Raw genomic sequence first — 104,329 nt, 5'->3', positions numbered from 1 at the left:
GCACTGGTCATTCCGGTGTTTAAAGTAGAAATACTATTGTAAGCTGAGCTTAGGCTGGTAGATGCAGAGGAAGACAAATTATAGAGTTGCCCGCCGTTAACTGCATCTGTGGAAGATGATGTGACAGACCCGGCAGCAACATTAGTAATTTTCTGAGCAGCGTCCGTACCATGGCTGGCATCATAGGCAGAGCCATTCCACTGTAAAGAATCTTTTTGTAAACCACTAATATTGGTGTTCAGGGTGCTGATGCTGGTATTAGCACTGGTCATTCCGGTGTTTAAAGTAGAAATACTATTGTAAGCTGAGCTTAGGCTGGTAGATGCAGAGGAAGACAAAGTATAGAGTTGTCCGCCGTTGACAGCATCTGTGGAAGATGATGTGACAGACCCGGCAGCAACATTAGTAATTTGCTGAGCAGCATTCGTACCATGGCTGGCATCATAGGCAGAACCATTCCATTGGAGTGCATCTTTCTGCAGACCGGATACATTTGTGCTAAGCGTGCTGACGCTATTATTCAAAGGGGTTAAATCGGATGCTGCATTGATTGCAGTAGACAGACTGGTGAACCCGTCAGAAGTATAGTTTGCAAGATTTTTTAATTGGGCAACGTTAACCGCATCTGTATCGGCTGTACCAGCTGCCAGACCGTTAATCTGGCGGGTAATCTGAGAAGTTGAATTACCGATGGCAACCGCAGCTGCAGTACTTTTCCATGTTGCAGACTGATTAGTGGTATTAGTATTTTTTCCAGAGGGGTCAAAGCCGACAACACCGGCATCAGTATTGGCCAGAGAATCACTACCCAATGCTACAGATTTTTCTAGAGTGGCATTGGCATTGGCACCTACAGCAGTTGCGCTGTCTTTCTGAGCCACACTGCTCAAACCAACTGCTACACTGCCGATACCATCGGAAGTTGCTAGTGACCCCAGTGCGACTGCTGAAGTGCCGGTAGCCTGTGAACCAACGCCCATTGCTATTGAGGTTATTCCAGACGCGAGAGCAGCGACTCCATATGCCTGTGCGCCACCGGCTGTAGCAGTGGCATTATTCCCGAAAGCGGTAGAGTAGTTACCTGTGGCATAAGATCCGCAGCCAGTTGCAAAAGAATAGACGCCGTAAGCTACGGGCATAACATTAGAGTCTCCTCCGGTAGGTGTACCCATAAAACCGCTTGAACCGCTTGTTATTCCGTTTGTTACGCCGTCACCATTCCAGTTTTGTTGACCGTTACTCGTGCCGTAAGGATTAGTGGTTACAGTACCTCCTAACACGGTTTTGCCGGTAAAGGATGAATTTTGTACAAAACGCAGGTACTCTTCTTGCGCTGAGATGCCAGTTTGACCTATATTTCTACGGCCACTCACTTTGTCTGCACCACACCAGTCATCATCGCCTGCAAGAACAACGCTACCATGGCTTCCATTTGAATATAATTCAGTTGCGGTGCTACTACTTGGACTTAACCCACCTGTAATGGCTACGTTTGCTGCTGTAGCTGGTGTAATGAGATGCAATTGCAGCATAAGTGCGGTAAGCGTAAAGCTGACAATTTTTTTCAGTCCACATTTATTCAGTAATCTTTTACACAAGGGAAGATCAGAGACGATATTCGATTTTGTATGGCTATTTGCTAATTCTGATGCTGCTACCCATGTTTGTGTGTGTTCATTCCAGACATTACGATATACCTTGTTCATAGGTGACTCCTGATTTTGATTAATTAACTAACAAACAAACTAAACCTCTTATTTAAATTTCTTTTTCTGCGGTGTTCTGTTGATACCTACAAATAAAACTGTAAATCTGAAAACAAATTGCCTGTATTGCTATCCATTAATCATTAATTAATAATTAATGGCAGCTTTGATGGCAGATTACGCTTGAAAAAAAGATGCTTATAAGTTCTTAATTTTTAATTATTTATATTTTCGGAAGAATGGTTGATTTAACCTAATGTTGTAACTATTTAATATAATGGTATTAATTCAGACCTAAATTTAATATTTAAATTAATTAATTAACAAATGTGGATATTTAAAAAGAGAAATTAGAATAGCTGAAGCACTGGTGGTTATGCTGAATTTGATTAATTTTTGATTTTGCAGACTATCTATATGAATGTTTGTAAAAAAATATTACTTCTAAAAATAAATATTCTAAACATAAGTTATGTTTTTTGCGTGTTTTGGTGTTGTATTCTTAAATATTTTAGATTTTTTATAAATGATTTAATGTATGAGTTGTTTTATGTCAAAAGTATAATTTATTACTGTTTTGTGAATTGGTTTTGTTTTAGTTGTTAGCTTGTTTTTGTAAGGAACGTTGTTCTATAAAGTATTCTGTGTAGTAGGTTATCTGCATCGATCTGCTTTTGGCAAAATATGATGGTATTTAATTGTTTTGTTATTGGTCACTACAGGATAGATATTAGTAGATGTTATGCCAGCAGTTTTGCTGTCTGCTGGCGCTGTATTTTGTAGCTAAACACCTAGTGTGGCTCCGCCATCTACTACAATTTCCTGCATGGTTATCTGAGCTGCTTCATCGGAAAGCAGGAAGGATACGGTATTGGCTATGTCTGCGGGCTGAGCTAGCTTTCTGAGCGGAATACCGAGGCGATATTGGCCTAAATCGCCATCAATAATACTGGCCGGTGGCTGGTTATCTGGCCATAGTTGCTGCTGCATGGCGGTGAGGGTGGAACCAGGGGAGACGATGTTAACGCGGACGTAAGGGGCGACTTCGAGTGCCAGATTGCGACAAAAATGGCTGAGCGCGGCTTTGGTGGTGGCATACAGACCGAGCTGGGTACGAGGCATGCGTGCGCTGTTGGAGCTGATGGTGACGATGCTGCCTTGCTGCTGCTGATAGAAATAGCGTGCCATATGCTGGCTGATGGATACGGGGCCAAGCAGGTTGACATTCAAGCTGGTTTGCCATTGTGCCTGTGTGGCGTTGAGCAGTGATGTGAGAATGAGCATGCCGGCACAGTTGACGAGTCCGGTGATGTGGTGTTGGACGATGAGGGTGTTGAGTAGGATCAGGGTTTCTTCACAGGCACTGATGTCTTGACTAATCCCAATCCAGCCGAGTTTATAGGGGGGCTCAATCATTTGCTGTATCGGCCAGCTTGCTGGCACGGCCTGTTTGTCGATACCGATTACTTTGTAGTTTTGCTGAAGAAGCCGGAGGGCTACGGCTGCACCGATGCCTTGTGCGGCACCGGTGACGATAATGGTTGGCTGCATGTGGTTCTCCTCGAGTTATTAAAACTGAAATACGTTGAGCATGGTTTGCATTTTGGCTTCGGTTTCAAGCCATTCGGTGGCGGCATCGGAGCCCACTACGATACCGGCTCCGGCATAAAGGCGAATTTTGTTTTGGTTGAGCAGGCCATTACGGATGGTGACGACCCATTCGCCGTTGCCTTCGGCATCCATCCATCCATTGAGCCCGCTGTAGTAATGACGGTTGTAGCCTTCATGGCTGAGGATAAATTGTTTGGCTACTGGGGTGGGTGTACCACAGACTGCCGGTGTGGGATGCAGATGCAGTGCAAGATTCAGGGCATCAGGGGCGCTGGGTTGCAGCTGTCCCTGAAATACGGACGACAGGTGAAACATGGTGGAGGTGGTAAGAATGTCTGGCGTTTCTGAGGCGCTGTATTCATTGCAGTATTTGCTGAGCTGATGGCGAATGTTGTCGATGACAAACTGGTGCTCGTACCGATCTTTGGCTGAGTGATACAACTCATTACGGATGCGGTTGTTTTCTTCTGTATTGCTGCTGCGCGGACGAGAGCCGGCCAGTGGGTTGCTGCGAACTTGTTGCTGCTGGCGTGAAAGCAGGAGTTCGGGGCTGGCGCCAAAGATGTACTGGTTATCTTCAACAGGTATCAAAAAGCTATAGGCATCGGGATTTTGCCGCGTTAGGGTGGTGAACAGTTGTTCGGGGCTGTGCTGTCGGTTGAATTCGAATTCTGTGGCCTGTGATAACACAATTTTCTGCATATTCCCGCTGTTCATGGCTTTTAAGGCTAGCTTGACGCTGTGTTCAAATACCGGACGTTCAACCAGTTTTTTCTGATGCAACATGGTGTTGGGTGCTGCTGTGTGTGCTAGTTGTTGAGCTGAGTTTGGTGTGGTCTGCTCAAATTCGCTGTAGAAATTAAGGGTGGCATTTTGGTTGGTGTCAAAGGGGATGGCACCGATAAGAATGGGGTGGGGATACCCTTGGGCTTTGATGAAATTGAAACAGTCAGTTATCTGCTGGTTAAAAGGGGTATCGGAATTCACGGGCATATGGATTTGGTGAATCAGATGCTGTGCATAGATGTGGTGATTTCTGCTGGCGAAACAGGCCAATTGATTCTGATAATTTGAAATCAGGGACTGGGAAGCGCTGGATTTTTGTGTCGTCATTTGGGTTACCTGTGGGGTTGATACTGGCCGTGCTGTAATTAAAAATTCAGAAAAATCAAGCTATGTAAGTTTTGTTATATTAATGCAAACAATTATCATTATCAATTAATATGTGTTTATTTAGCTGGTTTGATTATGTTTGAAGAAAAACTGCCACAGGTTGGTATCAGATGCAGGCGAGGGTGATGATTTCCTGTTGGCTGAAGCGGTAATGGACAATAGCCAGTTGCGGTGCTACTGGCTGTGCGTGTACCTGAAAAATAAGCTTGTGGCTATCGGCGGTTTGGTAAGTAATGGCACTGAAACTGATGAGGTGCTGATATCGGTGAAACCAAGCTTTGATGATGCTTTCTTTGGCCGAAAAGATTAGTAGTGCCTGCTGTGGGCTAATCTGCGTGGCAATGAGCTGCTGTTCGCGCGGATGCAGAAAAAGATTCAGCCTATTTGGGCGAGTATCTAGGTTGTGTTGATGTTGCCGGTGTTCGATGTCGATACCAATATAGGTCTGTGCAGGCTGTATTTTGTGTACGCAGGCTACGGCTGTGCAGTGCTGGGCATAAATGCTGTGGCTGATACTGCCTTGGAGTGATTCAGGAAAAAGTGGTTCTCCGCAGGTACCAGTGGTAAGGGTGATATGCCGATAGCCAAATGGCTGTAATGCATATTGTGCCGCCAGCCGTCCAGCCACGAATTCGAGTTGGCGTTTGGGTCGGCTGTGGCGGATGGATTCAGGCAATAAAATGCTGTGTGACTGGCATAGCTCATGCAGTACCGTTGTATCCAAAAAGGGTATGCGAATCTGCTGGATGACACTGTGGCCAATGTTTAAGGTGCGATGGCTGAACTTTATCGTGGCAGAGGTGTTCCTTCCGGACGCATTTGTGTTGCTGAGGGTATTTTCTTCTATGTGCATAGGGCTCAGCTTTGCCGGATGTTAATCTGCGCTGCTTTTTTAAAGCCTATTTCATCCATCGCTATCAGGACATATTCAGTGTCTGTGTAGGCTGCCACGGGGCAGAGCTGCGATGAGATACGAATATTAGGGTAGTGCATTGCTCAAGTATGGTGTTTATCAGTTGCTGTTCAGTATGTTCATCCAGAGCTGAGGTGGCCTCGTCGAGTATCAGTATAGGAGCGTTTTTAATCAGGGCGCGGGCAATGGCCACGCGCTGCTGCTCGCCGCCAGACAGGGCTGAGCCTTGTTGACCAACGCTTTGATTAATGCCGGTTTCTGCACGGTCTATCACGGCACCGAGCTGGCATTTTCTGGCAATGGCTTCGATTTCGGCATCGCTGGCTTCAAAGCGGCCGATACGGATGTTTTCTGCCAGTGTGCCGGTAAAGATGATTGGGTTTTGGGCAACATAAGCCATGTTGTTTACCAGTGTTTGAAAGCTCAGTTGTGGCAAGGGGATGCCGTCCAACCGGATTTCGCCCTGTGTGGGATCGTCAAATCGCATGCACAGTTGCAGCAAGGTGCTTTTGCCGCTGCCGCTGATGCCGGCTACATGTAGGCGCGCACCAGCTGGTATATCTGTAGTCACAGCTGTGGAACTAGGGATGGCTACGATGTTGTGCAGGCTGAGGCGGGGCTGGTGTGGTATGCGGGTTTCGGCTGCTTCAGGCAGTACTGGCGGGTGAGTAAGCTGCTGGAAATGGCGTAGCGTGGTGATTAAGTCGTTGATGCTTAATCCGGCCGTGGCCAGTGCACTTAATTGTGCGCCGGCGCGTCCCATCAGCAGTATGGTGGCCAGTATCAGGCGTTCATCACTGATGCCGGACAGGATGCAATACAGTGCCATGCCGGCCATGGGCAGGACGTTGGCAATAGTGGCTATCAGGCTGGCCCATGCGGCGCTGCGGTTGATTTTATTCAGTAGGTTTTCCTGTTGTGTCCATTTTTGCTGAATAGAATCGAGTGCACGGGCTGGGCTGGCGGCGGTGCGCAGCAGGGTGAGATGCTCAACCAATTCGATGGTGGCGGTGGTGCTTTCTAGCTCGGTCTGATGGCGGCGGGCATCAGTTTTGTTTAGGTCATACTGTGCCCACAACTGAATAGCAAAAGCGATGGCAATCATGGTTAATGCAACCAGCATGGTACCGGCATCGGCTACGAAAGCCAGCCCGATGCAGATAAATAGGGGCAGACAGGGGGCATGCAAAAATGTTTGTAGCTGGTGCGCCGGTATGCTCATGAAGTTGGGAATTTCCTGTCCGGCGGTTTTGCTGAGCACGGCACGGCGCTGGTCGTTAAACCAGGACAGTTTGGCGCTAGACAGGGCGTGTCCCAGTGCAGCAAATAAATCACCGGCTAGCCGTACGCCGGTTAGAAAACCGTTGCGGGTGACTACGATGGTGATGATGCTGGCCAGCAGAGCGCTGCAAAGTACCCATTTAGGCGATTGCTGGTTAACGATGGCCAGTGCCAGTAAGGTATAGGCGTAAGCTTCTGCAGCGGCAGCCAATATCCAGCCGATGCTGACAATCAGCAGGCGAGGTCTGGTGGCTGCGGGAATCACTTCCAGTAGATGTGGTTGCTGCGTAGTGGTGGTGTTCATGCCGCGCTCCTGCCATGAGGTAATACCAGTTGTGCATCTGCCTGTTCAGCCAGTGCTTGCTGATGGGTGACCACAACGATGGTTTTGTGTGTGCTGTGTGCCAGTTCGCACAATGATTGAAAAACTGCTTGTGCATGTTGCTCATCAAGGGCGCTTGTGGGCTCATCCAGTAAAATAACGCTGGCTGAGCTGAGAAAGGCACGAGCTATATTCAGACGTTGTTTTTCTCCTCCAGATAGACTGCTGGCTGGTGTGGCTAAATCTGTACTCAGCTGTGCTTTGGCTAATGCCTGTTGCATGGCTTTTTGGCTGGCTTGCGGTGCGGTCAGTGCTAAGTTGGTGTGCACACTGCTGTTGAGTACGTCGTAGCCTTGCGGAATCAGCAGTATGTGTTGGTGAATGGTTGTTTCATGTAGGGCAGTAATATCGGTCTGACCCAGTTGAACGGAACCGGCACTCAGGGTGACCAGTCCAGCCAATGCATTTAATAAGCTGGTTTTTCCGGCGCCACTGGGGCCAGTGATGGCGGTAAGGGCACCGGCGGCAAAGGTATGGCTAAGATCCTGCCATACTGGCTGGTCTTGCTGGAGTAGGGTGGCATGGTTAATAAGTAGTATGGGCGGGTTTTTAATGGCGTGGATTTTGCCGCGCGGCAACAGTGGCTGTTGCAGAAATTCTTTTAGACGTCCGGCAGCAGCACGTCCAGTGCGGATATAGTCGACGCTATGTCCGAGGCGTAATACCGGAGTGACGATAGCCAGACTGAATAGTAGGGTGGCTGCCAGTGTGGTGGTATCCGAGGTGTAGCTAACCCAATAGGCAATGGCAAAAGTAGCTACGGCCTGAAGCAGAGCCACGGCGATGGCGGCCGGTGTAGCGACTTTGGCGACCCAGCGCACCATGTCATGGGTGAAGCGTTCGGTGGACTGTGTATAAGCCGTGAGGGCGCTGGAGTGCTGGCCGTAGATGCGGTATACGGGAATGCCGCGTACATATTCATCGGCTTTGTTGATGATATCCAGCATGACTTGCATGCGGGCATGTCCATCACGACGGGTCATGTAGGGCAGCAGAAGTAGATAATACAGGGAGGCGATGACACCGGGCAGCAGTACCCAGATGGCGGACAGGCCGTTAAAGTAAAACAGGACAATAATGGATAATAACGGGATAACGGTAAAAACTGCAATTTCAGCCGGCAGATGCGCAAGCATATGGTGCAGGCTGCCAATGTCGTTGGTCATCAATTGTTTAAGTGTCTGCTCGTTCTGTCTGGCCAGTGTATTCATGGGTAGGCGGATCAGATGCTGCGCGACACTGCGGCGTAAGACAGCGGCAAAGCGGCTTTCTGCTTGATGGGCTATCCAGGCAGACCAAGCTGTGAATACGGCACCTGCTGCCCAGCACAGCAGTGCGTATTCGAGCCAGAGCCAGCGGCTATTGCCGATGAATTTCACCACAAACCATAATGCAGCCAGCATGGCAATACCAGCCATCACCGCGATGGCGGTACCACCAATGAGACCGGGTAAGGCAACGCGCCATTGCTGAGCCAGATTCGGGGGCGCATCGTGGCCAGACAGGTATGAATCATTCATGATTGGGTTTCCTATGGCTGTTTGCCAGTGTTTTGCTTGTGTAGCTAGTGGTTTTAGACCATGGCTGCGGTCTGCTCTGCTTCAATCAGGCGCCACCAGTTGTTTAGTGTGGGCTGCTGTCCCAGTGCTTCGAAGCCGATATGGATGTTGTGCTGCTTGAGTTCGGCGGCAAACTGCATGATGCGTAATGAATCCAGTCCATACAGAATTAAGTTTTCTTCGGGGTCTATCGGTTCGGACGCTGTTTCGAGCAAGGTCTGAATTCTGTGTGTCAACCATGCACGTGTCAGTCCGTCGGTTTCGGGTAGTAAGGCGGCAGTGGTGGTCACCTGCCCGCAGCAACCAGCTACGTACTCCAGTGCATAGAGGTGTTGTTGCAGGGAAAAATCAGCTAAGGCATCAGCCACAAAAAAAGCCTGAATATCCTGCATAAAGGCTTCGGCAGCAGTAATCATGCAGCCGATATGCGCGTATACGCCACCGATAATCAGCTGGTCGCGCTGCCATTGCTGCATCAGAGTATGTAATTCGGTACGCTGAAAAGCGCTATAGCGCCATTTGGTCAGTACGGTATCTTTCGGCAGTGGCGTGAGTGCCGCCACGATGTGCTGTTCTTCTGCCGCGGCGGTGGTGATACCCGGTCCCCAGACATCGGTGAGAAGCGCACGCTCCTGCGGGCTTTGTTGGTGTGGCTGGGCGGTATAGACTACGGGTATCTGCTGTTGTGCTGCCCAGCTGCGCAGACGGTGTAAGTTCTGGATCATTGTCTGTATCAGCGGACTGTCAGGCTGATAGAAATTCAGAAAATATTTTTGCATGTCGTGGATTAATAGCACCGCGCGGGAGCTGTCTGGCACCCAGGTGGTTTTATTCTGCGGCAATTGGGTGGCTTCTGGCATGGGATAATCGGTAATTTGTCTAATCGTCATACTGTTTCTCTCGTTCTCTCAGGATTAATTCATTAGGCTGGATGACGCTGTAGGCTTTCGCGCAGGCGTTTTTTATCGGTTTTACCCACGGCTGTGAGCGGCATGCTGTCTATCATGCACACCTGATCGGGTAGTTTGTAGTGGGCAATGCCCAGATTGAGCAGATGGCGTTTCAAGCTCAGTGCGGATAACTGCGGATTGTGTGACACAATAAAGGCACAGCTTTTTTCACCAAAACGCTCATCGCTGACGGCCACCAGTGCCGCGGCGCTGACATCGGGATGGCTAATCAGCAGTTTTTCAATTTCTTCGGCGGCTATTTTTTCGCCACCGCGGTTAATTTGATCTTTTACGCGTCCGACCACTTTTATATAGCCATTACTGTAACGTTGCACTAAGTCACCCGAGTAGTAGAAACCTTCAGCATCAAAAGCCTGAGCGTTGTGTTCTGGACTCTGATAATAGCCACGAAAAGTATAGGGACCACGTGTTTTGAGCATGCCGGTTTCACCGTCCGGCACGTCGTTGCCGTCTGCATCCACTACGCGTACTTCATCATCTGGACTGATGGGACGCCCCTGTGTGCTGACAATCAGCGCCTCGGTGTCATCCAAACGTGTGTAATTTACTAATCCTTCAGCCATTCCGAATACTTGTTGCAACTGGCAGCCAAATACATGTAATACCTGCCGTGCCACAGACTCTGGAAAGCTGGCTCCGCCTACCTGAATGAGCTGCAATGAACGGGTTTTCAGCCGTTCTTGTTCTGGCTGCTGCATCCACAGGGATATGGCACTGGGCACAAGGGCGACCATGTTAATCTGATGCTGCTCAATCAGTGCAAAGCAGTTGGCCGGTTCGGGACTGGGCGCCATCACCACGCAGCCGCCGGCATGAAATACGCCTAGAGCGCCGGGTGAGCTGAGGATGTAATTGTGCGGAGCCGGCATGGCACACAGAAAACGTGTGTGTGCGCTCAGGAGGCAGATTTCGGCACTGGCGCGAACGCTGTAATCGTAATCATTATGGGTGCGCGGAATGAGCTTTGGCGTACCAGTGCTGCCTCCAGAGAGCTGGAAAAAGGCAACTTCATCCGCCGGCGTGGGGGCAAATTGGCTGTAGGAGGCGGGCGGATTGCTGTACCAATCGGCTAAATTCTGGTCACTCTCAAGCGCATCCTGCATTAGCACCAGTTCGGGATATAGGTGTTGAGCGGACAAGTGTTGAAGAAACTCGTTGTTGTTGAATACTTCATGTCGGCGGGAGGCAATCAGTAGTTTGGGTTTTATCTGGTGGCAAAAACTGCCCAGTTCATGTTGGCGATGGTTGTACAGAGCATTCAACGGCACGATGCCAGCTTTAAGCAGTGCGAAAAACACAATATAAAATTCGGCGCAGTTCGGCAGCTGCACAAGCGCTGTGTCACCGCTGGCTAATCCTTGTTCCATCAGTCTGGCGGCCAGAGTATCTGAATAATGATTGAGTTCCTGATAGTTGATGCGGCGCTCTGCACAGATAATGGCGGTGGCTAATGGAGACCTTTCTGCCGTTCGGGTCAGTACACGAGTTAACGGTTGATCCAGCCAGTATCCTTGGTCTCGGTAACGGCGGGCAAATTCTTCCGGCCAGTGTGTGAAGCTAATCATTTATCAGCCTTTTGTGCTTAACCGGCTAAAGCAGGCAAAGAGTGTTGATTTATTGTTACTTTATTGCTGCTGCAACGTTCTGTTGATTGTCTGCTCAGCGGTTTCTGTTGATGAGTTTACTTTTGTTTTTAATTAAACAAATGAAACTGGTAATCATTTTCATTTACATGTATCATCGTCAAAAATCGTAAATTTGTCAACAGAGTAAAGAAATAATGCGTGAACTTACTTCAATGCAGGCTGCATGCTGGTTTGGGCGGGCGCATGGTGCCATGCTGGGTGGTGTAGCTGCTCATTTGTATACCGAATTCAATGGCAGCCATATCGATGCAGATAAACTCAGGCATGCTATCGAAAATCTGTACCGGCGGCATGAGCTGCTGCGCCTGCAACTTAATGCGGCTGGAGAGGTTAGTTTCCGGAATGAGCCGCCAGAAAATCTTTTAGAAATAGATGATTTTTTACATTTATCTGCGGCACAACAGCAACAAATGCTGGAACACAAACGCCGGCTTTGGACACATCAGCAGCTGAATCTAGCAAAAGCGCAGACAGCGCGCTTTTCGCTCAGTCTGCTGGGCGCTGATGCGTTCCGTCTGCATATCGATACCGACATGATTGCGGTAGACCCGTCCAGTTTTCGTATCCTGATGGAAGATATGGCGCAATTGTATGCAGATGGCGGAGCAGTGTTGCCGCCGCCCGCGTCTTTTTACGATTGGCGTTACAAGTTGCAGCAAGACTGGTATGAACAGCAACAGCAGCAGCGTGACCGTGCATGGTGGCAAGCGCGCATTGCCGCACTGGCACCGGCACCGACTTTGCCGTTGAAAGAAGCTACTGAGGCAGCGGCGCAGAGTACGCGGCTGAGTACCACCCTGGACGCAGGGAAGAATCTACAGTTACGGCAACTGGCGCGTCAACATGAGTTGACTTTTTCCGCACTGATGCTTGGGGTTTTTGCCTATACACTGGGCAAGAAAACCAAAGATTTAGCTTACCGGCTGAATGTGCCATTTTTCTGGCGCGAACCCATTGTGCCTGCTATTGAACGCACCATCGGTGATTTTGCTGATATGGTGTTGCTGAACATTGATATGACTTCTGCCTCCAGTTTGTCTGCATTCTGCCGGCAAGTGGCAGCAGAATGGCGTCAGTGTCTGGATCACCGGCAGTTTAGCGGCGTGAATGTGATGCGGCGTCTGTCGCGCCATCACACCACCCCGCAAATGTCACCGGTCGTATTTACTGCCGCAGTGGATATGCCTGAAAAAAATCTGTTTTCCAGCCGTGTACATGAGCTGTTTGGCAGCATGGACTGGTGTATTTCTCAAGGGCCACAGGTAGCGCTAGACGCTCAGTTTGTCCAAATACAGGATAAGCTGCTGATAAACTGGGATGTGCGTTTAGATGCCTTGCCGGAAGACTGGGTAAATGAACTATTTACGTGCTGTTTAACTCTGCTAAATACCTTGATTGCGGAGCCAGAGCGCTTTACCCAGCCGTTGCCAGCACTCAATCAGCTGCTGTATCCAGATGAAAAGAATGAGAATGTCATTACTCTGAATCCTTTGCAAAAAGCCTATTTACTGGGGCGCAGCACCACATTTGCGCTGGGTGGCGTGGCTATGCAGGAATTTCGTGAATATACCGGTACATTGGATTTACCGCGCTTTCGTCAGCGTCTGGCTGATATGGTGCAGCATCATGCCAGTCTACGCACCTATATCGATGCCAGCCGTTGTGTCCAGCGTGTGAGCCAGCAGGTAGTGATAAATCTCACTGAAATCAATTTGTGTGAAGACGAGCCAGCAGAGGCTACAGCAAAAATCGATGCCTTGCGCCAGCACTATCAGCAGGCCATATTTGATTTAAATGAGTCACCATGGGATATCACTCTATTTCAGTTAAAGCATGAGCAGTTTGTGCTGTTTGCACGCTTTGATACATTGATTCTGGATGGACGAGCCATTGCTGAATTGATGCGGGAATTGTTTACCACGACGCCCTTGCCGGCTATTGGCATGTCGGAAAGTGTAGCGTTGCCGGATAAACACAAGGTGGCTCAGGATGCGGCCTACTGGCAGCAGCGCCTGCAAGCTATCAACTCAATTGCGCAACTACCATGGAAACAGCCTTTGGCCACACTAGTGACTTCACGCTATGCGCGCCAGAGTGCAGCTGTATCCGAACCCGTCTTTCGCGCCTTATGCCGCATGGGCGCTCAGCAGGGGCTGTTTAAGAATTCCTTATTAACGGCGCTGATACTGGCGGTACTGTCCCGCGGCCAACAAACAGCAGAATTGCTGTCTGTGGCGGTACCGGTGTTGCCCTTATATAAGGGTGCATTGTCTAATCAGTCCACATTTATTGTCTCCACATGGGAAGCAGAAGCCGGATTCATCGAACAGGCCAAAAAATTACAATCCGATACGCTCGAGGGTTTGCAGCATCTGGCGTTTTCTGGTGTGGAACTCGCGCGTTTGCTGTTTGAGCAGCATGGACAGGCACCGGTTTTGCCCGTGGTGATTACTAATGGTCTGTCATGGCCTACGCTTCCGGCAGATATTCCACTTCACTTTGTCAATGGTCTGACCCAAACACCACAAGTAGCCATTGATATCCGTTTTATGCTTGGCGCGGATGGCGCATTGGTGTTTAACGTTGACTATGCTCAGGAAGCCATCAGTGATGCAGTTGTCAGAGACTATCTGGAAGCATTAGTTAGTGTTTGCACTCAGGTGGCAGCTAGTGGGCTGGTAAACATCGAATCCATTTTGCCGTCGCCGCATTTTCTGAATGCACAACAATCGGCTGTTATCTCCGCGCAGCATCAGCAACTGATGCAAATCTATCGTGAAACTCTGAATATTGCTCCAGAGTGCGTTATACAAATATCGCAACCATTCACCCAGCTGGGCTTGCGTCCGGCTCATGTGAAAGCCATTACCGGCCAGATAAATCAGACATTCGCACTGGCTTTGAATCCACGTCAGCTCATTGGCTGCCGCAACATTGAGGAAGTGGCGCAACTGATTAATACAGCCATGGCCATGGCGTAAAGATAATACCCGCAGTAAACATTTGAATATTGTCTAGTTAACATAGGGATGAAATAAACATGGATATGAAACAAACCGATCTGGCTGGTATTGGTATCGGCCCTTTTAATCTGGGGTTGGCTGCTTTATTGTCACGCCATACTGAAGTCAACGCAGTGTTTTTGGATAAAACCCCCACCTTTCACTGGCATGCGGGACTATTAATACCCGGTACCACCTTGCAAGTGCCGTTTCTGGCCGATTTAGTGACCATGGCCGATCCGTGCCATCCCTTAAGTTATCTCAACTACCTGCATCAGCAGCAACGGCTGTATCTGTTTTGCTATTACGACCGCTTCCTGATTCCGCGGCAGGAATATGATGATTACTGCCGCTGGGCAGTCAGCCAGCTACCGTCCTGCCATTTCGACGCCTGCATTAGCGCAGTTAATTACGACCGCCAACAGCAGAAATTTATTATTGAAAGTGAATCTGCCGCAGGCGAAAAACAAACGTATTGTAGTCAGGATATTGCTATCGGCGTGGGTACTCGGCCTTATGAACCAGACTGGTTGAAAAAATCCAACCATCCTTTAATTCAACATTCCGCCCACTTTCTTAGCATTCAGGAGCAGTTGCAGCAATGTAAGCAAGTTACTGTGGTAGGAGCAGGGCAGAGTGCCGCAGAATGCGTGCTGGCACTGTATCGCGCCTTGCAGCCGGAGCAAATCAAAGCCGGTGCCTCTATCCGCTGGATTACCCGCTCTGCCGGCTTTCATCCGATGGAATTTTCTAAGCTAGGACAGGAATGCTTCACACCGGTGTATATGCAGTATTTCCAGACGCTGACCGCACAGAAACGGCGGGAAATCAGCGCCAATCAGGGACAACTATACAAGGGCATCAGCTTTACCACCATTGGCGACATTTATAATTTGCTGTATGAACGCACCATCGCTGGTGCGCCTGCTGGCCTAAGCCTATATTCCAATTGTGACGTGCAATCGGTGGAAGTACAGCCGTCTGGCGTGATAAACATGACTTGCCTGCACACACAGCTAAATCAGCACAAAATCATCCAAACCGATGCCATCGTTGCCGCCACCGGCTATAGTCATCAATGGCCGAAATGGTTTGAAGAATTGAAAGGTACGGTGCTGCAAACTGATGATCAGAATGATTATTTGATCAACGAAGACTTTACCGCTGTTCGCTGCGATGGTGGCAAAGGCCGAATTTTTATTCAGAATGCTGAAATTGCCAAACAGGGTGTTGGGTCGCCTGATTTAGGTATGGGCGCTACCCGTAATGGCGTAATTGTCAATCAACTCTTGGGTAAAAACTACTATCAGGTACCTGAATATTCAGCTTTTCAGCGCTATGGTTTACCAGAATAAAATTCATAGCAAAAAAAAATCGCCTGCGGGCGATTTTTTTTGATGGCTGGTAGGAAATCAGAAATCGTATGAACCAGATACATAGAATGTACGTGGTGCCCCCAGCGATAGATTCGACAGGCGTGGCATGCCCCAATAAGCTTTATTGGTAAGATTCTTCACTTCTGCGCGTACCGTAAACGGATGGCCGGATACTTTAGCGTTATAGCGGGCACCCACATCATAGACAGTATGACCGCCCACAGATAAGGTATTTTCCTGATTTAGGTATTGCTTGGATACAGCGGTGGCGTTGGCAGATAGGGTCACGACACCAGCAGCGGCACGGATATCCCATTCTGCACCCAGCTTGCCCTGAACCTTGGCCACACCAGTGGCCATATTGCCTTCATTGTCTCGTTTGGCTAGCCGAGTGAGCTCCGGTTTAATGTAGCTGGCACCCCCCATCAGACGAACATTTTCAATTGGCGAAGCAATGAAGCTCCACTCAATACCACGGTTGCGCTGCTGGCCGCCAGAGGTAAACATATTGGTGACCACATCCGTATAGCTGCTGGGTTTTTTAATGGTGAACAGGCTGATTGTTTGTGACAGCTTGTCGTAATCAAATTTAATCCCCAGCTCAGCCTGCTTGGTTTTATACGGTGCAAATACTTTCGGGTAGTTGGCCGCCGTAATTGGCGCCGAATCACCCTTAGTCAGCCCTTGTATATAATTACCATACAGCGATATATGGTCAGTGGCTTTAAAGAGCAGTGCTGTACCGGGCGTTAAAGCGTGTTTTTTGTAATGAGTCATCAGCGTTTTATAGCCGGGAGAGAACATATCGCTTTTTACCTCCTGATAGCGCAGCCCCAGTGTTAGCTGTAGTCTTTCATCCAGAAAAGACATAATATCTGCTGCTCCATAGCTGGTGAGCTCAAGCGTACTGACAGAAATCGGTGGTTTATTGAACGGTACCGTTTTGCCCCATTTGGGGTGATACATATTGGTAATCCAGTCAGCACCGGCTACTCTTCTCACCCCGTAATCATGCTCATCATGTTTGTAATAAGTGGTATTCATTACCCACTGATGTGCCACCGGACCGGTATTGAATTGACCTTTCAAACCCACGTCTGCGGATTTTTTATCCACATCGAATGCTAGCTGGCCAATCATCGTATTGATGGTGCCTTTATTGTCCAGCAGCTCAGACGAAGTGGCACCGTTGTATTCATATTTGGTTTTACTGCGCCCAAACGCTGCATAAGCCGTGATGTTATCGTTAAAATCATATTCAGCCCGCATCATTGCACCGCGGTCTTTATTGCTGACATAAGACCAGTCGGGGTTGACCAGCGTTTTCGGGTTTGGCGGTGCAGGAACATCCTTTATCTTGCCCAGATTGATCCCCCTCACTACGCCATCCACACGATCATTCGCCATATACACATCGGCTGAAACTCTGGCTCGGTGGCCACGCCAGTCCATTCCTATCGAACCAAGCTGCGTTTTCAGATCCTGCTGTCTCACCGGTCCGGAACCATCCTGATACACACCGTTGACACGGATACCAAACTGTTTGTTCTGACCAAACCGACGGCTGGCATCAATCGTGCCACCCCATTGCGAATCAGACATATAGGTAGGTGATATTCGCAGTAGCGGTTCATCTCCGGCGCGTTTAGATACCAGATTAACCGTACCCGCCACCGAACCGGACGGCGGCATACCATTCAGCAGCGCAGAAGGTCCTTTCAGCACCTCAATACGTGAAAACATGGCCGGTGGCGTACGGTAATATGGCGCAATACCGAATAACCCGTTCATCGACATATCATTGGTATCAGACTGAAAACCACGAATATAGTAATTTTCACTCCAGCCGCCAATCGCACCATTGGTGAAAACGGATGGGTCAGTAGCTGCAATCACATCTGTAATATTGCGTGCCTGACTGTCTTCAACAAATTTATCCGTATAGCTCACCGTATTAAACGGCGTCTCCATCTCTGTTTTATTGCCCAGAAAACCGATACGACTGTTTTTAGACACATGGCCACCAGGGTAGGTGCTACTTTGGCCTGCCTCAACCACCACTTCGGCCAGGTTGGCTTCACCGGAAGGCTGAGCCTTAGTTGCAGCGCTTTTCCTGACCGCTGGTTTTGCCTCATCATCAGCTGGTTGGGCATACAGCGCCGGCGCATACATCAGCATGGCACTGGCCATACTCAGTAGCAGCGCTTTGGGTGCAAAAGCAGTAGCTTGTACGCCACGGCTATCGCGTTTCTGTGGCGCAGACAGGCCATCCTGCCTGTGGTGATGCGTGTGTTTACCCATCAATTTCTCCTGAAAATTCAGTCTACAAAAATGTTTAAATTTATTGGCAGTAGTTGATTCCTGTAGGCTGATAAGGGTTTGGTTGTGAAATCGTTAACAGTATTATTGATAACCTTTCATCACATCCTGCATCAGCAAACGCATCGAAGTAGGGCTGGCACCGGTGGTATACCAGGCATCGGCATCCACAAAAACCACGCGCTTATTCTTCCATGCTTTGGTGGCGCGCAATAACGGATTGGTTACCTGAGCCTCCGTAATCACTGGCTGATGTTCCATCACCGAAGTGCGGTCGATAATATACAGAATGTCTGGGTCAGCCCGTTTGATAAACTCACTGGAAATTGGCTGCCCATGCAGCGTGGTACTGGTGTCATTGCTGGCCGGTTTTACCCCCAGATCGCTGAAAATAAAGCCGTAACGGGAATCCACCCCGTAATTGCTAAAAGAGCCATTGTTATACAGTACCACCAGCGCCTTTTCCGGCCGCCCCTTTGTTACCGCGCGTACTTTATTCACCTCTGCATCCAACTGCGCCACCTTAGTGCTAGCCAGCTCTTCACGGTTGAAAATCTTACCCAGCGTCAGCAGATGGTTTTTAATTGTGTCTAGATGTCCGTGTTCACTGTTATTGAAATTAATTTCATAATACAGCGTGGGCGCAATCTCACTCAGCTCCTGATAATGGTCTTTCTGAATCGGGGTCATTAAAATCAGGTCTGGTTTCAAGGTATGGATGCGCTCCATATTCGGCTGCACAATGCCGCCTAAGTCTGCAATATCATCATGATTATTTTGATATTTTTTCAGAAAATGCGGAATAAAATCCTTAGGCATGCCGGCAATCGGCACATTGAGCTGATCCAGAAAGTCTGCTTCATTCATATCCAGTGCCGCCACCCGCTGTGGCACATCATTAATTGTGGTGGTACCCAGCTGGTGTTTGATAACCAATGGTTGGTCCCGCATTTGTACCGGCGTGGCGGTTGTCGGTGCTGCCTGCTTATCACACCCACTCACCGCCAGCAGTGACATCACCGCCGTCAGTCCCAGCACACCGAGTGCACTTTTTCTGAGTTTTCCGTTCATATTTATCCTTTCAACGTATGAAAATACTGACACACATAACCATGCTTACCCTGACTGATTTCAAATTCCAGTTCATATAGCCCGCTCAAACGCTCTTCCGTTATGACTTCATGAGTAGCTCCGCTGAAATAAACCTGTCCCTGTTTTAAGGCCACAATATAATCAGAATAATTGGCCGTAAAATTAATATCATGCACCACCATAATCATCGTTTTTTGTTGCTCTTCACATAGCCGCCGCACCGCTGACATAATCTGTACCGCATGATTCATATCCAGATTGTTTAGCGGCTCATCCAGCAGCAGAATCGGTGTTTCCTGTGCAATCGTCATTGCTAAAAAAGCCATTTGGCGCAGACCGCCACTTAATTCATCGATATACACATCGCGCAGTGCGCTCAGCCCCAAAAAATCAATGGCCTCATTTATCACCTGATGGTCGCGTGCAGACAGCACCCCGTGTCCATACGGAAAACGGCCAAAAGACACCAGCTCTTTTACCGTTAGGCGCAGGCCGAAATAGGTCGACTGGCGCAGCGTTGCCACCAGACGGGCATATTCAGCAGTCCGGATGGCAGCGATATCCTGCTTGTCCAGCAGAATCGTGCCCGAAGTAGGGGATAGTAAACGTGCCAGAATCATGAGCAGTGTGGATTTACCGGCCCCATTCGGCCCAATCAATGCCGTTACCTGATGCAGCGGCAGCTGCAGATTAATATCCTTCAGCACCGGCTTATGGCCATAACTTTTACAAATATTCCGAATATCAATCATGCCATTCCCCGATGACGCACAATCAGCAGCAGGAAATACACCCCGCAAATCAGATTAATTAAAATACTGACCGTGGTCTTATAATTGAACACATGCTCCACCAGAATCTGCGCCACCAGAAACACCGCCACCGCCACCGCACTGGCAAACCATAGAATGCGCTTATGCTGAAAATGGCCGGCAAAGGCATAAGCCATATTGGCAATAAATACACCCATAAATGCCGTCGGCCCTACCAGACTAGTCGATACCGCTACCAGCACCGCAATCAGACCAAATCCCCAGCGCACAAAACGTGCGTAATCTACTCCCAGCGACACAGCCTGTTCTTCACCCAGTGCCATCACATCCAGCGTGGATAGATACGGGTAGCCCAAGCTGCCCACAACCAGCATCGCTACTGCTGCATAAATTAGAGTCTGAATTTCCGAATGATTAAACGAAGCATAATTAATACCCTGAAACACCGAAAATTCTCCCGGGCTGATTTTCAGCTCAATAAACTGCGTCAGCGTCGTAATCACCATCGTCAGCACCAGTCCAAACAACAGCAATAACCACAGATTCTGCCGTGCGCGTGGCAGCAGAAAATGATGAATCAGCCATGAATACAACAGCATCAGACCCATTGAAGCAAAGAAATTGCCATTGAGTCCCAGCAGCCCCAAACCACTCTGTCCGAGAAAAAACAGCAGCAGCACCTGCCAAAACAGATAAACCGATTCATAGCCCATCACTGCTGGCGTGAGAACACGGTTGGTCACCAATGTCTGAAATACCACCGATGACACCGCAATGCACACACCCGCCAGCAGAATCGTTCCCAGCCGCAACAAGCGTTTGGGCAGTACATAATCAACATCAAAGCCGGAGTCATACAGCATAAAAAACAACGCAAGTCCGACAATGCAGCCACATAGTATCCAGAAGCGACGATTCATCAGCGTAACCCCCGCAAAATCAGCAACAGAAACACGATGCCACCCACCGCTCCGGCTGTTAGCCCAATCGGTACTTCGAACGGATAAATCAGCAGACGGCCGCAGATATCACACAGCAGCAGCAAACAGGCACCACCAAGCGCCACCAGTGGCAGTGTTCTGGCCAAATGTTCACCATATTTCAGCGCTACCAAATTTGGAATCACCAGCCCAATAAACGGAATAGACCCCACCGTAATCACCGTGGCTGCCACCGTTATCGACACCAGCAGCAACCCCAGCGCCACCGTACGCCGGTAGCCCACACCCAGACTAGTGGCCATGTCCGGCCCCATGCCTACCACTGTAAACCGCTGAGCAAACACAAAGCTGAGCACAAGCACCGGAATCAGCACATACAGCAGCTCATAATGCCCCTGTACCACACGGGCAAAATCACCCAGTAGCCAACCTTGCACATTTTGGAGAAGATTATATTTATAAGCATAGAATTCAGCTGCGGCACTGAGCACACAGCCATACATCAGCCCGATAACCGGAATCAGCACAACTTGTTGAAAACGGATTCTGGCAACAATCAAAATATAAATCGCACCGGCTACAAAGCAGAACAGCAGTGCAGTCAGCATTTTGCTGAACACACCGGCTGAAGGCAGCAGCACCAGCGATACCAGAATGCCCAGCTTAGCCGCATCCAGCCCGCCAGCTGTTTCCGGCTCCACAAATTTATTGCGGACAATCTGTTGCAAAATCACCCCGCTAACAGACAGCCCCATACCCGTCAGAATAATGGCTATCAGGCGCGGCAGACGGCTGGCGCGTAGCGTCAGCCAGTCACCCTCGGCACCGGCCAGTAAGCCCGACCATGACACCGGATCTGAGCCTACCAGCAAAGACACAATGCACAAACTGATAAACACAGCCGTCAGCGCGCGATACATCAGCCTAAAGCCTTATCAGCGTGACAACAGCACCTTGCTATCGACATTGAATTGAAAATAAGAAAAACTGCAAGCCGGCAGGATAAATTCTGCGCCTGCTCTGGCTGAAACTGCCCGCGCATTTATTCTCCTCAAGAAGGTGTATTGAATTCTTATCTCATGAGCACATGATTCAAAACATATACCCAAAATAGATAACACCGATTATTATTGATGGAAATGAGAATCAATTGTATTATATTGCTAAATTATGTGTAAAGCCTTATTAATACAATAAAAACAATCTAGCTTCAAAAGCAGAATAACACCGACACAAGTCCCTCAAATAGTTAATAAAAGTTAATTTGTTAGCGTTTTATACCAATAAACAGCCATCAATTAGCATTTACTCATTTAGCATAGTCAGGACAAGAGAGGTTAAACAGCATGCTCAACACCCAAACAGCACCGTCACCCGCAACCGAACATGAAGAATACATCTGGATGCAGCAATTGCAGGAACCGGAGCAGATAAAATATCAGCTCACAGCATGGCAGATGCATCCTGCTCCGGAGACTGCCATCCTGCAACAAAGCATTCAAAATCTGCTCAGCAACCATCCCGATTTAAATACCCGTTACGAATTCACCGATGATGGCGATTTATACAAATATCCAGACACAGACTGGACAGCCTGCTTGCATCATGAGCAGACAGACTCAGACAGCGTTGCCGGCTTATTAACCACTCTGGCGCAGCTTCAATGGCAACCAGAAAGCATGTCACCATTTTTGGCCGATATCATCAGCACCAGCACCGGCGTTACACTAGCCTTTCGCCTTCATCCAGTACTCTCACAATCATTCACAACCGAAGAACTATGTGAAGAAATAATGGCTGACTACACCAGGCTGAGTCATTCTACCCACCCGCCCGAGCTGATTCCCATTAATCTAGACGGCCTCAACACCATGGCTCAGGCACACGCTGACAGTGCCATTTCTGACCTTATTCTGACCGAGTTCAGAAACACACTGGCCGAGCCGGATATGTCAGCGGACGATGACTTCTTCGACTTTGGTGGCCATTCACTGCTGGCTACCCGCGTCATTGGCAACCTACAAAACAACCATGGCGTCAAACTCACCTTCAACGACTTCTTCAAATCACCCACCGCCCGTGCACTTGCTACCGTCGCGCGGCAAGAGCAGGCACCAGCCAACACCACTGAAGCACAGCCGGATGAGCAGGCACCCCTAACACTGGCACAGGATTTTCTATGGCAGGCCTATCGCGCTTTCAACTTTAGTCCCATATACAATTTACCCTTTGCTGTAGAATTTCAGCAGCCAATCAATGAAGAAGCTTTGCATCAGGCTTTTCAGGACTTAATCATCCGCCACGTTGGTTTGCGTACACTATTTCGCAGTGATGGAAAGCAAACCATACAATACACCGTGCCTGTAGCCGAACTAAAGCAATACCACTGGTTCTGGCCAAGCAGCGACAGCACCGGCGCCACATTAGCCAGCGAAGCAGCCTACCAGTTTGATCTGACCCGCGAACTGCCACTCAGAATTCGGTTATTAAAAGCCAAAAACGGCCACACCATTCTTTCCTTTCTCGTGCATCACATGGTCATCGACGAATGGTCTCTAAATACCATCATGGCCGATTTAAACACTGCCTACGCCGCGCGCCTGCAAGGTAAAGCGCCTGAATGGCCAAATAGCGTACCGAGTATTCATGAATTTGCACGCCAGCAGCGTTTGCACGGCATCGACCCGCAACACCTCGAATACTGGCGCAGCCGTCTGCAAGGAGCCGTGACCGGCCTGAACCTAAAAACAGCCGTACCCGCAACCAGCAACAGCGTCCCACAGGTAGAATGGCTGCAACTCAGTTTCGACCACACCTTCCATCAACAAATTTCTGCCTTCGCCAGAACCCACCACGCCTCAATTTTCAGCGTGTTTTACACCGCCATCGCCAGCGTGCTGCAAAAAGAGGGCGATTTACAGGAAATCGTTATCGGCACCTCAGCTTCCGGCCGTACCGACCCAAATTACTTTGACACCGTCGGCTACTTCACCACCATGGTGGCTCACCGTATCCGTTTTAGTCCGCAGCAGACATTCGATTCCCTGCTGGCTGCCACCAGCCAGCAAATCAACGAATCCATGGAATATGCCGATATCCCGATAAACTATATCCAGCAAGCCATCGGCATCCCCGATAATCAGGGCTTAATGTTTGACGTATACATCCACATCCACTCCGGCAACGCCCTCAACGGTGAACTCAACACCCCACAGGGTACGGTTTCCTACCGGCAAATACTGCCCGAACGCAACGAATCCATGTTTGGCCTGCATTTCGAAATCATGGAAAACCTCATCAACAACCAGCCCAGCCTGAACATGATCATCACCTATCAGGCACACCGCTTCCCGAGCGCATTAGTCCAACGTATTGCCGCTGAAATACAACAGCTATTGCTGCAATTGGCCGCTCAGGCTGTCATCAAAGCTGGTCGCTAAACCAAAGTCCCAAAAACAATAAAGTGCTTAAATCTACTTTAAGCACTTTATTGATATTATTTTCTAACACTAATGCCGCATCTTCTGCTGCACCTGTCGCACCACATCCTGTATCGTCTTACAACGCAGCAGCAACGGCGCCTCAAGCTTAATATCAAACTGCTTTTTAATCCGGCCAGCCACCTGCATCAATTGTTTCAGTCGCATGCCCATCGCTAGAATCTCAGTGTGTCCAGTGATATTTTCGGTACTGGCAGCCGATTGCGAGTGGAAGTCGCGGAAAATCGCCACAATATTCGCAGTCAGTGTCTGCTCCTGCACTGAAGTGGTCTCAGCCTGCGGTGCAGACGGATACAACTGTTCCTGTGCCATTTGCTGAACCAGCTTGCGGTCAATTTTTACATTGCGTGTTAGCGGAATTTCCTCAACCTCCAGCCAGCGCGTTGGAATATGCGATTTAGGCAGGCTCAACAGCAGATGTTCTTTCAACGCCAAAATATCCATATTCTCCATCCCCGCCGGCAGCTTATATACGGCCACCAGCTCCTGCATCGCTGTTACCGGATGCGTACAGCCCACCACCACACAATCGGCTAGGCCGCCGGATTTAGCCAGCACCGCTTCCACCTCTGCCGCCGAAATCCGTACCCCCTTAATCTTCAAATAACCTTGCGTACGCCCCGCAAAAATAATATTGCCATCCTCACGGATATAGCCCAGATCACTCATACGTAATGCAACTTTTCCGCCTGCGCAGTCCAGCGGCACAAAATCATTGGTCAGCATCTGCCCATTAAGCAGATAACCATTGGATAGATTCACACCTGACATATACATTTGCCCCACCTCACCAAGCGCACACGGCTGCAATGCTTCATCCAGAATATAGTAGCGGTTGTATGGCAAGGCCTGACCATAAGGAATCACATCCACATCTTGTGCTGTTATTTCATGCCATATACTCCAGATAGTGGTTTCCGTCGGCCCCCCAAGCGAAAACAGACGAGCCTGTGGTAGTTGCTGGCGTAAATACTCAATCAGAGCAGGCTTAATATAATCACCTCCCTGTGCCACCAGCCGCAACGATTGTAATTGCTCCGGCCGCGCCACACTGCACAGCATATCCACAATTGCCGGCACACTCACCCACACTGTAATCTTATGTTCGGCTACCAGCTCAGCCCATGCACACGCATCCTTCACTTGCATTATCGTCGGCACTACCAGCGTTGCTCCCTGAGCCATCGCCGTAAACACATCGAATACCGACATATCATGATGAAATGGCGTTACCGCCATCAACACATCTTCCTGCCGTACTTGCCACCTGTCGATTGTGTGTTCGAGCACATTCGCCGTAGCCTGATTATTCAGAACCACACATTTAGGCACTCCCGTACTGCCGGAAGTATACAAATAATAAGCCGCACTTCTGTCCAGCCGGTAGCGGCATTCCGGCACCGGCATTAACGGAGCTGTCGGTAGCTCATCCAGCACAATACATTGGCGACCAGCAATATGTGCTTGTGCAATCACAACATCAACCTCACTATTGTCGAGCAAATACATACGCCGTGCCGGTGGGGCGTCCATATCCACCGGTAACCAAATAATGCCCAGCAGCGCACATGCCACCACCGCATACACATGCTCCGCGCTTTTAGGCAGACACACCGCCACCACCGCGCCAGCTTGTAAATCTTTTTGTTGCAATGCCTGCATGAATCTGGCCACCTGTTCACCCATCTGTGGATAACTAATGGCCTGACCAGCATAAAAGAGAGCTGTTTTATCCACCGCACCTGCAAATAAATTACGCCGGATACGTTCCAAAAAATCAAATACCTGCTTCCCTGTGCCTTCTGTATGCAATCCGTCCGGTACATAGTCATCTGATGCAGAAGGGTAGGGTTGCTGTAGCGCGGCTTGGTCAGATTGCATATCAATTTCTCCCATTATCGTGATAACACAGCGGCAGCCATCAAGCATTGCCCGCTCAGTTAACTGCCTGCTGACAAACACATTCTATACATGATTAACGCTTTTTAAAAGATAATAATAATTATTTTCATTTATAAATATAGGTATGATTTATAAATATTTTTCTAATCGTATCTGATTGTCAGATATATTTTGTCAAACTCAGCAGGTAATAATTGCCAGCCGCAGAAGAGTAGGGACAAATTGGCTGAAAGAGCAGATTTGTATAAAACATAAACAGCCGCAAACATTTAGCAGGAATAAATCACAACAATATTTTTGTTGCTCCTTATTATAAGTACACATATAATAAGTTTACTTATCAAAAAGGGAAAACAATGGACAAAATAGCAATCACTTTCACTTTGCCAACCACAGCTACACCAGAAAAAATCTGGCCTTACTTCACTGAAATCGCATTAAGACAGCAGTGGGAAACCGATCTAGAAGAATTTCGCCTTACAGGCGAACTCAAAACCGGCGTACAGGGCATGTTTAAAATTCAGCATATGCCCGCAATGTCTATAACACTTTCAAAAGTCATAACCAATCAGGAATTTACTGAAGAATTTAATATGCCCGATATCGGCTTATTATATTTTTCCCATCAGATAGTGCAGCTATCAAAAGACCAATATGCCTTAAAAGCTGAAATTGCGCTCATTCCTGATGAAAAACTTGATAATGCCGCAACTCGTGATTTTCTAAAACAAATTTCTGATGATATTATGGACAAAGCATACGCATTGAAACATCTCGTCGAGAACTAAAAAATGAGTCAGGACAATAAATTTCATACACAATTTACCAAAGATAGCGATTCAATTGGTTTTGTTTTCATGAAAACTTATTCGTCCTGGCACAACCAAATAAAAAATTGTCTCAAACAGCAGCACATCACCCATCCCCAGTTTATCGTACTAGCCACACTTGCCTATTTGTCACAATATGAGCAAGAAATCACACAAGTCTTACTCGCCGATAAAACCAATATCGACGTCATGACCATCTCACAAATACTGGAAAATCTAGAAAAAAAGGGCTATATCATCCGCAGCGTTTCCAGCAGAGACAGCCGCGCCAAATCCATTACCCTCACACCAGCCGGCTTCGACAAAGCCAATCAAACCGTGCCTTTAGTCGAGCACATAGACCAGCAGTTTTTCGCGGCATTAGGGGAAAATAAAAACCGCTTCCATCAGATGCTCTTAGCCCTGTTGAAAGTTTAAAACTAAATTTTCTTCGGTTACTTTAAATATAGTAGACTTAAAAAGTTAATTATACCAATATCATTTAACTGGCAATTGGCTGATATTGCCAATCATTGTTTCCCCAAACTATAGAAAAATTTGCCACAATTATGATCAAAGATTGATTTATATTTTAATAAAAATTGTTTTATTGAAAACAAAAAAATAACCGCTCTTGGCGGTTATTAATGGTGGCCAGAGGCAGGATCGAACTGCCGACACACGGATTTTCAGTCCGTTGCTCTACCGACTGAGCTATCTGGCCATCGGGGAAGAGTGCGCATTAAACCAGATATTAGCGTGCTTGGCAAGTATTTTATTGGTTTGGTTGTTTATATGATTGTTTCTGTAACAGAAAAATCTGATTCATGACATTTTGCCTGCTATATTGGCAGCCAAAGCTTTACTCTAAATGCTTTGTGGGTCTCGTTTTTGGTTAGTAGTGGACGGGTAAACGGAGCTGTATTAAGGTAAGCATTTTTTATCACAAAGGCGAAACAGATGCAGGGCGAAGATAAGCCGCAATGGTTAAATGGGTGGTGGCAGCAATGTACGCATACACCGTCGCCGAATTTTAGTCCACGCCCGCAGCCGGCCGATATATCGCTAATTGTGTTACATAATATTTCCCTGCCACCCTTTGAATATGGGCAGAAAGCGGTACAGCGGCTGTTTACCAATCAGATTAAAGCGGATGAACCGGATGATTTTATGCGCTCGCTTACTGCTTTGCGCGTATCCAGTCATTTCTTGATTGAGCGCAGTGGTGCTTTAGTGCAGTTTGTATCCTGTGATGATGCAGCATATCAGGCGGGCGTATCGCGGTTTGAGGGGCGAGAAGGCTGTAATGCGTTTTCGATTGGTATTGAGCTCGAAGGCTGCGATTTTGAACCATTTACAGAGTTTCAATATGCACAGCTAATTGAGTTGTTGCAAGCATTATGTGCCAGTTATCCGATACGCGCGATTACTGGACATCAGCATGTGGCGCCGGGACGTAAGTCTGACCCAGGGCATTTTTTTCAGTGGCAGCGGCTCTGTGAGCATCATTTGCCAGTAATCACGGATTATCAATGGCCTTTGTAGCTTAAAGCTGCCTGTGGGTGGTATTTTTGGTTATAATTCTGGTTAACTGTTAATTAAATTGCGGCTTTCGCAAATTGTCTAGTAGGAATGTAATGAGTGATTCTGTATTGATTGTGCTGGTGGTGGGTGCAGCCATTATTCTGGCGGTACTGGCTTATAATATTTATCAGGAAAGCCAATACCGCAAGCAGTTGCGTGATCAGTTTGGTCATGCCAATAAAGATGCTTTACTGGACAGTCAGGTAAATTCAGTGCGCGATGGTGCAGAAGCACAGTCGGTGCTGAATACCAAAGCCATGGTGCCAGAGCCTGAGGCGGATAAAGATGCAGATGCTGTGGCGGAGCAGGCTGAAACCATATTTACCGGTGAAAACGCTGTGCCCGAAGCCTCTGAAGGGCTGGTAGCGGAAGAAGAAATCATTGAGGCGGTAGAGCCTGTGCCGGCAGCGAATTCTGAAGAGATTGCAGCAGAAAATACATCTGAACATACACAGATGACGCCTTTATCACGTACTGTTGCAGTAAAAGGACGTAAAACTTTGCTGGACGTACACGATATGTCCAAACAGCCACTGCCATGGTTTGATGTTCGTTTTGATTATCTGGCTTATATTGCTTTGTACGAACCGAAAGAATTGCACGCTATGCCGCGCTTGAGCAGCCGTTCCCGTTTTAGGCTGGTGGGCTGCACCATGGACGACCGGTATCAGATAGCTGAGCCGATTCCTAGTGTTTACTATCAGGGATTTGTGGTTGGTTTACAGGCAATCAGTCGTAGCGGTCTGCTGACCCATGAAGAGCTGGCTCACTTTGGTGAACAAGCAAATCGCTTTGCTGAGCAGATGGATGGTCAGTTATTGTTAACTGATATTAACACTTTCCTCGATGTGGCGCGGCCGCTGGATGAGCTGTGCGCCCGTGTTGATCAGACCATTGCCATTCATCTAGTATCGCGTAGCAATGTTAGTGGAATGGAGTTGCGCGCGGCGGTGGAAAAACAGGGTTTTGAGCTTGGGCACGATGGGGCGTTTTTTTATGCCGGTAGTGATGGTGAACCTTTGTTTAATATTGTTACCTTGGATAACACGCCGTTTACATCCACTTTGTTAGCAAATCAAAATTATCGTGGATTCAGTATGTTATTTGATATAGTACATATACCGAACGGCGAAAAATGTTTTGATCAGTTTATGGATATAGCAGTTAAGCTGTCTAGTCAGCTGGGACTGGATCTGGTTAATGATAAAGTGGAAGAATTATCCACTGAATGGCTGCGAGAAGTGCGCCGTTATGTGATTGACCGGCAGAAAGAAATGAAGCAAGTTGAGCTGGAGCCCGGAAGTGAACTGGCAAAAAGACTGTTTTCCTGATATTGCCTGAGATTTTAATTAAAGAAGAGATGGCAAGCCGCAGAATGGGGTTTGCCATTTTTTTTAGCTGCTTTAAGGAAAGACTGCTATGGATTCAGTAAGCGAACAGCAAATAATTGATTTAACTGCACTGCTCAATCGCTATGCCCATGAGTACTATGATTTGGATGCGCCTACTGTCCCAGATGCTGAATATGACCGGCTGTTTCGACAGTTACAAGCATGGGAAGAACAGTATCCACAATGGCGCCAGCCAGACAGCCCGAGCAGACGTGTGGGTGGGCAGGCGCAGCAAAAATTTACTGCAGTGGTGCATCAGATTCCAATGTTATCGCTGAATAACGCATTTTCACCGCTGGACGATAATAATAAGTTTGACCACAGCGAAATGTATGCTTTTGATAAGCGTGTGCGTGATGGTCTGGGTGCTGAGCCTGATTATATTGTGGAACCGAAATTTGATGGTCTGGCCATCAGTCTACTTTATCGGGAAGGCTTATTGATACAGGCTTCTACTCGTGGCGATGGCTATACGGGCGAAGACGTAACCGAAAATGTACGCACCATTATCAATATTCCTTTGCGCCTGCAAGGAAACGATGTACCCAGTGTGCTCGAAGTGCGGGGTGAGGTGCTGATGCTGAAAGCCGATTTTGAGCGGCTCAATGCGCACCAGCAGGCAGAAAATCTGAAAACTTTCGCCAATCCGCGTAATGCCGCCGCCGGCAGTTTGCGCCAGCTTGACCCAAAAATTACCGCGCAACGACGCTTGCATTTCTATGCTTATGGTGTGGCACAACTGGATGAACACTTTGCCGTAGCAAGTCACAGTGAAGAATTAGCTTTAATGGCTCGTTTGGGCTTAACCATTCCGCCGCAAGATACTTTATGTTATCACGCCAATATCGAAAAAATACTTGCCTTTTATGAACATATTTATCAGGTGCGTGCTGATTTACCATTTGGTATCGATGGTGTGGTGATTAAGGTTGATAATCTGGAACAACAAAACAAACTGGGCTATGTGGCACGCGCACCGCGCTTTGCTATTGCGCAAAAATTTCCAGCTGAGGAAATGTTGACTACGGTAGAAGCCATTGATGTACAGGTGGGAAGAACCGGTGCGGTAACACCGGTGGCGCGATTAACGCCGGTATTTGTCGGCGGTGTGACCGTGACAAATGCTACATTGCATAATGAAGGTGAGGCTCAGCGCAAAGATGTGCGCGAGGGTGATACCGTGATTGTGCGCCGTGCTGGTGACGTGATACCGGAAATTGTATCGGTGGTGCTGGCACAGCGGCCGATGGTGGAACAACAAACCGATTTAATCACGCCTGCAGAAGCAGTACCAAAGTATCCGCCATTTCGTATGCCGGAGCATTGTCCTGTTTGTGGTCATGAAATTGTGCGCGAAGAGGGCGAAGCAGTAGCGCGCTGTAGTGGCGGCATGCTGTGTCAGGCACAGCGGGTACAGGCGCTGATTCACTTTGCATCACGTCGTGCCATGGACATCGAAAATCTGGGCGATCGCCAAATTGAATTGCTGGTAGCTCAGAAACGCGTTCATCATTTTGCTGATGTCTATCACCTGCAACTAGATGATTTACTAGCGATGAAACAGCAGGCTAAACAGGAAGCGGCCAATAGTGAAGAGGCTGCGGCAGATGAGCTTGCTTTATCTACAACCGGTAAAGCGGCCAAGCAGCAGCCTTCCAAATGGGCTGAAAATATTCTTGCTGGTATTCAGGCTAGCCGTCAGCGCCCGCTTGCTAATCTTATCTATGCTTTAGGCATATTCCATGTGGGCGAACGTACGGCCAAACAATTGGCACAGGCTTACGGTGATTTGACTACCCTGACACAGGCTACCCAGCCTTTATTAGCCTGTTTGCCAGATATAGGCAGTGTAGTAGCACATTCTGTGGCTTATTTTTTCAGTCAGGAAGATCAAACCAGCCAGTTAAAGGAATTGCTTGCTGCCGGTGTGCAACCTCAGCCGGAAACCCGTCGTTTGCCACTGCAAGATTATTTTATTCCTGAGCGTATACTCGCACGCTTACCAGGAGCAAATCTAACTGAGTCGCGAGCACAGAAATTATGGCAACTGGCCGGTATGGATTGGGCTAAGCTTTTTACCGACAAAGCTTTACCCGAAAGCTGGCAGCTGTGGTGTGCTGAACCACAAAATCATGAATTATTAAAACAAACTATAGCTTTGCGCGAGCAGTTGCTTGCCGTTCAGCCGGAGCAAATTACATCAGCAGTCAATGAAGCCGTAGCCGGTAAAACCTTTGTGCTTACTGGCACTTTACCTAGCTGGTCGCGCGATGTGGCTCAGCAGCATATTGAAGAATGTGGTGGGAAAGTAAGTGGCAGTGTGTCAAAGAAAACCGATTTTGTAGTGGCTGGAGCAGATGCGGGCAGTAAGCTGGCCAAAGCGGAAGCACTTGGTGTTACCATATTGGATCAAAGCGCATTGATGACTATGTTGGGAATAAAAGAATAGAACTGATGAAAATACAACCAATTCGTAAATGTGTATTTCCTGTGGCGGGGATGGGTACCCGCTTTTTACCGGCTACTAAAGCCAGCCCTAAAGAAATGCTTCCGATTGTGGATAAACCACTGATTCAGTATGCCGTTGAAGAAGCAGTGGCAGCCGGCTGTACCGAGCTGGTTTTTATTACCGGCCGTAATAAACGCTGTATTGAAGACCATTTCGACAAAGCGTATGAGTTAGAAACCGAGCTGGCATATCGTAACCAAAATAAACTACTAGATTTTGTGCAGGATATTTTGCCACCCAATGTTACCTGTCTGTATATCCGGCAGCCTTCAGCACTGGGGCTGGGACACGCTGTATTATGCAGCCGTGCGGCCATAGGTAAAGAAAATTTCGCCGTAGTTCTGGCTGATGACCTGATAGATGCCCAGCCGGGAGCATTAAGCCAGATGATGGAGGTTTATTATCGTACAGGCTGTAATGTACTGGGCGTGGAAAATATTGACCCGCAGCAGACTGGTGCATATGGCATCGTGGAAATCGCCCGCGAAGATACGGATGATTATATCCAGAGCATAGTCGAAAAACCGCATCCTGATGATGCACCTTCACATCTAGGTGTAGTAGGGCGCTATATTTTGTCTGCACGGGTATTTGATTTTCTAACTAATTTACCGCGTGGTGCTGAAGGTGAAATTCAGCTTACGGACGCAATTGCCCGCCTGCTAACTGAACAAAAGATGATTGCGTATGCATTCAGCGGTACCCGCTATGATTGTGGTGATAAGCTTGGTTATCTTGAGGCTACCGTAGCTTATGGTTTGAAACATCCTTTAGTTGGAGAAGATTTCCGGAAGCTATTGCAACAAATGGTTTGTTAATTATTTCAATAGCCGGCCTGTATCAGGTTTTGCTCCTAGGCCGGTTATGATAATCACGTTATTTAATTCAGACACCAGTTAGAGTAAATATCTATTTCTAAATTCCGGTAGCTAAAAGGTTTTAACAAGATCAGTTTTTTATTTGTTCCCAACTTATATCATATTTAGCCAGATATTTTTTCAGTCTGTCAGCATCATTGGCACGCTGTTTCTGCGCTCTTGACACCGCAAACAGATAGCGGCCAGCTTCAGATAAAGTTCGGCTCTTGCGGCATACTTCCAGCACTTTTTCCAATTGATAGCGGTCAAACTCATCTAATTCAGCCGGAATCAGCGCATCCCTAGAAGTGTTTTGCTGCCAATGTCGCTGTAAACGCTGAATTTCATCTTCAACCTGCGCCAGAGTAATATTACCTTGAGTGGCCAGCGTCGCCATGCGCGTAATAGACGCAGTAAGCTCGCGGAAATTACCTGTCCACAAAGCAGTAGCCGACGTGGCAAAATTCACATAGCGGCTCCTAGATTGCTGATTAAAGCGCGGCATAGTGCCATATTCCTGTGCAAAGCGCGCCAGCTCAAAATCGATATTCGGCTCAATGTCTTCCTTGCGTTCCGCCAGACTAGGCAATTGATAGCTCCATAAATTAATGCGCGCGTACAAATCCTCCCTAAACTTACCTGCCGCAATAGCCTGCTTTAAATCTCTATTGGTACCGGCTATCAACTGAAACTGACTCGATACTAGCTTATCCGAACCAAGCGGATAAAATCGTTTTTCCTCAATCGCTTTCAGCAGAATAGCCTGCTCATCCAGCCCCAATTCACCAATTTCATCCAGAAACAACAAACCATTATCCGCCTGTTTCAGTAAGCCGCTTCTGGCCGTACTGGCACCCGTATACGCCCCTTTGCTGTGACCGAACAAAGTAGACATCGCATTATCGCCGCTCAGCGTAGCACAATTAATTTCCACAAACTGCCCGCTTAACTGATGTTGATTCAGCTTAAGCTGGTAAATTTGCTTAGCCAGAAATGATTTACCCGCACCAGTAGGGCCACACAGCAAAATAGGCGCATGCGAACGGCTGGCCACCTGTTCTATTTCAGTAATTAACTGATTGTAATGTTGATTTCGCGTGGCAATACCAGATTTAAGTAACTCAGTCGCCTGACTGGCATACTGCTGGAAACGCGTCAAAATCTGGTCGTAGCGATGCAGATTCAAATCAATAATATTAACTTGCCCTCTACTGCACAGATGCTGGTGTTCTTCAGCTACTGACAACACATTTTCCGCCTTGGCTGTATTTTTTTCAGGAGGGGAAGATTGCAACAATCTAGCCGGATAAAAGCGTGATTCCGCCAACAAAAACCAGCAAATTTGCATCACATGCGTGCCAGTCGTGATGTTTAAAAAATAATTCTCCGCTTCAGCATCAAACTGATAACTTTTGGCTAAATCCAATAAACAGGTATACACCTCTTCGAAATCCCACGGGTCGCTTATCCGTACCTCAACCGGATTCACCTGAGTCAGCGGCGCAATAGTGTGAATATCCTGCACAATTTCAGTCAGTAATCTCTTATCACAGGCTTTATACAACAGCTCAAGGCGTGAAACCGGCAATTCTGGATGATTGCAGACATCTACCGTAGGCCGCCAACGCCCCCAGCGTTTTCTCCCCTTGCCGCGCTGGTCTAGAACATTACCCAAAAAGCCAAAAACAACGTTTCTCTTATTCATCTCATCTTTCTTATCATTTATAAATATACATAAAATTATATATAAAAATATAAAAAAAGGATGTATTTTATACGATAAAAATGAGCATAAAAACTTAAAAGATATTTATTTAAATATTAAAAATAATTACTTATAAATTTTATTTCAAAAAAATTCCCACTTGGTACAGAAATTGCAGTAAGAATGGTGTCTGTCATACAGACTGTCTGATAGGGCAGTCAGGTGCATAGCGAATGTAGCCAGAACAGGTACAAACCAGCTCACTTACATTATCAACATGTATTCCTGCGTAGAACAGACAACTCTTCCCAACGGAGAATATTTGAATAGCTCACTGGTAGAGCAATTGGAACTGATCCAATTTGTAGCAGGTTCGATTCCTGTTTCAAATCCTTTTCATAAAACTTTGTTGTAAAAAGCAATACCAGCCAGTAAACAGAAATAAGCTATTAGTTAAAGCTTAGGCACAGGAAAAACCGCTTAACCGGACAAAATCAGCTTAAGATGATTTATCCGGATAAAAAAACCGGATAGCAGGCAAAAAATTAAAAAGCATAAACAGGCAGTTTCTAGCTTATGCAGCTTAATCTTTCCCCTGTTATTTCGTTACTTAATCCGTTTGAATGTGTTCATCCTGTTTGCTGGCTGCCGCAACAGGAGAATTAAAATGTTGACCATCATAGATGTAAAAAAGGGTGAACTAGCCATAGTCAGAAAACGCGGTGAGATTGATAACATCATCACCGCAGGCCGGTATACTTTCTGGGATCCCTTTTCAATAATAACTTTTGATCAGGTGGATTTGGCCGATACACAAATTGAGCCGGACACCGCCAACAAACTTATCAATTTTTATCCACAACTGGTAGAAAAATATTGTCATCACGTCAGCCTCGCAGAGGATGAAATTGGCCTGCGCTATGAGGAAGACAAACTAGTAGAAATAATAATGCCCACTACCAAAACAGTGTACTGGCAGAGTTATAAACCACAATTACTAAAAAAAGTGACTTTGCAACAAGGTTACCGCTTGCCGGATGAAATAGCCCTAGAGCTTATTGAGGCTAAAAATACCGGCAAAGTAATAAAAGGCTTAAACACTCTAACACTGCATTATTTTACTGACGAACAGATTGGTACCCTGTTTGTGGATAACCAATTTGTGCAGATTATTCCGCCCAAATCCGTATTCGGCATGTGTGAATTTAAACATAAACTGATACTGGGCAAATTCAAATTACAGGATAGCCGCATTAACGACGTACTGGCAGCATCGATAGAGCAGAACGCACCAGCACAAATGGCACAATTTTGCGTGCAGATGCAGGTGGGCGCCAATCAGGCCGGCTTACGATTTGAAGATGATTTATTGGTAGAAATCCTGCCACCGGGTACCAAACGCCTATATTGGCAGAATAACTGCAAGCAACACATGCAGACCATAGAGCTAACCGATGGCTATCAATTGTCTGAACAAATGGTGCAGCAGCTATTACAGCCCAAATTGCGCCAAAAAGAAGTGCTGGGAGACAGCAGCGTACTGATTGCCCAAATACCAGCCTATCACCTTGGCGTACTGAAAGTAAATGGCAAAGTGGAAAAACTGTTAGATGCCGGTATTACCGCCTACTGGCGTTTCAATCGTGAAATCAGCGTTGACATCGTCGATACACGCTTGCAGACCAAAGAAATCTCTGGTCAGGAAATACTCACCCGCGACAAAGTCAATCTGCGTATCAATCTAGTGGCCAACTGGTGCTACACCGATGTATTAACCGCCTATGCCAAAGTTGCACAGCCGACAGATCTATTGTACCGGCAATTACAATTTGCACTGCGTGAAGCGATTGGCACACGCACACTGGATGAATTACTGGAAAACAAAACGGTAATCGATGAAGTAATCAACGCTCATATGCAAACCAATATGGCTGGCTATGGCATCGAAACAGTTAGTGTCGGCGTCAAAGACATCATACTGCCGGGAGACATGAAAATCATACTTTCGCAGGTAGTGGAAGCAGAAAAAGCGGCACAGGCCAATGTCATTCGCCGGCGTGAAGAAACTTCCGCCACCCGCTCCCTGCTCAATACCGCCCGCGTAATGGAAAACAATCCAGTGGCCTTGCGTTTAAAAGAAATGGAAACACTCGAACGCATCGCCGAACGCATTAACAAAATTTCCGTAGTTGGCGGACTGGATCAGATATTGCATGGATTAATCAATATCCAACCAAAAATATAGAAAACAAAAACACAAAATCATGCCATCAACCATGGCATGATAAAACCATGGAATAAAAATGACTCAATATAATTTGTTGCAAGCGGAAAATGCAAAACCAATCAAAATGTGGACACAAGGCGTATCGGTCGAAGATGAAGCCAAAAACCAGCTAATCAAAACAGCCCAATTACCATTTATCTTTAAACATATTGCCGTCATGCCCGATGTCCATATCGGTAAAGGTTCAACAATCGGAAGTGTTATCCCAACCATGGGCGCAATTATTCCGGCAGCCGTGGGCGTGGATATCGGCTGTGGCATGATTGCTGTACAAACTTCTTTAGTGGCAACTGATTTGCCCGATAATTTATTGCCTTTGCGTCAAATTATCGAAAAAGCCGTGCCACATGGCATGACCCCCAAATACCGTGGACGAGATAACGGTAGCTGGCAAAATCCACCACCAATTGTCAATCAATACTGGCAGCAACTGTTACCGGGTTTTGGAAAATTAACCGCAAAATATCCACGCTTCTTAAAAACCAAGAATCACAAACATCTAGGTACACTGGGTACCGGCAACCATTTTATCGAAATCTGTCTCGATGAAACTGATAGCGTGTGGATAATGTTGCATAGCGGTTCACGAGGCATAGGCAATGCTATTGGCAACTTTTTTATCGAATTGGCTAAAAAAGATATGGAAGTGCATATCAGAAATCTACCCGATATAGATCTGGCTTATCTTCAGGAAGGGACAGAGCATTTTCAAGATTATGTTGAGGCCGTACATTGGGCACAGGAATTTGCGAGGCTAAACCGTGAAGCCATGATGCATAACGTTATCGCCGCAATGCGCAAAATCATTACCAAACCATTTACCACACACCTATCCGCTGTTAACTGTCACCACAACTACGTGCAAAAAGAACAGCATTTTGGTGAGGAGATTTTTATTACCCGTAAAGGGGCAGTATCAGCGCGTAAAGGCGAACTAGGCATCATACCGGGTTCAATGGGCACCAAAAGCTATATCGTGCGGGGACTAGGTAATGAAGAAAGTTTTTGTTCTTGTTCACATGGCGCAGGAAGAATAATGAGCCGAACCGATGCAAAAAAGCAATTTACCATAGACGACCAAATCAAAGCCACCGCCCACGTTGAATGCCGAAAAGACGCAAGCGTAATTGATGAAATACCCATGGCTTACAAAGATATCGATGCCGTCATGACCGCCCAAAAAGAACTGGTGGAAATCGTGCATCAATTACGGCAGGTAGTGTGTGTAAAAGGGTAAAACGCATCGAGGAGAAATCCTCGTTTTTTATTTTTGTTTCTATTGCTTTATATGTTCAAATTCTAGTGATTTTAAAATTGCCTAAAGTAATTTCATCCACATTTTTAAATTCTTAAATAAGAACCATTGACTTAAGCGCACTGGTAATAGTGAAATTACTGATTTACTAACTAATAATTTACTAACTAATAAAAGAATATAATTTGAGTAGTAATACAAAGCAAAGTACCAAAAAGAGGCCTTTTTTTAAGTAAAATCCACTATGTGTTTCAAGCTGGGTTCATTTAATTGAGAAACATATACACGGTTTTAAAAATTATTAGTTAGGATTCTTACTAATTTGTACTAGTCCATAGATAATTAAATTTGGTTTTCCTTGTACAATATCGCAATTTCTTCAGACATGTGTATTATGAGGTAACTAAAGATTTTTACAAAAATAAATTTGCTATAAATATTTTAAAATTTATAAATTTAACAAGAAATACGCTCTTCAATTTTAAAAAATTAATCCATTAATGGTTCAAATAATGGGCCTAATTCTTCATCTTCTAAAATACACCATCTAACAAATGCAGAATAGGGTTTATCTCGTTTAATCATCTCTTTGATTTTTGCTAAAGATTCTTCTTTTTCTTCTTCACTGGAATAATCATCATAAAATTTATTTAATTGTGTTAGCAAAATATTATATTGTTTAAAAACGGATGTTCGTAAATAAGCACCAGTTATCTGTTTATTTAACGTATTATTTTTATTGAATATCTCATTTAATAATTCTTTTGTCATAATTGTTTTTGGGTCATCATCCATGGCTTGAATATGGATTTTTTTTGCTTTTGGTGAGGTCGGAACGCTAAGTTTAATAGCTTTAAAAACATCTGTTTTTTCATCACAACAATCTAAAATTTCGTTATATTTTACAAGTTTAACGTTATTACATCGCCCACAAACATAGTAAAGATTATTCCATTCAAATTTTTTATCTAAATCACCTTGATGAGCATGTAAATGCTCAATATTTACTGATAATGGGTTTTTAGTCTCACACAGATAACATTTGTCAAAAAAAATCGTTTTCAATGCATCATATACATCCTGTTCATCATACTTTGTTCTTTTCTTTAAAGAGGTTGGGACATCAACTTTAGTTCTATCAACATTAAACATTCAATTATCCTTTTTGTTTTTTTTTATCAATAACTGTGCTTTTTTCAGAAACATTAATGATTCAGGGTCTATCTTTTCTTCATAGGGTTCAATTTCGTGAACCGAGTTTTTTAATTCATTGATTTCGATATTTTCTTTGCTGATAAGATTTCCTATTTGATTAATTTTATCACTTAACATCTCAGGACTAGGTAATATGTTAAATAAACCTTCAAGAATCGCTTCATAGGAATACATAAATAAATTTTCGTTAACTGCTTGTAATGTAGACAAATCAAAAATAACAGCATTATCCACTGAAGAAACAACGAATGGTGAATGAGTTGCGATAATAAATTGAATATTAGGAAAAGCATGAGTTAAAAAAGAGAAGATTTTACGTTGTAAGGATGGATGCAGATGTGCATCTATTTCGTCAATTAGTACAATTCCTTTTAATTCATCGGGTGTCAGATCTCTTAATCTAATTTTGGTCAACAATTCAGCGTAGACTGCTAATATTGAAGAAAATCCTGAAGATAATTGCTGAAAACCATAAGGCTCTTTATCTGGCTGATGGATAAGAAAGCGTTGATTCTTGTAGTCAAATTCTATAGAAAGCTGATCATCTTCAAATAATGCTCTAAAGTCATCTTCAAGTTTGTTAAACCAAACTTGAATATTTTCGGCTTCTTGCTGATTATTTCCGATTTCTTTTGAATTAGCATAAGCTTGCTGAATTTTATAACTAACTAGATATTGTTCAAAATAAAGTGCATCTGATTTATTGAGACTACTATTTTGTTGTTTTAAACTTTCAATGCTTTTAACTGATTCTGTATTTTCTATTTTAGCTTGACGAGTCGCTTCAAATTTCAAACAAACTACTTTGCCATCGTTATAATTAGCTATCAACAATTCAATATCAGATGTTTCAATAATTGGGTTTAGTATATCTTGAATTTCAGCTTCAAGTTCTTTCTTGGATTTAAAATATAAATCGTAATTTGCATCTGATTTACTCAAAATCTCACTGTATTGTCTAGCTTTTATCAATTCTAACGTTAATTCTTGAAAATCATTTTTTTGTTGAACAATCCGTTTTTCTAAAAAGTTATGTAGTAAATTGATAAGCTGGGTTTTACCACTACCATTTTTACCCGTTAGAATTAAGTTTTTCCCTTGTAACTCAATATTTAATTTTTTTTTGGAATAAGGTATTTCTGTGGTAATTTTTTGTATATAACTCATTTTATTAATAACCCTTTGTACTAAAATTTGCAGGCATTGACCCAATAATATTATCTTTAGACTTCACAAAAATTAAACTATCTTTCTTAGGTGTATCTGACCAAACTGCAGTAATTTTTTGTTTATAGCAATAATCTTTAATTTCTTTACCAAAATAACGTTGAATCTTGTTTAATGAATTAAAGCTCGGCTTTGTTCTTCGCCAATGGTCAAAAAAAGGTCGTTCACCTTCTGAATCATATTTTTTGTCTGCTGTTTTACAATTTTTTATTAATTGATTTATATCTTTATTATCTGGTGAATAAGCATTTTCATTAATCAGATTGAGATGTTGTTTCAATTTTTCAAAGAAAGCTTTATTTGAATATTGACCACCAATTTTTAAAAATCTGCTAATTGTTTGGTAAGCTTCATAAGGAATTTTTTCACTTAACATATCATTTGATATTTCACTTTGCCATGCAACATTTTTATCTGTGATACCTATCATAAATGTTTGTGGTTGTGAAAAAAATATGCATTTGATTTTTAGCCCATTAAATGAAAATTTAAATAATAATGAATTATTTTTGTGCTGCTGAGCTAGATTATGTAATTTAGGTAATTCGTTTGTTAAGTCAATCATCTAATTTATCCTTTGTTTACTTTTTACTTAATATGTTTTTCTACTGCCTTTACCGTTATCTCCATAATTTTGGCAATTTCTTCTATTGGCACCCCTTTAGTCAATAATGCATTAGCAGTTGCATGTTCAAGTTTTTCCCGACGTGTTTTTTCAGCTTTGGTCTTACTTCTTTCAATCGCCAGCTTCTCTTTCGCAATTTGCTTTTCTTCTTTACGGATGCGTTCAATGACTTGGAAAGTCGGGACGTATTTCAGGCTTTGTTCCAGTTCGTCCATCAGTTTAATACTGCGAAAACTAATATAAGTTGTGGGGGTAATAATCAGATGGTCGATAAGGTCGATATTTAAAATACGGCCAACTTGAATTAAACGGTCTGTAATATCCTTATCTGCCTCAGACGGCGTCAACGAACCGGAAGGGTGGTTATGTACCATAATAACGCGAGAAGCGTTTTTCATTACAGCTACGCGAAATACATTTATTGGCTCAATATTCACCGATTTATAGCTGCCCAGTGCAATCAGCTCAAGGTACAGAATATAACCTGCCTCATTCATGCCAATCATCCACAAATGTTCTTTTTCTCGGTCGATTTTGTTTTCACGTAATAACACACGCTGCATAATCTTGTACACATCATCCGTGCCTGCAATATAGCGTTTGTCCTGCGAGGTCAGTTTAATATCCATCTTAAAACCTTATAAAATCACCGAAAATACTATAGCATATTTATGCATACGCTTGGCCTATGTCATTTAATTTTGATAAATTAAGTTTTAGCGCTAAGTATCAATCTAGTAGATTTTTAATGTGAAAATGTCGTCCAGAACGACGGTTCTTTTTAATCAGAGCCTTATTTGTATTCTATTTTATCAATATAAGCACATTTTTTGTTGCTATTCTGTTTGATTAAATTCAGTTTTTTTCACCTTCTCAATAAAAAAATAATCACTTTATCTTGGCCGCTTATTAGCCTCACAGCAGTTGAGACTTACTGCACATCCCGCATAAACCAAAAGGTTACCTATTTTCCCAAAACGGTAGATTGTTAATGATTACCGCTTGCCTGCTTATCTATTTAGTTTATCAGCAAGACTAATACTTTTTTCCTATAGCTGGTGGTTATATAACCAAGCAGGCACTATTCCCCTCTGAGCTTGAAAATGCTGATTTAGATGGATTAATAAGGAATAGATAGGAAACAGAAATACATGGCTGAGTGCAGAGCAAGATATGCTTATCACCAGCAACTAAAGATTAGATATGTAAGAAAGCAGACAAAACAGAATAATGAAAATTGCAATTTTTAAAACCAGCACATAATGAGCAAATAAGCTCATATAGGTAGTGAGATAAACTCAGCAGCAATCTATTTTGGCCAAAACAGCAACTAAAGTCAGCACTGGAATCTGGACTAAGTATGAAATACGAAGTAACTAGTGAATTAGATTTCATTTTCTAAGGCATTTGTTTATTACCGCTATTAGCGAAGATTTTATATAATTTGGATAAAACATCCAGTTAGACAAAATCAATATCGCTTTAGGTATTATGATAGAAAGTAATCGGCAATATTGGCTAACTAACTTTTGTCCACAACTCACAGCCACAATTGAGCATGAGAATATAAACCAGAATGGCAAATGCTATAATTTTTGTCTGATAACTAATAGATAAAATAAAACCCATACCTAAAAATCCACAAGACCAGCTCGGATATTAATACGCTCAGGCAGCCATAACTAATGCTGTCTTTAACCAATCTGTGGCTAGCTTAGAATATAGTTGTAAAAATTTAGTTTGCTTCATTACATATCAGGTTGTATCAATTTATAGTATAAATTAAGCATAAAAAAAGGATGGCTAGGCCATCCCTTTTTGATTAAAGAAACCCTGCTTAAATATCCACCTGCGCATTCAACGCATTGTTTTCAATGAATGCCCGCCGTGGTTCCACTTCATCACCCATAAGGGTAACAAATACATCATCCGCAGCCATCGCATCTTCGATTTTAACTTTCAGCAGGCGGCGCACGGTTGGATCCATGGTGGTATCCCATAGTTGCTCTGGATTCATTTCGCCCAGCCCTTTATAGCGCTGAATAGATAGCCCTTTTTGTGCTGTGGTCATCAGTAAATCCAATGCTTTCGCAAAGCCGGTTACTTCGGTTTTTGTTTCGCCTTTCACTACTTCAATCGTGGCATCCACAATACCGCTTAAGGTTGCAGCGGTCTGGCGGATAATCTGATAGGCGCGGCTTTCGGCAAATTTCTGTTCCAGATAGCTCACCATTTGATTGCCATGCAATTGACGGGTGATTTTAATCATTTGCACTTCGTCTTCGGCACCGATGCGTTCCAGTGTGAGGTTTTCATCATTGATGAGATTAGTTAAGGCTTGTGTGGCCTTTTCTGCACTGGCTACATTGTTTAAATCCAGATTTTCATTCCAGTAGAGTAGGGCATTTAATACGGCGCTGTCGATAATGCGGCTTTCACGCATAATCATGCTTTGCGCTAGGATGAACTGTTTGGCAATCTCCGCCAGTGCATTTCCTTCTAAGGTAGTCTCGCCAATATTCAGGCGTGCTTTGTCCAGAGCAAGACTTAGCAGGAACTGGTCTTTTTCAAACTCGTCTTTCAGGTAGCGTTCCTGTTTGCCATGCTTGGCTTTGTAAAGCGGAGGCTGGGCAATGTATACATAGCCGCGTTCTACCAGTTCAGGCATTTGCCGGTAAAAGAAAGTCAGTAGTAAGGTACGGATATGGGCACCGTCTACGTCGGCATCGGTCATGATGATGATGCGATGGTAGCGCAGTTTTTCCGGATTGAATTCCTCTTTGCCAATGCCGGCACCCAGTGCAGTAATCAGGGTGGCCACTTCCTGACTAGCCAACATTTTTTCAAAACGGGCTTTTTCGACATTCAGAATTTTACCTTTGAGCGGCAAGATGGCCTGAAATTTGCGGTCACGACCCTGCTTGGCAGAACCGCCGGCCGAATCCCCTTCGACCAGATACAGCTCAGACAATGCGGGGTCTTTTTCCTGACAGTCGGCCAGTTTACCCGGCAGACCTAATCCATCCATAACGCCTTTGCGGCGGGTGATTTCGCGTGCTTTGCGAGCGGCTTCACGGGCACGGGCAGCATCGACAATTTTACCGGTGATGATTTTGGCTTCAGTGGGATTTTCTTCCAGAAATTCAGACAAACCTTTGCTTAAAACTTCATTGACCACCGGTCCAATTTCGCTGGAAACGAGTTTGTCTTTGGTTTGTGATGAGAATTTCGGGTCAGGCAGTTTCACTGACAATACGCAGGTAAGACCTTCGCGCATATCGTCGCCGTTGGTGTCTACTTTGGCCTTTTTGGCTACTTCATTGGCTTCAATATAATTGTTGATGGTACGGGTCATGACCTGACGTAAAGCAGTCAAATGGGAGCCGCCATCACGTTGCGGAATATTATTGGTAAAACACTGCACGTTTTCCTGATAGCTATCGTTCCACTGCATGGCGCATTCTACGCTCATGCCGTCTTTTTCGCCGCTGGCGTAGAAAACTTTGTTATGTAGTGCAGTTTTGTTGCGGTTCATGTATTGCACAAAACCAGCCACGCCACCACTAAAAGCAAAATTTTCATGTTTGCCGTCACGCTTATCAAAAAGTTCAATGCTGACGCCATTATTCAGGAAAGACAATTCGCGGATACGTTTGGCCAGAATGTCAAAGTGATATTCAATATTGCCGAATGTTTCGGTGCTGGCGAGAAACTGTACGCGCGTACCTTGTTTATCGGTGTCGCCTACTACGGATAGTGGTGCGATGGCGTCGCCGTGATTAAACTCTACAAAATGTTCTTTGTGATTACGGTAGATAGTCAGGCGCAGCCAGTCGGATAGGGCATTCACTACAGATACACCTACGCCATGCAGACCACCAGAAATTTTATAACTATTGTTATCAAATTTACCGCCGGCATGCAGGATGGTCATGATAACTTCAGCCGCAGAGCGGTGTTCTTCGGGATGCATGTCGGTGGGAATGCCACGGCCATTGTCTTCAATGGTAATGGAGTTATCAGCGTTTATTGCCACGGTGATATGATCACAATAGCCGGCCAGCGCTTCATCAATCGCATTGTCCAGAACTTCGAATACCATATGGTGTAAACCAGTACCATCCTGGGTATCACCAATATACATGCCAGGACGCTTGCGAACGGCATCCAAGCCTTTTAATACTTTGATACTGTCGGCGCTGTAATCTTCAGGGTGTTGATCTGTCATAAGAATTCTTTATAAATCTGGGGCAGCGGTTATGCTTTTAATATGATGCCTGTAGGCAGAAAAGAATATTAAGGATGCTCAATTTTGCCATATTTACAGGGCTGAATCGAATAATTCATTAGATAATTATTATAGCAGAAATTAAGTTTTTTTTCAGCCGGTTGATATGTTTAAGGTGATGTTTTATCGGATTTTTTATTGAATGATAATCATGTTAAATGTAAAGAAAAAACTGCCCTGAATCAGATATAGATGAGGGAATCATTTATTCTGATTTAGGGCAGTTGCTAAGTCTTTGTATAAGAGATATTTATATTCTCATCGGCATGACTATGTATTTAAAATCGGGATTGTTGGGGATGGTAAATAATGTTGAGCGATTGGCATCGCCAAATGCCAGTTGCAAGTCATCGGCATGTAAATTGCGTAATACATCCATCAGATAATTGATGTTGAATCCGACTTCCAGTGTGTCACCCTGATAAGCGATTTCCAATTCTTCACGTGCTTCTTCTTGTTCATTATTGTTACAGGTGACGCTGAGCAGCCCCGGCTGGATTTGCAAACGCGCACCGCGGAATTTTTCATTGGCCAGAATAGCAGCACGTTCTAAAGCGCCGAGTAGTTCGCTACGATTGGCAAGGAAGATTTTGTCATTATCTAGTGGAATCACGCGGTTGTAGTCTGGGAATTTGCCGTCTACTACTTTGGAAACGATAATGGTATCGTTGCAACGGAAGCGAACCTGATTATTCAATAGTTCTATAGTAATCGGTTGCTCAGGGAATGTAAGCAACTTGAATAGTTCCAGTACCGTTTTGCGGGGTAGAATCACTTCTGCTTTAGGTAAATCTGTATCTAGACTACAGGCGGCATAGGCCAAGCGGTGCCCGTCTGTGGCTACTAAACGCAGCTGATTGCCTTCGGTTTGCATCAGTAAACCGTTTAGATAATATCGAATATCCTGAATAGCCATGCTGTATTGGACCTGTGACAGCATTTCTCTGAAGGTCTCCTGAGGTAGGGAGAAGCTGGCATTTACGTCTTCTCCTACACTCATCAGTGGAAAGTCTTCTGCCGGCAAAGTTTGTAGATTGAAGCGGCTTTTGCCGGCTTTTAGGACCAGACGGTTATTGTTCCAGTCTAGTGAAACCATGGCGCCGGCTGGTAGGGCGCGCAGAATATCCTGTAGTTTTTTAGCATTGGTGGTAATGCGGAAATCTTCAGCTTCGCTTTTTGGGCCTATGGTATCAATCTGAATTTCCAGATCGGTGGCTAAAATTTTGATTTGCCCCTGATGGTTCTCCAGTAATACGTTAGACAGGATCGGCAAGGTATGGCGACGCTCGACAATGCCGGTTACGGCTTGCAGAGGTTTAAGTAAACTATCACGTTCTGCTTGTAGAATCAGCATGTTGTTTTCCTTGGTTTAATCTCGCAAAATCATCATTAAGGTTTCGTACGCTTTGGTTGTCTCGGCATCTGATTTACGGAGTTTGGAGATGCTTTTTACTGCATGCATGACTGTGGTGTGGTCACGGCCACCAAATCCGCTGCCAATAGCGGGTAAACTAAGTGGGGTGAGTTCTTTAGCCAAGGTCATGGCCATCTGACGCGGACGTGCCAGATTACGTGTACGTTTTTTGCCTACCATATCACTGATGGTGATGCCATAGAATTTGGCTACGGTGTTTTGGATGTGTTCCAGTGTCATTGGTTTGTGATTGACGGCCAGAATATCCTGTAGTGCTTCTGTGGCTAAACCGACATCAATCGGCCGGCTGGCAAAACGGCTTTGAGCTACAACACGCTTGAATGCGCCTTCTAGTTCGCGCACGTTACTGCGGATATGTTTGGCAATAAAGAACGCAGCTTCGTCTTCAAGTTTTACCTGAGCCAGCTCGGCTTTTTTCTGCAGAATGGCAACACGCATTTCCAGTTCAGGTGGTTCCAGCTCTAGACTTAGTCCCCAAGAAAAGCGTGATTTTAAGCGATCGTCCATGCCATCAATATGAGTAGGCAAGGTATCACAAGTAAGAATAACCTGTTTTTTTTCGTCAATTAAATGGTTGTAGACGTAAAAAAACTCTTCCATGGTGCGGTCTTTGCCAGCAATAAACTGAACATCATCCATAATCAGCAAGTCCACCTGTTGGTATTGCTGACGCATGGCATCGAAAGATTTAGCATGGAAAGCGTTCATGATGCCACGGATGAATTCATCGGCATGTATATAACGGATTTTGACTTTGGCATCAGCAGCAAAGAGCTGGTTACCAATGGCCTGTACTAAGTGAGTCTTACCCAAACCGGTGCTGCCGTAAACAAAAAACGGGTTGTACATGCTATTGCCTGGGTTTTCAGCTATAGAGAGGGCGGCCGCATGAGCCAGCCGGTTACCTTTGCCTTGTACCAGTGCAGCGAAGGTGTGTTCAGGATTGAGATTAGTGTCGGTATAGCGTGATTTTTTACTGTTTGCCAGTACATTATCAGACTCAGTTTTAGGTATAGATGTTTCTTTTTTATCTACTTTGCTTGGTTTGCTAGGGTTGACTTCACTGCTTTCAGCCGTATTGCTATCACTTTTAGACTGATTATTTTTTAACCTTTTGGCAATAATGTCCTGAGCTGATTCTGTGCGTTTAGTTGTTGAACGCGGTTTGGCTTCTTCAGGTGCAGGGATTGTGTTTAAGGGTTCATGTTTATTAAGGTTTTCAGTCTCCACCTGAACCGGAGTGCCGCTTTCAGCTTTTACAGAATTAATGGTATTGGTAATTGCCTGAGCCTGTGTAGCTGCTTGTAAAGATTGCCCCTGACCAATTTTGAGGATTAAAGGAGTTTGTCCGTGTGGGAGTATGGCCTGACGGGCGTTTTCCACAGCTGGCCAGAAGCGCTCACGTATATGGTTGAATGCAAAGGTATTGCGCGCGAATATTACCCAATTGCCATTTTCTTCACCTACGGTTAGGGGAGCAATCCACATCTGGTATTGCTGGGGCGGTAGGTTTTGTTTAAGTTGTAACAGGCACTGCGGCCAAAATTCTGTTAGGGTCATGCGTGAAGCTTATTTTTTGTCTGCCAATGGGACTTGGCTTAAGTAATGGAAACAGGTATCGCCTATTATGCTAATTATACGCAATAAAGAACTTTATGACCACGATTTGCACTCTGTGTTAACCCGTTTGCAGTCTGGGTTTCCTGTAGATTATATTGATTGACAAAGTGCTGTTCTTGTTGTGTAATGCTACGTTTTATTTAAAGTTAATTCGGGAATAAATTATGAAACGTACTTATCAACCATCCGTTACCCGTCGCAAACGCACTCATGGCTTTCTGGTTCGCAGCAAAACACGCGGTGGACGTGCTGTACTGGCTGCCCGTCGTGCCAAGGGTCGTAAACGTTTGGCTGTGTAAGCACAAGAATGGATTATCATTTTGGCAAAAAATATCGCCTTTTAAAAACGGATGATTTTTCATCCGTTTTTGCGTTACGTTGCCAGAAAAGCCGTGCTTGGATTCAGGTGTTTCATGCACGCAATACACTTGGTTTTCCGCGTCTGGGTTTGGTAGTGGCCAAAAAAGTGGCCAAACGAGCCAATCGGCGCAATTATATGAAACGTGTATTAAGAGAATGGTTTCGCCTGCACCGGCATGAATTGCCGCCGGCAGATATAATCATTCGTGTACGTCAGCCCTTCCGGCATGCGGATTATGCTGGTGTAATCAAGACTTTACAGCAGTTGCTTGTGGCAGCTGACGGGTGTAAAGCAAAGTCGCAATGAAATATTTATTGCTGGGTCTGATTCGGTTTTACCAGTATGCCATCAGCCCGCTTTTACCGCCCCGTTGCCGCTATAGCCCGACCTGTTCGCAATATGCAGTACTCGCTCTGCAAAAATACGGGGTATTCAAGGGTGGCTGGCTGGCAATCAAGCGCATTTGCCGCTGTCATCCTTGGGGTGGTTGCGGTCATGACCCACTTCCTTAGCGAATACACACGGAATACACTATGGATTTTAAACGATTACTGATATTTTTTGTGCTGACCATGGCCATTTTGCTGGGTTGGGAAAAATTATACCCACAACCCGAAAATCATCCAGCGGCACAACAAACATCATCTACGAGCAATGCAGTTTCCACTGGCGTGGGAGCTGAGGGTGCATTAAGTAAAACTGAGCCAGTTACGGTCACTACGGATACTGTTAAGGCGGTTATTGATGAAAAAACTGGCGATTTGCGCCAGCTTACACTGACTAAATACAAAGCTACCAGTGATGCCAGTAAGCCATTTGTGCTGCTGGATAATGGTGCGGATGGTCATCAGTACATTGCCCAGTCGGTATTATTAAACCGTCAGGGTGATTATCAGTTTAAAAATCTGATTTTTACTGCGCCGCAAAAACAATACACACTTAATGGCGACAAGCTGGATGTGCGTTTGACAGCAGCAGAACAGAACGGTGTGCAGGTAAGTAAGATTTATACCTTTACTAAAGGTAGTTATTTGATTGGCCTTCGCTATGAAATTGCCAATCACAATGCACAGCCGCTGCAAATGGATGTGGCCTATCGGGTTTTGCGTGATGACAAGGAGCCGGAAGGTACTGGCTATTTCGATCACACCTATACGGGGCCGGTGCTGTATACGCCCAATGGCAAATTTGAAAAAGTGGCTTTTAAAGATTTGGACAGCGATTATGCTTCCGGTCGTGACCGAGCAGACTATCAGCGTAAAACCAATACCGGCTGGATCGGTATGACCCAGCACTACTTTATGACTACGTGGATTCTGCAGCCGAAAGAGGGCAGCAGTGTTTGTGGCAGCAATGACGATTGCAAAATTGATATTCGCAAACGTAGTGATGGCTTATATTCTGCAGGCGTACGCGTACCAGTAAAAGACATTCCCGCTAATTCCAGTGCTAGCTTCGGTATTTCTTTATATTCTGGTCCGCAGATTTATTCAGTGATTACTAAGGTAGCTGATCATCTGCAAATGATTAAAGACTATGGCAAGGTATCGCTGTTTTCTTCGCCGTTATTTTGGCTGTTAAACTGGTGGCATGGACTGGTACAGAACTGGGGCTGGGCAATTATTCTGCTGACGCTTACAGTAAAAGCTATTCTTTTCCCGCTTACTCATGCTTCATATAAGTCCATGGCTAAGATGCGTGCTGTAGCACCTCGCTTGCAGGCATTGAAAGACCAGTATGGCGATGACCGCATGCGTATGCAGCAAGAAATGATGTCGTTGTACAAAAAGGAAAAAATCAATCCTGTTGGCGGCTGCCTGCCTATGCTGTTGCAGATACCGGTTTTCATCGGTTTGTATTGGGCACTGTTTGCTTCGGTAGAATTGCGTGGTGCTCCATGGATTGGCTGGATTACCGATTTGGGACGTCAGGATCCTTATTACATTTTGCCGGTATTGATGGCACTGACCATGTATCTGCAAACCTTTATGAATCCGCCTCCTACGGATCCGATGCAGGCTAAAATGATGAAAATCATGCCGGTAGCGTTTTCTGTGATGTTCTTCTTTTTCCCTGCCGGTCTGGTACTGTACTGGCTGACGAACAATATTTTAACGCTAGCACAACAATGGTTTATTAATAAACGTATTGAACGGCAGGCGAAACTGCATCGCTCATTGGATGTATAAGTATAGCTTGTTAGTAAAAAGCACTTCAGTTTGAAGTGCTTTTTATTTGTTCAGTGCTTCAGAGACATATCGCCGGTGTAAGAGTTAATCATTAATGAGTTTGTCTATATAAATAGTTTGAAGCTGCTCTTATATTTTCTACTGTGAGCATTGGTGCACATTTATGATATTCGTTCAGGTATTTTCATAAATTAGTTTATGTAGAAAATATGCTTGCTTATTTTTTTATAAGCTGATGTGTATTAAATGTAATCAGGTACTTGATTTCTAGATGAAAAAAATAAACAAAAATACTTATGGTAGGGAATTAAATTTAATTTTTAATGGAATGCATCACTGACCGTTATCGGTTTTTTGGCTTGAGAATCGCGATAAATGTTTTTTGTATTCAGATTTTTATTTATCAATAATCAATTTGCATATTTATGTTTTATTCTTTTAGGAGAAAAATGAGATTGGTATGAATAGTAACTTGTTCGGGTAATTACAGTAAATTAAGATTGTCGGAATTTAGTAAGTCTATCCGACTTTAGTATTGCAATGATGGTCGTTATATCTGCTCAAATTTGCTTTTGGCTGGATTAACTCCTCCAAATTGAGCTATGAATTTTTTATTTTTAATATCTCTTTTTTACGTTAGTATTATTATTAATACTATCATATTTTATTTTAAAACAAGCACTTCTGTCTGAAGTGCTTGGTGATTATTGCGCATATTTTATTACGGATTAGATGATGGATAGCTTGGCTTAATTGTGATTAAGTTATCAAACTTAATCATCATTGCTTTAAGCCTTAAAACTGATGCGCTGAATTAGCGATAATGCTACCGAAAATGGCTAGGGCAATTATATATAGTATTATCGTTATTGCCACGACTATCAGGTATGCTTTGCAAAAATTAGAGCGGTTAGGATTGCCGTTGCCACTAAAAGCCCAGACTAAAACCATGATCAGATTGACAATGGGTATGCAAAACACGATAAACATTATGAGCCAGTCCCCAATAGACATGACTGGCGCAAGGTTGCCTGAAGAAGAGTTGAAAGTGTTATTTTTTGTTGTATTTTACATAATTATTCATTTCAATAGTTAATAAATGTTATTAAATATTAACACATTTAATATTGTAAATGAATATCATTTTGAAAAACTTGTAAATTTAAGGCGTGACAGACTGAATGAAACGATATAGTGTCTATCACGCCTTTTAGTCGTTACTGTACGTAGGTAGTGGTTTGTTGTGTAGTAGTGGTAGCTGTTTGTTGAACAGGGTTAACACGAATTTCTACACGGCGATTTTTGGCACGGCCTTCCACTGTGGCATTGCTGGCAATTGGATTAGCAGAACCGTAGCCTACTGCGCTAATACGATTGCTGGCGACGCCACGGGCGCTCAGGAATGTGGAAACAGACTCAGCGCGACGTTGTGATAATGGCCTATTGATATTGTCATTACCGGTGCTGTCGGTATAACCAGCGATGGTGATATTGGTATCCACATATTTAGCCAGAATCTCAGCTACAGAAGATAGGGAAGATGTGGCGGCGCTGCTTAATTCAGAGCTATTAGTTGCAAATGTGATGTTTTCTGGCATGGTGAGTTTAATCTGGTCACCTTCGCGCTGTACTTCAACATTTGTATTAGCCAGTTTTTGACGCAATAGTTTTTCTTGGTAATCCATATAAGCGCCGATGCCAGCACCGATAGCACCACAGCCCAGAGCGGCATTACGTGCACCTCGGCTATTGTGGGTAATTGCACCAACGATTCCGCACACGGCAGCTCCACTTAGGCCGTAAACAGCGGTTTTGCTGGCATGGGTTTGGCCGGTACTAGGATCGGTAACACAGCCAGTCAGGGCTAAGGTAGTGGCGGCAGCGAGTGCAGCCAATGGTTTCATGATGGTCATACTTACTCCTTCTCTTAAAATTTGATTATGGTTTTCACATGTATGTTTTATGCTATCTATAGCAGAAAAGCAAGTGAGGGAGGGAGGAGGTGCGCAAACTGAAAATATTCTGTCCGGTTTGCATATCTGTAATTTATTTTGTAGCAATGCTGGTTTAAGCGACAAGTTTACTGCGCTATATTACAATTTAGTCTTATTTAAACGTGTTTGAGGCTCGTTCGCCCTTGAAAACGGCCAGTTTAGCCTCATTCAATTAAATTGCCTGTATTCAGGGCTACTATCAGTCACTTTGGAACCAGACATGCTCAGCTTGTATAACACCTTAACTAGAAACAAACAGAAATTTACACCGATTAATCCACCACAGGTGCGTATGTATGTGTGTGGCATGACCGTTTATGATTATTGCCATCTGGGGCATGCACGGGTGATGATTGTGTTTGATATGGTGGCGCGCTGGATACGTGAGCTAGGCTATGAGCTTGATTATGTGCGTAATATTACTGATATAGACGATAAGATTATTAATCGGGCAAATGAGCGCGGCATCAGTATTTCTGAACTGACTGATTATTATATTCAGGCTATGCATGAGGATGCGGCTGCTTTAGGTGTGCTGCCACCAAACCATGAGCCGAGAGCCACACAGTATATTGGACAGATGATTGCCATGATTGAGGAGATCATGGCAAATGGTAAAGCTTATTTGGCTGAGAATGGTGATGTATTTTATGCGGTACGTGAGTTTCCTGACTATGGCCAGCTGAGCGGTAAGAGTTTGGATGATTTGCGCGCTGGTGAACGAGTGGATGTGGATGGCTACAAGCGTGATCCCTTGGATTTTGTGTTGTGGAAAGCGGCCAAACCCCATGAACCGGCGTGGGACAGCCCGTGGGGACGTGGTCGGCCGGGCTGGCATATTGAGTGTTCGGCTATGAGCAAAGCTTTGTTGGGTGAGAATTTTGATATCCACGGTGGTGGAGCTGATTTGCAGTTTCCTCACCATGAAAATGAGATTGCTCAGAGCTGCGGTGCAGAAAAACAAGGTTGTTGCACGGAAAAAAATCACTTTGCTAGCCATGTAAAATATTGGCTACATAATGGGTTTATTCGTGTGGATAATGAAAAAATGTCTAAATCCCTTGGAAACTTCTTCACTATCCGCGAAGTGTTGCAAAAATACGATGCAGAGGTGGTGCGTTTTTTCATTTTGCGTGCCCATTATCGCAGTCCTTTAAATTATTCTGACGCCCATCTTGATGATGCCAGAGGCAGTTTAACGCGTTTGTATACAGCGCTGAAAAATACACCTGCATCAAATGTTGAAGTTAATGCGGATTTAAATGATTATACGCGCCGGTTCTATGCTGCAATGAATGATGATTTTGCTACAGTGGAAGCTGTTGCTGTTCTATTCGAACTGGCCAATGAAATTAATAAAACTCATGATGCGCAATTGGCAGGGTGTTTAAAAGGGCTGGGTGGTCTGCTGGGTTTGTTACAGCGTGATCCGGAGGCGTTTTTGCAGAATGAAGTGGGTGAAGGCGTACAAGGTCTTGATAATGCCACCATTGAAGCGATGATTGCTGCACGGCAGCAGGCGCGTGCAGAACGCAACTGGGCAGAATCAGACCGTATTCGCGATGAGCTAACGGCTGCCGGCATTGTGTTGGAAGATGGTGCTAATGGTACAAGCTGGCGCCGTGCCTGATTTTTTATACAAAACAGATATTTAAGAGGCGATGGATCTATTCTGAATCAGGGACTTGACAGCAGTATTATACTTTTAATGTACAGTATGTTTTGAATCAGGTAATACACTGCATCTTTTTCACAGAACATCTAAGTAATATGGCTGATCTGTGTACTGATTTACTTGAAAATCTTACTCATGCGAGTATAATCGCCCGATTCGAGACATCCGTTTCAAGAGGTACAGGCACATCCCCTGTGCCCGCTTAACTAAGGACGATACTATGAATAACAGCATTCAACCTAACTATCACGACGTAACTGTGACTTGCTCCTGCGGTAATACTTTTGTAACTAAATCCGCAATGGAAAAAGATACTTTCAATATTGAAGTATGCTCTGCTTGTCATCCGTTTTATACCGGTAAACAGAAAATCGTTGACTCTACTGGTCGCGTGGACAAATTCAATCAGAAATACGGCAATATGTTCAAACGTTAATCTTGTTTGCAAGATATTGCACCCAAAAAGACTGCCATTATGGCAGTCTTTTTTAATAGTAAATTAATTTGCCTTTTATCCGATGGGATATTATCAAAATTTTTTTTCAAATTTCTTTACTCACTTTACTCATACGATCAAAAAAATCAAATCTATCTATTCTATATCCGTTTTATTTACGCAAAAAACTTCAGAAATATGAAATTTCTGAGGATTTTTTAATTAAGGCAACCTAACTACTGGCTATTGTATTGCAGTTAAGAGGCTAAATGTTCATAGTTACTGCGTTTGAGCAAAGGAATCAAATGTTCATAAATACTCTCTGCATCGGGAGAGCACGTTACCTCTTTATCGACAAGGTGTGAAAATCCGCCATCTTTACGGTCATACTCTGTTGGCGTAATCGTGATCACATTATTCGCCAATTTAATTATCACACAGACAGTCTCTTTTTCCAGCCTTCTAAAATTTTTATAGCCAGCAAAGCTCAGAAAGGCCTTGGAATATGAATCGTGATCTTTTGCCCATTCTTTAAGGTCAATAAACTTAGTGGTATTGGTTATCGTTAATACAAGTTCACCTAACAATACAGGTATCAGCTCTTCTGAAATACGCGCCCTGACGTGAGAATGGACAAACCCAGGACTGTAATTCTCATAAAAAAATCCTTGTATAATAAAAGAATTATCGGGTAATATATACAAATTACATCTTTTTGTTTTCGGTTCCTTGTCCTTAGATGCTAATGCTTTAAAAATTTTTAACATTTACTATCCTTTGACCTGAAAACGAAATGCTGTATTTGCCCAAGTATAGCTACTGGCACCATGTGCTGTATATCAATTTATTTTGAACAATTAAAAATCGAATCCATCTATTTTATATCCCTTTTATTTACGCAAAAATCCTCAGAAATATGAAATTTCTGAGGATTTTATAATTAAGGTAACCTAACTACTGGCTATTGTATTGCTGTTAAGAGGCTAAATGCTCATAGTTACTGCGTTTGAGCAACGGAATTAAATGCTCATAAATACTCTCTGCGTCAGGAGAGCACGTTATCTCTTTATTGACAAGGAATCCAAATCCACCTCTACCGTAAAGGCCATATTCTGTTGGCGTAATCGTGATCACATTATTCTCCAATTCAATAAAGACATAAGCAGCCTCTTTTTCCAACCTTCTATAGTTCTTATAGCCAGCAAAGCTCAGAAAGGCCTTGGAATATGAATCGTGATCTTTTACCCATTCTTTAAGGTCAATAAACTTAGTGGTATTGGTTATCGTTAATACAAGTTCACCTAACAATACAGGTATCAGCTCTTCTGAAATACGCACTATATCACGAGAGTTCACAAAACCAGGACTGTGATTCTCATAAGAATAGCCTTGTATAATTACAGAGTTATCAGGTAATACGTATAAACTACATCCCTTTCTTTTCGGTTCTTTGTGCTTAGATGCTAATGCTTTAAAAATTTTTAACATTTATCAGTCCTGTGACCTGAAGGCGAAATGCGTTATTTATCCAAATATAGCTACTGACACCCTGTGCTGTATACCAAATTATTTAGAACGATTAAAAATCGAATCCATTAATTTATATCTTTTTTAATCAAGGTAACTTAAATACTAGCTATTGTGTTTCAGTTAAGAGGCTAAATGCTCATAGTTACTGCGTTTGAGCAAAGGAATCAAATGTTCATAAATACTCTCTGCATCGGGAGAGCACGTTACCTCTTTATCGACAAGGTGTGAAAATCCGCCATCTTTACGGTCATACTCTGTTGGCGTAATCGTGATCACATTATTCGCCAATTTAATTATCACACAGGCAGTCTCTTTTTCCAGCCTTCTAAAATTTTTATAGCCAGCAAAGCTTAAAAAGGCCTTGTTATATGAATCTTCATCTTTTACCCATTCTTGAACGTCAATAAACTTAGAAGTATTGGTTATCTTTAATACAAGTTTACCTAACAATACCGGTATCAGCTCTTTTGAAATACGCGCTCTGACGTGAGAATGGACAAGATCAGGACCGTAATTATCATGAAAGAATCCTTGTATAATCACAGAATCGTCAGGTAGTATATATAAATTACATCCCTTTGCTTTCGGTTCGTGCAGCATTTTTCTACTCCTTAATTTATGGTATGGATTGTACTATTACAGAAATTCCTGACCAACGAAAAGCAGCCTATCGCTGAATTTGCTCATGCATTTAAGCCTGTTCTACATTTGCCGCATCATTTTCAGTTACACTAAGTAATATTTTTTTGCAGTGCACTAAGCGCATAATATGAATATTATTTCCGTAGTGTTATTTCACTATCATCTAAATTTCTTTTTATTATTTCCTCGCTCCCATTTATAAACCATATGATATGGAAAATCTTTATCTCAAAGCACTTTAATCTTTTCTATTTTAAAACCTATTGCTCCGCTATAAGCATCATTTTTCCTTTAAAATCATAGTTAATCCTGAATAATTGACGATCTCCAGACATTTCCACACCTGTACCAAAAATAGCTCCTGTTTCATTTTTTCCTGGTCTACCAAAACCAAATGATAGTTTACAGGATGTCCATTGACTTTATCTAAACGAAACTGAGATTGTGCCTGAGGTAACATTGTTGATTTATATAATATATATGATTTCAAATATTTAACGTTTGATTTTTGATATATATCCAGCACCCAACCTTGGTTCTCCTATAAGTTAATGCTTATGTTTCATACCTTATAAATTGAGTACCTGCATCAGAAAAATCAAATCCCTTGGAGGATCCTGAACTGGGAATTGTATTTTCCAATAGAGCATAGTTCCTCCAACAACACCAAGAATCATTCGAACAGTAAAGAGTACATCTAAAACAGCATTAATTTTATGGTATACGTTAAGTATTCTTTAGGCTGTATTAAATAAATTCAAATTTAATTGGATATTAAGCCATGTCATAACATCGCCCAACCCCATATATCCGCTTGGATCGAATTTATTTACCGGATCTACACTAGTATGAATATACTTATGCAGAGCACTAGGTGTTTTATTTTTACCCTCAAAATCATTTTTACTAATGAATCTTTTTATCATAAAAGAATGTTTTTATTTTTGCATTTAACTAGCGTTGATTTAGTGTCTGGTTAATCAGCAGCCATAACCAGCTGACCAGTACAAAAGGCATTGTCAGTACCGGAAGTGAATAGGGTTTCAGAAGAGTAGTAAGGGCAGACTGAGTAAATACGGTGAGAATTATAGCCAGTAAAATATATAAATTGGTTTTACTGTCTGGTGAATTGCTGAAGGTAATCAATGTAATAGCAGTTAATACCGCATTGAATGAATAAAGCCCCAGTGTAATAAGCTCAAGTTGACCTCCGTACAGTAGGGCGATGCCGATGGCAAGGATTGAACCGATTATGGCATATAGGGTGATTCGGAGGGAATTAACAGCCAGAGCGATTAAAAATGTTATTCCCACCAGTGTACTGTTGAATAAAAATACCTCAGCAATGCCAAGAATGCTGTTTGGCAGCAGGTGCAACAGTGTAAAGCTGGTAATGTGTGCGGTAGCGGTATCTGCCTGTACTCGTGACAGCGCTGAAAAAGAAGGAATTGCCAACAGGAATATCCATGTAATCAGGATGAAGGGCATGGTCAGACAGGGTAAATACCATTGCTGTAATATTGTGCTTAAGGCTTTGGTAATGAAGACCGAAAGTATGGATGCCAGTACGATAGTGCACCATAAATAGGGTGAATTTTCACAAAACGTAGCCAATGCAATGCCTGTCAGACAGGCATTAAAGCCATAGATACCTTGCTGCCATGCTTTTTCATTAAGCTTATACACATAGGCCATGATGTTGGCGCTGATTACGGCCACTAAACTGGCTATTCCTATAATTGGTTTGCCCGTAAAGCATCCCCCCATCAGTACCCCTAGCAGAAAAATCAGTCCAGATAATGCATTGTTTTGGAGCATGACCTGACCGTAGCTGCGGAGAATCACATCGGTAAAGCGGACACAGTAGTTGTGGTTGCATAATTGATGCCATTGCGCTGCTACAGACATTGTTTTCATCCGTTTTCTCCTTTATTAATATTTCGGCTCAGTAGGTTAGACTGCTTTTATACTGTTTCTGCGTAGGTAAATGTTCTGGTAATGCGGGATGGAAATAAATATACGATATTTAATGCTGGTTGGGCGGAAAATTTTTTTTTATGAGCTTGAAATATTTGATGATGAAAATGTTCCTGCCAAATTGAGAGTATGCTTTTTCAGTGCTGTTGTTTAACTTTAGTTCTTTATTGTTTAGTTTGTTTTTTAATTTTTCATGTTTATAAGGTTTTTATTTGGGCAGATAAGTTGTGCTGAAACGTTTAAGAATCTGGAATTCAAAGCAAGTAAACATTGATTGGTTGGTAAAATCAAATACAGCTTAGGAAAGTTGATGTTTGTACTAAGTTTTCATTTTGAATAATTTTTGTAATATAAAAGAAGAAATAATTAAAATATTATTTTTAAATTTAATTAAATAGGGTAAATATGTGACTATTCTAAATCTGTATCTGGCCGTCAGGCTAGCAGTGAAACAGTACAATCTGAAAACAATTTTGCTCTGAGTAACGTGCAAGTTAATTAAATAAGCTAAACCAAGCAATATCTGCTTTCTAAAGTTGCTCCTATACTGAATTGGTTGATATTAATAAAGAAAGGGCTCTTTCAATTATAAGTATGTGATCAGTGAAATGAAAGACAATCTGAATTTAACCAAAAGTAAAAAATGACGGCTGATATCCGAAGATTGTAGTGTTAGAACTGTCATCCCAGTTTTATTTTTCCATATTAATGTAGCGATGATTTTATATTCTGAAACTTTCAGCATTATGCTTGGTATTGAGGAAGGTTGATAATAATTGAAATGTGCTGAAATGAGCTTAAATCGTTCTCCGTGGTAGGAGTGGGCTTTATTGTCGCTGTTTTGGGATAATTTTTAAAACGCGGTTTTATTTCATAATGCATGTATCAGTCAGCCCCAGATTTTCTGCTTTGATCGTTATTGCAATGAATTATCCGTTTAATTGGAACCGGAAGAGTGTTTGTATATGCACAACTGTTGCCAGTAGTAGTTGTATCTATGTTATTGTTTAATACTGGCTCGTTTCTTATTTTGTTTAGAAGAGTGGCTTCTAGCAACGGGAATTGAATGATAAAAATATTAAAAAGAAAGAATTTATGCAGCCTCATTTGAATTCAGTGGGCACACCTTTATTTTATGGCGTATTTATCGTCATCATAATTGTAATGATAGCGATAGATATGCTCACGCTGAAAAAAGAAGGCGTACATCGCGTTAGCACTAAAGAAGCGCTGCTGTGGACATGCGTCTGGATTACTGTTTCACTTGGTTTTGCTGTCTGGCTCTATTTTGAGCTGCTGCATAATCCGATGCTGGGCAGTGAGGTGGCTGCTGATTCGGTGATGGATTTTCTTACTGGCTATGTGCTGGAAAAATCTTTATCGGTGGACAATATTTTTGTCTTCGTGCTGATATTTAGTTATTTTAAGGTGCCGGCAGAGTATCAACACCGAGTGTTATTGTACGGAGTATTGGGGGCAATTGTCCTACGTGCTGTGATGGTGGCTTTGGGTGCAGTTCTGGTCAGCCGCTTTGAGTGGGTGCTGTATCTGTTTGGTATATTCCTGCTTTATAGCGGGATTAAGCTGATGCTGCCGGAAAAAGATGAGAATAAAAGTTTGGCTGATAACCCACTGATAGGTTGGCTGCACCGCCATATGCGCATCAGTGAGCAATTTAATCGTGAGAAATTTTTTACCATCGAAAACGGTCAGCGCATGGCCACGCCATTATTGCTTACATTGGTAGTGATTGAATTGAGTGATGTGGTTTTTGCTGTAGACAGTATACCGGCTGTCTTTGCTGTTACCACTGACCCGTTTATTGTGTTTACTTCGAATATTTTCGCGGTGCTTGGTTTGCGTGCGATGTATTTTTTATTGGCCAATGTGGTTGAAAAATTTGTTTATCTCAAATATGGGTTGGCAGTGGTCCTGACTTTTATCGGTGCCAAAATGCTGGTGGCAAAATGGTGGCACATTCCTTCTTTTGCTTCACTGGCTGTGGTATTTACTGCTTTACTGCTGGCGATTCTGGCTTCATGGTGGAAAACCAGAAAGCAGCCGCATAATCTGTAGACGACAAAGGAATTTTTCATAACAGCCCGCTTCAGCTTATTTTGAATGTTAATACACACAATAATAGCTGGCGGGCTGATACTCTGTAAGTAAGCTAAAAACAGAATGAAATGCTCAGGCCAATTTGTCTACAATTTCACTTACTCGAGCTACGTAGATTTTTACAGTTTCGATATCGCCGGCTGGAATCTCATCGACACTGGCATCGGCTGGTGTCTGAACCATTGCTCCGATGGAACCTCCGAGTACATTTACATCGTTGCGCGCTGCTTCTTTGGAGTTGGCCGGCAGTAGTCCGAGACTCACCCAGATGCCGCCATGCTGTGCTGCCAGTGTCTGCATCCAGATTAGGGTTACTTGTTTGTCGCCACTAAAACTGGCACTGTTGGTGAAGCCGCCAAACACTTTATTTTGCCATGCACGCTCTGCCCACAGGCCGGAAGTGGCGTCGGCTACTTTCTTAAACTGCCAAGGTACATTGCCCATATAGGTAGGTGCAGCAAAGATGATACCTTTGGCCTGATGCAATTGCTGCCACTGATCATCATCCAGCTCGCCATTGGCATCGATTTCTACCAGTACAGCATCGGTATCGGCTGCAGCTGCCTGAGCAATTTTAAGTGTATGGCCATAACCGGAAAATACCAAAATAGCTAGTTTACTCATGTGTCTGTTCCTTATGATTGATTGCCAAAACAGCTTAAGCGGGTGGCGCTACTATCGCAAGTGTGATTCAGGAAATAAAAATGAGGATTATTGCCTGACAGTAAACTATCAATGATTGAGTATAAAATTCTTTACAACCCGGTAATTGATCCAGAAACGACCCTTTGCAGACTCAGATGAAAGACTATATTGCACAGTTTAGTTGCATACTTGATAACGCAGTAAATAATTGTTAAACTGAATTAAATACATAATCATGTCTGAAACGTTTCAGGTATGAAAAGAATACCTCGCCTGATTTCATCTGAAATATTGGTGTACAGAAGCGCGGTAGCATTCACATCAGGCACACAACCATTTCCAGATAGTTAAACACAAAAGATTGTCTCAAAACCTGCCCGAACTGCAGCCATTCATTTGTATGCTTAAGGGCAGCAAACGTGGTGTAACTTCTATAAATGAAAGGTAAATATATGGCGTACGCAAGTACCAATCCCTACACCGAGCAACAGGTAAAAGCATTTTCTGATACCACCGATGTTGAACTGGAAACTGCTTTGAATCATGCAGATGCTGCTTTTAAACAGTGGAAAAACACTACGTTTGCCCAGCGTGCGCGTGTTTTACAAAATGCTGCTGATATTCTTCGAGCCAATATTGATGAATATGCCCAGTTACTGACACTGGAAATGGGTAAACTATTTAGCGAAGCTAAAGCTGAAACCGAGCTTTCTGCGCAGATTTTTGAGTATTATGCTGTTCATGCTGAGCGTCAGCTGCAGCCGGAAGTGTTGCCAGTTACTTCAAATAAGGGCAACCGTGCTCGCATTGAGTTTGCTCCACAAGGTATTATTTTGGCAGTTGAGCCGTGGAACTTCCCATATTATCAGATTGCCCGTATTGCAGCCCCGCAGCTTGCTGCCGGTAATGTGGTTGTGCTGAAACATGCGTCCAATGTGCCGCAATGTGCCGCCAAAATGGCTGCCATGCTGTTACAGGCTGGTTTACTGGATGGTGCGTTTCAGAACCTGTACCCAACGCATGCACAACTGGCAAAAATCATTGCCGACCCGCGCGTACGCGGTGTAGCCTTAACCGGTTCAGAAGGTGCTGGTGCTATTGTGGCTGCACAGGCTGGAGCAGCATTAAAAAAATGTACTCTTGAGCTTGGTGGCGCCGATGCATTTATCGTTCTGAATGATGCTGATATCGAAAAAGCAGCCAAATGGGCTGTATTTGGCCGTCACTGGAATGCAGGGCAGGTATGTGTGAGTGCCAAACGCATTATTGTAGAAGAAGGTGTTTACGATCGATTCCTGAATCTGTACCGCGAAGGAGTGCGTCAGCTGCGCATGGGTGATCCGATGGATGCCGCTACCACACTGGCACCGCTATCTTCTCGTTCTGCGGTGACTGGTTTGCAACAACAATTGGATGAAGCGGTAAAACTGGGCGCTCATGCTGAAGAAATTGCATTGGATATGCCGGCTCAGGGATGTTTTTTCCGACCGGTTATCCTGACCAATATTCAGCCGGATAATCCGGCACGCCACTGGGAATTTTTTGGTCCGGTTTCTTCTATCTACCGCGCCAAAGATGCAGCTCATGCCATTGAAATCGCCAACGATACCCCATATGGCTTAGGTGGTTCTATCTTTACGTCTGATGAAGAACGCGGTGCCAAACTGGCTCAGCAGATTGATACGGGTATGGTCTTTATTAATCATCCCACCATGGTTAAAGCTGATTTGCCGTTTGGTGGCGTGAAACGCTCCGGCTTCGGACGCGAATTGCTTGATTTAGGATTAAAAGAATTCGTGAATGCTAAACTGGTAAGTATTGCAGACATCGACGCTGAATTCTAAATTTGTTTGAAAACTAACGGGGCTGCTGGACAAAAAGCAGCCCCGTTTTCTATTTTAAGATAATTTTTTCATTAATATTTTGACTGAATAACGTTTGGCCAACAGCCATCCAAATAGAAGTGTTTAAAAGATGAGACAGATAAATTACTGAAATGTAATATAAATGTAGCATTGTGGTAAAAGTCAGCCAACTTATCCTGCTCCAATCATTTTTCAGCTAAAGTAGTTTCATCAGTTTCATGTGTATCATCATGTTGATACTAATTAGCTTTTTTAAAGTGTGCCAGCAAATAGACAGGAGGCAGTATGCTAACCATAATCGCCGCACCCACCACTCAGGACTTTGCTAATCCGCGCCTGAGCGACACTTATAGCCAGCCGCAATTTCTGACACAGAGTGAACAGCTGGTACAGATTTGCCGAAAACTTAGCCTCAAACAATTAGAAGAAATTATGCACATTAGCCCGCATCTGGCTGAAGTGAATCAGCAACGCTTTCGCGATTGGAAGCCGCCTTTTACCCTCGATAATGCTTTACAGGCTATCTTTGCCTATGGCGGTGATATTTACAATAGCATGCGCGTCAGTGAATTATCATTGCACGAACTGGACTACATGCAGAAAACAGTATCCATTCTTTCTGGCCTTTATGGTTTACTGCGGCCACTGGATTTAATTCAACCGTATCGTCTGAGTATGAATGTGCGACTGGAAAATCCAAAGGGAATCAATTTGTATCATTTCTGGCATGACATTCTTACCAACCATCTGAATCAGATTGAAACCGATACCATCATCGACTTAGCCTTTGACAATTATTTCAAAGTAATTGATAGCGATAAACTGAAAGCCAAAGTAATTAAACCTGTATTTCTTGATGAAAAAGCCGGAAAATACATGAATGTCAACGCCTATGATAAAGAAGCGATGGGTTTGATGACTCGCTACATTGTGCGTAACAAACTTGAGTCGTCTAAAATGCTGCATGAATTCAGCGACCATGGTTACCAGTATTGCGCAAAAGAATCGAATGAACACGAGCTAGTGTTTAAACGTTCTGAAAAAACGGCGCAGCAGTATCAAAATCGGAATTAATTTCAGCATCCGGATACTAACGGCTGAAAAAGGGCGTAAGTTACACATAAAAATGTGGTGGTTGCAGTAGATTTCGGTACAATCCCCGCTTTAAACCATATAGAGATCTGACCATGTCTGAAATAACGCCGATTTGCCCGCAATGCGCTAGTGAACAAAATTACTTTGATGGCAATTTTACTGTTTGCCTCGAATGCGGGCATGAATGGGATGCTAATAGTACACCAGCCACACAGGAGCTGGATGTCAAAGACAGTAATGGCAATCCGTTAGCCAACGGTGATGATGTGATTCTGATTAAAGACCTCAAGCTCAAAGGTAGCAGCATTGTATTGAAAAAAGGTGCCAAAGCCAAAGGAATCCGTCTGGTTGAGGGTGATCACGAAATAGACTGTAAAGTAGACGGTATGAAAATTATGCTAAAAGCATGTTTTGTTAAAAAAGCCTGATACTCTGAACGATAAAAATACCGCCAATCTAAGTGTTTAAACAATGCATTGTAGACTGGCGGTTTTTATATGTAGATCATTTAATTATCCACAAACTGTTATTACAGCTTATTTATCCTCAGTATCAAGCCCCGGATCAACTACAGCATACACACGGTTATCAAGCTTATCCGCACTGATTCTTTGTAAAATTATCCGCGCTAACTCTGCTCTATGAATATAACCCTGTACCTGCTGCTGATAAAAACACTTGCCAGTGCCAGTAGCTTCACCTTGCGCCAGACCACCCGGGCGCAAAATCTCATAATTTAGCGTACTGGTTTGCAGCCACACCTCAGCTAGAGATTTTTCTCGCACTGCATGTCCGAAAGCTTTTTTCGCACGCTCTGACATTGTTGCCCAAGTATCACCACAGCCCAATGATGTCACCAGCAGCATCTGGCCGATACCACATAGCTCTGCCGTATCCATAATCAACCGCTGTGCCAGATAGTGCGCGCCTGCCGAACCACCCAAGGTAGACACAATCACAGTATCCTGACCAGCTAGCTTGCACACTTCGCGCACACTGGATTCATTCGTGGCATCACCAACTATTGTTTCCACTCCTTGCTGTTGTAACTTGCGGGCAAAATCCTCATTCCGTACCAGTGCCACACAGCGCCAGCGACCGGTCTGTTGTAAAGCCTGCTGCAATACCTGATAAGCTGTGCCCATTTTTTGGCTTACCCCGAACAACAGTAATGTTTTCATCATTGCTCCTGTGTGGTGGCAAAACGCTGTGCCAGACTGCGGAACTTATTTAATTGTTCTGCTTTCAGCTGCCGCTGCTCATCTCGCCCCACAAAAATTTTAAACATTGCGTCACCATGCTGGTTGAGAAAAATAATCGACGCCGTAGCCATTTGCATAAAACTGCGTTCTACAAAAGCAATCTGCGCACAGTTTTCTGCGCGAATATGGCCGCCGAACCCCTGCTGATGTTGCAGATTGAAATAACCGGCACCATATTTACCTGCTGGTAGTAAACCCGAAAATTCCGCAATAATATCTGCTGTATGCACCAGAAAAGTAATTTCTCCCCATGATTGCACATCTTGCCACACTGCATCAAAGTGGCTGCCAGCGGTTATCACCACATCCGGTATTGCCTTAATCACCTCAGCCAGTGTCACCTGATATTGTTGCGCAATCTGTTCCAGCGTCCCTTCTGGATTGCTACGCATAAATAGTTGCAGATTATTGTTTTGTGAATGTTTTGTCATCGTTTTCCCTTAATCAAGTCAATTGGACTAAACGTATTTTTGTCACGAAGTTGTGGCAAAACGCTGTATTGGTTTGCCGGTGGGTTGGCGATGCATCATTTTTTCCTGCCACTCAAGATGTTCAGGATTATTTAAAACCAGCAGTAACTGCTGCAATGCTTGCAACAGATTACTTGACCAAAAACGGCCAGACGGCGTTAAACGCGCGTAGCCCCTTTCATTGACCAGCAGACCAGCCTGCTGCCACTGCATAAGCAGCGGTTCCAACAATTCCGCCTGAGACGTTAGCGCGGGTAAATTCACCCGTCCCACCTCAATCCCCGCCTGAAGCTGATGTAACCAGCTACCCAACAATGATTTATCCGTTAGCATCATCAAAGGCTTTTTACCTGACTGCATCTGTGCATAGTATTCAGTCAGATTACGATGCAGCATAAACGAATGCCCATTTAAACGCCCACCTGCGCCGGAGCCAAAAGCAAAAAAATCTGCTCCTTGCTTAATCAACAGGTTATATAAATTTCGTTCACGCGTGGTTTTTGCCCAATGGCTGTTACTTAATTGCATCCATCCCTGCTGGCGTAAAAACGCCTCACCTTGTAAATAAAATTCACATTTAGCTGCCACGGCCGGTAATTCAAGCTGTCCTTTATCTACTCTTCTAGCCAAAGGCGTAGTTGGCAGCAGATTCAATGCATACAAATCTAACCCGTCCAGCGGCAAAGCGGCTGCCAGCTCCAGATCAGTCTGCCAGCTATGCACAGTTTGCCCCGGCAAACCGAACATCAAATCACACACCAGTGCTACACAGTCTAGCCGCCCAATACGCTCAAATGTCTCAACAATCTGCTCACGGCTGGATAAACGTCCCAGTTTCTGCCGGATATCCGTATCAAAAGTTTGCACACCGATAGAAAACCGATTCGCACCGGCGGCAATATAGCTTTCTGTACGTGCTTCATCAAAATCGGAAATTCGCCCCTCAATCGTAATTTCACAATCTGGCGCCAGTGGCAAAGATTGTCTGAGTAAGCTGATAACCCGCGCCAGTTGACCTGCGGGCAGAGCAGATGGCGTACCGCCCCCAAAATAAACAGCGTGAATCGGAGCAGACTGCATCACCGGATTATTCATTTCCAGAGCAATCTCAGCTAGTAAAGTCGTTATATACTTATCCGTATCAAATTTGCGCAGCAGATTCTGGTAAAAACCACAAAACTGACAATGCGTTTCACAAAAAGGAATATGAATATAAATCAGCCTTTTATTGCCAGATATTGGCGATTGCTGTAATAAAGTCCATTGCTTTTCTATCTTTTCAGCAGCTAAAGGCAAACTGGCACGTAATGGCATCACCGCCCATCTATCCTGAAACGGCAGCCCAGTAGAGGCGGCGTAAAAACGGCTTAAATCCAAAGAGTTCATAACACAGACATCAAATCAAAGTGTCAGGATTAAATAATAATTATTCTCATATGGCAATGGTTTTAAGCCAGCAAAATGCTACAACTTCCGCTTTATTGACACACATCAACTGACATAAAAAATACCGGCAACCAGAGTAACCAAAGCAGCAACAGGCGAAAAACAGCAGCCAAATCAACCGACACAACCCGAATGAAATCCACCACCAAATGCAATCTTCATCCACTAATACAGCTTCAGAACCGCCATCTGAACAAACAAAGCATCTCAATAAAAATTTTCTATAATCAATTTTCATATACGCAGCGTACAGCCAGCTAGCGTCAGCACCATAACGAATCGGTTTTTGACCTAATTTGCACACACAGACCAACAGCAGCACAAACCTGCTTAGCTTCACCGCTTAGTCATAACTTAGCCAAGAACTATTGCTAGCCACATCTGCCCAGCAAGAGTACAGAAAGCCGTCTTATCTTTATTGCGCGTTGTGCTTTCCTGAACTAGCTTAAATCAATCAGCATGCCTAGCTAAATAGAATAACTAAATCATCCGCAAAAAAACGATAAAAAGTAGCAAGTGGACAGCAAGCTGAAATTTTGCCCAACACAAGCCTAGCTGCCAACACAAGCCGCATGGTAGAGAGTAAAAAACTAGCGGCCACTAACACGACTTGGCCACACAACTACTAAACACAGCGCGGCTGAATTGACAAACACAACCACCCTTGGCATGATAGGCGCATGAGGTGTCGAAGTCTTCACAAAATAAAAATCGCAGCAACATTGCGGTTTTTTAACAAAAAAATTTATTTATTCATGATAAACGAATAAATTTTTATGGGCGAGAGGGCGAGAAATACATTACCCGCGAAAGAAATAATTTTAGCCTACTTTGTTAAGTCTTCTAACCTCAGGGAATTTACATGCTTAAAACAATCACACAACCAAGCGCAAATCAACGCGCTCAAGTTCGCAGCTGCACCTGCATCTACCATAGCCAAGGAGGTGCACTATGACCCGCGAACAGATCCTCACCACCGGCCTAAGCAATAGCATCGGCTTATTACTCGAACAGATAGCCGAACTGGCGAGTATTCAGCATCTACAGCTCAGCACAGAAGAAAAAGCGCAGCAGCTCAGCGCCTTCACCTAAGCAGCATCATCGAATATTGCCAAGCCATCAACAGCCTCAGCAAACAAATAAACCAATCCCTGAGTAAACTGATGCTCGAACGCCAGTTCGTATTCGCCAATACCCAACTGGTAAACGACGACGAAATGCTCCAATTCAGTGGCGTCTTCTTCACCCTGCTCGAAAGCCTTACCAGCAGCGCCAAGCGCATCCACCAGCAAAGCTTAGACATCAAACAAACTAACTAAGCAAAACCCATCGTTGACACAACCCGCCTTAGCCAACAGACTAGGGCGTGTTTTAAAAAAAAGGTTAATACCATTCATTTAAATGATAAAAAAATATTTGAATAAAATATAGTATTAAAATATTCATTTTATTTTAAATCTACTTGTATATAAATTATTTCTGTACTGAGTCGTAAAATGTTGGTTTGGAGGCTTTTTTTTGAAAAAAAACATTTACCTCATTTTTACTTATGGCAATTTTTGCTGATTGCTCGGCATTTGATAAAAGTATTTGTTTGGCATTATCAGTAACTATATCTAATCCAACATAAGGAGCTGTACTTTGTGTTAAAGTCTCATCGATTACAACAAAATTTTCTTTTAGACGATGTTTAACTAATTGTTGCATAAATAATTGCTGAGAACTTAATGTGATCTCAATTATATTACGCGGTGCATCTTTAATACTCCCTTCACCCCAATCACGAAGGCCACCTTTTTTATTTGATTTAGGATTGATGGTTTTTTTTCCTGATAATGTCCCTATGGATAAAATTTGAATGTTTTCTAATGATTGTTCAAAAAAAAATTCAGCTTCATGAAGCCCTATTAAGCTTGGACTGTTAGCGAACATTCCGCCATCAATATATTCACTCGTTCCTATTGTATGTCTTTTAAAAAAAGTGGGTGCTGCTGAAGTGGCAAGCGCTACATCAACAATTTTAATTTTCCAATCACATTTTAGACTTGAATGATGTGCGGTTTTAAAAACTACCGGATATCCGGTTGTATAATTTATGGCAGGAACTGCTATTGGATGTTTTAAATCTCCAATAATTTTGTTTTCGAACCATTGGAACAATATCTGTCTTAAATTTTCTGTTTTATATTTTGCTTTATTAACTCCTATAAAGGCCTGTTTTTTAAAAATTTCTTTACCTTTTTCTTCGAATATGTCTGCAATTTTTTTTGCAGGAATTTCATATGCAAGAGCTAATGCGATAATTCCACCAATTGATGTACCTGTGATTAAATCGAAATAATTTGCAAGGCAATCATTTTCATCCCATTTTTTTAGCTGTTCCTCAAGTTTTTCCAGCACTTTTGCAGTATATAGGCCACGATAACCCCCACCAGAAAGAGATAAGACTTTGAAAGAATTTTGATTACACATTTTTTTCTCCACACATAGGACATAAAGGATTAGCTACAAGTTTGATGTCTTCGATTTTCTTATCGCTATATTTTGAGTTGTAGCGGGTTTGATAATTGTTTTGGACTTTTCCTGTTGCAATCCATTCTAATAGCATATTAATACCCAAGGACGTAGCCATCATTCCTTCAGAAATAGCATAAGGTGTAAATGCTGAACATACACCTATACGTTGTTCTACATCAGCATCGATAACAGGAAGATATTGATTATAAAGTCCTATTCCAGATGATCCTAAACAAGATATACACCCTCCAGATTCTTGTTGTTCCTTTGGATGTACCCATAATCCTTGTACACATTCTCCATTGCCATAAATCCAGAGATGTAAAATAATTGGACGGTATTGTAAGGGGATGTCTTGAACCATTTCATTAACGTATTCTTGAACTTCTATACTTCCAGTTGCATCAATAATTAGATCAATTTTATTTTGTATAAAATATTGATAGGAATATTCTCTAATATTTTCAACTAATCCTCTTATTTTTTTAGCTTGATCTAGAGTTTGCCTATTTATGTATTTTAGAAAAGCCTCTGCTTTATAAAGCCCTATATATTCAATTCCTAATAAGTGGCGTCCTACATTTCCATTTTCGAGTCTGTCATTATCAATTATTATAAAATCATTTTCAAAACCTGCTCCTATTTTGATTAAGGCGTCAGCCATATATCCGCCAATTGCACCTAATCCAATCTGAAAAATTTTTTTATCAAATAAGCCTTGTCTGAATTCGTTTGGTAAATTTCGCAAAATGCTTGATTTAAAATCATATTTATGTACGATATGAAATTTAACGGGGTTTTGTAATAATTTCTTGTTATCAATATGTTTTAACCCTTTTGTTTCATTTCGAATCCAGCTGAAGCTAATACCAAATACGAAATTTTTAGATGAAATCAATATGTTGTATATAAGTTTGTTCTTTTTTAAAAGTTTAATAAAATGTTGGTATGCTACCTTATCCCAAAGCCTTAGAAAATTAAAAAAATCGGTGATTGTTAATTGTTTTTTGTGATTTGTTAATACAGTAAAATCTGGATTGTAATTATCATTTATTTTTAAACTAAGTATTTTTTTTAATTTTTGAGAACAATTATCTAATATTATATTTTCTTCTGGAGAATATAATATCCAAGATTCTTTTGATGAATCAGTACAGGTTACTAATAAATTTATAATTCCTATAAAATATTCATTATATTCTTTAATATATTGTTGCTGATCAACAATTTTATAAAAGTAGTTGCGTATATAAGTTTCTACAATGTTCATTAACATGAAAAGATTAGTTCTTGGAACAATATTAGAATCATGTAGTTGATAGCAAACTGAAAATAGTTCATTGTCTTTATAAAAAATTTTACTCGGTTCTAAATGAGGGATCGGATTATAAATATGCGGAAATCGTGCTCTTAATTTGTCCATTTGAGCTTCTGATATATATATTTCGGGATAACTCAAAAGAGAATCATCAGTAAAATTTATAAAAATCTCGATGTTAAATAAATTTTCAAAATATAAATTTTTTCGATATAAAAGAGAACAATTAATATTGTCAGGTTTTAGTAATTCATTTTCAGAAACAGGTTCATACCCCCATTTTGAAAGAATGATTATTATTTCTTGCTGTATATTTCTTTTTCGCATAATTTCAGTTCAATGAAAATATCGTTGATTTTCAAACCCAACCAGTCATTTATAGGGTCTTTGGTTCCTAAAATCATAAACAAACGAATATTTCGGCCATAAAATTTGTTCTCAGGTAATAATTGCCAGTTAATATAATCAGTAGTAGATGGCCGTGGATTGGTTTCAGGATGTGTATGCCATTCACCTAAATAATGTAATTGGTTACCAGATTGCTGATTAATAACCTTTAACAATTTATAATTATATAATGCAGATTTTTGTGAACGACTACACCAATATCGGGTTAAATTGTCAAAAGGTGTAGGAAATGTTAAATGCTTTAACCAGAAAGCTCGTGGCCATACTAATCCAACGAGTAATCCCAATGATTCAGGCTCATTTCCCATTAGTGTTTGCCTATAGGCAATTAATTGTTTGAATATTACTTTATCAATCCTAACTGTAAAATCATAATTAATTGCCTGCCACACCATGTAATTCATTAACCTTGCCTTAAGGGTGTTTGAGGAGTTACAATATTTTGCACTAATGGAGGTCTATCAAACTCACAACTCTGATTAAGAACTATCAATTTCTCATTAGTAGGCATTCGATTTCCCCACTGTGCAATCATGGATGAAATAATATGTGCTTTATTATTATTTACTAAATTACCTAAAAAAATTTTATGTAGATCATTTGCTAATACTCTCGCTTTTTCTCTTTGATTAGAATTCATACGGTTGAAGTCTTCTCTATTATGTCCTTGGATATCTTCATATACATCATTAGCTAAGGTTTCTGGCAAATTTTCTAATATTTCTAGCAAAGCGATATCATCACGTGATTTATGAAATGTATAATATTTGCAGGCAATGACCATCAATAAAATAGAACTTGGTGCACCACTCTCAAAAGCCCAGTCTCTCCAAGCTTTTAGGTATCGGCAAATGTTACGTAATTGTTTACCATTATCAGGAAATTCTTTTAGTTTTTTAGTAAACCATTCACGAATAATTTCACAGTCACTGGATTGCCATGTTCCATCTCGTTTAGCCATATGAATTGTCTGGATGTTTTTATCGGCAAGAGTTTCTTCAGCTAAATCTATTGATTTGAGTTCTTCAAGGGTATAATCATACGCAAACCAATCATTAATTCCTATGATATTTCTTCCTAATGCTTGGTCAAAAACTACAGCTTCAGTTGCTAACACAAGCCTGTCTCTTTCTTTCATATTGTCAAACATTTCATCAGGTACGGCATAAAGTGGCACATCTACATGGGCATTGTCCTTAATTTTCATGCGAATACATGTTGTTTTAGTATTATCTAACTGCCAACCTTGATTTGTGCACAATTCACTTAGAAATTGCTCTATCTGTTTAAAGTAATCTCTTGCCTGTGCACTGTCATTTTGTGAGTTAAAACAGTCAAATACACGAACTGGCAAATATACGCCATAATCCATGTCCATTTCTTGATTAGATTTAGCTGGTAAATTACATGTACCGTATGCCCAAGACCCTTGAACGCGAAATTTTGGAAAAATATTGCTTATTGCTCGATTTTCAAGATAATTTCTAATTTTATCTTTTAAGCTATTTCTTACTATTTTTTTTATATTATTAAATTCTTCAAAATCTGCTTGAGTAGGGTGAATTTTAAATTTAAAACCATCTTTAGGGGCAGTGAACATTTCATGAAGATTGTTAAAACTACTAACATCCATAATTTAACCTTAATTTATATTTAACAATTACATATATTAGGGATGTTTTTATAATTTCAAACAATTTTTAATAAATTTATTTTAATAACAATTGTACATACTTCCAAAAAATTCATTTATACTAAAAATAAATATGGTTAAAATATAAAATTAATTTTTTAGCTTAAATTTGAAATCGCATTGTACATTAAAGTATTCAATTGTTTCTATAAAGAATAATTTTTTAAATCAAAAAGATATCCAGTTATAATTTTATTATAACTGGATTTTATGTGTTTATTGTTTATAAGTTTTGATTTAGCTTACTCCACCGTTACCGATTTTGCTAAATTACGCGGTTTATCCACATCCGTGCCGCGTGCCAGTGCGGTGTGATACGCCAGTAGCTGTACCGGTATGGTGTGAACAATTGGCGACAGTACACCCATATGTCGCGGCGTGCGGATGACGTGTACGCCTTCGCCAGCGGTGAATTCGCTGTCTAAATCGGTAAAGACAAACAGTTCGCCGCCGCGTGCTGCAACTTCCTGCATATTGGCTTTGACTTTTTCCAGCAAGCTGTCATTAGGCGCAATCACAACCACGGGCATATTCTGGTCGACTAATGCCAATGGCCCGTGTTTGAGTTCGCCGGCAGGATAAGCCTCTGCATGAATATAGGTGATTTCTTTCAGTTTCAGTGCGCCTTCAAGGGCGATGGGGTAGTGGATGCCGCGGCCGAGAAACAGGGCGTTGTTTTTGGCAGCAAACTGGTTTGCCCAACTGGCGATTTGCGGTTCCAGATTAAGTACATGCTGGACGCTACCCGGTAGCAGGCGCAATTCGCTGGTGTATTGCTCTTCTTCCTCAGGGGTAACCAGTCCGCGCATTTTGCCTAGGGTAACCGCCAAACCAAACAAGGCCACTAGCTGGGTGGTGAAGGCTTTAGTGGAAGCAACGCCGATTTCGGCACCGGCACGGGTATACAGTACCAGCTCGCTTTCGCGCGGCAGCGCAGACTCCATTACATTGCAGATAGAGAGGCTGTGCTGCATGCCCAGTGATTGGGCATATTTGAGCGCCTCCATGGTGTCGAGGGTTTCGCCGGACTGGGAAATAGTAATTACCAATTGTTCGGGGTCAGCAATCACTTTGCGGTAGCGGTATTCGCTGGCAATTTCCACATCGGTGGGTATCTGGGCGATGGCTTCGAGCCAGTAGCGTGCGGTTAGGGCGGCGTAGTAGGAGGTGCCGCAGGCAAGAATTTTGATGCTGCGAATGCGCTCAAAGATGGCGGCAGCATTAATGCCGAAGTTGGCCGGTTCGAAGCCGCCAACTAAAAATACTTCGGCGGTGTCGGTGATGGCTTTGGGCTGTTCGTGGATTTCTTTCTGCATAAAGTGGCTGTACAGGCCAAGTTCGAGCGATGCGAGTGACAGCTCAGACATTTTGATTTCGCGTTCCACCGGTTGCTGGTGTTTGTCGAGCAGCAGGTCGATGCCGTCTGTGGATAACTGTACGATATCGCCATCTTCCAAGAATACCACGCGGCGTGTATAGGCAATTACAGCGGAGACATCCGAGGCGATAAAGCTTTCGTTTTCGCCCAGTGCCACTAACAGCGGGCAGCCCATGCGGGCGGCTACCAGTTTTTCGGGGTTATCGCGAGCGATAACGCCGATGGCGTAGGCTCCTTGGAAACGCTGGCAGGCGTGTTGTACTGCTTGAAAAAGGTTGCCATTGCTGCTGTGGGTGTATTCGTAATGAATGCTGTGGGCAATCACTTCGGTATCGGTTTGTGAGGTGAACTGATAGCCCAGTGCTTCGAGGCGGTTGCGTTCGCTTTCGAAGTTTTCGATGATGCCGTTATGGACGATGGCTATCAGGTTATTTGAAATATGGGGATGGGCATTGGGTTCGGTAACACCGCCGTGTGTTGCCCATCGGGTATGGCCGATGCCAAGGCTGCCTTTTAGACCTGCGGCTTGTGCGGCTTCTTCCATTAGTTTAACGCGGCCGACGCGACGTACGCGCTCTATGCCATTGGGTGTCCAGACGGCAATACCAGAGGAGTCATAACCGCGATATTCCAGTCGTTCCAGACCGCTGGTTAAAAATTCTACTACGTTATTCTGAGCGCGAATGGCGCCAACTATGCCACACATGTTTTATCCTTTTACTACAGGCTGGTTGCTGGTGTGGCTGCGCGTGTGAAGGGTAAGACTGGCCGCGGCTGTTGTGTATGAGAGATGAATGCAGCGGTCGTCTATTTGGTGCGCAGTGCCATGCCTGTCTATGCTGTTTTCAATTGCTTAAGAAGACGATTGTAATGGAAATAGGCGTTTTGCACAGTAATGTTTGCTGATGCAGGCAGCTGAGTGTTTGTTTATTCGGTAGGGATGTGGTTGGGTTGTGTTAATGATTTAGAAAAATTTATTTTTATTAATCAATAACGTTGATTTTTTATATGCTGGTCGACGGCGGTTGTATTTACATGCGGTATGTTGCTGGTATTGATTTATGCTGTCACTTTGCTAATCAATTTTGACTGAATCTGGCTTGTTTAGATGCTGTGTTGTGCGGAGGTGATGGGGATGGTTTTGCGGGGGCTGCTGACGACCTGATAAATTTTTTTGGCACCATCGGGACAGGCGAAGCAGTTGCTGCATTGGTTTGGACTACATCCGGGCTGAGTAAGACTAATTTGGCGTATGGTCCCTTTACGCAGCCAAAAGCTGAGCATTTGTTCCATAGCGCTTTCCTGTACTTGGAAATGGCGTGCTAAATCTTGCAGGCTGGCCTGTCCGATGCTGATAAGGTAATCGCGAATGGCAGTGATGAGCATTTTTTGTCTATCCTGTTCTGTTATGGTTCCTGTTGGTTAGGTATTTGAATACAAACAGATAGTGACGATAGGGCAGATATCATTATCTGTTTGGGTAAATCTGTTTTAGCGGCTGGTAAAAATGTGCATCTGGTCAGTGGCAGCAGCTGCCTTTGCTATGTGGACATGTTTTCATGGCTATCTGACAGGTTTGGCGCCGGCTACCGATGATTTTCATGGCACAGATTACGAGGATCAGTAAAATAGCAACACCACCAATCCAGTAGGAGGCACTGGCCGAACGGCTGAGCTGGTGATACTGGTAGTAGACGGTGGCACAGCTCCAGCCAGTGAGGAATGTCCAGCCAGCAACAAATAGCATCCAGCGCCAGCCGGCTTCGCGGTAGATGGTACCAAGCGCAGCGGCACAGGGGGTGTAGAGCAAAATGAATATCAAATATGCCATGGCAGCGGCGCTGCCACCAAAGGAACTTTCAAGTTTAGTTATGGTACGGCTGCTGATGTCCATGTCCTGCTGGACGCTGGCTGTATTTTCGTCAAGGGCTCTGAAGCCGAGCGGGTCAAGAAATGAACCGGCCATTTCGCTAAGGTTGGCTGGAATGGTTTTCAAAGCTTTGATGATGCCTGCTTGCAGGTTGAATTCTTCCTCGCCACCGTCTTCTTCTGCTTTCATTGAGTAGAGGGAATTAAGCGTGGCGATAACGGCCTCTTTGGCAAAGATGCCGGTGAAGATTCCAACGGTGGCTGGCCAGTTTTGTTCGCTGATACCCATTGGGGTAAACACGGGAGTGATTTTTTGGCTGGCTACAGATAGTACAGACTGGCTGCTATCGGGGTGGCCAAATGAACCGTCGCTTCCAAGGGAGTTGAGCAAGCTAAGAATGGTAACCATCAGCACGATGGCCTGTCCGGCACGGAAAATAAACCCTTTTAAGCGTGACCATGTGAGGTAGAGCATGCCGCGTAGTGTTGGTAGGCGATAGGCGGGCATTTCCATGATAAATGGTGTTGTATCACCCGGTAGCAAAGTGTGTTTGAGTATCAGGCCGGTAAAGATGGCGACACCGATACCGAGTAAATACAAGATAAATACGACACTGGAAGCATTATTAGGAAAGAAGATAACGGCAAATAAGGTATAGACGGGTAATCTGGCGCCACAAGACATAAACGGAATCATGCTGATGGACATCAGACGGTCACGTGCGCAGTCTAGGGTGCGTGTGCCCATAATGGCTGGCACACCGCAGCCGAAACCAACGAGCATGGGCACGAACGCTTTACCCGGTAAACCGATGGCACGCATGCCTCTGTCTACAACCATGGCTGCTCGTGCCAGATAGCCTGAATCCTCGAGAAACGACAGGCACAGAAACATGGCGGCAATGACAGGGATAAAGGTGGCTACAGTTTGGATGCCGCTACCGATGCCGTTAGCCAGTATAGCTATCAGCCATTCTGGTGAACCAATATGGGTAAGTAAGGTAGAAAAGCCATCAACAAATATTGTGCCAAAAAGAACATCGAAAAAGTCGATGAATACGGAGCCGAATTTTACTGCCAGCATAAACATAAGGTACATGACAAACAGAAAAAACGGTATGCCGGTATATCGGCCTAGGGTAAAACGGTCGATTTTGTCGGATAATGACTGGTTTGCTTCACGTGGTTTTTCGATAACCGTACGGCTTAGCTGGTCAATGGCATCGTAACGAGAGCTAGCCAGTGCGATGTCGATTTCATAGTTACACCAACTAGATAGTTCGTCACGACATTGCTGAACAATGTGCTCTTCGTCACTGCTAAGAGAAATAGAACTTTGTTTTAGCAGCAGTTCAATTAATGACCATTGATCGATTTGGTTTACTACACTGTCTGCCGGCAGTTGCGACAGATAGTGGCGGATGATATCACTTTGTTTTTTTCCGAGGGTGTCCAGTTGCGGGTCAGCAGCTACAGGCTGGCTGAAAGCTTTGCTGATTGCTTGCTGCAATTGTATTAAACCCATCTTTTTCGCTGCGGATATAGCTATGACAGGACAGCCAAGCTGCTGGGTAAGGGTACTGATATTGATGTTTTCGCCCATGTTTTGCAGGGCATCCATCATGTTGAGTACGACCAGCATTGGCTTTTTCAGATCAAGCAGCTGAAAGGTAAGGTACAGGCTGCGTTGCAGGTTGGTAGCATCGATTATATTGATAATTAGGGTGTCAGGTTCGTTGAGCACGAATTCGCGCGCGATCATTTCGTCCTGTGAGGCTGCCATGTCGAGGTTTTCGATGGCATAGGTACCGGGTAGGTCGACGATTTCTACTGACTGCCCATTTATCTGGGTACTGCCAATTTTGCGCTCTACAGTAACACCTGGCCAGTTGCCTACTTGCTGGCGAGAGCCGGTAAGGGCGTTAAATAATGTGCTTTTGCCGCTGTTGGGGTTGCCGATTAATGCTATTTTCATTACTCAGCCTCAACTACGCCAATAGCCTGTGCTTCGCTGCGGCGCAGGCACAGGTAAAAACCACGAGTTTTGATTTCCAGAGGGTCGCCCATGGGGGCGGTGCGGATAACAGTAACGTGGCTGCCGGGAGTGATGCCCATGGCTAACAAGCGGCGGCGAAATGGCATAGATTCGGGCAACAGTCGGGTAATAACTGCCGGTTGCCCGAACGGTAGTTGATCGAGAGTTAGTGTTGACACTGCGCTAAACCTTAGGTGGTAGATTTGGTTTGTTGTTTTTATTGGGAATCATTTTTATTGTGCATGATATTACTTTTGCTTGTTAATTTGCATGCAAGGTTTGCTAAGGGAGTTACTGTGGTTAAGCAGTAATGTCAAGAAAGCGCTAATATCTGTGTTGGTTTTGCAGATTATAATTTCAATGTGTTGAATTTACTGCTGCTTGTGTAAGGATGTATACAGATTTTTAGTCAGTTTTGGGAAAGGTACAAAAAGGAAGATAGGTGGTAGCGCTAGTTTCTCAGCACATCTGGCTAAGCGAGATGTGCTGAGGCTGACTATGATGGCAGGATTATTCCTGTGGTTTTTTTTCAGGGCGCTGCCATTCGTTCAAGGTAGTTTGCCGGCTGCGGGCCAGAGTGAGCTTATCTGGCGGGCAGTTTCTGCTCAAAGTACTGCCGGCACCGGTGGTGGCACGGTCGCCAATGGTGATTGGCGCTACCAGCATGTTGCCGGAACCGATGCGTACTTGGTTGCCGATGACAGTACGGTATTTATTGACGCCGTCGTAGTTGCAAGTGATGGTGCCGGCACCGATATTGGTTTGTTCGCCAATGGTGGCATCGCCCAGATAGGTAAGGTGGTTAGCTTTGCTGCCATAGCCAATGGTGCTGTTTTTGACTTCAACAAAGTTGCCGATGTGTACGGCATCACCAATCTGTGCCTGTGGTCGCAGACGAGCAAACGGACCAATTTGCGCGTTGCTGCCGATAACGCAGTTATCTAGGTGCGAGTTGGGTTGGATTACAGTACCTGCGCCAATGGTAGCGTTTTTTATGACGCAGTTGGCACCAATGCTGACGTTGTCGCCCAGTTCTATGTTGCCTTCAAGTACGACGTTTACATCGATGATGACGTCCTGTCCGTGTTTTAACTGGCCACGTAAATCGAAGCGCGCCGGATCACGCAGGGTTACGCCGGCCTGAAGCAGGGCGTTGGCCTGTTGCTGTTGCAAAATCCTTTCTAGCTGCGCAAGTTGAAGCTTATTGTTGACACCTGCCGCTAGCCATGAGGCACGTACCTGTAGAGGGTGTACAGGGATTTTATCGTGTTGTGCTAGTGCGATTACGTCGGTTAGGTAGTATTCCTGCTGAGCGTTGTGGTTTTGCAAGGCATTAAGCCATTGCGCCAGTTTGCGGTTGGGCAAAACAAAGATGCCGGTGTTGGTTTCGCAGATGGCTTTTTCGGCAGCACTGGCATCTTTTTCTTCAACGATGGCGACTACGTTGCCTTGCTGGCGGATGATGCGGCCATAGCCGGTGGGGTTGTCGAGAACGTCGGTAAGTAGAGCGACATCTTCACCAGCGATACTAAGTAAATCCGCTAGTGTCTGCTGGTCTATTAAGGGCACGTCGCCATAGAGTATCAGGGTGCGTCCGCCGTCTGCCAGATTGGGTAACGCCATTTTAACTGCATGGCCAGTGCCAAGCTGTTGGTCCTGTTCGACCCAGTGTACATTCGCCTGAATGCGTTGCCTTACTAGCTCTTTACCATGGCCGATAACCACGCTTATGCTGTCAGGGTTCAGACTCTGCGCTGTGTGGATCACCCGTTCCAACATGCTGATGCCGCCTATTTCATGCAGAACTTTAGGCAGACGTGAATACATGCGGGTGCCTTTACCAGCAGCGAGGATAACGATATTAAGGGATGAAGTAGCCATATATCTATATGTGTATGGATGTGAAAAGGGGCTGCAGGTAATCAAGTCTGATTCCGGCAGCCCTGTGTGTTTAAACGCAGTTTATTCAGCACTGCTTTCTGGCTGATCCCACTTGGTGTGAGCCGGCAGCTTTTCATTAACGTCGCCCACCCCAGGTTTCATAGCATGTGGTTCGGGGCGCATTTTGTTGTACAGCATGTTGTGGGAATAAGTACCATCCTGATACACCACGCGTGTACCCGGTTCATATTTCTGGCGCAATCTGGTCTGGCCGGTGGCATCCTGATAAGTTTCCCATGTACAGCCGCTGAGTGCCAGTATTGTGCATATCAAGCAGATTCCCGCACGCATGGTGTTATCCTTTGTGGTTGGTGATTTGTAGTCTGTTATTGTAGAGAATTTGTGTGCTGACGTATAGCTTTCACAATAAGGTAAGCGCAATGTCGCGCAGGCCTGCCATATCAGTAACTGCAGCATCAATATTTGCTCTCGGATAACTCTGTGGACCATACCATACAGTACGCATGCCCAGCATATGTGCAGTGTGCAGATTGGCTGGGCTGTCATCAACCATAATGCATTGCTGAGGATGAATATGTAGCTGTCGGCATAGGCTGTGATATGCATGGGGATGGGGTTTACAGTGCATTTCTACATTATCCGTTCCAATTACTGCATGAAAATATTGCTGGATTCCCATTGCTTTGATTAGTGCCTGTACATAGTGGCTGGGACCATTGGAAAAAACTATCTTGTGCCCATGTAGATAGGTCAGTGTCTGTGATAGCTCAGGCATGGGTTTAAGCAAAGGCAGAAGCTTTTCAAGTGGGTGGCAGGCAAGCAGAAATTCGTGCAGATTAATTTCAGGATGATGCAGGCCGATTCCAATAAGTGTAGCACCGTAATCGTCCCAATATTGCTGGCGTAGTTGTGAAGCGGCAATTTGATCAATGTGCAGTTGAGAAGCCAGAAAGTGTGTCATATTCTGATTAATGACGTTGAAGATGCCGGCATCTGCATAATGCAAGGTGTTGTCTAGGTCGAAAATCCAGTAATGAGTTGTCATGGTTTGTAAGATGGCGTCAGGTTTTTACTATATACGCGTAAAACAGGTATGATTGCAGGCACGATATAGATAATTTTAACAACTGGAGGCTGGAATGAAAGCGGGTAAGTGGTTAATCGGTACGTTGTGCATGCTGGCTGCGATATGGGCACAGGCACAGACTGAGGTGCGTCTCGCGGTACATGATTCTTTTGCTTTACCGAAAAATGTTCTAGCCGGATTTGAGCAACAAAATCAGGTTAAGTTAACCTTAATTAAGGTAGGCAGCGGTAATGAGATGCTGAATAAGCTCATTCTTACCCGCGGCAAACCGATTGCCGATGCCGTATATGGTCTAGACAACAGCAATATCAGCAAGGCGCAACAATATCAGCTCTTTGCCACCACTCAGCCGGCCAGCCGTGCAGTGAATGTTGATTTGCCTCAGGCACTGGCTATCGATTACGGCTACATTACCATTAATTATGATAAGGCTTGGTTTCAGAAACATAAAAAACCCTTGCCTCGGTCTTTAGAAGATCTTGCCAGTCCGGCTTACAAAGATTTGCTGGTGATGCCGAGCCCTGCTACATCAACGGTGGGATTGGGGTTTTTGCTGGCGAATATCGGCGGTCTAGGGGAGCAGGCTACATGGCAGTGGTGGGCAAAAATGCGTCAAAATGGTGTCAAAGTGACTAAGGGCTGGAGTGAAGCCTACTACACTGATTTCACGCTGAATGGTGGCAGCCGACCGCTGGTCGTAAGCTATGCTTCCAGTCCCGTAGCTGAAGTATATTACGGTAAAGGGAAATATACTACGCCACCAACCGGAGATCTGCGCTTTAAAGGAGCGGTATTCCGCCAAATAGAAGGTGCGGCGGTATTGAATCATGCTAGCCAGCCGGCATTGGCGGCAAAATTGGTGCAGTATCTGCAAAGTAATCAGGTGCAAAGTGCCATACCGACATCTATGTGGGTTTATCCGGCCGTGAAGGGGGTGTCATTGCCACCGGTATACGCACACATCAGTATTCCCACTAAAGTTGTGCAGCCAACGATGGCAGATATGGCCGCCAAACAGCAAAGCTGGGTGAAACAATGGGTAAAGGTAGTGCAACGCTAAGAAGTTAGACCTGCGGTTAGGTCTGTGTGACATCAGACAGAACTTAATTAAACGGGGCATGCTAATGCCCTGTTTGATTTTGGTAAGCGTTAAGGTAAAGGTAATAAAACAGTGCATATGAAGCTGAACAGCCTGAAAGTCGGCGCCGGCAGAGTGGGAGGAAAGCTGCCGTACTTGCTGTTATTGCTGCCGCTGGGGTTTTTGCTGGCTGTAGTAGTGTTACCTCTGGGGGCGATGCTGCAACAAACTAATGCAACCAGTTTCCACATGGTGTGGCAGGACGAATATATGCGCCGTCTGCTCGGGTGGACAACTTTGCAGGCTGCCGGCAGTAGTTTGCTGACTTTGCTATTGGGCGTGCCGGTGGCATGGGCGATTACGCGGTGGCAGTTTGCTGGCCGCAATCTGGTACTGCGGTTGGTCATGCTTCCGTTTGTAATGCCAACACTGGTGGCCGGTGTAGGAATTTTGGCGCTATTTGGGTCACAAGGTTTGCTTTGGCGTGGCTGGGAGGGTACGCCTTGGTTATTGTTGTACGGCAATGTGTTTTTTAATTTACCAGTAATGGTGCGTGCAGTCTATCAAGGCTTGTGTCAAGTGCCGGCATCGCGTCTTTATGCAGCGCAAACGCTTGGTAGCAGTGTGTGGCAGCGCTTTATTCAAGTGGAGTTGCCGCAGTTGCTGCCATGGCTAGCTGGCGGTATGTGCATGGTGTTTTTATATTGTTTTTCGGGTTTTGGTCTAGCCTTATTGCTAGGCGGCGAGCATTACATTACGCTGGAAGTACAGATTTATCAGCTGATTGCCTATGAGCTGGATATGGCGCAGGCCGGTGTGCTGGTACTGTGGGTGCTGGCCAGTACGTTTGTATCGGGTATGGTGTATGCGCTAGTAAGCCGATTGAGCACCCAGGCCAATATGGTACGAATGCTGCCACCACGGATACCAGTCAGATGGCAGAAATGGGCACTGTTACTGGCTTTGTTGCTACTGCTAGGTTGCTGTGTACTGCCGCTTATGGCTGTTGGCTGGCGTGCCGTACTTGCTGGCAGCTCTTGGTTAGTGCTGCTGGATGGTAGTACATGGCAGGCACTGCTTAATACGGTACGATTTACTGTAATGGCCATGCTACTGGCACTGCTGCTGGGCATGACACATGCGGCGCTGGCTCATCGCTGGACATGGGTACGCAGTCTGACTTTTTTACCGTTCATGGTCTCACCTGTATGTGTGTCGTTCGGGCTGTTGTTATGCTATCCGGAATGGACGGCTTCGCTGACCATGTTGATATGTACATATGCATTGCTTGCCTATCCGTTTATTACCAAAGATGTACTGTCCGCATGGGACAGCTTACCACTCAGTTATATACAGGCTGCGCGTACGTTGGGTGCCAGTAGCTGGCAGGTGATGCTGTATGTGATTTTGCCTTTGTTACGGCCGGCCTTGCAGCGGGGGCTGGCACTGGCGGCAGCAACCTGTGTGGGTGAATTCGCAGCCACACTTTTTCTATCACGGCCAGAATGGCAGACCCTAACTACCCTGATTTACCATTATCTAAGTACGGCCGGTCGGGATAATTATGACAGAGCAATGGTGCTGACCTTGCTGCTGATGTTGCTGGCTATGCTTTTTTTTGGGTTGCTAGAATGGAGTAAGAGCAAAAAGGAACAACACTTATGCTGAGTTGGCAGCAGGTTAACAAACAATTTGGCCGCAAAGTAGTGGCTGCTGATTTAAGCCTGCACGTAGCTGATGGTGAGCTGGTGGCGGTACTTGGTGAGAGCGGCAGTGGTAAATCAACGTTGCTGAATATGGCAGCCGGTCTGGTGCAGCCGGATAGCGGACAAATCCTGATTGATGAAGCGGATATTACGTTTTTGCCGGCAGAGCAGCGCCGTATCGGGCTCATGTTTCAGGACTACGCTTTATTACCGCATCTGAATGTGTGGCAGAACGTGGCTTTTGGTTTGCGCATGCATGGGGTCAGCAAGGCACAGGCAAAGCAGCAGGCGCAAGAGTTTCTGGCTGAAGTGGGTTTGGCTGACATGGCAATGCAGTCAGTTGAGTTGTTGTCTGGAGGGGAGCAGCAACGAGTAGCACTCATACGGTCACTGATTTTGCAACCGCGGGCTTTGCTGCTGGATGAGCCTTTTTCTGCACTGGATACAACCTTGCGAGGTAGTTTGCAGCAATTAACCTTACGCCTATTGCGCCAGCAGCAATGTCCGGCTGTACTGGTCACTCACAGCCCGCAGGAAGCATTTGCGCTGGCCGACCGTATCTGCCTGTTGCGGCAAGGACGCTGGGTGCAGGAAGGCAATGCAGCAACACTGCTAGCGCGACCAACAGATGCATGGGCAGCACGTCTGTTGGGCTGTGATAATGTGACAGACCATTTCTATATTCCGCAGCAGGCTTTGTGTTATGACCTTGAAAACGGTGTGCAGGTACAGGTAACTGACGTTTGTCTGACCGCCAGAGCTTACGATGTACAATTGCTGCATCCGCAATATGGATTATTACGCTGGTGGTTACCGCTGCATCGGACGGTAAATCGGGGAGACCAACTACCTTTAACTGTGCTACAAGATCAAATCGTTTTTTTCACTGACTCTTTCTTTCAGACCGCATGCACACGCTGACACAACTCTGCATGTGATGCCTACAAACCAAGCGCAAGGTGGTATAATTGCGCCGAATTTTTACCCATTATTGCCAAGTACACACGGAGAACCTCATGGCTTTAGTTTCTATGCGCCAACTGCTCGACCATGCTGCTGAAAACAGTTATGGCTTGCCGGCGTTTAATGTCAATAATCTTGAACAAATGCGTGCGATTATGGAAGCGGCCGATGAAGTTAACGCTCCGGTGATTGTGCAGGCCAGCGCCGGTGCGCGTAAATATGCCGGTGCACCATTTTTGCGCCATCTGATTTTGGCAGCTATAGAAGAATTTCCGCATATTCCGGTAGTGATGCATCAGGATCATGGCGCTTCTCCGGAAGTGTGCCAGCGTTCTATTCAGCTGGGATTTTCATCTGTAATGATGGATGGTTCTTTGTTGAGCGATGCTAAAACACCTTCTACTTATGAATACAATGTAGATGTGACGCGTAAAACTGTATATATGGCGCATGCGTGCGGGGTATCGGTTGAGGGGGAAATCGGTTGTCTGGGTAATCTGGAAACCGGAGATGCCGGTGAAGAAGATGGGGTCGGCGCCGCCGGCAAGCTCAGCCATGAACAGATGCTTACCAGTGTGGATGAAGCGGCACGTTTTGTCCAGGATACCGGTGTGGATGCACTGGCAATTGCCATCGGTACCAGCCACGGCGCTTATAAATTTACCCGCAAACCGACAGGCGATGTTTTGCGTATCGATCGTATCCGTGAAATCCACGAACGCCTGCCCAATACCCATCTGGTGATGCATGGTTCCAGCTCCGTGCCACAGGAATGGTTGCAGGTGATTAATGAGTATGGCGGCAAGATTCCGGAAACGTATGGCGTGCCGGTGGAAGAAATTGTAGAAGGAATCAAGTACGGTGTGCGCAAGGTCAATATTGACACCGATTTGCGTTTGGCCAGCACCGGTGCCATTCGCCGTTTTCTGGCTACTCATCCGGCAGAATTTGACCCGCGCAAATACTTCACCGAAACCATTAAAGCAATGAAACAGGTGTGTATTGATCGTTATGTAGCGTTTGGTGCTGCTGGCCACGCTGGACAGATTAAACCGGTGTCACTGGAAAAAATGGCTAACCGTTATGCCGCTGGTGAGCTAGTACAGATTGTAAAATAAGTTTATCCGCTAGTGAAAACGGACTGTTCCGATAAGGGGCAGTCCGTTATTGTTTATCAGACGCGCTCTTTAATGCAGCAAAAGTGTGAAATATCTGCTTAGACGCAGCCTGCCTCACATACCGGTACAGCAGTGTGCGTAAACTGACGCTGAAAATACAGCAAACCCTGATTGTCCTGTTCATTAACATTAATGTACTCAATGGCCACATAAAATACACTGTGACTGCCCATATCATGGCTGTCAATAATACGGCCATGCAGATGAGCCAGTGCCCCCACCAATTGTGGCTGGGTTGTATGCTGGTGATTCTGCCAATCGTGTTGCAAAAACCGCTCATGAGCCGGAATTGAGGTCATACCTGCAAAATGTTCCGCCACATCTTGCTGAGAGGCCGCCAGAACATTTACGCATAATTGTCCGTTGGCGCGCAAAATCGGTTGGATACGAGCATTGCGATTGATGCAGAGTAATAGTGTTGGGGGAGAGTCGGTTACCGAAGCGACTGCGGTGAGGGTAATACCATAGCGTCCGGCTTCCCCTTCTGTGGTGATGACATGCACTGCTGCGGCAACTTTCGACATGGCTTCGCGATAAAGTAAAGCCATGGCTGAAGGTGATTGGTTCATGTTGTCAGGGTTCTTTTTCTTCTTTATCAACAGCGATATTAGTAAATTCTTTCAGCAGGGTACCCAGTTGCTGTAGTTTTTCCTGAGTAAAACGCTGCTCCAACACTTTATAACGGGCATCTACCGCTACACAGAAATCTTCATATAATTTCTCGCCTACTGGCGTTAGCTTCAGAAACACCCTGCGCTGGTCGTTAGACGGTTTCAGGCGTACTACATAATTAAGCCTTTCCAGTCGTGTCAGGATACCGGTGAGGCTGGGGCGCAGAATGCATGCCTGTCTAGCCAGCTCCTGAAAGTCCATAATACCATTTTCTGCCAGTAAGCGGATAATACGCCATTGCTGATCTGTAATTCCGATATCGTTCAGCATGGGGCGGAAATGGGAAAGTAATGCTTCACGAGTCTGAATCAAAATGATGTTGAGGGATGAGTATTTAGATGTGTTTGCCATCTGTTTGCTCCAATCTTTCAGTATATCTAGTTCATATGGCGTATGAATAATGAACCAAGGTATAAGACATTGTTCAGGAATTTTACAGAAGATTATTATAAAATTGAATAATTATGTGTAAATCAAATACAAAATAAAGACATTGTAGTTGTTTAATGGATTGTTTAATAATTAAATATTCTGATTTTGAAATTATGCACTATTCACAACAGCTATGAAGAAGCCACCAGATTTACAGTATAAGCACATTGTGGCGGATACCCATTTATGCTAATTATGCTGCCGGACTGGTGGCTATCGTGAGAATATAAATAATTTAATTAACGATATTTTTGCAATTGTAAGTGGATTTTGGCCATTCTGTCCTGTAATTGCGCCAGCTCACTGCGGTCTTTTTCAACCAGATGTGCCGGTGCCTTATCGGTATAGCCGGGTTTGGACAATTTGGCGGCTATCTTGTCGATGTTTTTCTGAAGTTTTTCAGCTTCTTTTTGCAGGCGTGCTGTTTCAGCTGCTTTATCGACTTCCACTTTCAGCATGAGGCGTGCGCCCTGACACACTGCTACGGGAGCATCGTTACTTTCTGGCAGATGTGACACCTGTGTGGCTTCACTCAGACGTGCCATCAGTGGCAAATAGGGCAGTAACGTGCTTAAATCAGCAGCACTTTCAAGTAACAGTGGCACTTTCACACTCATCGCCAGCCCCATTTCGCCGCGTAGATTGCGAACGGAATTAACCAGTTCCTGCAAATAATGCATCTGGTCTACAGCTTCGCTGTTAATCAAGCTACCGTCAGGTTGTGGCCAATCTGCCAGCATAATGCTGTCGGTGTTTTTAGCATTAGCTAATGGTGCGATGGTTTGCCATAGCTCTTCTGTAATAAACGGCATAATCGGATGCAATAAGCGCAATACTGTTTCCAGTACCCGTACCAGTGTGCGTCGTGTAGCACGCTGTTGTGCTTCGTCACCGCGCTGCAGCTGGGTTTTAGCTAGCTCCACGTACCAGTCGCAGTATTCATTCCAGATAAATTCATATAAAGTTTGTGCCGCCATGTCGAAGCGATATGTATCTAATTCTTCGCTAACGGCAGAAATGGTTTGTTGCAAACGAGTCAGCAGCCATTTATCCACAAAACTGTAGCTTAACGGCAGACTTTCATCCTGTCCGCAGTCGTGGTTTTCAATATTCATTAGCACAAAGCGGCTGGCATTCCACAATTTATTGCAGAAATTGCGATAGCCTTCAGCGCGTTTGAAATCAAAGTTGATACTGCGGCCAAGACTAGCATAGCTTGCCATAGTAAAGCGCAATGCGTCGGCACCAAATACCGGTATGCCGTCAGGAAACAGCTTTTGAGTCGCTTTAATGACCTGAGGTGCTTTTTCCGGCCGGCGTAAACCAGTGGTGCGTTTCACGAGCAGGTTTTCCAAATCGATACCATCAATCAAATCCACCGGATCAATGACATTACCTTCGGATTTGGACATTTTCTTGCCTTCATTGTCGCGCACGATACCGTGAATATACACATCGTGAAACGGCACTTTACCGGTAAAGTGAGTAGTCATCATAATCATGCGTGCTACCCAGAAGAAAATGATTTCATAGCCGGTTACCAGCACCTGAGAGGGCAGGAACGCCTTTAATTCAGGTGTGTCTTCCGGCCAGCCCAGCGTAGAGAAAGGCACCAGTGCCGAAGAAAACCATGTATCCAGCACATCTTCATCACGTGTTAATACCGCATCCGTACCGGCCTGTGCCTGTGCTTCGGCAGCATTGCGTGCCACATACACGCGGCCATTCTGGTCATACCATGCCGGTATCTGATGTCCCCACCATAGTTGGCGTGAGATACACCAATCCTGAATGTTATTCATCCATTGGTTATAGGTGTTGACCCAGTTTTCTGGGATAAAGCGTATTTGTCCGCTTTCCACTGCATGAATACATTTTTCGGTTAAGGATTTGCCTTTAAATTCCGATTCTGGTTCTGGATGCGCTACATCGTTGTTGGCGCTACGCGTCATGGCCACGAACCATTGGTTGGTCAGCATCGGTTCAATCACACTGCCGGTACGGTCACCCTTAGGCGTCATCAGTTTGTGTTCTTCAACCTTAAGAAGTAGACCTTCTGCTTCCAAGTCGGCCACCATTTGTTTGCGCGCAGCAAAGCGGTCTAGGCCAGCATATTGCGACGGCAGATTGATGCCAGCCTGTGCCTGCCCTTGAAAATCAAATACTTCTGCTTGTGACAGAATTTTCGCGTCCAGACTGAGGACATTAATCAGTGCCGTATGATGGCGTTTACCTACTTCATAGTCATTGAAGTCGTGTGCTGGTGTGATTTTCACACAGCCGGTACCAAATTCTTTATCCACATATTCATCGGCAATCACTGGAATAGTACGGCCGGATAAAGGCAATATCAGTTGTTTCCCGATAAAGCCAGCATAGCGTTCATCGTCAGGATGGACGGCTACTGCTACATCACCGAGCAAAGTTTCTGGGCGGGTAGTGGCCACAATCAAGCCATTATCTGGATCATCAGCCAGCGGATAACGGATGTGCCACATATGGCCGTTTTCTTCGATATTTTCCACTTCCAAATCAGATACCGCAGTACCCAATACTGGATCCCAGTTTACCAGCCGTTTACCACGGTAAATCAGCCCTTGCTCAAACAGCCGTACAAATACTTCGGTCACGACTTTTGCTCGCTCATCATCCATGGTGAAATATTCACGGCTCCAGTCTACTGAACATCCTACACGTCGCATTTGTTCGGCCATGGTACCACCGGAAAATTTTTTCCAGTCCCATATTTTGGCGATAAATGCTTCTCGACCCAACTCATGACGGGAAATATTTTCCATAGCCAGCTGTCGTTCCACCACTATTTGTGTTGCAATACCAGCATGGTCTGAGCCAGGAATCCAGCACACATTTTCACCTTTCATGCGGTGATAACGGGTGAGTCCGTCCATAATGGTCTGGTTGAATGCATGTCCCATATGCAGCGTACCAGTTACGTTCGGCGGGGGGAGCTGAATAGAGAACGATGGTTTGCTTAAATCCATTGACGGGGCAAAATAGCCGCGTTCTTCCCATTGCTGATACAAGCGGGTTTCAATTTCACTGGGAGAATATTGGGTGTTTAACATGGTTAATGAGTAGCAAAAAATCAAAAAATAAGAGTCTGATTATAACCCATGCGTAGAAGCATGGTTTAAGACGATGCACTTTTATCAGATTGTGAACAGAAACAATTAGCTTCTAAATTTTAATAGAATAATATTTAGCCATATGCTTCGTTACTTCGATAAGCTTTTCTAACCAGGACAGTATGCCTTACAAGCCTATGCGCTGAATACAGGCTGGCCAGCACAATTAGAGCAGCAAGCAAAAAAGGTATTTTAGTGTCAAAATATTTATCTGATGCTGACATCAGATAAAATATTAACACAGCCTCAATAAGTTGTTTTTTATGGCATATGTGCCAGCATTAAGCCGACGTAGCTGGGAAGGAAATTAAGTTTGTGGTTAAAAATAAATTTTGTTGAACATTGTACCGGAAAAGGGGACATATTTTGGCTGAGAAGAGGTAGGAGCATATATCTGTGCATGTAGTTTATAGTATGTCGTGATTGTGGGCTCGTTGCTTTCTGGTACTGTTGATAACATGTTATTTCTATTTTTTTTGTCATTCTAGAGATAGTGGCAGAACTAAGTTGAAACCATGTTTATAGTTGTTTTAGTTTAAGAATGGTACAAGCAGTAATTAAATTAATTTCATTAATGTCTAAAGTATTACAGCTTAAGGTGTGAACATAAGGAGTAATATTTTGCTAATGTATTAATTGGCTTGTGAAGTAGCCATAGTGCAAATGGCTTAGAATAGATAAATTAAAATCTGGAAATAGCTAAAAACAAAAATTTATGTCTGAATCTAAGTATAAATAATTCCCCCTGAATAATAGTGATTTACAGGCTTATTCAGGGGAAAGTTTTTAAAGGGTGATTAAATAATGTGTCCGTTTATCTGAGGATAATCAACGGTAATAATCATGTCTGTTACTGCCATCGAAAGCAGCCTGATTTCAGGCAACATTTCCTAAAAGCTGCGGCCAGAACCGCACGGGCAACGGTCATTGCGCCCGAGCTTTTCATGCAGAACTTTATCGCCATGCACAATCCGCACCAGACCACGCTTTACACTGGTTTCAGACGGGTAGCCTTTGCGGCGTTTGCTGGTTGGCTCAAAAAAAGCCTTTATCATTAATTTTACGCATCATTGTACTCCTTATTTTATATTGAAGTAATCAAGACAAATTTAATTGCCATAATCATTTTAGACTAAATGCATAATAATGTGCAGTGTCAGATAAAAAAACTGCCTGAATTAAAATTCAGGCAGTGCGTTAGGAGGAGAAATTATTGCGGCATAATACCTTTCATGCCTTTAGCTAGGCGCATTAGCTTGCCCATGCCGCCTTTGGTAAATGATTTCATCATTTTCTGCGATTGTTCAAACTGGCGAAGCATTTTATTCACTTCCTGCACACTGACACCGGAGCCATTGGCAATACGGCGTTTGCGGCTGGCCTTAATCAACTGAGGGTTGGAGCGCTCTTTGGCCGTCATCGAATTAATAATGGCCTCCACCCGACCCATGGCTTTTTCAGCGGTGCCTTCTGGAACCTGCTTGGCCATTTGTCCCATGTCACCTGGCAGTTTGGACATAATCGATTCAATACCACCCATTTTGCGCATCTGCTGAATCTGTGCTTTAAAGTCATTCAGGTCAAAACCTTTGCCTTTGTGCAGCTTTTTTGCCATCTGCTGCGCGGTTTTTTCATCAATGCCTTTCTGCACGTCTTCAATCAAAGACAGTACATCACCCATCCCCAGAATGCGCGAGGCTAGACGGTCAGGATAGAATGGTTCAAGACCATTGATTTTTTCGCCTACACCGATAAATTTAATCGGCTTACCGGTTACATGGCGTACCGACAGCGCCGCACCGCCACGGGCATCACCGTCCATTTTGGTTAACACTACACCAGTCAGGGGTAGGGTATCATTAAATGCCTGTGCCGTATTTACCGCGTCCTGACCCTGCATGGCATCAACCACAAACAAAGTTTCCACCGGATGAATTGCGGCATGAATCTGTTGGATTTCATCCATCAGTTTCTGGTCGATAGCCAGCCGGCCGGCGGTATCCACCATCAGCACATCATAAAAATGCTTTTTAGCGTGATCCAATGCATTTAAGGCTATGTTTACTGGTTGTTCACCTTCGTGTGACGGAAAAAAGTCCACTTCAACCTGCTGAGCCAGTAATTTTAATTGCTCAATCGCAGCCGGCCGGTACACGTCTGCAGAAACTACCAGCACTTTTTTCTTCTGGTCATTTTTCAGCAAGCGTGCCAGCTTGCCGACAGTGGTGGTTTTACCAGCCCCCTGTAAACCGGCCATCAGAATCACTGCCGGAGGCACTGCTGCCAGATTCAGACTACTGTTCTGCGTGCCCATCAGCTCGGTGAGCGCATCATTTACCACTCCGATAAATGCTTGTCCGGGTGTCAGGCTGCCAATGACTTCTTGGCCCACTGCACGTTCTTTTACTGAAGCCATAAATGTTTTTACAACTGGCAGGGCAACATCGGCTTCTAATAATGCCATGCGTACTTCACGCAAAGCATCTTTGATATTGTCTTCACTCAAACGCGCTTGTCCGCGCAGGGTTTTCGCAATTTTACTAAAGCGATCTGATAGATTATCTAACATCGGAACCATCTCCGGCTAATTGTAAGCAGCCTGTATCTGTCGGGTGAAAATTGCCTGTTTCTGGTCAATTCACACAGTAAATGGGTAGGATAAGAAGCAATTTGGTTATAAAATGGCAACCTGTTGTGATGCCTGCCCAGTTTCTGAGCAGGCATCACAATAAATAAATGCCTATTTTACACTACGCGCGCCAAATTTTGGCGCGCTATTGCTGCGGAAAAATCATGAGCTTATTGCTGCTGGTGCTTATTTTTGCCTATGCCGCACTTTCGGTGCTGGCCTGGCGGTGTTGGCAACGTCATACTGCTGTGCCCTATCCGTTGCGAGGTGAGCAGCTCCTGTTGCTGTCAGTATTGCTGCTGCATACTTTTACAGTATGGCAGCCAATGTTGCAGCAACGGGTACTGTTGGTGGGATTTGGTCACGCACTCAATCTGATTACCTGGTTAATGGTGCTGCTGTATTGGGTGGGTAGTTTTCGCTATCGTTTACAGGGATTGCAGCTGGCGCTGTTTCCTTGTTCGGCAGCGGTGCTGCTGTTGGCCTGGCTTCTGCCTGGTCAGCCTACCGCTTATCCCATGCATAATAGCGCATTCATGATACATGTTTTGTCAGCATTGTTGGCGTATGCCCTATTTGGCATCACCACATTGCTGGCGGTGCTGATGCTGGTGCGTAACCATTATCTGCATCGACGCAAAACAGTACCTCAGCAATCTTTTCTGCCGCCATTGCTGTCCATTGAGAAATTAATGTTTCAGGGTCTGCAAGCAGGATTTGTGCTGCTGACTATTGCGGCAGTTAGTGGCACGGTGTTTTCCGAGGCCGTGTTTGGCGAGCCGGCACGCTTAACCCATAAAACGGTGTTTGGTGTGCTGTCGTGGCTAATCTATTTGGTTATCCTGCTCCGACACCATACACAGGCTTGGCGCGGAAAAAAAGTGGCATGGTGGGTCATTGTGTCATTTGTCAGCCTAATGCTGGCTTATTTTGGCAGCAAGTTTGTGCTGGAAATTTTGTTTTAGTCTTTTTGTTTTAACTAGTAACACCCTGATTTGTAACCATAGGATATTTGAATGAGTGACTTACAATCGTCAGTTGACAGCCATAAGAAGAGCGCAGCTGAACAACGTTTAGCCACACCTGAAGGACGACGGGAATTTATTAAGGCAACACTTTCCTGCTGGCTTGGTACCACCATGGAATATGTGGATTTTGCTTTATACGGCCTCGCCGCAGGCCTAGTATTTGGAGATGTGTTTTTTCCAGAATTAACCCAGACAATTGCTTTGCTTTCAAGTTTTGCCACTTATTCAGTAGGCTTTATTGCACGCCCAATTGGTGCCGTTTTCTTCGGGCGCATGGGTGACCGCAAAGGAAGAAAATTTGTACTGGTCACCACCATCGCTCTGATGGGCATTTCCACCACTCTGATTGGTTTTATTCCCAGCTATGCCACTATCGGCCTATGGGCACCTCTGATGCTGGTGATATTGCGTTTTGTGCAAGGCTTTGGCGCCGGTGCCGAGCTTTCTGGTGCTACAGTTATGCTCGGAGAATATGCTCCACCCAGACACCGCGGCCTGATTGCCTCTATTATTGGCATTGGTTCCAACAGTGGCACATTGGTGGCGTCTGCGGTATGGTTATTGGTGTTAATGCTTGATCCAGAAGATGTGAATAGCTGGGGCTGGCGTATTCCGTTTATTCTCAGTGCTCTGATTGCGGTTGCTGCCACACTTATCCGCCGCCATGTACGCGAAACACCCGTATTTGAGCAGGAACAGAACGAATCAAAACAATCTGATTCACAAACTACTAATGCCAAACAGGCACCAGCTGCCAAAACTTCATTCCTGGCACGTAATAAAGCATTTTTTGTGATGCTAGGCTTGAGAATCGGCGAAAATGGCCCATCTTACCTCGCGCAAGGATTCGTAATCGGCTATGTAGTTAAAATACTGCATGTGAATAAAACTGTGGCTACCACTGCGGTATTTGTCGCCTCATTGTTAGGATTCTTTGTGATTCCTTTTGCTGGTTGGTTGTCTGACCGCTACGGACGCCGTATCGTTTATCGCTGGTTCTGCTTTCTGCTGATGCTGTATGCCGTGCCAGCTTATATGTTTTTGGAAACGCGGGACCCTTTTATCGTAGCTAGCATTATTGTTGTGGGTATGTGTCTGGCTTCATTGGGTATTTTTGGTGTGCAGGCAGCCTATGGCGTAGAATTGTTTGGCGTGCGCAACCGCTATTCCAAAATGGCATTGGCCAAAGAATTGGGTGGCATTCTATCTGGCGGTACCGCAGCCTTAGTTGCTTCAGCCTTGTTTGATCATTATAAAACTTGGTGGCCTATTGCCATATACTTTGTTTTAATGGCTGGTATTGGCTTTATCACTACATTCTTCGCTCCTGAAACTCGTGGTCGCGATCTGAATGCAGTGGAAGACGCCATTTAGAGCTTATACAATCAGATTGAAACATCTATAACGGAGTCAGCTACTGACTCCGTTGCAATTGAGGCATAGGTAATCCTTATGAAGCGCATCGTGATTGACTGTGATCCGGGTAATGGCATTGCAGGTGCAAATGTAGATGATGGTTTGGCATTGGCACTGGCACTGGCTGCAGACTCAATCAAACTCGAACTCATTACCATCGTAGCCGGTAATACTCCGCGCGACACCGGCTATCAGGTCGCTCGCCAACTGATGCAGGAACTAAATCAGAGTATTCCTGTCGTTAAAGGTGCCGCACAGGCACTGATAGAGCCTGCTGCTCCTTGGCGCGAACAGCTGGATAATAACGTACGCAAACAAGGTCTGCTGTCACTGTGGGATAGTTTACCTCCGGTACTGCCACTCAATGATAACAGTGCACCGCATGCAGCACAGGCGATTGGCGAGCTTGTGTGCAGCAATCCTGGCGAAATTACTGTGGTGGCAATCGGTCCGTTAACCAATATCGCTCACACAATTCAGCTTTATCCCGATTTCGCCCGTTCTGTGGCCGAAATTGTTATTATGGGTGGTGTTTTTAAAGTAGAAGGCTATTTGAAAGATACCAATTTTGCCGTTGATCCTGAAGCCGCCAAAATTGTGATTGAAAGTGGGGCCAATATCACCCTGGCACCACTGGATGCCACCACACAGACTATGCTCACACATCAGGATCTGGATAGGCTAGAAAAATTTGCTAATCCGCTTACTGACTTTATCGTCCGCACCTCACGTCCGTGGATGGACTATTCCATTCAAACTCGCCATCTGGCTGGTTGCTGGATTCACGACGTATTATGCGTTGCTAAACTGATAGACAGTAATGTTGCTACCTCGTCACCTTATATTGTAGATGTATCCACCACCCGCGACTGTACCCGTGCCAGCAGCCGGCGCTGGAAAGAAGGCACACTGCGACTCACTGTAGGCATGCCTGAAGTGAAACATAGTCCAATCAATGTAATGGAACACGTCGATAACCAGCGTCTACTGGAGATAATTTTCAACGCATTGGGTCAGTTCCGCTGCTGAAAAGCAAAGACAAGCCATACCAGTAGCTTAAAATTTTCATAAAGTCATTAATCACAATAAATCGGTTCTAATTAACCTGCCGTTGCCAGAACGCTAAATTGCAGTACAGATATTGCAATTGTTTAAGCGTATCGTTAGGATAAACGCGTAATACAAGAGAAATCAGCAGGTATTTATTGTGAACGTAATCATTACACATTATTCTTTTCCTGTTTTGTTGCGACACAAAACAGGAGAGTAGTATGTTAACCAAAATCAGCCAGAAGCTGCCCGAGTTATCAGCGGCTGAAAAACGCGTAGCCGAATGCGTACTGGCACAAACCAAATGGTTTGTGCATGCAGCCGTGGCTAATATTGCTAAAGAAGCACGTGTCAGCCAGCCTACCGTCATCCGTTTTTGCCGCAGCATGGGTTACAGCGGTCTACCCGAATTCAAGCTTAATCTCTCTGCTAGCATTGGCCACGAAGGCATGCCTTATGTGCATGAAGAACTCAACAGCACTGATTCCATGCAGGATGTGCTGAACAAGGTTATTGCCAATACGGCTGCTACTGTGCTCGGTAGCCGCAAATCTCTGAACGCTTCCGAACTGGATACCGCTGTCAGAATGATGGCTACAGCACGGCGCATCGAATTTTATGGCGCTGGCAATTCCGGTATCGTGGCTATGGATGCACAGCACAAACTGTTTCGCTTTGGACTTTCCACCGTGGCGTATACCGACAGTCACGTACAACTGATGGCAGCAGCTGTATTGTCACCGCAGGATGTGCTGGTGGTGATTTCCCATTCCGGTTCTTCACGTGATTTATTAGACGCCATTAAAATTGCCAAAGGCAATGGTGCCCGAATTATCGGCCTTACCCGTGCCGGTTCACCGGTAGCGCAGGTCTGCGACTGCGTTATTAGCGTGGTTACTCCTGAAGACAGTGAAAAATACACTCCCATGATTTCACGCTTGTTGCAGCTAATGGTTATCGACATGCTTACCATCGGGCTGGCATTACATCTGGGTGAGAACGTTAGTGAAATGCTGGCCAAAACCAAAGCCGGCGTTAAGCTGAAATTTCTGCAACACTGATGACAATAGTGGCATAAGTACCCGTCTGATTTATCTGAAGCATTACAACAATTAACCGTATTGAAGCAGCTTCAGGTATGATTCAACCTCAAAATCTTTGGTAATCCTGCTATTCAAACCGAAACTAAACTGGCTGCACGATACAGCCACTTGGATTATAGCCGGATTAAAAACTTAAATTGGTCGCCATGGAATAAGCGCAAGTGAGTAATAAAACCCGACAAATCAAACGTCAAGCCGAACAACAATCTGCCAAAAAAAACACTACTGCAACAGCCGCTGAGCAAAAACGAGGTTCTGCTGTACTGGTAGGCATAGTAGGTGCCTGTCTGCTGGCTGGTGGTCTTTATATTGGGGGCTGGTTTAATCTGGTAACACCAGCACAAATTCAGCGGTGCGAAACTGAAGTGAGACAAACTTATCCACAGTTAGCTGACCAGCAGGCTTTGCTGCCCAAATGTAATAACCGCCATATGATTGAAGGTATGAGTAGTCCGGCTAGCCAGAAACTGAGTGCCAAACAAGTATTAGACAGTCTGGATGTAGGCAAAACTGTTGATCTGGTTTCTATGTTTATCGGAGGTGCGCTGATTGGAGCCGCCATCGCCGCCTTTGCTGCCAGCTACCGCATTTTTCAGCGCAAGCGTGGCAAAAGCGTGGACTGACACAGCTTAATTTATTTCAACCCAGCATGTAAATTCTTACTGGGCTAAATAAATACTGTATCATTAACCATTATTTACCAATTATTCTAAAATGCAGACATGAGTAAAAAACTTATCCGAACATGGTTTACCGCTGTTGTTTTCCTGTTGTTCAGCCTGAATGCCTATGCACAGAAACCTTTTCATCTGCAAAACGGCGACCTGATATTTATAGAAGAATGTGATGGCGGTATGAATAGCGCCATCAAAGCGGCTACAAGTGGGCTTGATGGCTATAACTTTACCCATGTTGGCATCGTCTGGCAGAAAAAAAATGGTCAGAATAGCATCATTGAGGCCACTCCGCCTAAAGTCAGAATTACCCCAGTGCAAACCTATTTGCATCCGAAAAACCAACAATGTACACCACGTGCAGTGGTTGGCAGATTAAAAGCCCAATATCAGCCTCTGATCCCTTCTGCCATTACTTTTGCCAAACAGAAAGTGGGCAAACCGTACGATAATGCCTTTAATATTCACAACGACCAATATTACTGCTCCGAATTAATCTATCAGATTTTCAAAGAAGCCAATCATGGTAAAGAAGTATTTCCATTGCGCGCCATGACCTTCAAATCTAAGGAGACCGGCGAATTTCCAGTTTACTGGGTAGAACATTTCAAAAAAATGGGCATTCCTATTCCTGAAGGAGAACAAGGAAACAATCCCGGAGATATGTCTCGTTCAGATTTAATTGATATTGTGCATTTTTATCAGTAATTAACGTATAAAACAGGACTTCTTTATTCTGCCTATCTGGCAAATTGGATAAAAAGTCCTGATATAAAATCAGCTATTTATATTGTAATCATTAACTCACTGTATTCTATTTAGTCCGTTTAAATAAAACACAGCTCTTGCTTTTAAAAAATCCAGTAGAGAAAAAATGTAATCTCTCTAATCAATCTAAGAGAGATTTGTTTTCCAATTGCTGAAAATAATTATTAATTTATATGATATTGTCTCGGATTTTCCGATATCAGATAATCGATAAAGTGGAAATAAATTCTGCAACAGTCTCTTAGGCTAAACAATGGCAAAAACTTGCCAAATAGAAGCTATGGATATTAGTTTTGAATGAAGGCAAATCGAAAGTAAAACATAGCTTACTATCAGCATCATTACTGACTTGGTGCTAAATATTTTATTTTTGACCCGAATAATAAATATAGGTAATTAGTCGTTTAAAAAATCAATTAAAATTTTTCGCCGCATGAGCAAGAAGCTTGGGCTAACCTGATACCTGTTTTACTGGCATGGCAACGCTGTTGAGTCTCAAGCATTTTAAGCTATTTTTTTATTATTTCACTGTTGAATATACTTAGATTATTATTGAATAAGCTTACATTTCTCAATTATAATGTTGCTTTCATTATTATCTGTAAAGATATGCTATTTACTGTTCTGAAATCGGTTTTTGGCGTGAATAAAAATATATTCTGTCTCTAATTTATTGTGTTAAATCGGAATTTTTGATAAGTGTCTACAGCTAGCGTACCCTCACCAGTACAGGAAATCAAAAGGGGGCTTATTACCGCTCTGCCTCTTATGCTCAGCTTTATTCCATTCGCAATGGTATTGGGTGCACAGGCTATCCAAAAGGGCATGAGTACAGGCGAAATATCACTGCTTACTGCTCTGAACTTTGCTGGTGGTTCTGAATTCGTTGCCGTAAATTTATGGACATCCCCGCCGCATATGCTCCTCATTGCTCTGATGACTTTACTCGTCAATAGCCGTCATATTCTTATGAGTGCAGCACTTACCCCTTACCTAAGCGCATTGAGTAAACGTAAAGTACTTGCCTCCCTCTTTTTTATGTGTGATGAAAGCTGGGCACTGACTTTTACCGATATTAGAAAATCTCCAGCGCAGACATTCAGTTATTACTTTTTTCTTGGTAGTGGCGTTGGCCTCTATCTGTCCTGGGTGGGTTTCACTACCTTAGGTGCTCTGATAGGACCGCTTATTGGAGATGTCTCCCATTATGGTTTTGATATGGCCTTTGTTGCCGTCTTTCTGGTTTTAATCAAGGGCATGTGGAAAGGGATTAAAGCTGCTATCCCATGGGTAGTAAGTTTGTTAGTAGCGATCGTTACTTACAATTTGCTGCCAGGTGCTTGGTATGTATTGCTGGGTACACTGGCAGGTCTGGCACTGGCATTTATTATGGCGGCGTATGATTGATTTATCGGCTTTATGTACCATTTTGGCCATGGCGGCAGTAACGTACATTACAAGAATAAGTGGCTATCTATTACTCCGTAGACGAAAACTGAGTCCCCGTCTCACTCGCGTACTGGAATCCATTCCTGGCTGTGTACTGATCGCGGTGATTGCACCGGCTTTTGCTACAACTCAGCCAGCCAATCTATTAGCAGTAATCATCACCCTACTGCTGGCGTGGCGATTTTCTCTATTGCCCACCGTTATTTTAAGTGTCGGCATTACTGCTGTATTGCGCCATTTACTGCTTTATTAAATCAGACTGTTTCATCCGATAATCGCCCTATATTGGATGAAATTATATTTCTATAAATAAAAAATAATGTAAAAACAATTTGTTTGTTCATATCATTCAGTTGCCCCAATCAGAATAAATAAATCAATTCCTGATAAGAAATGCTGAGTAACCAGCACTTAAACACACTGTTTTTCAGGCAAATTAAAATTGTTTTTAGTTGTTAATTATTGTTTTACAAATAATAAAATTATTTTTAACCATCATTTAAATTAAACTTGTATTCGCCGCAAGGGGTGGGAATACTGTTTTTTTTCCGTTAACATGGTAATAGATGTTGTTTCGCAATTCATAATTTAATTACAGAATGATAAAGGAACTAAAATGAGCAATGCATTGATTGAAGCCATTGAAAAACGTCGTACCCAATATGCACTTGGCAAGAATATTACTCAGGAGCAGGAAGAAATCACAGCATTGGTAGAACAAGCTGTAAAGCTGTCACCATCTGCTTTTAATTCACAAAGTTCACGCGTTGTGGTTCTATTTAATCAGCAAAGTGAAAAGTTTTGGCATATCGTTATGAATGAGTTGCGTGCCATCGTACCTGCCGACAAATTTGCGCCTACCGAAGCCAAAATCAACGGCTTTGCCGCAGGTATTGGTACCATATTGTTTTACGAAGATCTGCAAACCATTGCCGGCCTGCAACAGCAATATCCGAGTTATGCTGAGCAGTTTCCGATTTGGTCAGAGCAGGGAAGCGGTATAGCTCAGTTTGCGGTATGGACAGCATTGGCCAATGCCGGAATCGGAGCCAGCCTGCAACATTATAACCCGTTGCCAGATGCAGCTGCCGCCAAAGAATGGCAAATACCCGATAGTTGGAAACTACGCGCAATGATGCCTTTCGGTTCCAATGAAGCACCTTTCCCTGAGAAAACCTTTATAGACGATACCGAACGCTTCAAAGTTTTTTATTAAATGAAATGCTAAATATTTGCCGTGAATGAGAAGAAAAATTATCCGGCCGGATTGGTTATCAATCCGGCTTTCTTTTAATAAGTGACAGAGATGCAATATCTTATTTAATTATTCAGAAAAATAGCTTAACTTTCTCAAAAAATGCGATAAGCAGCAAAATATGTGTAAATTATCTTAGAATATTGATTCTAAACAAAAATATTATTGTCTACTAATTAAAAACCTTTAACTTATATTGGTATTTATATTATTTAAATAGAAATACCAAATAAATACATAAAATAGCAATTTATCATTAATAAGTATTGATAATCGCAATAAAATGCTAATATAGAGTTTATTAATTTTCAAATTATACTGATTTAGGAATATATTCAATATCAGTAATTCGATTTTAGATTTATATTAAAATCAAATAGATATATCATAATAATGATATTTTTTGTACTTAAATTTCTTAAAATATAAACACTATTTTTCTTGATATGATGTTCCATTTCATTATCTGATAATAATCAACTCAGTTGTAATTATCGTAATCTAACTTTAAAATTAACTAACTTTAACATTCAATAAGCATTAAATGAAATGCGTTTAAAAAAATTGTCATGCTGGTATGGCTGCTGAGCAATGGAATGGCAACTGCTTACGCCTCTCCGGTATCAGAAGTAGCTTCCCAGCTGGACCGTCAGCAGCAACAGCAAATCATTCGCGAACAGCAGCGTCAGCAGCAGTTTCAGCAGCAAATGCAGCCCGAAGTAAATATTCGTCTACAGCCACAAGAAGAAAACCCAACACAGACAGACAAACTGATAACCAACGAAACCCCGTGTTTTGCCATCAACAGCATCACCCTGACAGGAGAAGAAGCCAGACGCTTCCAGTTTGCCCTAAAAAAAGCGCAGCGCCAGAGTCAGTTTACCGCAGGCATGTGCCTAGGCAGCAAAGCCATCAA

Annotated in this window: 84 protein-coding genes, 1 tRNA gene and 1 pseudogene; 36 read left to right on the top strand and 50 right to left on the bottom strand. The window is 44.2% G+C overall.

Translation table 11 applies throughout. The features are described 5' to 3' along the window. From ACQP6D_RS08490 to ACQP6D_RS08455, 8 genes are all read right to left on the bottom strand, one after another. Positions 1-1,706: ESPR-type extended signal peptide-containing protein (locus tag ACQP6D_RS08490; protein ID WP_427857949.1), on the bottom strand; the 1,706-nt coding region annotated here is incomplete at its 3' end. Positions 1,707-2,489: 783 nt separating this feature from the next. Then, positions 2,490-3,257, bottom strand: a complete 768-nt coding sequence (locus tag ACQP6D_RS08485) for an SDR family oxidoreductase (RefSeq protein WP_427857948.1) — start codon at positions 3,255-3,257, stop codon at positions 2,490-2,492. A gap of 18 nt (positions 3,258-3,275) precedes the next feature. Next, positions 3,276-4,430, bottom strand: a complete 1,155-nt coding sequence (locus ACQP6D_RS08480; RefSeq protein WP_427857947.1) for an isochorismate synthase — start codon at positions 4,428-4,430, stop codon at positions 3,276-3,278. A gap of 166 nt (positions 4,431-4,596) precedes the next feature. Next, positions 4,597-5,343 carry a 4'-phosphopantetheinyl transferase family protein gene (locus ACQP6D_RS08475; protein ID WP_427857946.1) on the bottom strand — a complete coding sequence of 249 codons (747 nt, stop codon included), beginning with the start codon at positions 5,341-5,343 and terminating at the stop codon, positions 4,597-4,599. Between the two features lie 64 nt (positions 5,344-5,407). Continuing rightward, positions 5,408-6,988 (bottom strand): ATP-binding cassette domain-containing protein, encoded by a 1,581-nt coding sequence (locus ACQP6D_RS08470; protein WP_427857945.1) that lies wholly within the window; start codon positions 6,986-6,988, stop codon positions 5,408-5,410. Next, on the bottom strand, positions 6,985-8,586 hold the full coding sequence (locus tag ACQP6D_RS08465) for an ATP-binding cassette domain-containing protein (protein WP_427857944.1): 1,602 nt from the start codon (positions 8,584-8,586) through the stop codon (positions 6,985-6,987). Before ACQP6D_RS08465 ends, ACQP6D_RS08470 begins: the two co-directional genes overlap by 4 nt. Before the next feature lie 53 nt (positions 8,587-8,639). Next, on the bottom strand, positions 8,640-9,515 hold the full coding sequence (locus ACQP6D_RS08460) for an isochorismatase family protein (protein WP_427857943.1): 876 nt from the start codon (positions 9,513-9,515) through the stop codon (positions 8,640-8,642). 32 nt (positions 9,516-9,547) lie between these two features. Further along, a complete protein-coding gene (locus tag ACQP6D_RS08455) occupies positions 9,548-11,161 on the bottom strand; it encodes a (2,3-dihydroxybenzoyl)adenylate synthase (RefSeq protein ID WP_427857942.1) in 1,614 nt (537 codons plus the stop codon). A 215-nt stretch (positions 11,162-11,376) separates the two neighbouring features. On the opposite strand from ACQP6D_RS08455, the gene ACQP6D_RS08450 reads away from it, so the two are divergent. Both ACQP6D_RS08450 and basC read left to right on the top strand, forming a co-directional pair. Continuing rightward, positions 11,377-14,223 (top strand): condensation domain-containing protein, encoded by a 2,847-nt coding sequence (locus tag ACQP6D_RS08450; RefSeq protein WP_427857941.1) that lies wholly within the window; start codon positions 11,377-11,379, stop codon positions 14,221-14,223. Positions 14,224-14,282: 59 nt separating this feature from the next. Further along, positions 14,283-15,599 carry a putative histamine N-monooxygenase gene (gene basC / locus ACQP6D_RS08445; protein WP_427857940.1) on the top strand — a complete coding sequence of 439 codons (1,317 nt, stop codon included), beginning with the start codon at positions 14,283-14,285 and terminating at the stop codon, positions 15,597-15,599. 57 nt (positions 15,600-15,656) lie between these two features. Here basC and ACQP6D_RS08440 read toward each other — a convergent pair whose 3' ends face one another. The 5 genes from ACQP6D_RS08440 to ACQP6D_RS08420 form a co-directional block, all read right to left on the bottom strand. Further along, complete coding sequence (locus ACQP6D_RS08440) at positions 15,657-17,921, bottom strand: TonB-dependent receptor (RefSeq protein WP_427857939.1); 2,265 nt, start codon at positions 17,919-17,921, stop codon at positions 15,657-15,659. 102 nt (positions 17,922-18,023) lie between these two features. Then, positions 18,024-19,010 carry a siderophore ABC transporter substrate-binding protein gene (locus ACQP6D_RS08435; RefSeq protein WP_427857938.1) on the bottom strand — a complete coding sequence of 329 codons (987 nt, stop codon included), beginning with the start codon at positions 19,008-19,010 and terminating at the stop codon, positions 18,024-18,026. A 2-nt stretch (positions 19,011-19,012) separates the two neighbouring features. Then, entirely contained in the window at positions 19,013-19,783 is a 771-nt protein-coding gene (locus ACQP6D_RS08430) for an ABC transporter ATP-binding protein (RefSeq protein ID WP_427857937.1), read from the bottom strand. Beyond that, complete coding sequence (locus ACQP6D_RS08425) at positions 19,780-20,724, bottom strand: iron chelate uptake ABC transporter family permease subunit (RefSeq protein ID WP_427857936.1); 945 nt, start codon at positions 20,722-20,724, stop codon at positions 19,780-19,782. The genes ACQP6D_RS08430 and ACQP6D_RS08425 overlap by 4 nt, the downstream gene beginning before the upstream one ends. Next, on the bottom strand, positions 20,724-21,665 hold the full coding sequence (locus ACQP6D_RS08420) for an ABC transporter permease (RefSeq protein ID WP_427857935.1): 942 nt from the start codon (positions 21,663-21,665) through the stop codon (positions 20,724-20,726). Before ACQP6D_RS08420 ends, ACQP6D_RS08425 begins: the two co-directional genes overlap by 1 nt. A gap of 426 nt (positions 21,666-22,091) precedes the next feature. On the opposite strand from ACQP6D_RS08420, the gene ACQP6D_RS08415 reads away from it, so the two are divergent. After that, entirely contained in the window at positions 22,092-24,185 is a 2,094-nt protein-coding gene (locus ACQP6D_RS08415) for a condensation domain-containing protein (RefSeq protein WP_427857934.1), read from the top strand. 69 nt (positions 24,186-24,254) lie between these two features. On the opposite strand, the gene ACQP6D_RS08410 is transcribed toward ACQP6D_RS08415, so the two are convergent. Then, positions 24,255-26,126, bottom strand: coding sequence for a non-ribosomal peptide synthetase (locus ACQP6D_RS08410; protein ID WP_427857932.1), 1,872 nt, complete (start codon positions 26,124-26,126; stop codon positions 24,255-24,257). A 377-nt stretch (positions 26,127-26,503) separates the two neighbouring features. Between ACQP6D_RS08410 and ACQP6D_RS08405 the strand changes: the two genes are divergently transcribed. Beyond that, the gene (locus ACQP6D_RS08405; RefSeq protein ID WP_427857931.1) at positions 26,504-26,935 is read left to right on the top strand and encodes a hypothetical protein; all 432 of its coding nucleotides are present in this window, start codon (positions 26,504-26,506) and stop codon (positions 26,933-26,935) included. A 69-nt stretch (positions 26,936-27,004) separates the two neighbouring features. Next, entirely contained in the window at positions 27,005-27,394 is a 390-nt protein-coding gene (locus ACQP6D_RS08400; RefSeq protein WP_427857930.1) for a MarR family winged helix-turn-helix transcriptional regulator, read from the top strand. 210 nt (positions 27,395-27,604) lie between these two features. On the opposite strand, the gene ACQP6D_RS08395 is transcribed toward ACQP6D_RS08400, so the two are convergent. Further along, positions 27,605-27,680 (bottom strand) — tRNA-Phe (locus ACQP6D_RS08395). Positions 27,681-27,916: 236 nt separating this feature from the next. On the opposite strand from ACQP6D_RS08395, the gene ampD reads away from it, so the two are divergent. The 4 genes from ampD (at position 27,917) to galU (ending at position 33,258) form a co-directional block, all read left to right on the top strand. Continuing rightward, entirely contained in the window at positions 27,917-28,501 is a 585-nt protein-coding gene (gene ampD, locus ACQP6D_RS08390) for a 1,6-anhydro-N-acetylmuramyl-L-alanine amidase AmpD (RefSeq protein WP_100156541.1), read from the top strand. A gap of 92 nt (positions 28,502-28,593) precedes the next feature. Next, a complete protein-coding gene (locus ACQP6D_RS08385; protein ID WP_427857929.1) occupies positions 28,594-29,871 on the top strand; it encodes a cell division protein ZipA C-terminal FtsZ-binding domain-containing protein in 1,278 nt (425 codons plus the stop codon). An 88-nt stretch (positions 29,872-29,959) separates the two neighbouring features. Then, positions 29,960-32,380 carry an NAD-dependent DNA ligase LigA gene (gene ligA, locus ACQP6D_RS08380; protein WP_427857928.1) on the top strand — a complete coding sequence of 807 codons (2,421 nt, stop codon included), beginning with the start codon at positions 29,960-29,962 and terminating at the stop codon, positions 32,378-32,380. Between the two features lie 11 nt (positions 32,381-32,391). Continuing rightward, positions 32,392-33,258 carry a UTP--glucose-1-phosphate uridylyltransferase GalU gene (galU, locus tag ACQP6D_RS08375; protein WP_100151929.1) on the top strand — a complete coding sequence of 289 codons (867 nt, stop codon included), beginning with the start codon at positions 32,392-32,394 and terminating at the stop codon, positions 33,256-33,258. Positions 33,259-33,388: 130 nt separating this feature from the next. On the opposite strand, the gene rtcR is transcribed toward galU, so the two are convergent. Then, positions 33,389-35,002 (bottom strand): RNA repair transcriptional activator RtcR, encoded by a 1,614-nt coding sequence (gene rtcR, locus ACQP6D_RS08370; protein ID WP_427857927.1) that lies wholly within the window; start codon positions 35,000-35,002, stop codon positions 33,389-33,391. A gap of 667 nt (positions 35,003-35,669) precedes the next feature. Between rtcR and ACQP6D_RS08365 the strand changes: the two genes are divergently transcribed. Together ACQP6D_RS08365 and ACQP6D_RS08360 are read left to right on the top strand one after the other, a co-directional pair. Then, a complete protein-coding gene (locus tag ACQP6D_RS08365) occupies positions 35,670-37,247 on the top strand; it encodes a slipin family protein (protein ID WP_427857926.1) in 1,578 nt (525 codons plus the stop codon). Positions 37,248-37,305: 58 nt separating this feature from the next. After that, positions 37,306-38,526: an RtcB family protein gene (locus ACQP6D_RS08360; RefSeq protein WP_427857925.1), complete on the top strand. Its 1,221-nt coding sequence runs from the start codon at positions 37,306-37,308 to the stop codon at positions 38,524-38,526. Positions 38,527-39,033: 507 nt separating this feature from the next. On the opposite strand, the gene ACQP6D_RS08355 is transcribed toward ACQP6D_RS08360, so the two are convergent. The 7 genes from ACQP6D_RS08355 to dnaA all read right to left on the bottom strand — a co-directional run bounded on the left by ACQP6D_RS08355 (position 39,034) and on the right by dnaA (position 48,894). Then, positions 39,034-39,696 carry a hypothetical protein gene (locus ACQP6D_RS08355; protein WP_427857924.1) on the bottom strand — a complete coding sequence of 221 codons (663 nt, stop codon included), beginning with the start codon at positions 39,694-39,696 and terminating at the stop codon, positions 39,034-39,036. Then, positions 39,697-40,926 (bottom strand): AAA family ATPase, encoded by a 1,230-nt coding sequence (locus tag ACQP6D_RS08350; protein ID WP_427857923.1) that lies wholly within the window; start codon positions 40,924-40,926, stop codon positions 39,697-39,699. A 4-nt stretch (positions 40,927-40,930) separates the two neighbouring features. Further along, positions 40,931-41,551, bottom strand: a complete 621-nt coding sequence (locus ACQP6D_RS08345) for a hypothetical protein (protein ID WP_427857922.1) — start codon at positions 41,549-41,551, stop codon at positions 40,931-40,933. A 23-nt stretch (positions 41,552-41,574) separates the two neighbouring features. Then, positions 41,575-42,240: a JAB domain-containing protein gene (locus ACQP6D_RS08340; RefSeq protein ID WP_367420318.1), complete on the bottom strand. Its 666-nt coding sequence runs from the start codon at positions 42,238-42,240 to the stop codon at positions 41,575-41,577. A gap of 1,208 nt (positions 42,241-43,448) precedes the next feature. After that, entirely contained in the window at positions 43,449-45,839 is a 2,391-nt protein-coding gene (gene gyrB, locus ACQP6D_RS08335) for a DNA topoisomerase (ATP-hydrolyzing) subunit B (RefSeq protein ID WP_427857921.1), read from the bottom strand. Positions 45,840-46,149: 310 nt separating this feature from the next. Beyond that, positions 46,150-47,253, bottom strand: coding sequence for a DNA polymerase III subunit beta (dnaN, locus tag ACQP6D_RS08330; RefSeq protein ID WP_100140729.1), 1,104 nt, complete (start codon positions 47,251-47,253; stop codon positions 46,150-46,152). A gap of 15 nt (positions 47,254-47,268) precedes the next feature. Beyond that, entirely contained in the window at positions 47,269-48,894 is a 1,626-nt protein-coding gene (dnaA, locus tag ACQP6D_RS08325) for a chromosomal replication initiator protein DnaA (RefSeq protein ID WP_370387571.1), read from the bottom strand. A gap of 224 nt (positions 48,895-49,118) precedes the next feature. Here dnaA and rpmH point away from each other — a divergent pair, with 224 nt between their 5' ends. The 4 genes from rpmH to yidC are packed head-to-tail and all read left to right on the top strand — an operon-like array spanning position 49,119 to position 51,504. Beyond that, positions 49,119-49,253, top strand: coding sequence for a 50S ribosomal protein L34 (gene rpmH, locus ACQP6D_RS08320; protein WP_004283944.1), 135 nt, complete (start codon positions 49,119-49,121; stop codon positions 49,251-49,253). Between the two features lie 8 nt (positions 49,254-49,261). After that, a complete protein-coding gene (rnpA, locus tag ACQP6D_RS08315) occupies positions 49,262-49,621 on the top strand; it encodes a ribonuclease P protein component (protein WP_267403867.1) in 360 nt (119 codons plus the stop codon). Further along, positions 49,618-49,827: a membrane protein insertion efficiency factor YidD gene (gene yidD / locus ACQP6D_RS08310; protein ID WP_267391578.1), complete on the top strand. Its 210-nt coding sequence runs from the start codon at positions 49,618-49,620 to the stop codon at positions 49,825-49,827. The genes rnpA and yidD overlap by 4 nt, the downstream gene beginning before the upstream one ends. Before the next feature lie 21 nt (positions 49,828-49,848). Then, on the top strand, positions 49,849-51,504 hold the full coding sequence (gene yidC / locus ACQP6D_RS08305; RefSeq protein WP_267391579.1) for a membrane protein insertase YidC: 1,656 nt from the start codon (positions 49,849-49,851) through the stop codon (positions 51,502-51,504). A 1,217-nt stretch (positions 51,505-52,721) separates the two neighbouring features. On the opposite strand, the gene ACQP6D_RS08300 is transcribed toward yidC, so the two are convergent. Beyond that, entirely contained in the window at positions 52,722-53,417 is a 696-nt protein-coding gene (locus ACQP6D_RS08300) for an OmpA family protein (protein WP_100151878.1), read from the bottom strand. A 301-nt stretch (positions 53,418-53,718) separates the two neighbouring features. On the opposite strand from ACQP6D_RS08300, the gene cysS reads away from it, so the two are divergent. After that, a complete protein-coding gene (gene cysS / locus ACQP6D_RS08295; protein WP_427857920.1) occupies positions 53,719-55,128 on the top strand; it encodes a cysteine--tRNA ligase in 1,410 nt (469 codons plus the stop codon). 265 nt (positions 55,129-55,393) lie between these two features. Continuing rightward, on the top strand, positions 55,394-55,609 hold the full coding sequence (gene rpmE, locus ACQP6D_RS08290; protein WP_100090964.1) for a 50S ribosomal protein L31: 216 nt from the start codon (positions 55,394-55,396) through the stop codon (positions 55,607-55,609). A gap of 257 nt (positions 55,610-55,866) precedes the next feature. Here the strand turns inward: rpmE and ACQP6D_RS08285 are convergent, their stop codons facing one another. From ACQP6D_RS08285 to ACQP6D_RS08270, 4 genes are all read right to left on the bottom strand, one after another. Next, on the bottom strand, positions 55,867-56,376 hold the full coding sequence (locus ACQP6D_RS08285; RefSeq protein ID WP_367486773.1) for a contact-dependent growth inhibition system immunity protein: 510 nt from the start codon (positions 56,374-56,376) through the stop codon (positions 55,867-55,869). Positions 56,377-56,584: 208 nt separating this feature from the next. Further along, the gene (locus tag ACQP6D_RS08280) at positions 56,585-57,097 is read right to left on the bottom strand and encodes a hypothetical protein (protein WP_427857919.1); all 513 of its coding nucleotides are present in this window, start codon (positions 57,095-57,097) and stop codon (positions 56,585-56,587) included. Between the two features lie 162 nt (positions 57,098-57,259). Continuing rightward, on the bottom strand, positions 57,260-57,739 hold the full coding sequence (locus tag ACQP6D_RS08275) for a contact-dependent growth inhibition system immunity protein (RefSeq protein ID WP_367578653.1): 480 nt from the start codon (positions 57,737-57,739) through the stop codon (positions 57,260-57,262). A gap of 996 nt (positions 57,740-58,735) precedes the next feature. After that, positions 58,736-59,698 (bottom strand): urea transporter, encoded by a 963-nt coding sequence (locus ACQP6D_RS08270; protein WP_427857918.1) that lies wholly within the window; start codon positions 59,696-59,698, stop codon positions 58,736-58,738. Positions 59,699-60,853: 1,155 nt separating this feature from the next. On the opposite strand from ACQP6D_RS08270, the gene ACQP6D_RS08265 reads away from it, so the two are divergent. Then, the gene (locus tag ACQP6D_RS08265) at positions 60,854-61,834 is read left to right on the top strand and encodes a TerC family protein (RefSeq protein WP_427857917.1); all 981 of its coding nucleotides are present in this window, start codon (positions 60,854-60,856) and stop codon (positions 61,832-61,834) included. Positions 61,835-61,948: 114 nt separating this feature from the next. Here ACQP6D_RS08265 and ACQP6D_RS08260 read toward each other — a convergent pair whose 3' ends face one another. Further along, on the bottom strand, positions 61,949-62,500 hold the full coding sequence (locus ACQP6D_RS08260; RefSeq protein ID WP_100140719.1) for a flavodoxin family protein: 552 nt from the start codon (positions 62,498-62,500) through the stop codon (positions 61,949-61,951). A 473-nt stretch (positions 62,501-62,973) separates the two neighbouring features. On the opposite strand from ACQP6D_RS08260, the gene ACQP6D_RS08255 reads away from it, so the two are divergent. The 3 genes from ACQP6D_RS08255 to ACQP6D_RS08245 all read left to right on the top strand — a co-directional run bounded on the left by ACQP6D_RS08255 (position 62,974) and on the right by ACQP6D_RS08245 (position 65,909). Further along, positions 62,974-64,365, top strand: coding sequence for an NAD-dependent succinate-semialdehyde dehydrogenase (locus ACQP6D_RS08255; RefSeq protein WP_100140785.1), 1,392 nt, complete (start codon positions 62,974-62,976; stop codon positions 64,363-64,365). Positions 64,366-64,671: 306 nt separating this feature from the next. After that, a complete protein-coding gene (locus ACQP6D_RS08250) occupies positions 64,672-65,460 on the top strand; it encodes a YaaA family protein (RefSeq protein ID WP_370389438.1) in 789 nt (262 codons plus the stop codon). 113 nt (positions 65,461-65,573) lie between these two features. Then, the gene (locus ACQP6D_RS08245; protein WP_427857915.1) at positions 65,574-65,909 is read left to right on the top strand and encodes a zinc ribbon domain-containing protein YjdM; all 336 of its coding nucleotides are present in this window, start codon (positions 65,574-65,576) and stop codon (positions 65,907-65,909) included. Between the two features lie 108 nt (positions 65,910-66,017). Here the strand turns inward: ACQP6D_RS08245 and ACQP6D_RS08240 are convergent, their stop codons facing one another. Genes ACQP6D_RS08240 through ACQP6D_RS08225 form a run of 4 tightly spaced genes read right to left on the bottom strand, consistent with a single transcriptional unit; the run spans position 66,018 to position 68,981 of the window. Further along, positions 66,018-66,662: an NAD(P)H-binding protein gene (locus tag ACQP6D_RS08240; protein ID WP_427857914.1), complete on the bottom strand. Its 645-nt coding sequence runs from the start codon at positions 66,660-66,662 to the stop codon at positions 66,018-66,020. Continuing rightward, positions 66,662-67,174, bottom strand: coding sequence for a heme utilization cystosolic carrier protein HutX (gene hutX, locus ACQP6D_RS08235; protein ID WP_267391587.1), 513 nt, complete (start codon positions 67,172-67,174; stop codon positions 66,662-66,664). The genes ACQP6D_RS08240 and hutX overlap by 1 nt, the downstream gene beginning before the upstream one ends. A 42-nt stretch (positions 67,175-67,216) precedes the next feature. Next, positions 67,217-68,599, bottom strand: a complete 1,383-nt coding sequence (gene hutW / locus ACQP6D_RS08230; protein WP_427857913.1) for a heme anaerobic degradation radical SAM methyltransferase ChuW/HutW — start codon at positions 68,597-68,599, stop codon at positions 67,217-67,219. 46 nt (positions 68,600-68,645) lie between these two features. Further along, on the bottom strand, positions 68,646-68,981 hold the full coding sequence (locus ACQP6D_RS08225; RefSeq protein WP_427857912.1) for a hypothetical protein: 336 nt from the start codon (positions 68,979-68,981) through the stop codon (positions 68,646-68,648). A 629-nt stretch (positions 68,982-69,610) separates the two neighbouring features. Here ACQP6D_RS08225 and ACQP6D_RS08220 point away from each other — a divergent pair. Next, a complete protein-coding gene (locus ACQP6D_RS08220; RefSeq protein WP_427857911.1) occupies positions 69,611-69,751 on the top strand; it encodes a hypothetical protein in 141 nt (46 codons plus the stop codon). Here ACQP6D_RS08220 and ACQP6D_RS08215 read toward each other — a convergent pair. The 12 genes from ACQP6D_RS08215 to ACQP6D_RS08160 form a co-directional block, all read right to left on the bottom strand. Beyond that, positions 69,748-69,945: a hypothetical protein gene (locus tag ACQP6D_RS08215; RefSeq protein ID WP_427857910.1), complete on the bottom strand. Its 198-nt coding sequence runs from the start codon at positions 69,943-69,945 to the stop codon at positions 69,748-69,750. The two genes, ACQP6D_RS08220 and ACQP6D_RS08215, sit on opposite strands and share 4 nt — an antisense overlap. A gap of 187 nt (positions 69,946-70,132) precedes the next feature. Continuing rightward, positions 70,133-71,131 carry a CBASS cGAMP-activated phospholipase gene (locus ACQP6D_RS08210; protein ID WP_427857909.1) on the bottom strand — a complete coding sequence of 333 codons (999 nt, stop codon included), beginning with the start codon at positions 71,129-71,131 and terminating at the stop codon, positions 70,133-70,135. After that, the gene (locus tag ACQP6D_RS08205) at positions 71,124-72,821 is read right to left on the bottom strand and encodes a ThiF family adenylyltransferase (protein ID WP_427857908.1); all 1,698 of its coding nucleotides are present in this window, start codon (positions 72,819-72,821) and stop codon (positions 71,124-71,126) included. Before ACQP6D_RS08205 ends, ACQP6D_RS08210 begins: the two co-directional genes overlap by 8 nt. Next, positions 72,791-73,306 (bottom strand): Mov34/MPN/PAD-1 family protein, encoded by a 516-nt coding sequence (locus ACQP6D_RS08200; RefSeq protein ID WP_427857907.1) that lies wholly within the window; start codon positions 73,304-73,306, stop codon positions 72,791-72,793. The genes ACQP6D_RS08205 and ACQP6D_RS08200 overlap by 31 nt, the downstream gene beginning before the upstream one ends. After that, on the bottom strand, positions 73,306-74,535 hold the full coding sequence (locus ACQP6D_RS08195; protein WP_427857906.1) for a CBASS cGAMP synthase: 1,230 nt from the start codon (positions 74,533-74,535) through the stop codon (positions 73,306-73,308). The genes ACQP6D_RS08200 and ACQP6D_RS08195 overlap by 1 nt, the downstream gene beginning before the upstream one ends. A 302-nt stretch (positions 74,536-74,837) precedes the next feature. Continuing rightward, complete coding sequence (glmS, locus tag ACQP6D_RS08190; protein WP_427857904.1) at positions 74,838-76,679, bottom strand: glutamine--fructose-6-phosphate transaminase (isomerizing); 1,842 nt, start codon at positions 76,677-76,679, stop codon at positions 74,838-74,840. A 398-nt stretch (positions 76,680-77,077) separates the two neighbouring features. Continuing rightward, the gene (locus tag ACQP6D_RS08185; RefSeq protein WP_367644157.1) at positions 77,078-77,359 is read right to left on the bottom strand and encodes a FeoC-like transcriptional regulator; all 282 of its coding nucleotides are present in this window, start codon (positions 77,357-77,359) and stop codon (positions 77,078-77,080) included. A 133-nt stretch (positions 77,360-77,492) separates the two neighbouring features. Beyond that, a complete protein-coding gene (feoB, locus tag ACQP6D_RS08180; protein WP_267403835.1) occupies positions 77,493-79,817 on the bottom strand; it encodes a Fe(2+) transporter permease subunit FeoB in 2,325 nt (774 codons plus the stop codon). After that, entirely contained in the window at positions 79,817-80,056 is a 240-nt protein-coding gene (locus tag ACQP6D_RS08175) for a FeoA family protein (RefSeq protein ID WP_100140709.1), read from the bottom strand. Before ACQP6D_RS08175 ends, feoB begins: the two co-directional genes overlap by 1 nt. 331 nt (positions 80,057-80,387) lie before the next feature. Beyond that, on the bottom strand, positions 80,388-81,758 hold the full coding sequence (glmU, locus tag ACQP6D_RS08170) for a bifunctional UDP-N-acetylglucosamine diphosphorylase/glucosamine-1-phosphate N-acetyltransferase GlmU (protein WP_369608585.1): 1,371 nt from the start codon (positions 81,756-81,758) through the stop codon (positions 80,388-80,390). Positions 81,759-81,839: 81 nt separating this feature from the next. Then, on the bottom strand, positions 81,840-82,109 hold the full coding sequence (locus tag ACQP6D_RS08165; protein ID WP_100140707.1) for a spore cortex protein: 270 nt from the start codon (positions 82,107-82,109) through the stop codon (positions 81,840-81,842). A 70-nt stretch (positions 82,110-82,179) separates the two neighbouring features. Next, entirely contained in the window at positions 82,180-82,824 is a 645-nt protein-coding gene (locus ACQP6D_RS08160; RefSeq protein ID WP_367486820.1) for a pyrimidine 5'-nucleotidase, read from the bottom strand. A gap of 94 nt (positions 82,825-82,918) precedes the next feature. Here ACQP6D_RS08160 and ACQP6D_RS08155 point away from each other — a divergent pair, with 94 nt between their 5' ends. The 4 genes from ACQP6D_RS08155 to fba all read left to right on the top strand — a co-directional run bounded on the left by ACQP6D_RS08155 (position 82,919) and on the right by fba (position 87,731). Continuing rightward, entirely contained in the window at positions 82,919-83,926 is a 1,008-nt protein-coding gene (locus ACQP6D_RS08155; protein WP_367430115.1) for a thiamine ABC transporter substrate-binding protein, read from the top strand. Positions 83,927-84,043: 117 nt separating this feature from the next. Continuing rightward, on the top strand, positions 84,044-85,612 hold the full coding sequence (locus ACQP6D_RS08150) for an ABC transporter permease (RefSeq protein ID WP_427857903.1): 1,569 nt from the start codon (positions 84,044-84,046) through the stop codon (positions 85,610-85,612). Further along, positions 85,606-86,571 (top strand): ABC transporter ATP-binding protein, encoded by a 966-nt coding sequence (locus tag ACQP6D_RS08145; RefSeq protein ID WP_427857902.1) that lies wholly within the window; start codon positions 85,606-85,608, stop codon positions 86,569-86,571. Before ACQP6D_RS08150 ends, ACQP6D_RS08145 begins: the two co-directional genes overlap by 7 nt. A 95-nt stretch (positions 86,572-86,666) precedes the next feature. Further along, the gene (gene fba, locus ACQP6D_RS08140; RefSeq protein WP_369608584.1) at positions 86,667-87,731 is read left to right on the top strand and encodes a class II fructose-bisphosphate aldolase; all 1,065 of its coding nucleotides are present in this window, start codon (positions 86,667-86,669) and stop codon (positions 87,729-87,731) included. A 98-nt stretch (positions 87,732-87,829) separates the two neighbouring features. On the opposite strand, the gene hpaC is transcribed toward fba, so the two are convergent. The 5 genes from hpaC to ffh form a co-directional block, all read right to left on the bottom strand. Next, positions 87,830-88,360 carry a 4-hydroxyphenylacetate 3-monooxygenase, reductase component gene (gene hpaC / locus ACQP6D_RS08135; protein WP_367419016.1) on the bottom strand — a complete coding sequence of 177 codons (531 nt, stop codon included), beginning with the start codon at positions 88,358-88,360 and terminating at the stop codon, positions 87,830-87,832. Positions 88,361-88,364: 4 nt separating this feature from the next. After that, positions 88,365-88,814 (bottom strand): homoprotocatechuate degradation operon regulator HpaR, encoded by a 450-nt coding sequence (gene hpaR, locus ACQP6D_RS08130; RefSeq protein WP_100140701.1) that lies wholly within the window; start codon positions 88,812-88,814, stop codon positions 88,365-88,367. A gap of 320 nt (positions 88,815-89,134) precedes the next feature. After that, on the bottom strand, positions 89,135-91,981 hold the full coding sequence (locus ACQP6D_RS08125; protein WP_427857901.1) for a valine--tRNA ligase: 2,847 nt from the start codon (positions 91,979-91,981) through the stop codon (positions 89,135-89,137). A 950-nt stretch (positions 91,982-92,931) separates the two neighbouring features. After that, a complete protein-coding gene (locus tag ACQP6D_RS08120) occupies positions 92,932-93,096 on the bottom strand; it encodes an SEC-C metal-binding domain-containing protein (protein WP_100140699.1) in 165 nt (54 codons plus the stop codon). A gap of 155 nt (positions 93,097-93,251) precedes the next feature. Next, positions 93,252-94,610 carry a signal recognition particle protein gene (gene ffh / locus ACQP6D_RS08115; RefSeq protein WP_427857900.1) on the bottom strand — a complete coding sequence of 453 codons (1,359 nt, stop codon included), beginning with the start codon at positions 94,608-94,610 and terminating at the stop codon, positions 93,252-93,254. A 224-nt stretch (positions 94,611-94,834) separates the two neighbouring features. On the opposite strand from ffh, the gene ACQP6D_RS08110 reads away from it, so the two are divergent. From ACQP6D_RS08110 to ACQP6D_RS08065, 10 genes and pseudogenes are all read left to right on the top strand, one after another. After that, positions 94,835-95,635, top strand: coding sequence for a cytochrome C assembly family protein (locus tag ACQP6D_RS08110; RefSeq protein ID WP_100140783.1), 801 nt, complete (start codon positions 94,835-94,837; stop codon positions 95,633-95,635). Positions 95,636-95,686: 51 nt separating this feature from the next. Beyond that, positions 95,687-97,072, top strand: coding sequence for an MFS transporter (locus ACQP6D_RS08105; protein WP_427857899.1), 1,386 nt, complete (start codon positions 95,687-95,689; stop codon positions 97,070-97,072). Between the two features lie 78 nt (positions 97,073-97,150). Further along, positions 97,151-98,143, top strand: a complete 993-nt coding sequence (locus ACQP6D_RS08100) for a nucleoside hydrolase (protein WP_267391601.1) — start codon at positions 97,151-97,153, stop codon at positions 98,141-98,143. Between the two features lie 242 nt (positions 98,144-98,385). Further along, a complete protein-coding gene (locus ACQP6D_RS08095) occupies positions 98,386-99,225 on the top strand; it encodes a MurR/RpiR family transcriptional regulator (protein WP_100140695.1) in 840 nt (279 codons plus the stop codon). A 203-nt stretch (positions 99,226-99,428) separates the two neighbouring features. Continuing rightward, positions 99,429-99,890, top strand: a complete 462-nt coding sequence (locus ACQP6D_RS08090; protein WP_267391604.1) for a hypothetical protein — start codon at positions 99,429-99,431, stop codon at positions 99,888-99,890. A 99-nt stretch (positions 99,891-99,989) separates the two neighbouring features. Further along, on the top strand, positions 99,990-100,649 hold the full coding sequence (locus ACQP6D_RS08085) for a YiiX/YebB-like N1pC/P60 family cysteine hydrolase (protein ID WP_367430095.1): 660 nt from the start codon (positions 99,990-99,992) through the stop codon (positions 100,647-100,649). Positions 100,650-101,408: 759 nt separating this feature from the next. Beyond that, a complete protein-coding gene (locus ACQP6D_RS08080) occupies positions 101,409-102,116 on the top strand; it encodes an AzlC family ABC transporter permease (RefSeq protein ID WP_267403818.1) in 708 nt (235 codons plus the stop codon). Continuing rightward, on the top strand, positions 102,109-102,411 hold the full coding sequence (locus tag ACQP6D_RS08075; RefSeq protein ID WP_100140690.1) for an AzlD family protein: 303 nt from the start codon (positions 102,109-102,111) through the stop codon (positions 102,409-102,411). The genes ACQP6D_RS08080 and ACQP6D_RS08075 overlap by 8 nt, the downstream gene beginning before the upstream one ends. 363 nt (positions 102,412-102,774) lie before the next feature. Beyond that, positions 102,775-103,374: a nitroreductase family protein gene (locus ACQP6D_RS08070; protein ID WP_427857898.1), complete on the top strand. Its 600-nt coding sequence runs from the start codon at positions 102,775-102,777 to the stop codon at positions 103,372-103,374. Positions 103,375-103,982: 608 nt separating this feature from the next. Beyond that, a pseudogene (locus ACQP6D_RS08065) lies at positions 103,983-104,329 on the top strand (hypothetical protein); the annotation flags it as partial.

It is taken from the genome of Snodgrassella sp. CS2, from assembly GCF_050310315.1.
In the GTDB taxonomy this organism is placed as follows: domain Bacteria; phylum Pseudomonadota; class Gammaproteobacteria; order Burkholderiales; family Neisseriaceae; genus Snodgrassella; species Snodgrassella alvi_E.
The sequence above is the reverse complement of the archived record's forward strand: the minus strand, read 5'-3'. Positions and strand labels throughout refer to the sequence as shown.

Bases quoted from the DNA above. Each gene is read 5' to 3' on its own strand.
- ACQP6D_RS08485 (WP_427857948.1), bottom strand. From the start codon at position 3,257: ATGCAGCCAACCATTATCGTCACCGGTGCCGCACAAGGCATCGGTGCA.
- ACQP6D_RS08480 (WP_427857947.1), bottom strand. From the start codon at position 4,430: ATGACGACACAAAAATCCAGCGCTTCCCAGTCCCTGATTTCAAATTAT.
- ACQP6D_RS08475 (WP_427857946.1), bottom strand. From the start codon at position 5,343: ATGCACATAGAAGAAAATACCCTCAGCAACACAAATGCGTCCGGAAGG.
- ACQP6D_RS08470 (WP_427857945.1), bottom strand. From the start codon at position 6,988: ATGAACACCACCACTACGCAGCAACCACATCTACTGGAAGTGATTCCC.
- ACQP6D_RS08465 (WP_427857944.1), bottom strand. From the start codon at position 8,586: ATGAATGATTCATACCTGTCTGGCCACGATGCGCCCCCGAATCTGGCT.
- ACQP6D_RS08460 (WP_427857943.1), bottom strand. From the start codon at position 9,515: ATGACGATTAGACAAATTACCGATTATCCCATGCCAGAAGCCACCCAA.
- ACQP6D_RS08455 (WP_427857942.1), bottom strand. From the start codon at position 11,161: ATGATTAGCTTCACACACTGGCCGGAAGAATTTGCCCGCCGTTACCGA.
- ACQP6D_RS08450 (WP_427857941.1), top strand. From the start codon at position 11,377: ATGCGTGAACTTACTTCAATGCAGGCTGCATGCTGGTTTGGGCGGGCG.
- basC (WP_427857940.1), top strand. From the start codon at position 14,283: ATGGATATGAAACAAACCGATCTGGCTGGTATTGGTATCGGCCCTTTT.
- ACQP6D_RS08440 (WP_427857939.1), bottom strand. From the start codon at position 17,921: ATGGGTAAACACACGCATCACCACAGGCAGGATGGCCTGTCTGCGCCA.
- ACQP6D_RS08435 (WP_427857938.1), bottom strand. From the start codon at position 19,010: ATGAACGGAAAACTCAGAAAAAGTGCACTCGGTGTGCTGGGACTGACG.
- ACQP6D_RS08430 (WP_427857937.1), bottom strand. From the start codon at position 19,783: ATGATTGATATTCGGAATATTTGTAAAAGTTATGGCCATAAGCCGGTG.
- ACQP6D_RS08425 (WP_427857936.1), bottom strand. From the start codon at position 20,724: ATGAATCGTCGCTTCTGGATACTATGTGGCTGCATTGTCGGACTTGCG.
- ACQP6D_RS08420 (WP_427857935.1), bottom strand. From the start codon at position 21,665: ATGTATCGCGCGCTGACGGCTGTGTTTATCAGTTTGTGCATTGTGTCT.
- ACQP6D_RS08415 (WP_427857934.1), top strand. From the start codon at position 22,092: ATGCTCAACACCCAAACAGCACCGTCACCCGCAACCGAACATGAAGAA.
- ACQP6D_RS08410 (WP_427857932.1), bottom strand. From the start codon at position 26,126: ATGCAATCTGACCAAGCCGCGCTACAGCAACCCTACCCTTCTGCATCA.
- ACQP6D_RS08405 (WP_427857931.1), top strand. From the start codon at position 26,504: ATGGACAAAATAGCAATCACTTTCACTTTGCCAACCACAGCTACACCA.
- ACQP6D_RS08400 (WP_427857930.1), top strand. From the start codon at position 27,005: ATGAAAACTTATTCGTCCTGGCACAACCAAATAAAAAATTGTCTCAAA.
- ampD (WP_100156541.1), top strand. From the start codon at position 27,917: ATGCAGGGCGAAGATAAGCCGCAATGGTTAAATGGGTGGTGGCAGCAA.
- ACQP6D_RS08385 (WP_427857929.1), top strand. From the start codon at position 28,594: ATGAGTGATTCTGTATTGATTGTGCTGGTGGTGGGTGCAGCCATTATT.
- ligA (WP_427857928.1), top strand. From the start codon at position 29,960: ATGGATTCAGTAAGCGAACAGCAAATAATTGATTTAACTGCACTGCTC.
- rtcR (WP_427857927.1), bottom strand. From the start codon at position 35,002: ATGAATAAGAGAAACGTTGTTTTTGGCTTTTTGGGTAATGTTCTAGAC.
- ACQP6D_RS08365 (WP_427857926.1), top strand. From the start codon at position 35,670: ATGTTGACCATCATAGATGTAAAAAAGGGTGAACTAGCCATAGTCAGA.
- ACQP6D_RS08360 (WP_427857925.1), top strand. From the start codon at position 37,306: ATGACTCAATATAATTTGTTGCAAGCGGAAAATGCAAAACCAATCAAA.
- ACQP6D_RS08355 (WP_427857924.1), bottom strand. From the start codon at position 39,696: ATGTTTAATGTTGATAGAACTAAAGTTGATGTCCCAACCTCTTTAAAG.
- ACQP6D_RS08350 (WP_427857923.1), bottom strand. From the start codon at position 40,926: ATGAGTTATATACAAAAAATTACCACAGAAATACCTTATTCCAAAAAA.
- ACQP6D_RS08345 (WP_427857922.1), bottom strand. From the start codon at position 41,551: ATGATTGACTTAACAAACGAATTACCTAAATTACATAATCTAGCTCAG.
- ACQP6D_RS08340 (WP_367420318.1), bottom strand. From the start codon at position 42,240: ATGGATATTAAACTGACCTCGCAGGACAAACGCTATATTGCAGGCACG.
- gyrB (WP_427857921.1), bottom strand. From the start codon at position 45,839: ATGACAGATCAACACCCTGAAGATTACAGCGCCGACAGTATCAAAGTA.
- dnaN (WP_100140729.1), bottom strand. From the start codon at position 47,253: ATGCTGATTCTACAAGCAGAACGTGATAGTTTACTTAAACCTCTGCAA.
- dnaA (WP_370387571.1), bottom strand. From the start codon at position 48,894: ATGACCCTAACAGAATTTTGGCCGCAGTGCCTGTTACAACTTAAACAA.
- rpmH (WP_004283944.1), top strand. From the start codon at position 49,119: ATGAAACGTACTTATCAACCATCCGTTACCCGTCGCAAACGCACTCAT.
- rnpA (WP_267403867.1), top strand. From the start codon at position 49,262: ATGGATTATCATTTTGGCAAAAAATATCGCCTTTTAAAAACGGATGAT.
- yidD (WP_267391578.1), top strand. From the start codon at position 49,618: ATGAAATATTTATTGCTGGGTCTGATTCGGTTTTACCAGTATGCCATC.
- yidC (WP_267391579.1), top strand. From the start codon at position 49,849: ATGGATTTTAAACGATTACTGATATTTTTTGTGCTGACCATGGCCATT.
- ACQP6D_RS08300 (WP_100151878.1), bottom strand. From the start codon at position 53,417: ATGACCATCATGAAACCATTGGCTGCACTCGCTGCCGCCACTACCTTA.
- cysS (WP_427857920.1), top strand. From the start codon at position 53,719: ATGCTCAGCTTGTATAACACCTTAACTAGAAACAAACAGAAATTTACA.
- rpmE (WP_100090964.1), top strand. From the start codon at position 55,394: ATGAATAACAGCATTCAACCTAACTATCACGACGTAACTGTGACTTGC.
- ACQP6D_RS08285 (WP_367486773.1), bottom strand. From the start codon at position 56,376: ATGTTAAAAATTTTTAAAGCATTAGCATCTAAGGACAAGGAACCGAAA.
- ACQP6D_RS08280 (WP_427857919.1), bottom strand. From the start codon at position 57,097: ATGTTAAAAATTTTTAAAGCATTAGCATCTAAGCACAAAGAACCGAAA.
- ACQP6D_RS08275 (WP_367578653.1), bottom strand. From the start codon at position 57,739: ATGCTGCACGAACCGAAAGCAAAGGGATGTAATTTATATATACTACCT.
- ACQP6D_RS08270 (WP_427857918.1), bottom strand. From the start codon at position 59,698: ATGAAAACAATGTCTGTAGCAGCGCAATGGCATCAATTATGCAACCAC.
- ACQP6D_RS08265 (WP_427857917.1), top strand. From the start codon at position 60,854: ATGCAGCCTCATTTGAATTCAGTGGGCACACCTTTATTTTATGGCGTA.
- ACQP6D_RS08260 (WP_100140719.1), bottom strand. From the start codon at position 62,500: ATGAGTAAACTAGCTATTTTGGTATTTTCCGGTTATGGCCATACACTT.
- ACQP6D_RS08255 (WP_100140785.1), top strand. From the start codon at position 62,974: ATGGCGTACGCAAGTACCAATCCCTACACCGAGCAACAGGTAAAAGCA.
- ACQP6D_RS08250 (WP_370389438.1), top strand. From the start codon at position 64,672: ATGCTAACCATAATCGCCGCACCCACCACTCAGGACTTTGCTAATCCG.
- ACQP6D_RS08245 (WP_427857915.1), top strand. From the start codon at position 65,574: ATGTCTGAAATAACGCCGATTTGCCCGCAATGCGCTAGTGAACAAAAT.
- ACQP6D_RS08240 (WP_427857914.1), bottom strand. From the start codon at position 66,662: ATGAAAACATTACTGTTGTTCGGGGTAAGCCAAAAAATGGGCACAGCT.
- hutX (WP_267391587.1), bottom strand. From the start codon at position 67,174: ATGACAAAACATTCACAAAACAATAATCTGCAACTATTTATGCGTAGC.
- hutW (WP_427857913.1), bottom strand. From the start codon at position 68,599: ATGAACTCTTTGGATTTAAGCCGTTTTTACGCCGCCTCTACTGGGCTG.
- ACQP6D_RS08220 (WP_427857911.1), top strand. From the start codon at position 69,611: ATGACCCGCGAACAGATCCTCACCACCGGCCTAAGCAATAGCATCGGC.
- ACQP6D_RS08210 (WP_427857909.1), bottom strand. From the start codon at position 71,131: ATGTGTAATCAAAATTCTTTCAAAGTCTTATCTCTTTCTGGTGGGGGT.
- ACQP6D_RS08205 (WP_427857908.1), bottom strand. From the start codon at position 72,821: ATGCGAAAAAGAAATATACAGCAAGAAATAATAATCATTCTTTCAAAA.
- ACQP6D_RS08200 (WP_427857907.1), bottom strand. From the start codon at position 73,306: ATGAATTACATGGTGTGGCAGGCAATTAATTATGATTTTACAGTTAGG.
- ACQP6D_RS08195 (WP_427857906.1), bottom strand. From the start codon at position 74,535: ATGGATGTTAGTAGTTTTAACAATCTTCATGAAATGTTCACTGCCCCT.
- glmS (WP_427857904.1), bottom strand. From the start codon at position 76,679: ATGTGTGGCATAGTTGGCGCCATTCGCGCTCAGAATAACGTAGTAGAA.
- ACQP6D_RS08185 (WP_367644157.1), bottom strand. From the start codon at position 77,359: ATGCTCATCACTGCCATTCGCGATTACCTTATCAGCATCGGACAGGCC.
- feoB (WP_267403835.1), bottom strand. From the start codon at position 79,817: ATGAAAATAGCATTAATCGGCAACCCCAACAGCGGCAAAAGCACATTA.
- glmU (WP_369608585.1), bottom strand. From the start codon at position 81,758: ATGGCTACTTCATCCCTTAATATCGTTATCCTCGCTGCTGGTAAAGGC.
- ACQP6D_RS08165 (WP_100140707.1), bottom strand. From the start codon at position 82,109: ATGCGTGCGGGAATCTGCTTGATATGCACAATACTGGCACTCAGCGGC.
- ACQP6D_RS08160 (WP_367486820.1), bottom strand. From the start codon at position 82,824: ATGACAACTCATTACTGGATTTTCGACCTAGACAACACCTTGCATTAT.
- ACQP6D_RS08155 (WP_367430115.1), top strand. From the start codon at position 82,919: ATGAAAGCGGGTAAGTGGTTAATCGGTACGTTGTGCATGCTGGCTGCG.
- ACQP6D_RS08150 (WP_427857903.1), top strand. From the start codon at position 84,044: ATGAAGCTGAACAGCCTGAAAGTCGGCGCCGGCAGAGTGGGAGGAAAG.
- ACQP6D_RS08145 (WP_427857902.1), top strand. From the start codon at position 85,606: ATGCTGAGTTGGCAGCAGGTTAACAAACAATTTGGCCGCAAAGTAGTG.
- fba (WP_369608584.1), top strand. From the start codon at position 86,667: ATGGCTTTAGTTTCTATGCGCCAACTGCTCGACCATGCTGCTGAAAAC.
- hpaC (WP_367419016.1), bottom strand. From the start codon at position 88,360: ATGAACCAATCACCTTCAGCCATGGCTTTACTTTATCGCGAAGCCATG.
- hpaR (WP_100140701.1), bottom strand. From the start codon at position 88,814: ATGGCAAACACATCTAAATACTCATCCCTCAACATCATTTTGATTCAG.
- ACQP6D_RS08125 (WP_427857901.1), bottom strand. From the start codon at position 91,981: ATGTTAAACACCCAATATTCTCCCAGTGAAATTGAAACCCGCTTGTAT.
- ACQP6D_RS08120 (WP_100140699.1), bottom strand. From the start codon at position 93,096: ATGATAAAGGCTTTTTTTGAGCCAACCAGCAAACGCCGCAAAGGCTAC.
- ffh (WP_427857900.1), bottom strand. From the start codon at position 94,610: ATGTTAGATAATCTATCAGATCGCTTTAGTAAAATTGCGAAAACCCTG.
- ACQP6D_RS08110 (WP_100140783.1), top strand. From the start codon at position 94,835: ATGAGCTTATTGCTGCTGGTGCTTATTTTTGCCTATGCCGCACTTTCG.
- ACQP6D_RS08105 (WP_427857899.1), top strand. From the start codon at position 95,687: ATGAGTGACTTACAATCGTCAGTTGACAGCCATAAGAAGAGCGCAGCT.
- ACQP6D_RS08100 (WP_267391601.1), top strand. From the start codon at position 97,151: ATGAAGCGCATCGTGATTGACTGTGATCCGGGTAATGGCATTGCAGGT.
- ACQP6D_RS08095 (WP_100140695.1), top strand. From the start codon at position 98,386: ATGTTAACCAAAATCAGCCAGAAGCTGCCCGAGTTATCAGCGGCTGAA.
- ACQP6D_RS08085 (WP_367430095.1), top strand. From the start codon at position 99,990: ATGAGTAAAAAACTTATCCGAACATGGTTTACCGCTGTTGTTTTCCTG.
- ACQP6D_RS08075 (WP_100140690.1), top strand. From the start codon at position 102,109: ATGATTGATTTATCGGCTTTATGTACCATTTTGGCCATGGCGGCAGTA.
- ACQP6D_RS08070 (WP_427857898.1), top strand. From the start codon at position 102,775: ATGAGCAATGCATTGATTGAAGCCATTGAAAAACGTCGTACCCAATAT.